Annotated in this window: 87 protein-coding genes and 1 tRNA gene (2 of these 88 running past the window's edge); 31 read left to right on the top strand and 57 right to left on the bottom strand. The window is 71.8% G+C overall.

Annotated elements, in window-relative coordinates; all coding sequences use genetic code 11:
* Nucleotides 1-241: the end of a phosphoribosylformylglycinamidine synthase subunit PurQ gene (gene purQ / locus G8E01_RS03010; RefSeq protein ID WP_166315670.1), read on the top strand. The gene continues 467 nt to the left of window position 1, outside the view; the window shows 241 of its 708 coding nt (coding positions 468-708); its start codon lies off the left edge, out of view; it ends in the stop codon at nucleotides 239-241.
* Nucleotides 242-372: 131 nt separating this feature from the next.
* Here the strand turns inward: purQ and G8E01_RS03005 are convergent, their stop codons facing one another.
* The 3 genes from G8E01_RS03005 to G8E01_RS02995 form a co-directional block, all read right to left on the bottom strand.
* Nucleotides 373-5,451 carry a glycoside hydrolase domain-containing protein gene (locus G8E01_RS03005; RefSeq protein ID WP_166315667.1) on the bottom strand — a complete coding sequence of 1,693 codons (5,079 nt, stop codon included), beginning with the start codon at nucleotides 5,449-5,451 and terminating at the stop codon, nucleotides 373-375.
* 79 nt (nucleotides 5,452-5,530) lie between these two features.
* The gene (locus G8E01_RS03000; protein ID WP_166315664.1) at nucleotides 5,531-8,905 is read right to left on the bottom strand and encodes an immunoglobulin-like domain-containing protein; all 3,375 of its coding nucleotides are present in this window, start codon (nucleotides 8,903-8,905) and stop codon (nucleotides 5,531-5,533) included.
* 132 nt (nucleotides 8,906-9,037) lie between these two features.
* Nucleotides 9,038-9,676 (bottom strand): BMP family ABC transporter substrate-binding protein, encoded by a 639-nt coding sequence (locus tag G8E01_RS02995; RefSeq protein ID WP_166315661.1) that lies wholly within the window; start codon nucleotides 9,674-9,676, stop codon nucleotides 9,038-9,040.
* Between the two features lie 97 nt (nucleotides 9,677-9,773).
* On the opposite strand from G8E01_RS02995, the gene G8E01_RS02990 reads away from it, so the two are divergent.
* Both G8E01_RS02990 and G8E01_RS02985 read left to right on the top strand, forming a co-directional pair.
* Nucleotides 9,774-10,703, top strand: a complete 930-nt coding sequence (locus G8E01_RS02990) for a 2-hydroxyacid dehydrogenase (protein ID WP_166315658.1) — start codon at nucleotides 9,774-9,776, stop codon at nucleotides 10,701-10,703.
* A 221-nt stretch (nucleotides 10,704-10,924) separates the two neighbouring features.
* On the top strand, nucleotides 10,925-15,664 hold the full coding sequence (locus G8E01_RS02985) for a metallophosphoesterase (RefSeq protein WP_166315655.1): 4,740 nt from the start codon (nucleotides 10,925-10,927) through the stop codon (nucleotides 15,662-15,664).
* Nucleotides 15,665-15,739: 75 nt separating this feature from the next.
* On the opposite strand, the gene G8E01_RS02980 is transcribed toward G8E01_RS02985, so the two are convergent.
* On the bottom strand, nucleotides 15,740-16,291 hold the full coding sequence (locus tag G8E01_RS02980) for a nucleotidyltransferase family protein (RefSeq protein WP_166315652.1): 552 nt from the start codon (nucleotides 16,289-16,291) through the stop codon (nucleotides 15,740-15,742).
* Between the two features lie 28 nt (nucleotides 16,292-16,319).
* Nucleotides 16,320-17,270, bottom strand: coding sequence for an aldo/keto reductase (locus G8E01_RS02975; protein WP_166315649.1), 951 nt, complete (start codon nucleotides 17,268-17,270; stop codon nucleotides 16,320-16,322).
* 175 nt (nucleotides 17,271-17,445) lie between these two features.
* Between G8E01_RS02975 and G8E01_RS02970 the strand changes: the two genes are divergently transcribed.
* From G8E01_RS02970 to G8E01_RS02960, 3 genes are read left to right on the top strand one after another with little or no spacing between them, the layout of a single operon-like run.
* Nucleotides 17,446-18,480, top strand: coding sequence for an XdhC family protein (locus G8E01_RS02970; RefSeq protein WP_166315646.1), 1,035 nt, complete (start codon nucleotides 17,446-17,448; stop codon nucleotides 18,478-18,480).
* A complete protein-coding gene (locus G8E01_RS02965) occupies nucleotides 18,477-19,274 on the top strand; it encodes an FAD binding domain-containing protein (protein WP_338100724.1) in 798 nt (265 codons plus the stop codon). Before G8E01_RS02970 ends, G8E01_RS02965 begins: the two co-directional genes overlap by 4 nt.
* Nucleotides 19,271-21,907 carry a molybdopterin-dependent oxidoreductase gene (locus G8E01_RS02960; RefSeq protein WP_166315640.1) on the top strand — a complete coding sequence of 879 codons (2,637 nt, stop codon included), beginning with the start codon at nucleotides 19,271-19,273 and terminating at the stop codon, nucleotides 21,905-21,907. Before G8E01_RS02965 ends, G8E01_RS02960 begins: the two co-directional genes overlap by 4 nt.
* A gap of 96 nt (nucleotides 21,908-22,003) precedes the next feature.
* Here the strand turns inward: G8E01_RS02960 and G8E01_RS02955 are convergent, their stop codons facing one another.
* Nucleotides 22,004-23,449, bottom strand: coding sequence for an NCS2 family permease (locus tag G8E01_RS02955; RefSeq protein WP_166315637.1), 1,446 nt, complete (start codon nucleotides 23,447-23,449; stop codon nucleotides 22,004-22,006).
* Between the two features lie 146 nt (nucleotides 23,450-23,595).
* Here G8E01_RS02955 and G8E01_RS02950 point away from each other — a divergent pair, with 146 nt between their 5' ends.
* Both G8E01_RS02950 and G8E01_RS02945 read left to right on the top strand, forming a co-directional pair.
* Nucleotides 23,596-24,348 carry an SDR family NAD(P)-dependent oxidoreductase gene (locus tag G8E01_RS02950; RefSeq protein WP_166315634.1) on the top strand — a complete coding sequence of 251 codons (753 nt, stop codon included), beginning with the start codon at nucleotides 23,596-23,598 and terminating at the stop codon, nucleotides 24,346-24,348.
* A gap of 159 nt (nucleotides 24,349-24,507) precedes the next feature.
* Nucleotides 24,508-25,281, top strand: a complete 774-nt coding sequence (locus G8E01_RS02945) for a nucleoside phosphorylase (RefSeq protein WP_166315631.1) — start codon at nucleotides 24,508-24,510, stop codon at nucleotides 25,279-25,281.
* Nucleotides 25,282-25,288: 7 nt separating this feature from the next.
* Here the strand turns inward: G8E01_RS02945 and G8E01_RS13020 are convergent, their stop codons facing one another.
* From G8E01_RS13020 to G8E01_RS02875, 14 genes are all read right to left on the bottom strand, one after another.
* Nucleotides 25,289-25,870, bottom strand: a complete 582-nt coding sequence (locus G8E01_RS13020; protein WP_166315628.1) for a cupin domain-containing protein — start codon at nucleotides 25,868-25,870, stop codon at nucleotides 25,289-25,291.
* Nucleotide 25,871: 1 nt separating this feature from the next.
* Nucleotides 25,872-26,903, bottom strand: a complete 1,032-nt coding sequence (add, locus tag G8E01_RS02935) for an adenosine deaminase (protein WP_166315625.1) — start codon at nucleotides 26,901-26,903, stop codon at nucleotides 25,872-25,874.
* Nucleotides 26,904-26,920: 17 nt separating this feature from the next.
* On the bottom strand, nucleotides 26,921-27,742 hold the full coding sequence (locus G8E01_RS12665; protein WP_166315623.1) for an ABC transporter permease subunit: 822 nt from the start codon (nucleotides 27,740-27,742) through the stop codon (nucleotides 26,921-26,923).
* Complete coding sequence (locus G8E01_RS02925; protein WP_166315621.1) at nucleotides 27,739-28,563, bottom strand: ABC transporter permease subunit; 825 nt, start codon at nucleotides 28,561-28,563, stop codon at nucleotides 27,739-27,741. Before G8E01_RS02925 ends, G8E01_RS12665 begins: the two co-directional genes overlap by 4 nt.
* Nucleotides 28,553-29,356 carry an ABC transporter ATP-binding protein gene (locus tag G8E01_RS02920; RefSeq protein ID WP_166315619.1) on the bottom strand — a complete coding sequence of 268 codons (804 nt, stop codon included), beginning with the start codon at nucleotides 29,354-29,356 and terminating at the stop codon, nucleotides 28,553-28,555. Before G8E01_RS02920 ends, G8E01_RS02925 begins: the two co-directional genes overlap by 11 nt.
* A gap of 20 nt (nucleotides 29,357-29,376) precedes the next feature.
* Nucleotides 29,377-30,435, bottom strand: coding sequence for an ABC transporter substrate-binding protein (locus tag G8E01_RS02915; protein WP_166315616.1), 1,059 nt, complete (start codon nucleotides 30,433-30,435; stop codon nucleotides 29,377-29,379).
* A gap of 134 nt (nucleotides 30,436-30,569) precedes the next feature.
* Nucleotides 30,570-31,019, bottom strand: a complete 450-nt coding sequence (locus tag G8E01_RS02910) for a YbhB/YbcL family Raf kinase inhibitor-like protein (RefSeq protein WP_155048580.1) — start codon at nucleotides 31,017-31,019, stop codon at nucleotides 30,570-30,572.
* A gap of 63 nt (nucleotides 31,020-31,082) precedes the next feature.
* Complete coding sequence (locus G8E01_RS02905; protein WP_166315613.1) at nucleotides 31,083-32,387, bottom strand: allantoate amidohydrolase; 1,305 nt, start codon at nucleotides 32,385-32,387, stop codon at nucleotides 31,083-31,085.
* Entirely contained in the window at nucleotides 32,384-33,610 is a 1,227-nt protein-coding gene (locus tag G8E01_RS02900) for a pyridoxal-phosphate-dependent aminotransferase family protein (RefSeq protein WP_166315610.1), read from the bottom strand. The genes G8E01_RS02905 and G8E01_RS02900 overlap by 4 nt, the downstream gene beginning before the upstream one ends.
* Nucleotides 33,611-33,624: 14 nt before the next feature.
* Nucleotides 33,625-35,211 carry an AtzH-like domain-containing protein gene (locus tag G8E01_RS02895; protein WP_166315607.1) on the bottom strand — a complete coding sequence of 529 codons (1,587 nt, stop codon included), beginning with the start codon at nucleotides 35,209-35,211 and terminating at the stop codon, nucleotides 33,625-33,627.
* Nucleotides 35,208-36,278, bottom strand: coding sequence for an acetamidase/formamidase family protein (locus G8E01_RS02890; protein WP_166319700.1), 1,071 nt, complete (start codon nucleotides 36,276-36,278; stop codon nucleotides 35,208-35,210). Before G8E01_RS02890 ends, G8E01_RS02895 begins: the two co-directional genes overlap by 4 nt.
* Nucleotides 36,279-36,340: 62 nt before the next feature.
* The gene (gene allB / locus G8E01_RS02885; protein WP_166315604.1) at nucleotides 36,341-37,735 is read right to left on the bottom strand and encodes an allantoinase AllB; all 1,395 of its coding nucleotides are present in this window, start codon (nucleotides 37,733-37,735) and stop codon (nucleotides 36,341-36,343) included.
* Nucleotides 37,736-37,799: 64 nt separating this feature from the next.
* Nucleotides 37,800-38,516, bottom strand: a complete 717-nt coding sequence (locus G8E01_RS02880; protein ID WP_338100723.1) for an aspartate/glutamate racemase family protein — start codon at nucleotides 38,514-38,516, stop codon at nucleotides 37,800-37,802.
* Nucleotides 38,517-38,525: 9 nt separating this feature from the next.
* Complete coding sequence (locus tag G8E01_RS02875) at nucleotides 38,526-40,091, bottom strand: NCS1 family nucleobase:cation symporter-1 (protein WP_166315598.1); 1,566 nt, start codon at nucleotides 40,089-40,091, stop codon at nucleotides 38,526-38,528.
* Between the two features lie 158 nt (nucleotides 40,092-40,249).
* Between G8E01_RS02875 and G8E01_RS02870 the strand changes: the two genes are divergently transcribed.
* The 4 genes from G8E01_RS02870 to hpxO are packed head-to-tail and all read left to right on the top strand — an operon-like array spanning nucleotide 40,250 to nucleotide 42,891.
* Entirely contained in the window at nucleotides 40,250-40,834 is a 585-nt protein-coding gene (locus G8E01_RS02870; RefSeq protein ID WP_166315595.1) for a helix-turn-helix domain-containing protein, read from the top strand.
* Nucleotides 40,835-40,880: 46 nt separating this feature from the next.
* A complete protein-coding gene (gene uraD, locus G8E01_RS02865; RefSeq protein WP_166315592.1) occupies nucleotides 40,881-41,399 on the top strand; it encodes a 2-oxo-4-hydroxy-4-carboxy-5-ureidoimidazoline decarboxylase in 519 nt (172 codons plus the stop codon).
* A gap of 1 nt (nucleotide 41,400) precedes the next feature.
* On the top strand, nucleotides 41,401-41,721 hold the full coding sequence (gene uraH, locus G8E01_RS02860) for a hydroxyisourate hydrolase (protein ID WP_166315589.1): 321 nt from the start codon (nucleotides 41,401-41,403) through the stop codon (nucleotides 41,719-41,721).
* Nucleotides 41,722-42,891 carry an FAD-dependent urate hydroxylase HpxO gene (gene hpxO / locus G8E01_RS02855; protein WP_166315586.1) on the top strand — a complete coding sequence of 390 codons (1,170 nt, stop codon included), beginning with the start codon at nucleotides 41,722-41,724 and terminating at the stop codon, nucleotides 42,889-42,891. It begins immediately after the preceding gene.
* Between the two features lie 64 nt (nucleotides 42,892-42,955).
* Here the strand turns inward: hpxO and mmsB are convergent, their stop codons facing one another.
* From mmsB to chvE, 3 genes are all read right to left on the bottom strand, one after another.
* Nucleotides 42,956-44,179, bottom strand: coding sequence for a multiple monosaccharide ABC transporter permease (gene mmsB / locus G8E01_RS02850; protein ID WP_155048573.1), 1,224 nt, complete (start codon nucleotides 44,177-44,179; stop codon nucleotides 42,956-42,958).
* Nucleotides 44,176-45,726, bottom strand: a complete 1,551-nt coding sequence (gene mmsA, locus G8E01_RS02845; protein WP_166315583.1) for a multiple monosaccharide ABC transporter ATP-binding protein — start codon at nucleotides 45,724-45,726, stop codon at nucleotides 44,176-44,178. Before mmsA ends, mmsB begins: the two co-directional genes overlap by 4 nt.
* Nucleotides 45,727-45,797: 71 nt before the next feature.
* A complete protein-coding gene (chvE, locus tag G8E01_RS02840) occupies nucleotides 45,798-46,949 on the bottom strand; it encodes a multiple monosaccharide ABC transporter substrate-binding protein (RefSeq protein WP_155048571.1) in 1,152 nt (383 codons plus the stop codon).
* Between the two features lie 300 nt (nucleotides 46,950-47,249).
* On the opposite strand from chvE, the gene G8E01_RS02835 reads away from it, so the two are divergent.
* Nucleotides 47,250-48,776, top strand: coding sequence for a sugar ABC transporter ATP-binding protein (locus tag G8E01_RS02835; protein WP_166315580.1), 1,527 nt, complete (start codon nucleotides 47,250-47,252; stop codon nucleotides 48,774-48,776).
* An 11-nt stretch (nucleotides 48,777-48,787) separates the two neighbouring features.
* The gene (locus G8E01_RS02830; protein ID WP_166315577.1) at nucleotides 48,788-50,005 is read left to right on the top strand and encodes an ROK family transcriptional regulator; all 1,218 of its coding nucleotides are present in this window, start codon (nucleotides 48,788-48,790) and stop codon (nucleotides 50,003-50,005) included.
* A gap of 4 nt (nucleotides 50,006-50,009) precedes the next feature.
* Here G8E01_RS02830 and G8E01_RS02825 read toward each other — a convergent pair whose 3' ends face one another.
* The 3 genes from G8E01_RS02825 to G8E01_RS02815 form a co-directional block, all read right to left on the bottom strand.
* A complete protein-coding gene (locus G8E01_RS02825; protein ID WP_166315574.1) occupies nucleotides 50,010-50,408 on the bottom strand; it encodes a PPOX class F420-dependent oxidoreductase in 399 nt (132 codons plus the stop codon).
* A 38-nt stretch (nucleotides 50,409-50,446) separates the two neighbouring features.
* The gene (locus G8E01_RS02820; protein ID WP_166315571.1) at nucleotides 50,447-51,958 is read right to left on the bottom strand and encodes a nucleobase:cation symporter-2 family protein; all 1,512 of its coding nucleotides are present in this window, start codon (nucleotides 51,956-51,958) and stop codon (nucleotides 50,447-50,449) included.
* Between the two features lie 65 nt (nucleotides 51,959-52,023).
* A complete protein-coding gene (locus tag G8E01_RS02815) occupies nucleotides 52,024-52,545 on the bottom strand; it encodes an adenine phosphoribosyltransferase (RefSeq protein WP_338100722.1) in 522 nt (173 codons plus the stop codon).
* Nucleotides 52,546-52,640: 95 nt separating this feature from the next.
* On the opposite strand from G8E01_RS02815, the gene G8E01_RS02810 reads away from it, so the two are divergent.
* The 3 genes from G8E01_RS02810 to G8E01_RS12655 are packed head-to-tail and all read left to right on the top strand — an operon-like array spanning nucleotide 52,641 to nucleotide 54,189.
* Nucleotides 52,641-53,222, top strand: a complete 582-nt coding sequence (locus G8E01_RS02810; protein ID WP_166315565.1) for a hypothetical protein — start codon at nucleotides 52,641-52,643, stop codon at nucleotides 53,220-53,222.
* Between the two features lie 60 nt (nucleotides 53,223-53,282).
* Complete coding sequence (locus G8E01_RS12660; RefSeq protein WP_166315562.1) at nucleotides 53,283-53,720, top strand: TlpA family protein disulfide reductase; 438 nt, start codon at nucleotides 53,283-53,285, stop codon at nucleotides 53,718-53,720.
* Nucleotides 53,713-54,189 carry a DUF4395 family protein gene (locus G8E01_RS12655; RefSeq protein ID WP_166315559.1) on the top strand — a complete coding sequence of 159 codons (477 nt, stop codon included), beginning with the start codon at nucleotides 53,713-53,715 and terminating at the stop codon, nucleotides 54,187-54,189. The genes G8E01_RS12660 and G8E01_RS12655 overlap by 8 nt, the downstream gene beginning before the upstream one ends.
* Here G8E01_RS12655 and glgB read toward each other — a convergent pair whose 3' ends face one another.
* Genes glgB through G8E01_RS02780 form a run of 4 tightly spaced genes read right to left on the bottom strand, consistent with a single transcriptional unit; the run spans nucleotide 54,190 to nucleotide 61,458 of the window.
* Nucleotides 54,190-56,373 carry a 1,4-alpha-glucan branching protein GlgB gene (gene glgB / locus G8E01_RS02795; RefSeq protein ID WP_166315556.1) on the bottom strand — a complete coding sequence of 728 codons (2,184 nt, stop codon included), beginning with the start codon at nucleotides 56,371-56,373 and terminating at the stop codon, nucleotides 54,190-54,192.
* Entirely contained in the window at nucleotides 56,370-57,752 is a 1,383-nt protein-coding gene (locus G8E01_RS02790) for a maltokinase N-terminal cap-like domain-containing protein (protein WP_166315553.1), read from the bottom strand. Before G8E01_RS02790 ends, glgB begins: the two co-directional genes overlap by 4 nt.
* Nucleotides 57,749-59,512: a maltose alpha-D-glucosyltransferase gene (gene treS, locus G8E01_RS02785; protein WP_166315550.1), complete on the bottom strand. Its 1,764-nt coding sequence runs from the start codon at nucleotides 59,510-59,512 to the stop codon at nucleotides 57,749-57,751. Before treS ends, G8E01_RS02790 begins: the two co-directional genes overlap by 4 nt.
* A complete protein-coding gene (locus G8E01_RS02780; RefSeq protein WP_166315547.1) occupies nucleotides 59,509-61,458 on the bottom strand; it encodes an alpha-1,4-glucan--maltose-1-phosphate maltosyltransferase in 1,950 nt (649 codons plus the stop codon). The genes treS and G8E01_RS02780 overlap by 4 nt, the downstream gene beginning before the upstream one ends.
* A gap of 272 nt (nucleotides 61,459-61,730) precedes the next feature.
* Here G8E01_RS02780 and G8E01_RS02775 point away from each other — a divergent pair, with 272 nt between their 5' ends.
* The 5 genes from G8E01_RS02775 to glgP all read left to right on the top strand — a co-directional run bounded on the left by G8E01_RS02775 (nucleotide 61,731) and on the right by glgP (nucleotide 68,648).
* A complete protein-coding gene (locus tag G8E01_RS02775) occupies nucleotides 61,731-62,354 on the top strand; it encodes a TetR/AcrR family transcriptional regulator (RefSeq protein ID WP_166315544.1) in 624 nt (207 codons plus the stop codon).
* Nucleotides 62,351-62,932 carry a hypothetical protein gene (locus tag G8E01_RS02770; protein ID WP_166315541.1) on the top strand — a complete coding sequence of 194 codons (582 nt, stop codon included), beginning with the start codon at nucleotides 62,351-62,353 and terminating at the stop codon, nucleotides 62,930-62,932. Before G8E01_RS02775 ends, G8E01_RS02770 begins: the two co-directional genes overlap by 4 nt.
* Nucleotides 62,929-64,824 (top strand): YhgE/Pip family protein, encoded by a 1,896-nt coding sequence (locus G8E01_RS02765; RefSeq protein ID WP_166315538.1) that lies wholly within the window; start codon nucleotides 62,929-62,931, stop codon nucleotides 64,822-64,824. The genes G8E01_RS02770 and G8E01_RS02765 overlap by 4 nt, the downstream gene beginning before the upstream one ends.
* Before the next feature lie 136 nt (nucleotides 64,825-64,960).
* The gene (locus G8E01_RS02760) at nucleotides 64,961-65,977 is read left to right on the top strand and encodes a winged helix DNA-binding domain-containing protein (RefSeq protein ID WP_166315535.1); all 1,017 of its coding nucleotides are present in this window, start codon (nucleotides 64,961-64,963) and stop codon (nucleotides 65,975-65,977) included.
* Between the two features lie 76 nt (nucleotides 65,978-66,053).
* Nucleotides 66,054-68,648 (top strand): alpha-glucan family phosphorylase, encoded by a 2,595-nt coding sequence (gene glgP / locus G8E01_RS02755; protein ID WP_166315532.1) that lies wholly within the window; start codon nucleotides 66,054-66,056, stop codon nucleotides 68,646-68,648.
* Nucleotides 68,649-68,650: 2 nt separating this feature from the next.
* On the opposite strand, the gene glgX is transcribed toward glgP, so the two are convergent.
* From glgX to G8E01_RS02720, 7 genes are all read right to left on the bottom strand, one after another.
* Nucleotides 68,651-70,798 (bottom strand): glycogen debranching protein GlgX, encoded by a 2,148-nt coding sequence (gene glgX, locus G8E01_RS02750; protein ID WP_166315529.1) that lies wholly within the window; start codon nucleotides 70,796-70,798, stop codon nucleotides 68,651-68,653.
* A 77-nt stretch (nucleotides 70,799-70,875) separates the two neighbouring features.
* Nucleotides 70,876-71,856, bottom strand: coding sequence for an ornithine cyclodeaminase family protein (locus G8E01_RS02745; protein WP_205827337.1), 981 nt, complete (start codon nucleotides 71,854-71,856; stop codon nucleotides 70,876-70,878).
* Complete coding sequence (locus G8E01_RS02740; protein ID WP_166315523.1) at nucleotides 71,856-73,061, bottom strand: amidohydrolase family protein; 1,206 nt, start codon at nucleotides 73,059-73,061, stop codon at nucleotides 71,856-71,858. Before G8E01_RS02740 ends, G8E01_RS02745 begins: the two co-directional genes overlap by 1 nt.
* On the bottom strand, nucleotides 73,058-74,599 hold the full coding sequence (locus G8E01_RS02735; RefSeq protein WP_166315520.1) for an ABC transporter substrate-binding protein: 1,542 nt from the start codon (nucleotides 74,597-74,599) through the stop codon (nucleotides 73,058-73,060). Before G8E01_RS02735 ends, G8E01_RS02740 begins: the two co-directional genes overlap by 4 nt.
* Complete coding sequence (locus G8E01_RS02730; protein ID WP_166315517.1) at nucleotides 74,596-76,206, bottom strand: dipeptide ABC transporter ATP-binding protein; 1,611 nt, start codon at nucleotides 76,204-76,206, stop codon at nucleotides 74,596-74,598. Before G8E01_RS02730 ends, G8E01_RS02735 begins: the two co-directional genes overlap by 4 nt.
* Nucleotides 76,203-77,075 (bottom strand): ABC transporter permease, encoded by an 873-nt coding sequence (locus G8E01_RS02725; RefSeq protein WP_166315514.1) that lies wholly within the window; start codon nucleotides 77,073-77,075, stop codon nucleotides 76,203-76,205. The genes G8E01_RS02730 and G8E01_RS02725 overlap by 4 nt, the downstream gene beginning before the upstream one ends.
* Nucleotides 77,072-77,989 (bottom strand): ABC transporter permease, encoded by a 918-nt coding sequence (locus G8E01_RS02720; protein WP_166315510.1) that lies wholly within the window; start codon nucleotides 77,987-77,989, stop codon nucleotides 77,072-77,074. Before G8E01_RS02720 ends, G8E01_RS02725 begins: the two co-directional genes overlap by 4 nt.
* A gap of 188 nt (nucleotides 77,990-78,177) precedes the next feature.
* Between G8E01_RS02720 and G8E01_RS02715 the strand changes: the two genes are divergently transcribed.
* Nucleotides 78,178-78,864, top strand: a complete 687-nt coding sequence (locus tag G8E01_RS02715; RefSeq protein ID WP_166315507.1) for a GntR family transcriptional regulator — start codon at nucleotides 78,178-78,180, stop codon at nucleotides 78,862-78,864.
* On the opposite strand, the gene G8E01_RS02710 is transcribed toward G8E01_RS02715, so the two are convergent.
* From G8E01_RS02710 to dnaK, 4 genes are all read right to left on the bottom strand, one after another.
* Nucleotides 78,855-79,289: a heat shock protein transcriptional repressor HspR gene (locus G8E01_RS02710; RefSeq protein ID WP_166315504.1), complete on the bottom strand. Its 435-nt coding sequence runs from the start codon at nucleotides 79,287-79,289 to the stop codon at nucleotides 78,855-78,857. The genes G8E01_RS02715 and G8E01_RS02710 overlap by 10 nt on opposite strands.
* Before the next feature lie 53 nt (nucleotides 79,290-79,342).
* Nucleotides 79,343-80,299, bottom strand: coding sequence for a DnaJ C-terminal domain-containing protein (locus G8E01_RS02705; protein WP_166315501.1), 957 nt, complete (start codon nucleotides 80,297-80,299; stop codon nucleotides 79,343-79,345).
* 74 nt (nucleotides 80,300-80,373) lie between these two features.
* The gene (locus tag G8E01_RS02700) at nucleotides 80,374-80,982 is read right to left on the bottom strand and encodes a nucleotide exchange factor GrpE (RefSeq protein ID WP_166315498.1); all 609 of its coding nucleotides are present in this window, start codon (nucleotides 80,980-80,982) and stop codon (nucleotides 80,374-80,376) included.
* A complete protein-coding gene (gene dnaK / locus G8E01_RS02695) occupies nucleotides 80,982-82,838 on the bottom strand; it encodes a molecular chaperone DnaK (RefSeq protein WP_166315495.1) in 1,857 nt (618 codons plus the stop codon). Before dnaK ends, G8E01_RS02700 begins: the two co-directional genes overlap by 1 nt.
* Before the next feature lie 175 nt (nucleotides 82,839-83,013).
* On the opposite strand from dnaK, the gene G8E01_RS02690 reads away from it, so the two are divergent.
* The 3 genes from G8E01_RS02690 (at nucleotide 83,014) to G8E01_RS02680 (ending at nucleotide 87,966) form a co-directional block, all read left to right on the top strand.
* Nucleotides 83,014-84,423 (top strand): MFS transporter, encoded by a 1,410-nt coding sequence (locus tag G8E01_RS02690; protein WP_166315492.1) that lies wholly within the window; start codon nucleotides 83,014-83,016, stop codon nucleotides 84,421-84,423.
* 24 nt (nucleotides 84,424-84,447) lie between these two features.
* The gene (locus G8E01_RS02685) at nucleotides 84,448-85,290 is read left to right on the top strand and encodes an HAD family hydrolase (RefSeq protein WP_166315488.1); all 843 of its coding nucleotides are present in this window, start codon (nucleotides 84,448-84,450) and stop codon (nucleotides 85,288-85,290) included.
* 225 nt (nucleotides 85,291-85,515) lie between these two features.
* Nucleotides 85,516-87,966, top strand: coding sequence for a LuxR C-terminal-related transcriptional regulator (locus tag G8E01_RS02680; RefSeq protein ID WP_166315484.1), 2,451 nt, complete (start codon nucleotides 85,516-85,518; stop codon nucleotides 87,964-87,966).
* On the opposite strand, the gene G8E01_RS02675 is transcribed toward G8E01_RS02680, so the two are convergent.
* The 5 genes from G8E01_RS02675 to G8E01_RS02655 form a co-directional block, all read right to left on the bottom strand.
* Nucleotides 87,963-88,793: a PhzF family phenazine biosynthesis protein gene (locus G8E01_RS02675; protein WP_166315481.1), complete on the bottom strand. Its 831-nt coding sequence runs from the start codon at nucleotides 88,791-88,793 to the stop codon at nucleotides 87,963-87,965. The genes G8E01_RS02680 and G8E01_RS02675 overlap by 4 nt on opposite strands.
* 26 nt (nucleotides 88,794-88,819) lie before the next feature.
* Complete coding sequence (locus tag G8E01_RS02670) at nucleotides 88,820-89,125, bottom strand: TfoX/Sxy family protein (protein ID WP_166315478.1); 306 nt, start codon at nucleotides 89,123-89,125, stop codon at nucleotides 88,820-88,822.
* 76 nt (nucleotides 89,126-89,201) lie between these two features.
* The gene (locus G8E01_RS02665; protein WP_166315475.1) at nucleotides 89,202-91,517 is read right to left on the bottom strand and encodes an immune inhibitor A domain-containing protein; all 2,316 of its coding nucleotides are present in this window, start codon (nucleotides 91,515-91,517) and stop codon (nucleotides 89,202-89,204) included.
* A gap of 215 nt (nucleotides 91,518-91,732) precedes the next feature.
* Entirely contained in the window at nucleotides 91,733-92,332 is a 600-nt protein-coding gene (gene dcd / locus G8E01_RS02660; RefSeq protein ID WP_166315472.1) for a dCTP deaminase, read from the bottom strand.
* A 50-nt stretch (nucleotides 92,333-92,382) separates the two neighbouring features.
* Complete coding sequence (locus G8E01_RS02655; RefSeq protein WP_166315469.1) at nucleotides 92,383-93,411, bottom strand: Gfo/Idh/MocA family protein; 1,029 nt, start codon at nucleotides 93,409-93,411, stop codon at nucleotides 92,383-92,385.
* Between the two features lie 168 nt (nucleotides 93,412-93,579).
* On the opposite strand from G8E01_RS02655, the gene G8E01_RS02650 reads away from it, so the two are divergent.
* Nucleotides 93,580-93,653: transfer RNA gene (locus tag G8E01_RS02650), tRNA-Gly, on the top strand.
* A 66-nt stretch (nucleotides 93,654-93,719) separates the two neighbouring features.
* Here the strand turns inward: G8E01_RS02650 and G8E01_RS02645 are convergent.
* The 3 genes from G8E01_RS02645 to G8E01_RS02635 form a co-directional block, all read right to left on the bottom strand.
* Nucleotides 93,720-95,033, bottom strand: coding sequence for a type II toxin-antitoxin system HipA family toxin (locus G8E01_RS02645; RefSeq protein ID WP_166315466.1), 1,314 nt, complete (start codon nucleotides 95,031-95,033; stop codon nucleotides 93,720-93,722).
* Nucleotides 95,033-95,350, bottom strand: coding sequence for a helix-turn-helix domain-containing protein (locus G8E01_RS02640; RefSeq protein ID WP_166315463.1), 318 nt, complete (start codon nucleotides 95,348-95,350; stop codon nucleotides 95,033-95,035). Before G8E01_RS02640 ends, G8E01_RS02645 begins: the two co-directional genes overlap by 1 nt.
* 90 nt (nucleotides 95,351-95,440) lie before the next feature.
* Nucleotides 95,441-95,686, bottom strand: a complete 246-nt coding sequence (locus G8E01_RS02635) for a DUF3500 domain-containing protein (protein WP_166319698.1) — start codon at nucleotides 95,684-95,686, stop codon at nucleotides 95,441-95,443.
* A 111-nt stretch (nucleotides 95,687-95,797) separates the two neighbouring features.
* On the opposite strand from G8E01_RS02635, the gene G8E01_RS02630 reads away from it, so the two are divergent.
* The 3 genes from G8E01_RS02630 (at nucleotide 95,798) to G8E01_RS02620 (ending at nucleotide 98,315) form a co-directional block, all read left to right on the top strand.
* Nucleotides 95,798-96,376, top strand: a complete 579-nt coding sequence (locus tag G8E01_RS02630) for a TetR/AcrR family transcriptional regulator (protein WP_338100803.1) — start codon at nucleotides 95,798-95,800, stop codon at nucleotides 96,374-96,376.
* Between the two features lie 125 nt (nucleotides 96,377-96,501).
* Nucleotides 96,502-97,149 (top strand): NAD(P)-dependent oxidoreductase, encoded by a 648-nt coding sequence (locus G8E01_RS02625; RefSeq protein WP_166315461.1) that lies wholly within the window; start codon nucleotides 96,502-96,504, stop codon nucleotides 97,147-97,149.
* 53 nt (nucleotides 97,150-97,202) lie between these two features.
* Entirely contained in the window at nucleotides 97,203-98,315 is a 1,113-nt protein-coding gene (locus G8E01_RS02620) for a hypothetical protein (protein WP_166315458.1), read from the top strand.
* Between the two features lie 161 nt (nucleotides 98,316-98,476).
* Here G8E01_RS02620 and G8E01_RS02615 read toward each other — a convergent pair whose 3' ends face one another.
* The 8 genes from G8E01_RS02615 to G8E01_RS02580 form a co-directional block, all read right to left on the bottom strand.
* Nucleotides 98,477-104,773, bottom strand: a complete 6,297-nt coding sequence (locus G8E01_RS02615; protein WP_166315455.1) for an SdrD B-like domain-containing protein — start codon at nucleotides 104,771-104,773, stop codon at nucleotides 98,477-98,479.
* Nucleotides 104,774-104,870: 97 nt separating this feature from the next.
* Complete coding sequence (locus G8E01_RS02610) at nucleotides 104,871-107,255, bottom strand: LuxR C-terminal-related transcriptional regulator (RefSeq protein ID WP_166315452.1); 2,385 nt, start codon at nucleotides 107,253-107,255, stop codon at nucleotides 104,871-104,873.
* Nucleotides 107,256-107,479: 224 nt separating this feature from the next.
* Nucleotides 107,480-108,262 carry a polyprenol monophosphomannose synthase gene (locus G8E01_RS02605; RefSeq protein WP_166315448.1) on the bottom strand — a complete coding sequence of 261 codons (783 nt, stop codon included), beginning with the start codon at nucleotides 108,260-108,262 and terminating at the stop codon, nucleotides 107,480-107,482.
* A gap of 29 nt (nucleotides 108,263-108,291) precedes the next feature.
* Nucleotides 108,292-109,920 (bottom strand): class F sortase, encoded by a 1,629-nt coding sequence (locus G8E01_RS02600; RefSeq protein ID WP_166315445.1) that lies wholly within the window; start codon nucleotides 109,918-109,920, stop codon nucleotides 108,292-108,294.
* Nucleotides 109,920-110,819: a DUF4397 domain-containing protein gene (locus G8E01_RS02595; protein ID WP_166315442.1), complete on the bottom strand. Its 900-nt coding sequence runs from the start codon at nucleotides 110,817-110,819 to the stop codon at nucleotides 109,920-109,922. The genes G8E01_RS02600 and G8E01_RS02595 overlap by 1 nt, the downstream gene beginning before the upstream one ends.
* A 47-nt stretch (nucleotides 110,820-110,866) precedes the next feature.
* A complete protein-coding gene (locus G8E01_RS02590) occupies nucleotides 110,867-112,885 on the bottom strand; it encodes an ArnT family glycosyltransferase (RefSeq protein WP_166315439.1) in 2,019 nt (672 codons plus the stop codon).
* A complete protein-coding gene (locus G8E01_RS02585; RefSeq protein WP_240921224.1) occupies nucleotides 112,882-114,378 on the bottom strand; it encodes a glycosyltransferase family 2 protein in 1,497 nt (498 codons plus the stop codon). The genes G8E01_RS02590 and G8E01_RS02585 overlap by 4 nt, the downstream gene beginning before the upstream one ends.
* Entirely contained in the window at nucleotides 114,375-114,971 is a 597-nt protein-coding gene (locus G8E01_RS02580; protein ID WP_205827204.1) for a GtrA family protein, read from the bottom strand. Before G8E01_RS02580 ends, G8E01_RS02585 begins: the two co-directional genes overlap by 4 nt.
* A 232-nt stretch (nucleotides 114,972-115,203) precedes the next feature.
* On the opposite strand from G8E01_RS02580, the gene G8E01_RS02575 reads away from it, so the two are divergent.
* A protein-coding gene (locus tag G8E01_RS02575; protein WP_166315434.1) for a YitT family protein crosses the window boundary here: on the top strand, nucleotides 115,204-115,343 show its start. The gene runs 493 nt beyond the window's last position; only the first 140 of its 633 coding nucleotides appear in the window; it begins with the start codon at nucleotides 115,204-115,206; its stop codon lies off the right edge, out of view.

The raw sequence follows: 115,343 nt of genomic DNA, 5'->3' as shown, positions 1-115,343 counted from the left end.
GCGCATCGAGGGCGAGGGGCAGGTCGCTTTCCGCTACCGGGGCGTGAACCCCAACGGATCCCTGAACGACATCGCGGGCCTGACCAACGAGCGCGGCAACGTCGTGGGCCTCATGCCCCACCCGGAGCACGCCGTCGAGGCCGGTTTCGGACCAGACACCGCCGCCGCCATGCGGTCGGGCGTCGACGGGCTCGGGTTCTTCCAGAGCGCGATCTCGGCCCTCGCGGCGCAGGCGGCGTAAGCCCCTCAGCGGGCGCCCCGCGCGCCTCGCGACCATCACAACGCAGTCAATTTTCGGGTCCCCCGGCCGCTCCATGCGGATCCGGGGCCATCGGCCCAAAAATTGACTGCGTTGTTTTGTGTGGACGGAGGTCAGGCGCGGCGGCGGATCACGAAGATCGCACCCGCCGCGATCAGGAGCAGCCCCGCGAGGCCGCCCGCGACCCACACGCCCGCACGGTCCGCTCCCGTCGCGAGGAGGCCGTCGGTCGCGCCGGGGGACGGTGCCGCGTCCGTGCCCGTCGAGCCGGATCCGCTACCCGCGCCCTCGGATCCCAAGCCCGCGCCGCCCGCTCCCGTGTCCGAGCCGTCCGCGTCGTCCGATCCGGAACCGACGGATCCGCCCGCGGCGGAGCCCCCGCTCGTGCCGCCCGCTCCCGAGGCGTCGCCGCCCCCGGAACCGGAACCCGCGGATCCGTCGGAGCCCGCGCCGGCGTCGACGTCGGAGTCGGACCCGACGCCGTCCGCGCCAGAGCCGGCCCCGGAGCCCGCGTCCCCACCGTCCGAGTCCGACCCCGCCCCGGCGTCGCCGCCGGATCCGCCGTCCGCGCCCCCGGAGCCGTCGCCCGGCTCCTCCGCGAGCGCGAGGCCCGCGATCCCGGCGCGCAGCCCGGATACCGCCGCATCGAAGGCGGCGTACTCCGCACCGTCCGTCGTCGCCCGTGCGGCGGCGAGCGCCGCGGCGAGCGCGTCGACGCTCTCGCGGGTGTAGGGCGCCGTGTCGATCGCCTCGGCGCGCGCGATGAGCAGAGGGAGCTCCCGCACCGGCCGCCACTCGAGCTGCCCCGACGCGAGCCCGAGCACGCGCGCGGCCTCGTCGACGTCGGCCTGACCGCTCTCGGAGAGGCCGGCGACGCGGCGGGCGTCGGCGAGCGCCGCCGCGAAGACCGCGAAGTCGATGGGGATGTAGCGCTCGGGAACCGCCTCGATCCCGCCCGCCTCGTCGATCGTCGCGAGGAGCGCCGTCCGGTCCACCGCCGGAACAGCCCCGGCCGCGGGCGCGAACTCGTACCAGTCGAGGTTCGACACGTACTGGTAGTCGCGGCCCGGGATCGGATCCGCGCGCATCACGACGACGAGCTCGTGGGCCCCGGACACGGGCTCCGCCAGCTCGACGGTCGTCTCCTGCCACGCGCCCCACCCGCCCGTCAGCGGCAGGGCCACCTCCGCGACGGGCGCTCCGTCGAGGAAGAACTCGAGCCTCGGGTTCTCGCCCATGCGCTCGTCGCGGGTCGAGGTGCGGACGGTGAGCGCGGCGAGGGGGTCCTCCCCGAGGTCGACCGACGCGTAGGTGAGCTCGCCGCCGTCCCACGTGCCGCCGACGTTGCCCTGCTCGGCCGTGCCCTCCTTCGCGAGGCCGCCGCCGTTGTCCGACGTGTAGGCCTCGGCCTGGATGCGCACCGGCGCGATCTCCGCTGCCTCGCCCGCCGCGGCGAAGCGGATCCAGTCGAGGTTGATGAGCCAGGGATTCGTTCCCACCGTGCCCTCGAACACGACGTACAGGTCGTGTGATCCGGCGAGCGCGTCGCGCGCGTCGTCGTCGAGGGGCACGTCGATCGTGGCGTACCCACTCCAGGTCGACGCCGTCGCAGGCGTGGCGATGGACTGCACGAGCGGCCCGTCCGGCGCATCCAGCCGGAGTTCGAGCGTCGCATCGGCCGCGCTGCGCCCGCTGTTGTTCACGTAGCGGACGAGGACGCTCTCGGGAGCGGACCCGGCGAAGTCGAGCCCGGAATACGACACCCAACTCCCCGGCAGGACGCCGCCGAGGTTCGTCAGCCCGGCGCCCGTCGCGTCGGTGCCGGACTCGACCTTGAGCGACCCACCCGACCACGCGTCGAAGGCCTCCGCCTCGAGCACGCGGTAGGGCGTCGGGGTGATCTCGAGCGCGTCGGCCGCGCGCCGGAGCGCGGAGAACGCGTCGCGCAACGCGGCGTCGGTCGCGCCGTCGTCGGCGAGGACGCCGGCCGCCGCCTCGCGCGCCGCGTCGAACGCGGCGAACGCGGCGGGGGCGTACGCGCCCGGGGCCACGAGACCCGCCTCGTCGGCGAGCTCGGCGAGGCGAGCGCGCCACTGCGGATCCCGGACGATCGCGAGCGTGCCGAGGCCGGAGACGCCGTCGCCGCGGAGCGCCGCGGCCGTCGTACCCGCCAGTGCCTCGTCGGCGAACCGCAGCGCGAACGACGCGCGTTCGGCGTCGCCCAGCTCGCCCGTCAGGGTCAGCGCGAGCGTCGAGTCATCTCGCACCTCCGCGACCGCGGAGATCGAGGCCGGGAGCCCGGGCAGCCCGAGCACCCCGTCGGCCACGAGGTCGCGGCCCGCCTCGCCGGCGAACCGGGCGCCGCTCAGCGTGAAGAGGACCTCGGCGTCCACGACGCCCGCGGGGGTGGCGAGGACCCGGCCGGGCTCCGCGCGGAGCGTGGCGCCGTCGAAGGTGACCTTGAGCGCGAACTCGCGCGAGCCGGTCGAGGGCGGGGAGGAGAACGCCGCGTCGGAGACCGCGACGACGAGATCATCGATGCTGTCGAGAGTCCCCGAAGCCACGGCCTGCCCCGCGAGAGCGAGCGTCACGGCCCGGTCGCCCTCGCGCACGGCGGTGAGGGTGAGCCCGTCGGGAACCCCGCTCGCCGCGATGGCACCGGAGGCGGCGAGGTCCTCGCCGTCGCGTCCCGCGAAGGATCCATTCCGCAGCGTGAGGCCGATCTCGGTGTCGACGGATCCGTCGCCCGCGGGCGCCTCGGTGAACTCCCGCCCGCTCACGACGACGGCGCTCGCGGCGTCGTACACGGAGCTCGGGAGGTCGTCGCTGAGCGACGAGGGCGCGACGCCGTCCGCGGCCCAGCCCGACGGATCCGTCCCCATCGAGAAGACGAGGGACCCTCCGGAGGTGAGCTGGTCGTAGGTGACCCACGTGCGGTCGAAGGCCTCGCCGTTGAGCTCGGCGTCCTGAATGTAGAAGGCGTCGGGCGTGACGCCGCGGGCCGTGATGTCGAAGGTGCGCCCCGTGTCGTAGGTGATGCGCACGTTGTCGAAGAACGGCGTGCCGATCTGGTACTCGTCGGATCCGGCGTGAACGGGGAACAGGCCGAGCGCGGCGGCCACGAAGGTGGAGGACATGGTGCCCGCGTCGTTGTCCATCGTGGGGAGGAAACCCTGCGGAGAATTGGAGAACACGCGCGTCTTGACGGCGGGCGTGAACTCGCCGCCCGACGAGGGCGCCTCGTGCGTGGAGCCCGTCGCGATGTACCGGTTCCAGGTCTCCTTCGTGTAGATGCTGCGGACCCAGTACTGGGTCTTCGCCGGCTCGCCGACGTAGTTGAACAGGTAGGGAGCCTGCAGGTCGATCTCGTTGGCGTTGGAGTGCAGCATGCGGCTGCCGTCGTCCGGCGCGTGCTCGCCGAACATGAAGCTGAGCGCCTCGCCCGCCTGGGCCTCGCCGCCCATCAGGTCGACCATTCCGCCCATGTCTCCCGCGGCGTACCAGTTGTACTGCCAGAGGGTGCCCTGGTAGACGTTCCCCGCCTCGAAGCGCTCCGGATCCACGTCCGCCCAGCGCCCCGCGGCGTCCTTCGGGAACACGAGACCCGAGCGCGTCCCGTCGGCGAGCGTCACGGCGTCCTCCCGGAACAGGTTCGTCCAGTTCGCGGCGCGGAGCCGGTAGGCGGCCGCGTCCTCGTCACGGCCAAGCTCCTCCGCGATCGTCGCCATCGCCTGGTCGTCGTAGGCCGTCCCCAGGGTGTCGTCGACCTCGTTCGCGATGTAGCCGCGGCGCACGTTGTCGGCGTCGGCGTAGCCGCCCGCCGACTGCGAGACGAGCGCGGGCCACGCGTCCGCGAGCCCGTCGAGCTCCGCGCCCTTCGCCACGGCGTCGGCGATCACGACGGCGGCGCGCTCGAAGCGCACGGTCGGCACCGCGTGCACGGTGCTCGAGAGGGACGCGCGCCCGCTGTCGGCGAAGGAGGCGTAGAGGTCAACGAGCGACTGCGCGATGTCGCGGAACACCTCCGGATAGCCGATCGCGAGGATCTCGTACTTGCGGAAGTCGTCCCAGAGCGCCCACCCGTCGTAGTGCGTGTACCCGTCGGCCTCGTGGATCGCCCCGTCCAGGCCGCGGTACGTGCCGCTCGTGCTCGTCGCATTCATCGGCATGCCGAACAGGCGGTAGAGGTGCGTGTAGAACAGCGTCTGCAGCTCGCCGTCGGGGTCGCTCGCGTCGGACGCGGTCACGGCGAGTCGGCCGAGAATGTCGTTCCACGCGTCCGACGTGTCCGCCCGCACCTCGTCGAACGTGCGCTCGCCCATCTCCGCGGCGAGGTCGATTTCGGCCTGCTCGGCGCTGATCGGCGAGACCGCGACGCGCAGGCCGACCTCCTCGCCCGCGGCGACGCCCACCTCGAGCACCGCGCCGATGTCGGTGCCGTCGCGGTGCGCGGCCTGGGTGAGGGATCCGGATCCGCCCCACGTGCGCACGCCGTCGACCGCGGCGGTCGTCTCGGCGCGATAGAACATCTCGTAGTCGTAGCCGTTGAAGTGCCCGCCGAACGCGCCGGACAGCGCGACGCGGCCGTCCGGCAGCTCCTCGACGTCGAGGGTCGCGGAGTTGCGGCGCGTGAAGTTATTGCGCAGGTCGACGACGATCGACGCCGTGCCCGCGTGGGAGAAGGTGAAGCGGTCCTGGCCCGTCCGCACGTCGGTCGTCGCCTCGGCGAGAATGGTCGCGTCCCCCGCGCCCTCCAGGAGCGCGCCGTAGTACCCGGGCTCGGCCTCCTCCTCGTCGTGAGAGAAGCCCGCCGCGTACGTCGACGTCGCCGGGCGGTCGGAGTAGGTCTCGTAGGTCGGCACGACGAGCAGGTCGCCGCCGCCACCGGATCCGCCCACGCCGTTGAGGTTCGTGTGCGTGAAGCCGGCGATCTGGTCGGCGGCGTAGTCGTAGCCGCTGTGCGCCCGGCCGGGCGCGGTCATGGGGTTGATCTTGACGATCGAGTTCGGCGCCTCGGCGCCGGGGAGATCCTGGCCGAAGTCGTCCTCGGTCGAGACGAAGGCATTCACCCACTCCGTCAGGTCGGACGCGGCGGGCGCCGGTTCGGCCGCCAGCGCCGGTGCGGGGAGGAGCGTCGCGCCCAGGACAGCGGCGGCGGTCACGAGCGCGGACGCGCGGAGAGAGGGGGACATGCGTGTCTTCCTGAGGAGGGGGAGGGAGGGGGGCGTGGCACCGGTGCCGGGCCGGGGCCCGGCACCGGTGTGGATCGCGCTAGGAGATCGCGCGGCGGCGGGCCCAGAAGAGGACCGCGCCCGCGGCGAGCAGCAGAGCTGCGACGCCCGCGGCGAGCGCCGTGCCCGCCTGCTCGGCGCCCGTCGGGAGGAGGGCGTCATCGGAGGCCGCGTCCTCGTCCGTCGCGGCGTCCGCGACGGTGACGGTGGACCACCCGACGAGCTCGCCGTCGGCGTCGAGCACGGCGATGCGGTGCTCGCCCGCCGGCAGCACGCCCGCGAGGTTCAGCGTCGCCTGGCCGTCGGCGTCCGCGAGCGCCCACCCGAGGCCCACGGGCGACGAGTACCCGTAGGCGTAGGCCCAGGCGCCGGGCTCGAGGCCCGTCAGACTCAGGACGTCGCCCGAGACCGACGCGCCGATGAGGCCCTCGAGCGCCGCCGGGAGGTCGGCACCGTTCGCGACGGGGGCCGCCGGGGTGAAGGCCGGCCGCTCGTCCTCGGCACCCTCAGCGTCCGCGCCCGAACCGGATCCATCCGCGGCGCCCTCGGCATCCGCATCCGTACCGGCACCGTCCGCTGCGCCCTCGGCGTCCGCATCCGATCCGGCACCGTCCGCTGCGCCCTCGGCATCCGCGCCCGAACCGGATCCATCCGCAGCACCCTCGGCATCCGCATCCGAACCGGATCCATCCGCAGCACCCTCGGCATCCGCATCCGAACCGGATCCGTCCGCGGCACCCTCGGCATCCGCATCGTCGCCCGCGGCGACGACCGTCACCGTGCGCTCGTGCGTCGTCTCGTTGCCGCGCGCATCCTCCACGCGGTAGGTGAGCACGTAGGTCCCGGCGACCGAAACGTCGACCGTGCCCTCGATCGTGACGGACTCCGTGAGGTCGCCGTCGACGTTGTCGATCGCCGACACGCCCTCGAGCGCGTCGAAGGACGCGCCCAGCTCGATCTCGCCGTCGGCGGGGACGGTGAGCTCGGGGGCGGCGTCGCGCGTCAGCACGACCTCGTCCACCACGCTGTTCACGGGGCTCTCGGCGCCGTTCGCCTCGCTGCGGAGCGTGCGCAGCGTCATGTCGCTCTCGGTCACCTCAATGACCGAGTAGTTGCGCACCTTCTCCTGGTTCATGACCGACGAGTACCAGGCGTCCGGAGCCGTCGTGTTGTAGTACTTGGATCCGCTCGCCGAGTTGGCCGTGAGGTACAGCACCTCGCCGTCCTTCGCCTCGACCGTGGCCTGGCCCGCGATCTCCTGCGCGTCGGCGAGCTCGCCGTTCTCGATGAGGTAGCTGCGCGTGTAGTTGTGATCGTGGCCCATGAGCACGACGTCGAACCCGAGCTCCGAGATCGTCTGCGGCATGTTCGTGCGGCGATCGAGGATGTCGCCGTCGAACGCGTGCGAGGCGACCGAGTAGATCGAGTGGTGGAAGGCGAGCACCTTCCAGGTCGCCTCGTCGCCGTGCTCCGCGATGACCTGCTCCATGAAGGCGTTGTGCGAGGCGTAGTCGCGGCTGTTCGAGTTGATGTTCAGGAACAGGACGTCCTTGTAGATGAACCAGTAGTCGCCGCCCGAGCTCGAGCCGCTCGACGCCGCGCCGGCCGTGAGGTCCTCGTTCGGCAGGTTGAAGTGCTGCTCGTACGCCTTCGACCCCACGTCGTGGTTGCCGTTGGTCGCCACGAGCGGCACGCTCGTGAGCTGCTCGGGGGCCAGGAATGCGCTGTACTCGGCCTCGCTGGAGGCGGTGTTGACCTGGTCGCCGGCCGAGAAGATCATCTCGGCGTCGGGGTAGCTCTCCGTCGCGATGTTCATCGTGTCGACCCAGCCGGCCTCGTCGTTGGCGAGGTTGCCGGACGCGCCGACCTGGGGGTCCCCGAAGAACAGGAACTCGAAGTCGCCCGAGAACGCCTGCGTGCGGAAGGTGTAGACGTCCGACCAGCCGGTGTCGTCGCTTCCGACGCGGTAGGCGTACTCCGTGTTCTCCGCGAGGTCCGTGAACTCGACGTCGCGGAAGAACTCTCCGCTCGAGGTGCCGCCGGCCGCGGACGGCTCGACGGTCGTCGCCGAGGCGGGGAAGACGCCGTCGACGACCTCCGCTGCCGGCGCGATCTGCGCGACCTGCGCGACGTCGACGTTCGAGTACCAGGCGAGGTTGCGCTGGGCCTCCGTCTCGCCGACGCCGAGGACGACGTCCGAGATCTCGGCGGGCGCCGCGGCCTCGACGGGCGCGAGCTCTGAGAGGTCGAAGTAGATGTCGCTGCTCGACTCGCGGTCCTGGTAGAGCGCCACCGAGACGGTGTTCTCGCCCGCGCGGAGGAGCTCCGCCGGCACCTGGAACGAGCTCGTGATGGGGTTGCCGTTGCTGTTGCCCGCGTACGTCAGGTTCGGGTTGGCCGCGTCGTCGACGCGCCCGTCCTCGTACCCGGCCACCTGCTCGCCGTTGACGTAGATCCGGATCGCGTCGTCGTAGGTCACGGTGCCGTCGAGGGCGCCGATCTCGGCGAGCTCCGCCGCGGAGATGTCCACGTCGGTCCGGAAATGGTACGTCTGCACCGTGTCCGAGGATCCGGGCTGGGTGTAGGTGAGCAGCGTGTTCGCGACGAAACCGCCGCCGAGGTCGGCCGCGCCGCGCTTCGAGCCGAAGCTCCCCGTGCCGCTCTTCCATGCCGCGTCGTCGAAGTCGGCGAGCGTCCAGGAGAGGGATCCATCGCCGGAGGGATCCGTGTTGTTGTCCGAGTAGCGCCAGGTCGAGTCGGTGTCGAGGTATGCGTCCGGAAGCTCGATCGGCGCGGGGCCGAACTCGAACCAGTCGAAGTTGCCGACGTAGGGATGCGCGTCGTCGGTCGTCGCGTGCATCGCGACGATCAGCGTGTGCTCGCCGGTGACCTCGACGGGCAGGTCGACGGACACGGTGCCGTAGGCATTCCAGTTCGACCCCGTCACCGGCAGGTCGACGGTCACGAGCTTGTTCGCCTCGGACGTGTCGTCGAGATAGAAGTCGAGCGAGGCGTTCTGCCCCACGCGGCTGGAGTTGTTGACGTAGCGCACCGTGAGCTGCTCCGGTGCGATCTCGCCGAAGTCCACGGCGTCGTAGGAGATCTCCGCGCCGTCCCAGGTGCCGCCGACGTTGCCGAGCGACTCGCCGACCGCGTCGGTGGACGTCTCGGTCTTGGTGCCGCCGCCGTTATTGCCGGTGTAGCTCTCGGCCTCGATCCGGAGGGCCTCGGCGACGGTGCCGTCGCTCGCGGCCTGCGCCACGGGTCCGGTCGCGGCGGACGCCGGGAGGGCGACGGCCGCAAGGGAGCCCGTCGACAGCGTGAGGAGGAGGGCGCCGGCGATGCCGCGCCGCCCCAGGGGGATCCGTGCCGTTCTGGCCGCGCCGTCGGACGGGGCCGGTCTGCTGCTATGCAAGGTGTCACATGCCAATCTCGAGTTGTGGTCAACTGTGCGGAAGGTCGCCGAGGCGCCCCGCGTAACGGTGGACACCGGGTGTGACCCGCACGCGATATTTCGTGGAACGTTGCGTAACGCGCAGGCGAAGGGTTACTCCGCGCTCAGCAGAATCACGCCGCCGGTGTCCCCCGCCCAGACCGCGTCGAGGCCCGCGACGAGCGCCGCGCGGGCGCGGGAGTCCGTGACGGTGGCGGGGTCGAGCGCACCATCCGCGCTCGCGGCGGATCCGCGCGACGTCGCGCCGTCCCACACGACGGCCGTGACGTTCTCGGTCGGCTCCGCCACCTGCGCGCCGACGAGGAGGAAAGAGCGATCGAGGATCTGGGCGGACTCGAGCGAGACCACGTCGACGACGCCGGCGCCGAGGCCGACCACGACATCCGGGTCCGCCGCGAGGGCCTCCGCGAGCGCCTCGGCCACGCCGTCCGCGTCGGGCGTCGGCGCGGCAAACACGTCGGCGTCGACGCCCGTGTCTGCCGCCAGCGCCACCGCCGCGTCGCGCATCGTGACAGCCCCGGCCTCGTCCGCGCGGAGCACGATGGCGAGCGTTGCCCCGGGGAGTGAGGCAAGCGCGTCCGCGTCCGGCGGCGAGGCGAGCGACGTGGCGCCGGGGACGGGGTCCGCGGGGAGGGCGGGTCCGGCTGTGGGCGGGGCGGGATCCGCCCCTCCTCCGCAGCCCGACAGGACGGCAAGGAGGAGGAGCGGGGTCGCGGCGCGCAGGAACCTCATCCGGGCAGTGAACACGGGGCCCGCGCCGCCCGGGTGACGCGAGGGTGTCCACCCCGTGAACGGCCGGCAGGGGTCCCGCCGGCGATACGCTCGCACCATGACCTCCTCTCTCGTCGTTTCCGTGCCCACCCAGCAGCTCGCCGAAGACGTGCGGGCGCTCGTCGACCCCTCGCTCGGCATCGAGATCGTGCTGTGGGAGGACGGCGAGGCGCCGCGCGACGACATCGGCATGGTCGTGCCGCCCTACATGAAGCAGGGATCCATGCTGCGCGCGCTCGAGAAGATCCAGCCGCGCCTCGTGCAGGGCCAGGCGATCGGCTTCGACGGCGTCGCGGACGTCCTGCCCGAGGGCCTCGTCTACGCGAACGGCACGGGCGTGCACGAGACGGCCACGGCGGAGCTCACGCTCGGCCTGCTCCTCGTCGCCCAGCGCGGGCTCGACGACGTTGTGCGGCGCCAGGATCGCGCCGAGTGGCGCGCCGAGTGGACCCCGGGCCTCGCCGACAAGCGCATCGTCCTGCTCGGCTACGGCGGCGTCGGCAAGGCGATCGCGGCCCGCCTCGCGCCCTTCGAGGTGGAGGTGGTTCCGGTGGCGTCCCGCGCCCGCGTCGAGGACGGCGTCGACGTGCACGGCATCGACGAGCTGGCGGGCCTGCTCGCGGGCGCGGACATCCTCATCAACGTCCTCCCGGGCGGCCCCGCGACGCGGCACCTGATCGACGACGCCGCGCTGGCCGCGCTCCCCGACGGCGCCCTCGTCGTCAACGTGGGCCGCGGCCCGACGTTCGACACGGACGCGCTCGTCGACCACGTCACGCGCGGGCGGATCCGCGTCGCGAGCGACGTCTTCGACCCCGAGCCCCTGCCCGCCGATCACCCGCTGTGGGGCCTCGACGGCGTGTTCGTCGCGCCCCACGTGGGCGGGCTCTCGGCCGCCATGCGCCCCCGCATCGCGCGCCTCGTGGCGAGCCAGGCCGAGCGCCTCGCCCGCGGCGAGCGCCCGGCGAACATCGTCCTGGGCGGCTGAGGCCCCGCCCCGCCCTCACACAAGTCCACATTTCTCCGACAAGTCTCCGTGGATTCCACGGAGACTTGTCGGAGAAATGTGGACTTAGGGCGTTGAGGGAGCCCCGGGGACGGTTCCTGAAGCGGTCACGCCGCGTTCACCGCGGTGCCACAGCGCCTTCATAGCCTGCGGGCGGCCCGCCGTTCGGCGGTGGCCGCCCGCAGAGCAGAAGAGAAGTCGCGATGCCCGAGCGATTCCCCGCCCGACGACCCCTCCCCCGCGCGCTCGCCGCCGCGGTCACGGCAGCGATCGCCGCGACCGGCGTGGGCCTGTCCGCCGCGCCGGCCGCCGCGGACGAGACCAGCCCCGTCTTCGTGTCGGAGATCGTCGCGGATAACGTCGGCTACGACCACTTCGAGTACGTCGAGGTCACGAACACCGCGGACCGGGCGGTATCGCTCGCCGACGAGGGCATCACCTTCTCGTACGCCTACGAGGACGGATCCGCCGGTTCCGCCACCCCGCTCGCCCTGGAGCGGGACGTCACGCTCGCCCCCGGTGAGTCGGTTGCACTGTGGCTGAGCTACACCACGAGCACGGTCGACTCGTGGGCGTACTCCGCCGACGACTTCCGCGCGCACACGGGCGCGGGCGCCGACACGCAGGTCGTACGGATCACGGGGCAAAACGGCTTCGCCAACGGCGGCGACCGGGCTATTCGCGTCGAGGGTCCCTCCGGTGTGCTCGGGTGGTCGTTCTCCCCCTCGGGCTCCATGGCCGCGGGCGCGGGCGCCGATTTCCGCGCCCCGTCCGCCTCGGGAGCCTCCGCGCTCCTCACCCCACAGGCCCCCTACACGCCCGGAACGGTCTCCGCCGAGCAGCTCGTGCCGGGCGAGGACCCCGAACCCGCGGGCCCCGCCGACATCGGCGCGCTGGTTCCGGATCCGTCCCTCGCGGGCCCCCCGCTCGTCGTCACCGAGATCCTGCCCGACTCCACGAACGTCGGCGGCAGCGACGGGTACGAGTTCGTCGAGCTGTTCAACGCCTCGAGCGAGCCCGTGGGCTTCGCCGACTACGCCCTGACCTACCTGTATCCCCAGGACACGGAGACGAACACGAACGAGGCCCTGTGGCCCGCCGTTCCCGCCGACGTCGTGATCCCGGCGGGCGAGGCGCTCGTGCTGTGGATCAAGAACGGCGCGAACGACGACCTCACGGGCGCCGACTTCAACGCGCACTTCGGCAGTGAGCTCGTCGCGGGCGAGAGCCTCGTGGAGGTCTCGAGCGCGGGCATGGCGAACGGATCCGCCCGCGGTATCGCGGTGCGCACGAACACGGGCTTCGCCGTCAACCGCGCCTACTACAACATGGCCGGCGCGGACGACACGAGCGCGGATCAGGGGATCCACTACCGGGCGTCCGCGGAGGGCGGCCTGCAGGAGATCGTCGAGGTCCGCGCCGCGTCGCCGGGGCGCGTGCAGGTCGACCAGGTCCCGGACGGTCTCGTCGTGCCGGCCGAGGACGCGGGCCCGCCGACCGCCCAGGACCTCACGGCGGGCGAGATCGACCCGTCGTCCGCCTTCCCCATCGCCTGGCGCATCACCGACGACCGTCAGGTGCGCACCGCCACCCTCACGCTGACGAACGACATCGACGCGGACCCTCAGGTCGTCACGCTCACGCACGACGGATCCGACGGCTACGCCCATGAGATCGCCGCCGCCGACCTGATGGGCAAGGCCTGGTACGAGTACACGCTGACGGTCTCGGACGGCGTCCACACCGTCACGACCGAGCCGCGCCGCGTCGCGGTCGCCGGGGCGACAACGGATCCGGTGCGCCTGAACGTCGACGACGGCGAGCTCGTCGGGGGCACGCACGCCGTCTCGGCCGCCTCCGACGCGTACCCGTCGCCACTCCAGCTAACGATCGACGGATCCGCCGTCGCCACCCGCCCCTCCCTCGAGTCCGAGCCGATGTTCGTCTTCGAGGCGTCGCAGACCGACTTCTACTTCCGCAACGGCGTGCGCATCGGCGATGAGATCCTGCACATCTTCGACGAGGGCACGTACGAGGCGACCGAGACGATCTCGGTGCCCGTCCCGCTCGCCCACGTCGCGCACGGATCCGACCTGGCCGTGAGCGTCTGGGCCGGTACGAAGGCGGGCCCGTGGATCGACGATGCGGAGAACAACGACGACTTCGTCATCTCGGGGATGCGCCTGGTGCTGCCGGACGGCCGCACGCTGCGCCCCGCCGGCTACGACGACCCGACCGCGCTCGTGAGCATGGGCGATAGTGCGGGCAAGCTCGACGCGTTCGAGGCCGTGTTCGCGCTCCCCGACGACGCCTTCCGCGCCGTCGCCCACGACTGGGACACGACGGCCGTCGCCGACGGAGCCCACCGGATCCGCGCGGAGGACGGCGGCGCGAACGCCGAGGCCACCGTCACGGTCGACAACACGGCGCCCGAAGTGACGCTCTCCGTCGCCGACGGCGACGTCTACCAGGGCGACATCGTGCTCGACGCGACCGTGACGGACGCCGCCGCGACGAGCGTCGTGGCGACCTTCGACGGCGAGCGCGTCGAGCTCGGGCACGCGGCCTCCTCCGCCGATCTCGCGCCCGGCGAGCACGTCTTCTCGGTGTCGGCGACCGACGCCGTCGGCAACGTCGCCGACGCGTCCGCGACGTTCCTCGTGCCCGAGGAGCACCCCGGATCCGACGGCTTTGCGCCGGACGACGGCGCCGAGGTGCAGGCGGGCGAGATCGCGCTGCAGGCGCGGGTGACCGACCCGACCGACGACCGCATCGACGCGACCTTCCTCGAGGGCACGCGCGCGGAGCTCGGCGACGAGGGTGTGCGGGCCGCGTCCGGCACGACGACCGACGCCGCCTCGCTTGAGCGCGCGGAGGCCGAGGCCCTCGCACCGGGCGAGGGGCTCGCCCCGGTCGCCTCGGGAACCGAGCTGCCGTACCAGCTGTTCGAGGTGGACGTGCCCGCGGACGCGGGAGACGGCGCCACCGCGCGCCTGACGTGGACCGGGACGGCGAACGCCGATGCGCAGCTGATCCTCTACGCGCGCGCCGCAGACGGATCCCGCTGGGTGGAGGTCACCCGCCACCTCACCGCGGTCGACGGCGAGGAGGTCACGCTCGCGGGCGAGGTGTCGCTCGCCGACCACGCCGCGGACGGCGTCGTCACGGCGCTCGTGCAGCACACCGAGGGATATGCGGGGCCCGACCTGTCGACCCGCGAGACGCCCGTGACCCCCGCGCACCCCGAGGACACCCCGCGGTCCGAGTACGACTTCACGATCGCGTGGGAGTCGGACACGCAGTATTACAACGAGGAGTTCTTCTCCCACCAGAGCGCGATCCACGACTACGTGCTCGACCAGCGCGACGAGCAGAACATCCAGTACCTGATCCACACCGGCGACATCGTCGATGACTTCGACCAGCCCTACCAGTGGCAGAACGCGGATCCGGAGTATCGCAAGCTCGACGAGGCGGGCCTGCCGTACGGGGTGCTCGCGGGCAATCACGACGTCGGCAACCAGCTCGCCGACTACAGCGTGTACGGGAAGTACTTCGGCGAGGATCGCTACGCCGGAAACCCCTGGTACGGCGGCAGCTACGAGAACAACCGCGGCCACTACGACCTGTTTACCGCGGGCGGGATCGACTTCATCACCGTCTACATGGGGTGGGACCCGCAGCAGGACGCGATCGCCTGGATGAACGAGGTGCTCGCCCGATACCCGGAGCGCACCGCGATCCTCAACCTGCACGAGTTCATGCTGACGACAGGCGGGCTCGGCCCGATCCCACAGCAGATCATGGACGAGGTCGTGGCGACGAACCCGAACGTGCACCTCGTGTTCTCGGGGCACTACCACGATGCCTTCACGCGCACCGATCGCTTCGATGACACCGGCGACGGCGTCGCCGACCGCACCGTGCACTCGATGCTGTTCGACTACCAGGGCCTGTCCGAGGGCGGCCTCGGGTACCTGCGCCTGCTGCAGTTCGACAACGACGGTGGCCAGATGCGTGTGCGCACCTACTCGCCGTCCCTCCTGGATTACAACTCGGACGAGGCGAGCCTTCTCGGGCCGGACACGGATCCGTACGTTTTCCAGGACTTCACCGTCTCGTATGCCGATCTCGGAATCTCCGTCCGCGAGAAGCGTCTCGAGACCTCGGCGTTCCGCGCCGAGGTGCTGACGGAGCGCGAGATCGGGCGCGCGGAAGGCCTCGCGAGCGGGTCCATCGCGGCGACGATGTGGCGGGTCGACGAACCGGGCGCGTACGGCTGGTACGTGCGGACGACCGACGACAACGGCGGATCCGCCGACTCGGTTGTGCAGCGGGTGCGGGTCACGCCGGGCACGGATCCGGAGCCCCCGGCCGCGGATCCGTCCCTGTCGCTCGGCGCGAGCCGGGTGACCGCGGGCGACGCGGTGCGCGTCTCCGTGGCGGGCTTCCCGCCCGGGTCGGCGGTGACGCTGTGGTTCGACACCGCGGCCTCACCCGCCGCGCGAGCGGCCGCGACGCCCACCGCGCTCGGCGATCTCACGGTGGGCGCCGACGGCCGGGCCGAGAGCGGCGTCACGATCCCCGCCGAGACGCCGGCCGGAGACTACGTGCTGCGCGCGGTGGCGGGCGACGCGGTCGCGGAGGCCGACCTCGGGGTGCGCGCGGCCCAGGTCAGCCCCGGCGCGGGTGGCGCGGGGTCCGGGACGGGCGCGGGCGGCACCGGCTCCGAACCCGGCTCGGGCTCCGGCGGCTCAGAGACGGTCGGCTTGGGCACAGGCGCTTCGGGGAGCGGCGGGGTGAACGAGGGTCCCGGCGACGCCCAGGACGCGGACGCGCGCCTCCGCCCGACGGGCGGGGACGCGCCGCTCGTCGGCGTGGGCATCGCCGCGCTCGCCCTCCTCGCGCTCGGCGCGCTGACGCTCCGGCGCCGCCGGGCATAGCTCGGGCCCCGCAAGTCCACATTTCTCCGACAAGTCTCCGTGGATTCCACGGAGACTTGTCGGAGAAATGTGGACTTAGGGGTGAGGGGTGTCGATGTCCTCGCCCGAGAAGAGGTCGTCGCACGGGATCTCGCGGGCGCCGTGCGTCGCGAGGTAGCGCCGCGCGCCGCGGTCGCCCGCGAGCTGCGAGGCGAGCGGGGCGACGTGGGCGGATCCGATCAGCGCGGGGTGTCCCGGGCGGCCGCCGTACGTCGCCTGCACGAGCGCGTCGGGGCCCTCTCCGGCCGCCAGGATCCGCGCCGCCGCCGCCGCGGGCAGGTCCGGGGTGTCGACGGGGATAACGAGCACGGATCCGCGCGTCGCGGCCAGGGCCGCCCGGAGCGTCGCGGACACGCCGCGCTCCCAGCCGGCCGCGACGACGACGCGCGCGCCCCGCGGGACGAGGGCGCGCGCCTCGTCCGCCCGTGCGCCGAGGGCGACGACGACGTCGGCCACGCCACCGCCCTCGAGCGCGCGCACCGCGCGCGCGAGCCACGGCGTCCCCTCCGCCGTCCGGGCGAGCGCCTTAGGCCCGCCGAAGCGGCGCCCCGCGCCGCCGGCGAGCACGATCCCCGTCACCGCATGCATGCCCTCACGGTAATGGGACGAGCACGGCTCAGGGGACGTTGTGCCCGGCCGCGCGGATGAGCGAGTACCACTCGCCGCGCGTGAGCGGCAGGTCGCTGCCCTCCGCCGCCGCGGTCACGCGCGCCGGCGTCGTCGTCCCGAGGACCACCTGGATTCCCGCGGGGTGGCGCGTGATCCACGCGACGGCGATGGCCATCGGATCCACGCCATACTTCGCGGCCAGCCGGTCGATCTCGGCGTTCAGCTCCGGGTACTCGGGCGAGCCGAGGAACACCCCGGTCCCGAAGCTGGCCTGGAAGGGCGACCACGCCTGCAGGGTGATGCCCTGGATCCGCGCGTACTCGACGAGCCCGCCGCCGTCGCGGGTGATCGCGTCGTCAAAGTCGGCCATGTTGGCCGAGAGGCCCTGCGCCACGAGCGTCGAGTGCGTGATCGACAGCTGCACCTGGTTCGCGACGATCGGCTGGGTCACCGCCCTCTTCAGCAGGTCGATCTGGCGCGGCGTGTGGTTCGAGACGCCGAACCGGCGCACCTTGCCGGACGACTCGAGGTGGTCGAACGCGCGCGCGACCTCCTCGGGCTCGACGAGCGCGTCCGGCCGGTGCAGCAGGAGCACGTCGAGATAGTCGGTTTTCAGCGCCGCGAGGGAGCGCTCTGCCGAGGCCACGATGTGGTCGTACGAGTGGTCGTACCCCCACGGATCCGAGACGATGCCGGTCTTCGTCTGCAGGACGATCCCCTCGCGCTCCGACGGCGAGAGGCCGAGCGCGTCGGCGAAACGCTGCTCGCACAGGTGATACCCGCCGCCCGGGTGATTGAACCCGTACAGGTCGGCGTGGTCGAAGAAGTCGATCCCCGCCTCCCGCGCCGCGGTGTACAGCTCGCGGATCTCCTCGTCGGACTTCTCGGGGATCCGCATCATCCCCGCGACGACATTCGGCACCGAGGACCCGGTCGACCCCCACGCAACACTTCGCATCGTTCTCCCGATGTGATCTCGGCGGGGCCGGTCGGCGGTGACCGGCTCGCTACGCCTTCTGTCGCCGACGGTACTCCCCCGGCGGCCACCGGTGCGCGGATCGGCGCACATTCCCCGAGCGGCATCGCCGCGCGGCCGCAACGAACCCGCAATCTGCGGCGCCTACATTGGGCAGATGCTCGACCTCGCCCGCCCGATCCTCGACCGCCGCGCCCGCGGACGGCGCGTCGCCGTCGTGACCGTCACGCACGTGGCCCGGAGCGCCCCGCGCGGGCTCGGCGCCGCGATGGCCGTGTGCGACGACGGCGAGATCATCGGATCCATCTCCGGCGGGTGCGTGGAGGGCGACGCGGTCGAGCTCGCGCACCTCGTGCTCGCCGACGGGCGGGCCCGCACCGCGCGCTTCGGCTTCGACGACGACACGGCCCACGCCGCGGGCCTCGCGTGCGGCGGGCAGGTCGACGTGCTGGCGCACGCGGTCGACGACGCGCTCGCGGCGGCGCTCGCGCCGGCCGCGCGGGGCGAGGCCACGACCATCGGGATCGACCTCGCGACGGGCGAGCTCGCGGGACACCCCGAGCTCGCGGCCGCGGCGCTCCTGCGCGAGACGCGGCTGCTCGCGGGCGCACGCCCCGTCCTCGCCCTCAGCCGCGCGCCCCGCCCGCGGCTGATCCTCCTCGGCGCCACCGAGCACGCCGCCGCCCTGTGCCGCGTCGCGACCGCCGCGGGCTATGCCGTGACCGTCTGCGACCCGTGGTCCGTGCTCGCCACCCCCGAGCGCTTCCCGGACGCCGCCGAGGTGCGAGTCGACATGCCGCAGGACCTGCTCGCGGATCCGGGCCCCGTCGATCACCGCACGGCCGTCGTCGTCCTCAGCCACGACACGCGGCTCGACGTGCCCTCGCTCGCGGCGGCGCTCGCGCTCCCCGTCGGGTTCGTCGGCGCGCTGGGCGCGCGCCGCACCGTCGGGCGGCGCGCCGAGCTCCTCGCCGAGGCGGGCGTCGCCGCCGCAGACATCGCCCGGATCCACTCGCCGCTGGGGCTCGATCTCGGCGGGTCCTCGCCGGAGGAGACGGCCGTGTCCGCCCTCGCCGAGATCCTTGCCGCGCGCTTCGGCGGATCCGGCCTACCGCTGCGCGACCTCGACGGCCCCCTCCACCGGGATCGCGTCGCGTCCGAGCCCGCCGCCTGCGCCGAGAGCGGGGTGTGATCGTGGACCTCACGGCCGTGACCTCCTACCGCCGCGCCGCGTCGCGCGCGGACCTCGCGCTCACCCCGGGCGAGGAAATCCTCGGCGGCGGGACCTGGCTCTTCAGCGAGGCGAATCCGCACGTGACGGGGCTCGTCGACCTGCAGGCGATGGGGTGGGCCCCGATCGAGCCGCAGGGCGGCGGGCTTCGCATCGCCGCGACCTGCACGATCGCCGAGCTCGTCGCGTACGGCGAGGCCGCGAACATTCCCCTCTTCGGCGAGGCCGCGAACGCGCTCCTCGCGTCGTTCAAGATCTGGCACACGGCGACCGTGGGCGGCAACATCGCCCGGTCATATGCCGCCGCGGCAATGGTGTCGATGGCCGTCGCGTTCGATGCCGAGGCGCTCATCTATACGCCCGACGGCGGCGAGCGTCGCACGAGCGTCGCGGCGATCCCCGCCGGCAACGGCGAGAACACGCTCGCGCGCGGCGAGGTGATTCGCGCGATGGACATCCCCGCCGCCGCGCTCCGGGGCCGCACAGCGCTCGCGAAGGAGGCGCTGGCCGAGCACGGCCGCTCGGGCGCCGTCGTGACGGGGCGCCGCGACCCGGACGGATCCACGCTCGTCGCCGTCACGGCCGCGACGCTCACCCCGCGCCTCGTGCGCTTTTCCGCCCCGCCTGGCGCCGACGAGCTGCGCGCCGCCGTCGCGGGCCTGGGCGGCTGGTACACGGATCCGCTCGGATCCGCCGACTGGCGCCGCAGCGTGAGCCAGGTGCTCGCCGAACGCGTCCGAAAGGCCCTGGCATGAGAATCGACGTCAACGGCTCCGCCCTGGACACCGACCCGCGGCCCGGGCAGTGCCTGCGCACGCTGCTGCGGGAGCACGGGCACACCGAGGTCAAGAAGGGGTGCGACGCGGGCGACTGCGGGGCGTGCTCCGTCATCCTCGACGGGTCCCCCGTGCACTCCTGTCTCATCCCCGCCGCGCGGGCGGAGGGATCCGTCATCACGACCGCGGCGGGGCTCGCGCCGGGCGACGAGCTGCACCCCGTGCAGGAGGCCCTCGCGACGGGGTTCGGCTTCCAGTGCGGCTTCTGCACACCCGGCATGAGCGTGACGGCCGCCTGCCTGGGCCCCGACGACGCCGACGATCTCGACCGCCGCATGAAGGGCAACCTCTGCCGGTGCACGGGGTATCGCCCGATCCGCGAGGCGATCGAGTCCACGCTCGGCCCCGTGCGCGAGACGGGCGCGCGGGCCGAGTCGGGCGCCGCGGCCGAGACGGGCCCGGGCGGCGTACGCGAGTCGGTCGTCCCCGAGCCCGCGCGGCGCGTGGTTCAGGGGCTCGAGCCGTTCACGTTCGACGAGGTGCCCGCGGGCGCGCTCGTGCTGCGAGTGGTCACCTCCCCGCACCCGCACGCGCGGATCCGCGACATCCGCACGGCCTCGGCGCTCGCGCACCCGGGCGTCGTCGCCGTGTTCACGCACGCCGACGCGCCGGGCGTGCTCTACTCGACGGGCCGCCACGAGCGCCACACGGACGACGCGGCGGACACCCGCATGCTCGACGACGTCGTCCGCTTCGTCGGCCAGCGCGTCGCGGCTGTCGTCGCCGAGTCCGCCGAGGCCGCCGACGCCGCGTGCCGCCTCGTCGAGGTCGACTACGAGGTGCTCCCGGCCGTGTTCGATCCGGACGAGGCGCGCGCGCCCGGCGCCCCAGTGATCCACCCGGGGCGGACGCCGGGAGACCGGGTCGCGGACGCGAATCGCAACGTCGTCGCCGACCTGCACACGGGTCGCGGCGACGTCGAGGAGGCGCTCGCCGGATCCGCCGTCGTAATCGACGAGACGTGGCGCAACGGGCGCACGATCCACGCGCAGCTCGAGACGCACGGATCCGTCGGGTGGCTCGACGACGACGGCTCCCTTGTCATCCGCTCCTCGACGCAGGTGCCGTTCCTCACCCGCAACGAGCTCGCGCGCGTATTCGGCCTGGAGCGGGAGCGCGTGCGCGTGTTCGCGCCACGGGTCGGCGGCGGCTTCGGCGGCAAGCAGGAGATCTTCACGGAGGACCTCGTCGCGCTCGCGGTGCTCGCGACGGGCCGGCCGGTCGCGTACGAGTTCAGCCGCACGGACGAGTTCCTGCGGTCGAGCTTCCGGCACCCCATGCGCACGCGCGTGCGCCTCGGGGCGGATCGGGCGGGCCGATTCACCGGGATCGCCATCGAGCTGCTCAGCGACACGGGCGCCTACGGCAATCACGCCTCCGGGGTGATGCACCACGCGCTGTCCGAGTCCGTGTCGCTCTACAACGTCCCCGCCGTGCGGATCGACGCGGAGGCCGTCTACACGAACAACCCGCCCTCCGGCGCCTTCCGCGGGTACGGGCTGGGCCAGGTCATCCTCGCCGTGGAGTCGGCGGTCGACATGGTCGCGGAGCGCCTCGGAATGGATCCGTTCGCACTCCGGCGCGCCAACGCGATCCGCGACGGGGATCCGATCATGCACGCCTCCGGCGAGATCGACGCGGGCACGCTGTGGGGCTCGTACGGCCTCGATCAGTGCCTCGACCAGGCCGAGGCCGCGCTCGCGGGCCCGGACGACGTGCCGGCCCCCGCCGGATGGCTCGTGGGCGAGGGCGTCGCGGCGGCGATGATCGCGACGATGGCGCCGTTCGGGCACGTCGCGCACGCCTCCGTCACCGCCCACCCCGACGGATCCTTCACGGCCCGCACCGGGACCGCCGAGTTCGGCAACGGGTCGACGACCGTGCATCGCCAGATCGTCGCGAGCGTCTTCGGCGTCCCGGTCGCCCGGGTCCGCATCCTCCACGCCGACACCGACGTCGTCGAGCACGACACCGGGGCGTTCGCGTCGGCGGGGCTCACCGTGGCGGGCAAGGCGCTGTACGCGGCGGCGCTCGCGCTGCGGGACCGGATCGGCGGATCCGTGCCGCGGGAAGACGAGACGGCCACCGGATCCGAGCTCGGCGAGAAGCGGTCGCTCGCGTTCAACGTGCACGCCGTCCGCGTCGCGGTCGACCCGGAGACCGGATCCGTCCGGGTGCTTCGCCAGGTGCACGCCGCCGACGCGGGCACGGTGCTGAACCCCGCGCAGTGCGTGGGGCAGATCGAGGGCGGCGTCGCGCAGGGCCTCGGCGGCGCGCTCTACGAGGAGATCCACCTCGCGGAGGGGCGCGTGGCGAACCCCATGTTCCGCGCGTACCGCGTGCCGCAGTTCGTGGACGTGCCGGTGACGCACGTGTCGTTCGCGACGACGCACGACGACCTCGGGCCGTTCGGCGCCAAGTCCATGAGCGAGAGCCCCTATAACCCGGTGGCGCCCGCGCTCGGAAACGCGATCGCGCGGGCGCTCGGAGCGCGCCCCTTCGAGCAGCCGTTTACCCGCGACCGGGTCTGGCGCCTCGCCGGCGGGGCGTAGCTCCGTCGCGCCCGCCCCCTAAGTCCACATTTCTCCGGTAAGTCTCACCGCCTGGCGGTGAGACTTACCGGAGAAATGTGGACTTGTAGGTGGGTATTACCCGACGAGCGCCAGGATCGGGTCGAGGAGGAAGTAGACCACGAACAGGATCGAGATGAGCCACATCAGCCAGTGGATCTCGCGGATCCGGCCGCGCGCGAGCTTCACGACGACGAACGCGACGAAGCCCGCGCCGATGCCGTCCGAGATCGAATAGGTGAACGGCATGATCACGATCGTGAGGAACGCCGGGATCGCGACGTCGAGGTTGCGCCAGTCGACGCCCGCGATCTGCGTCATCATGAGGAACCCGACGAGCACCAGCGCGGGCGCGGCCGCCTCGTAGGGCACGAGCGCGACGAGCGGCGCGAACAGGGTCGCGAGCAGGAACGCGATGCCCGTCACGATCGACGCGAGCCCCGTGCGGGCGCCCTCGCCGACGCCGGCGCTCGACTCGACGAACGCGGTGTTCGAGGAAACGGATCCCATGCCGCCCGCGATCGCGCCCACCGAGTCGACGAGGAGGATCCGCCTGGCCTTCGGCGGGTTGCCGTCGGCGTCGAGCAGGTGCGCCTCCGCGCCGACGGCGACCATCGTGCCCATCGTGTCGAAGAAGTCGGCGAGCAGCAGCGAGAACACGAGCAGGACGAGCGTGACGGCGCCGATGCTCTGGAAGGATCCGAGCAGGTCGAACTGGCCGATCAACGAGAAGTCCGGCACGGCCATCACCCCGTCGAAGGTCGGGGCGCTGTTAAAGCCGCCCGGGTTCTCCTCCGACCGCTGGCCGATGTGCAGCGTGTTCTCGAGCACGATCGCGAGGACCGTCGCGGCGAGAATCGAGATGAGCAGCGCGCCCTTGACGCGGCGCACGTGCAGCACGATCGTCAGCACGAGGCCGACGACGAACACGAGGATCGGGAGCGTGCCGAGGTTGCCGAGCGCGAGGATCGTGGACCCCTCGTTCGTCACGAAGCCCGCGTTGCCGAGGCCGATCAGCGTGATGAACAGCCCGATGCCGACACCGATCGCGACCTTCAGCTCCTGCGGCACGGCGCGGAACACGGCCTCGCGGAAGCCTGTCAGCACGAGCACGAGGATGATGATGCCCTCGATGACGATGACGCCCATCGCGTCGGCCCACGTGACGCCCTCGATCCCGGCGATCGAGAACGCGACGACCGCGTTGAGGCCGAGGCCCGCGGCGAGCGCGAGCGGATAGTTCGCGACGGCGCCCATGAGGATCGAGAGGATCCCGGCGATCAACGCCGTCGCCGACGCGATGGCGGCGAAGTTGGATCCGTCCCCGGATCCGCCCCCGAGGAACGCGCCCGTGCCGTCGGGCGTCGTCCCGAGGATCAGCGGATTCAGCACGACGATGTACGCCATGGCGAAGAAGGTCACGAGGCCGCCGCGGACCTCCGTGCCGATCGTCGAGCCGCGCTCGGTGATGCGGAAGTAGCGATCGATGCGTCCGCGCGGCGGGGCGGAGGAGGTGGCGCTCATTTCGCCGATTTTCGCACAGCAGCCTGACCGTTTCTGGGCGCCCCGGCGCTCTTCGACAGGCGTAGGCTGGGCCTGCGCGCCAATATCCCGAAAGCGCGCCTGGCGCGCTCCGCGCGCCATCTTCACGGAGTCCAAGGAGGACCGCAATGGGTTTTGACGGAAAGGTCGCGCTCGTCACGGGCGGCGGATCGGGCATCGGCGAGGCGACGGCGAAGGAGCTCGCGGCGCTCGGCGTGAAGGTCGTCGTCACCGACATCAAGCTCGAGGCCGCGCAGCGCGTCGTGAACGAGATCGCGGAGGCCGGCGGAGTGGCCGCCGCGTTCCAGGGCAACACGGCTGTCGCCGAGGACAGCGAGAAGGCCGTCGCGTTCGCGCAGGAGACCTACGGCAAGCTGAACTACGCCTTCAACAACGCCGGCATCGGCGGGGCGAGCGCACCCATCGGCGAGATGGACATCGCCGCGTGGGACACGGTCGTCGGCATCAACCTCAACGGCGTCGCGTACGGCATGCGCTACCAGGTGCCCGCGATCCTCGAGGCGGGCGCCGAGGAGGGCGCCATCGTCAACATGGCCTCGATCCACGGCACCGTCGCGGCCCTCGGCAACGGCGCCTACACCGCGACAAAGCACGCGGTCGTCGGCGTCACCAAGAACGCGGCCGCCGAGTACGGCCCCCAGGGCCTGCGCATCAACGCGGTCGGCCCGGGCTACATCGACACGCCGCTGCTCGCCGAGGCGCCCGACGAGATCAAGCAGGGCCTCGTCGCGAAGCACCCCCTCGGCCGCCTCGGCCGTGCCGACGAGATCGCCAAGGTCGTCCGGTTCCTCCTGAGCGAGGACGCCTCGTTCGTCACGGGCGCGTACTACCTGATCGACGGCGGCTACACGACCGTCTGATCGTCCGAACGGGCCCCGCGACGCGCCTCGCGTCGCGGGGCCCGTCGCATTCCCGAAACACGCGGCGCCTACGGTGGGGCGGGTAGGAGTCCTATCACCATGGCCGGCACACCGGCCGGCTCAGGGCGGGGACCGAGATCCTGACAGGGAGCCGGAACCATGTCCGCATCCGACATCGTCGATAAGTCCGCCGAGGGCCGCACCGCCCGCCAGTACCACATCGGCGTCGCGCCGGGCGAGGTCTCGTCCGTCGCCCTCCTGCCCGGGGATCCGTTCCGGGTCCCGCTCGTGGCCGAGTTCCTCACGGACGTCGTGGACGTCGCGCACAACCGCGAGCACCGCACGATGACCGGCTGGTACAAGGGCCGGCACATTACGGCCACCTCGACGGGGATGGGATGCCCGTCGACGGCCATCGCGGTCGAGGAGCTTGCCCGCGTCGGCGTGACGAGCGTCATCCGCGTCGGGAGCTCCGCCGCGTTGCGACCCGGCATCGAGCCCGGCGACCTCCTCGTGAGCGAGGGGTCGCTGCGCAACGACGGCACGACGGCCGCCTACGTCCATGCCGGCTATCCCGCAGTGCCCGACACGCTCCTGACCGCGCGACTCGCCACCGAATCCGCCCGCATCGCGGAGGCCGCGGGCACCCGATCGCACACCGGGATCAGCGCGTCGGACGACGCCTTCTACGCGGAGACCCCGGAGTGGATCCAGCAGCTCGCGGACATGGGGATCCTGAACGTCGAGATGGAGGCCTCGGCGATGTACGTGGTGGCGCGCCTGCGCGGGATGCGGGCCGGGATGGTGTGCGCCTGCTCGAGCAACCTCGTGGACGGCGCCTCGCTGTACAGCGAGAAGAACCGGGCTGTGAAGGACGGCTGGATGCGGAGCATCGAGGCGGCGCTCGAGACCGCCGTCGCCCTCGAGCTCTGACGCGCGCTCAGCGCCCGCGCGCCTCCTTGACGACGACGAGGCGCGCGGGCGCCTGGTGCGACCACCACCGGTGGGGGATGCCGCCGCCGACGTAGGCCGAGTCCCCCGGCGCGAGGCGATGCTCGACGCCGTCGAGTTCGACCGCAACCTCGCCCGCGACGACGTAGAGAAACTCCCCCTCCTCGTGCCGGAAGGCGTCGCCGGGGTCCGACCGCTCCACGTCGACCTCCATGGGGTGAAAGCGCGCGGGCGCGCGGGCGAGCATGCGCGCCATGCCCGCGGAGAACGACGCGGGCACGGCGCCCGTGCCCGCGCGCTGCACCTCGAACGGGCTGCCAGACGGCGGTGCGGCCTCCGACGCCGCGATCAGCTCGATCGGGCTCGTCTCCAGCGCGAGCGCGATCCGCCGGAGCGACGGCAGGCTCGGCTGCACGATCCCCCGCTCGAGCTGGCTGAGGAAGGCGTGAGACAGCTCGGTGCGGGTGCCGAGCTCGACGAGCGTCAGGGACCGGGCGCGGCGGATCCGGCGGATCTCCGCGCCGAGACGCGCCGCCGCCCCCGCGTCGCCCGGTGCCCCCTCGAGCGTCACATCAGCCCCTGGCGACGCCCTGTTCTTCGGCGAACGCGTCGAGCTCCGCGAGGAAGGCGGCCTTGCGCGCGGGGGTCAGCCACGAGGCCTCGAACGAGTTGCGCGCGAGCGTCACGAGGTCGGCCGGCTCGAGCCCCGCGTGCTCGGCGAGGAGCACGTAGTTCTCGGCGACGTAGGCCCCGAAGTAGGCGGGGTCGTCCGAGTTCAGCGTGACGCGCACCCCCTCGCGCATCAGCTGCACGATCTCGTCGGCCTTCATGCTCTCGGTGACGAACGAGTTCGACGAGGGGCAGCAGGTGAGGCCCAGGCCGCGCTCGCGCACGGCCGACACGAGCGCCGGATCCTCGACGACGTTCGTGCCGTGGTCGATGCGGTCGACGCCGATCTCCTCGATGACCTGCCGGATGTGATCGATGGATCCGTCCTGGTCGATGTCGCAGTGCATCGTCAGGAGGAAGCCCTCCTGCTTCGCGCGGGCGAAGACGGCGGCGAACTTCTCCGGCGGGTTGCCGCGCTCGTCGGAGTCGAGACCGACGCCGACGATCCAGGCGCGATACGGGAGCGCCTCCATGAGGGTCGCCATCGCGAACTCCGCCGAGAAATCGCGCAGGAAGCACAGGATCAGCTCGGCCGAGACGCCCAGCTCCGCCTGCGCGCGCACCGCGGCGCGACGATACCCGCCAATGACGTCCGCGAACGGCACGCCGCGGCTCGTGTGCGCCTGCGGGTCGAAGAACATTTCGACGTGGCGGACGCCGTCGGCGGCCGCGCGCGTCAGATACGCCCACGCGAGGTCCTCGAAGTCGCGGGCCGTCTGCAGCACGCCCATGGCGGGGTAGTACACGGCGAGGAAGCTCGTGAGGTCCGTGAAGTCGTAGGTGGCGCGCACTTCCTCGACCGTCGACTCGGCGAGCGCGATGCCGTTGCGCTCGGCGAGGGCGAACTTCAGCTCGGGCTCGAGCGTGCCCTCCAGGTGCAGGTGGAGCTCGGCCTTGGGGAGGGCGCGCGCGAAGGCGGCGAGATCGATCGTCATGGGGTCATTCTTTCGGGTCAGGCGCGGCCGGCCATGCCCATGCGCGCGAGCAGCACGGACTCGACGACGGCGACGAGGTTGTAGAGAACGAGGGCGGCGGCGGTGACGAGCACGACGGCGGCCCAGAGGGCGGAGAACTGCGCGGAGGCGCTGAACTGCCCGAGGCTCCCGCCGATCCCGCCGCCGACGGCGAGCCACTCCGCGAGGAGCGCGCCCGTGATGGCGCCGGGGATGGAGATCCGCACCGCTGCGAGCAGCGCGGGCACGGAGCTCGGCAGGGCCACCTTCACGAGCGCGGTCCAGGCGGATCCGCCGTACACCGCGATGAGGTCGTTCATCTGGGGCGAGGTCGACCGCAGCCCGAACACGATGTTCACGAGGGCCGGGAAGAGAACGACGATGCCGCCGATAACGGCGACGGACCAGAAGTCGCGGCCGAAGATGAGGATGATCACGGGCGCCATCGCGACGAGCGGGACGGAGCGCAGGAGCATCGCGATCGGCATGAGCGCCGCCTCGATCCCGCGGCTGAGCTGGAAGGTCATGGCCGCGATCAGCGCGACGACGAGGCCGGCCGCGAAGCCGATCGCGGCGTGGCCGAGCGTGACGGCGAGCAGCCCCGTGAGCTCCGCGAGGTGCTCGGAGGCGTCCTCGCCGCTGACGAGGTACTCCCACACATCCGCCGGCCCCTTGCCGACGTAGGGCGTCACGGCGAACGCCCACAGCGCGAGCTGCCAGAGCGCCACCACGGCGACGAGGGTGAGGACGAAGGTCGTGAGGCTGCGCGCGAGCGCGCGGCCGGTCGCGCGGCGCGCCTCGCGCCGGACGTCGGCGCTCACGAGGCCACCCCCTTCGACCACGGCGCGATCGCGCGGGCGAGGAGCGCCACGACGAGGTACCCCACCAGCGCCACGGCGCCCGAGACGAGCGCGAGCGCCCACACGCGCGCCGCGTCGATGTTCTGCTGGGCCGCGATCATCGCGGGGCCCACGCCGAGCTCGACCTTGCCGAAGAACTCGCCCAGCACGGCCCCGAGGAACGCGGCCGGGACGGCGATCTGGAGCGCGTTAAGGATCGCCGGCAATGCCGCGATCAACCGCACCTTCCGCAACTGCGTGAGCCGGGATCCGCCGTACACGCTGACGACGTCCAGGGCCGCCGGATCCGCCGCCTTCAGCCCGAGGAGCGAGCCGACGACGGTCGTGAAGAACACGCTGAGCGCCGCGAGAAAGGCCGCGTTGCCGGACGGCTCGCCCGCGTCCGGGACCGGGATGATGACGACGAGGAGGATCCCGATCGCCACGACCGGAATGCAGTACGTGATGATCGCGAGCTGCATGATCACGCCCTCGAGGCGGGGGAAGACGAGCACGATCGCCGCCGCGAGGAGGGCGAGCCCGTTGCCCCAGGCGTATCCGATCCCCGCCTCCGCGATCGTGACCGAGAAGTTGCGCGCGTAGAAGTCCCAGCCGGAGGCCGCGATGCTCGCGATGACCTCGGGCGGCGTCGGGATGGCCTGCGCCCCGCCCGGGCCGACGCTGCCGAGGACGGTGGCCGCGAGGATCCACCACAGGGCGATGACGCCGACCCCGCCGGCCACGCCGACGGCCCACGCGGGGGCGCGCCGTGCGCCGGGGGCGGCGAGGGCCTCAGAGGCCACCGGATCCGCCCTCGTCCGTGCCGAACAGCAGGTCGGAGGCCTCGTCGACGTACGCGTGGAACTCGGGGGTGCGCATCATCTCGGGCGTGCGCGGGCGCGGCAGGTCGATGTCCATGACCGTCTTGATGCGGCCGGGACGCGGGCTCATGACGGCCACCTTGTCGCTGAGGAAGATCGCCTCCGAGATGCCGTGGGTGACGAGGAGGGTCGTCACGGGCTTCTCGGTCCAGATGCGCAGGAGCTCGAGGTTGAGGCGCTGGCGCGTCATGTCGTCGAGCGCGCCGAACGGCTCGTCGAACAGCAGCACGCTGGGCTTCATCACGAGCGAGCGCGCGATCGACACGCGCTGGCGCATGCCGCCCGAGAGCTGACCCGGCTTGGCCTTTTCGAACCCCGAGAGGCCGACGAGCTCGATGAGCTCCGAGACGTAGTCCCGATCCACCGGGCGGCCCGCGACCTCGAATGGCAGCTGGATGTTCGACTGCACGCTGCGCCAGGGCAGCAGCGCCGAGTCCTGGAACGCGATGCCCATCGCGCCGTCCCGCCGCAGCTCGCGGGGGCTCTTGCCGTCGACGCGCGTCGTCCCGCTCGAGGGATCCTCGAGGCCCGCGAGGATCCGCAGGATCGTCGACTTTCCGCAGCCCGAGGGCCCGAGCAGCGAGAGGAACGTGCCCTGCTCGGTGTGGAGCTCGGCGTCCTGGAGGGCCGTGACGGACTTGCGGCCGACCCGGAAGACCTTGTTCAGCCCCGAGATCTGCAGGCCCGTCCCGGCCATCGTGGTGGTGTCGCTCATGAGGTGGTGCGTGCTCCGAATCAGCCGGCGTAGTCGACGAGGTCGGGGTTCTCGGAGTACATCTCCTCGAGCAGGCTGAGGTCGAACAGCTCGTCCGCCGTGACCTCGACGCCGGCGCCCGCGAGGGAGTCGATCGTCGCGGACTGCAGCTCCTCGCTGATCGTGAACAGGCCGTTCTCCTCGGTCTCGTCGGAGGTCACGAGGAGGTTCTGCGCCTCGGATCCGCGGAGCGTCTTCTCCGGGTCGAGGTCGAGGTCTGCGCCGTAGGTCTCCATCGCGAGGTCCGCGCCGAGCTGCGGGTCGGCGACCGCGTCGGTCCAGCCCTGCACCTCGGCCTTGAGGAACGCCTTCAGCATGTCGCGCTCGTTCGCGAGCGTCTCGTCGGTGACGACGACCGTCTCCGCGACGAACGGGAGGCCGTTCTGCGCGAGCTCGAGGTTGGTGATCTCGTTGCCCGCGAGCTCGACCGTGATGGCCTCGTTGGTCGTGTAGGCGAAGAACCCGTCGACCTCGCCGTTCGTCAGCGGCGCCGGGTCGTACTGCACCGGCACGACCTCGACGTCGCCCTCGTCGATGCCGTTCGCGGCGAGGAAGGCCTGGAACAGGGCGAGGTTCGAGTCCTGCACGCCGATCTGCGCGCCGACGAGGTCCTCGGGGGTGGCGAGGTTCGCGCCGTCGGCCAGCGAGAGGATCGTGAAGGGGTTGGCCTGGAAGGTCGCGCCGATGATCGTCAGGGGCGCGTCCTCGTTCGCGATCGCGGTGCCGACGGCCACGGCGTCGCTCAGGGCGATGTCGGCCGTGCCGCCCAGGAGCTCGGCGACGCCGGTGGAGGGCCCGGCGACGAGCTCGACGCCGTCGAAGCCGGCCTCCTCGTAGTACCCCTCGCTGTCGGCGACGTACTCGCCCGCGAACTCCTCGTTCTTGATCCAGGAGAGCTGCAGCGTGACGTCCCAGCCGCCCTCCTCGGCGGCCTCGCCGCTGTCGGTGTCGGCGGATCCGGAGGAGCAGGACGCGAGCACGAGCGTCGTGGCGGCGGCGAGCGCCAGGGCGGAGGCGCGGCGGGAGAGGCGGATCGACATGGGGGCTCCATCGGGTAGACGCGGTGAGCGGATGACCCGACCGTACGGAATGTAAGTTTCACGAACATCGCCATACGTTGCGATCCTGTTTCGGGGGTCCCGCCGCGGGCGCCCGCGGCGGGCCCCCAGCCGCCTCAGCCCCGCGAGTACGTGCCGACGAGCCGGTTCTGCTCGAGGATCGCGTCGGCGTAGTCGCGGAGGAATTCCTCGCGGGTCGGCTCGCCCGCGACGGGGCGGGAGAGCGCGTAGACCCAGAAGTAGTAGCTGTGCTCGCCGTGCCCGGGAGGGGGAAGCGGCCCGGAGTATCCCGCCTCGCCCTTCGTCGTCACGCCCTCGCGCCCCGAGTCGGCCGCGATGCGCGTCGCGTCGGCCGGGATGCCGTAGACGGTCCAGTGGGTCCACCCGAAGGGGATCGGCGCGTCGGGGTCGTGGCAGATGAGGGCCAGCTCGACCGCGTCGCGGGGGACCCCCGAGACCGCGATGGCGGGCGCGACGTCCTCGTGCTCCGCCGCGAAGCGGTCGGCGAGGCGCGTGCGGTCGGCGAAGTCCGGGCTCGTGACGGTGATCGTTCCGGGAAAGGCCATGTCGTCTCCTTGTCGTAGGTCGCACCCCCGATCCTGGCGCGCGGGAGCGGATCCGTCGAGCGCCTACGCCGCGGGCTCCGCACCCCGGTGCGCGACCGCCTCGGCGAAGGCGCGCAGGCCCAGGGCAACGTCGGATCCGCTCACCGCCTCGTCGGGGTGGTGGCTGACGCCGTCGGGGTTGCGGAGGAAAAGCATGCCGACGGGCGCGACCCGGCCGATGGACATGCCGTCGTGGCCGGCCGGGCTGAAGAGGGTCGTCGGCTCGGCGGCGCCGCGCGGCAGGGTCTCGCCGATCCCCGCGCGGACCACGTCCTGGAGAAGCGGGTCGCAAAACACGGCCGGCGCCTGGTGCACCTCGCGCGCGCGCCACCGCAGGTGGCGGCGGCCCATGATGTCGTCGAGCTCGCGGCTGAGCTGGTTCCACACCCGGTCGCGGCTCTCGTCGAACTCGCCGCGCAGGTCGAGGCTGAAGCGCGCCTCGCCGGGAACGACGTTCACGGCGCCGGGAAACGCCTCGAGCTGGCCGACCGTGCCGATGATGTGATGCTCGGCCGCGCACACGCGCTCGACCGCGAGGGCCGCCTCGCTCGCGCCGAGGAGGGCGTCGCGCCGCATGTCGTAGGGCGTGCCGCCCGCGTGGCGGGCCTCGCCCTCGACGGCAATCTGGAAGCGCCGCGCGGAGGCGATCGAGGAGACGACCGCGAGCGGCTCGCCGCGCCGGTCGAGCTCCGGGCCCTGCTCGATGTGCGCCTCGAGGTAGCCGACGAGCTCGCCTTCCCGACGCGCGGCCTCGCCCACGCGGCCCGGGTCGAGCCCGAACTCGCGGTACGCCTCGCGCAGCGTGATCCCGTCGGCGTCGGTGAGCGACCACCAGCTCTCGTCCCACGTCCCGGCGACGGCGGAGGATCCGAGCAGGGCCTTGCCGAAGCGCGTGCCCTCCTCGTCGCTGAACGCCGCGACCTCGATGCCGAAGTCGAACGGGCTGAGCCACGCCCCGTCCTCTCCCGCCACGCGCAGGAGCCGGACGACCTCGATGCTCATGAGGACCCCGAGGATCCCGTCGAAGCGCCCCGCGTCGATCACGGTGTCGAGGTGGGATCCGAGCATCAGCCGGGGGGCGTCCGGGCCGGAGGCCGGCAGCACGCCCAGCTGGTTGCCCGCCGCGTCGAGGCGCGTCGACATGCCCACCTCGCGCATCCACTCCGCCGCGAGGCGGTTCACGCGCGCGTGCTCCGGCGAGAGGTACACGCGCGTGATCTCGCCGTCCTCGGCGCTCACGCGGGCGAGCTCGTCGCAGCGCGCCATCACGCGGCGCGCCGCCGCCGCGAACGCCTCGGGCGCGATGCTGTCGAGCCGGCCCCCCGTCACTGGGCGGCCCCGCGGAAGACGTCGGCCGCGGCCTCCACCCCGCCGCCTGCGGGCACCGAGGTGTGGCGGCGGAGGACCTGCTCGAGGGCGGCGAGCGTCGTCAGGACGGTGTCGCGGCGCGCGTTGTACCCCATCGTCCCGATCCGCCACACGCGGCCGTGCAGCGGGCCGAACGACGTCCCGATCTCGATGCCGAAGTCGTCGAGCATCTCCTGGCGCGCCTGGTCGCCGGGCACGCCCTCGGGGATCTCGACCGCGACGACGTTGTGCATCTTGTGCGCGACGTCGCCGAAGACGGTGAGCCCCAGGCCCTCGACGCCCGCGAGCATCGCGCGCCCCGCAACCTCGTGGCGGGCGATGACCGCGTCACGGCCCTCGTCGAGCAGGACGCTCGCGCACTCGCGCGCGGCGTAGAGCATGCTCGTCGCCTCGGTGTGGTGGTTGAGGCGCCGGGGGCCCCAGTAGTCCATGATCATGCCCAGGTCGAAGTAGTTCGAGCGCACGAAGTCGTCGGCCGACGCGTCGGTGTCCTCCCGAATCCCCGCCTCGACGCGGGAGCGCTGGCGGATCGCCGCGACGGCGCGCTCCGACAGCGTGATCGGGGCGGATCCGCTCGGGCCGCCGAGGCACTTCTGCAGGCCCGCGGTCGCGGCGTCGAGGCCCCAGGCGTCGGCCTCGAACGCGTTCCCGCCGAGCGAGGCGGTCGCGTCGGTGTAGAACAGCGCGCCGTGGCGGCGGCAGATCTCGCCGATCTCATCGAGCGGCTGGTTCATCGTCGTCGACGTGTCGCCCTGCACGAGGGCGAGAAGGCGCGGCTTGACCCGCGCGACCGCCTCGGCGATGACCGAGACCGGAACGACCTGGCCCCACGGCACCTCGACCGTGTGCACCTCGGCCATCGCGCGCTCCGCGATCTCGGCGAGCAGGTGTCCGAACCGCCCAAACACGGGCACGAGCACGCGCTCGCCAGGCCGCACGAGCGAGGTGATCGCGGCCTCGATCCCCGCGCGCGAGGTCCCGTCGATGAGGAACGTCTGCTCGTTCTCGGTCGCCCACACGCGGCGGTAGAGCGCCTGCACCTCCCCCATCGTGTGCGTCATGAACGGGTCGTACTGCCCGACCAGCGGCGCCGACATGGCGCGGAGGACGCGCGGGTAGGCGGAGATGGGGCCGGGCCCCATCAGGAGGCGGGCGGGCGGGTCGAGCGGCGCGGAAGCGGGCATGGGTTCTCTCGTTCTCAGGCGGGAAGGGTCTCGTCGGCGATCTGGCGGGCGAGGCGCACGAGCGCGATGTCGGTCTCGGCGCGCGAGGCGACGCACACGCCGACGGGCGCGGGGCCGAGCTGGGACGCGACGGTCAGGAGCGGGATCGACACGGCCGGGATCCCGGCGATCGCGACGGGCGTGGTCATGCCGAGCGTCGCGGCGCGCACCGCGTCGACGCGCGCACCGTCCGACGTGCGCATGGGCGCCGGTCCCGGCACGGTCGGGAGGAGCAGCTGCGCGTCGGCGACGAGGGCGTCGATGCGCTCCTTGAGCGGCGCGATCGCCGCGCGCGCGGCGCGCTCGTCCTCCGGCGTGACCTCCGACGCGGCGCGGAAGCGCGCGGCGACCGCGCCACCCAGCGCACCCGGGTGTTCCCGGATCCACTCGCCGTTGTTGCGCCACGCCTCGGCGCCCTGGACGACGCGGAACGGCTCCTGGTACTCGGCGAGGGCGCCGATCGACACCCGCTCGACGGGCGCGTCGAGCGCCTCCAGGAAGCGCTCGAATGCCTCCCGCGTGGCCGGCTCGGCGGCATCGAGCGCCTCGAGGGGGACGACGAAGCGGCGGGGCAGGTCGGCGCCCGAGGCGCCGTACACGCGCTCGGTCGAGTCGGACCCGTCGTACGAGAGGCACCAGTCGGCGACGCGCTGCAGGGTGTCGCCGTCCCGCGTGACCCAGCCGACCGTGTCGAACGACTGCGCGAGCGGGAGGAGCCCCTGGCGCGGCACGAGACCGTGCGTCGTGCGGAGGCCCCAGAGCCCCTGATACGACGCGGGGACCCGCACGGATCCGGCGGTGTCGGTCGCGAGCCCGATGTCGGCCTGTCCGGTGGCGACGGCGCTCGCGGGGCCCGACGAGGATCCGCCCGGGAGCGCGCCCGGGACCGCGCCGTTCGGGGGCGTGCCGTAGTGCGGGTTGTCGCCCGCGATCGAGTACGCGAACTCGTCGGTGCGGGCGATGCCGCGCAGCGACGCCCCCGCGCGCAGCAGGTCGCTAATGGCCGAGGCGGTGCGCGGCTCGGGCGCGACCGAGTCGACGTAAGTGGGGTTGCCCGCGCCGATCCGGTAGCCCTTCAGGGCGAACAGGTCCTTGACGGCGACCGTGCGGCCGGCGAGCGGGCCGTCCCAGGATCCCTGGAACAGCGGGTCGCCGACGGTGCGCCACATCGCGCGGTCGAAGGGCCGCGGCCGGCCCGAGACGTGGGCCGCCGCGATCCGCCAGCCCTCGTCCGTGCGGCGCCACAGCTGCGTCTGGAGGCCCCGGCCGCCGATGAGGAACCGCGACACGGACACGACGAGCGCCTGGTCGTCGCCGAGCGGGCGGTACTCGATCCGCTCGATCTCGCGCGCGGCGACGCCGCCGCGCAGGCCCCGGAACGCGCTGATCGCGTCGTGCCCGACGAGCAGCCCCGCGTCGTCGCCGCGCAGCGTGTCGGGCGCGTCGATGAACCAGCGGTCGAGCTCGTCGAGGTCGTTCGCGAGGATCGCCCGCTCGTAGGCGAGAAGCGCCTCGAGCAGCTCGGCGGGAACGGAGGCCGCCCCCGGGATCGTGTCGGTCATGCGAAGTCGGCCTCTCGGATGCGGGCGTGGACGCCGCAGGTGATGTCGACCACCTGCGAGATGTCGAAGTCGGCGGCCGCCGACAGGTAGGCGTAAGCGAGGTGTTCCTCCATGCCCCAGCGCGCCTGGAGGAGATCGAGCGCGGCGCGGACGGCCTTCTTCATCGCCTCCCGCAGGTCGGGGTCGAGCCCCGTCGGAACGAGGAACTCCGGCGTCCGCACGAGCGGGCCCGCGACCTGGCCGAACTCGCGCAGCGCCTCCTCCCGCGGCACGACATCGAAGGTCAGCGTGGCGCGCAGCGACGCTTCGAGCGCCGTCAGCGCCACCTCGCCGTCGCCCTGCGCGAAGTGCGGATCCCCGACGTACGCGAGCGCCCCGTCGACCTGCACGGGGAGGAAGAGCTCGGTGCCCTCCACGAGCAGACGGATGTCGATGTTCCCGCCGTACTCGGCCGGCGGGACGGAGTGCGGGCGCTCGTCGCGGGCCGGCGCGACGCCCATCGTCCCGAGGAACGGCGCGAGCGGGAAGGCAACGTCGCGCGGCCCGCCCTCCGTGCGCGGCAGGGTGCCGACGAGGGATCCGCCCCGCTCCTCGACCGCGGCGAACACGCTGACGGTCTCGCCCGAGCGCGGCAGCACGCCAGGCAGCGCCCCCTTGCCGTGGCGGTTGCTCACGACGCCGTAGGGCACGCGCGGCACGAGGCGATCCACGCGGATCCGGAGGAGGTCGCCGGGGCGGGCACCCTCGACCCGGATGGGTCCCGTGACGACGTGCGGTCCGTCGGCGGCCGCGTCGCGCGGGCTCGTCGCCGCGATCTGCCGCGCGTCCTCGAGGACGGCGGCGGCCGGGACGCCGTGGCCGGCGAAGAAGGCGGCCGGGTCCTGCCCCTGATCCGGGAGAATCCCCTCGTGGCTGACGGTGTCGATGACGACCTGGTCGCCGGCCGCGATCGTGAGGACGGGCGCGTCGGCGCGGCTCGGCAGGCGACCCCAGAGGACGTGCTCGGGGCGCGCGCTGAGGTAGGTCGCGCCGTCGGGCACGCCCACGCCGGGCTGGAGGATGTCCACATCGGCGAAGTCCGGGGCGCCCGCCGACGTCCCGAAGCGGTTCCGCGCCAGGGCGTCGGAGGTCACCGGGCGTCCGTCCCGGTCATGAGGCCCGTGCCGAGCTCGAGGACGCCCTCGAGCTCGCCGTCGCCGTCGCGCGGGAACACCTCGCGCCCGGCGCGCGCCGCGAGGCCCGCGCCGCGCGCGTAGACCCGCTCGCCCGCGAGATAGGTCTCCTCGACGACGCCCGCGAGCTCGGCCCCGAGCCACGGCGAGGTGCGGTTGCGGTAGGCGAGGTCGTCGGCCGCGAGGGTGCGGGTGGCCTCGGGGTCGAACACGACGAGGTGCGCGGGGGCGCCGCGGGTGATCTCGCCGCGCGCAAGGCGCACGATCCCGGCGGGGCCCGTCGTGAACAGGGGAAGGATCCGCTCGAGCGGGATGCCGCGGCGGCGCGCCTCGGTCCACACGGCCGCGAGGCCGGTCTGCAGCCCCGCGATGCCGCCCCAGGCCGCGCCGAGGTCGGAGACGTTTTTCATGTCGAGCGTCGCGGGCGAGTGGTCGCTCACGATCGCGTCGATCGTGCCGTCGAGCACGCCCTCCCATAGCGCGTCCTGGTTCGCGGCGTCGCGGATGGGCGGGCAGCACTTGAAGCGGCCCTCCCCGTCGGGGACGCGCGCGGCGTCGAGCGCGAGGTAGTGCGGGCACGTCTCGATCGTGATCCGCACGCCCTCGGCCCGCGCGGAGCGGACGAGGGCCAGCGTCTCCGCCGCGGACACGTGCACGATGTGGGCGCGCGCGCCCGTGCGGCGGGCGGCCTCGATCACGAGCCGCACCGCCTCGACCTCGGCCGCCGGCGGGCGCGACGCGACGAAGTCGGCGAACACGGGGCCCGCGGCCTCGCCCAGGTGCTCGGCGAGCTCGGCGTGCGCGATGAGGAGGCCGTCGACCGCGGCGAGCTCGGCGAGCGCGCGCTCGAGCTCGTCCGCGGAGAGGTGCCCGAACTCGTCGATGCCGCTCGGCGCCAGGAAGCACTTCACGCCCACGACGCCCGCGTCGAGCAGCGCCGCGAGGGAGCCCAGGTTCTCGGGCACGGCCCCGCCCCAGTAGGCCACGTCGACGGCCAGCTGGCCCGCGGCCGCCTCGCGCTTCGCGGCGAGCGCCGCGGGCGTCGTCGTCACGGGGACGGAGTTCAGCGGCATCTCGACGAGGGTCGTCACGCCTCCCGCCGCGGCGGCGGCCGTTCCCGTGGAGAAGCCCTCCCAGGACGTGCGGCCGGGCTCGTTGAGGTGGACGTGCGAGTCGACGAGCCCGGGCAAGAGGACGTGCCGGTCGTCGACGACCACCTCGGCGTGCGGATCGAAGCGGCCGATCCCGGTGATCCGCCCGTCCGTGATGCGCACGGTCGCGGGCCGGAAGGAGTCGCCGACAAACGCGCGTCGGGCGGCGATCGAGGTCGAGGTGGGTGTATCTGGGCTCACGACCCCCACGGTACTTGGCGCGTGTGACGAACAAGAGACGGCGGATGCGGCCGCCCCCCGCCCGTCATGCACCGATGGCCTCCCGCGCCACGGGCGCCGCGTACTCATCCCGCTTGCTCGTGCCGACACCCGCCCTCGCCATCGCCAGAGCGACGCCGGTCGCGGCCGCGACGCCGTCCACGACCGGGATGCCGAGCGCGCTCTGCAGCTCTGTCGCGAGACCGGCCATTCCCGCGCAGCCGAGCACGATGACGTCGGCCCCGTCTTCCTCGATCGCGCGCTCGCACCACGCGCGCACGCGACGGGACGCGCCACTCGACGGGTCCTCGAGGTCCAGAACCGGGATTCCCGTGCCGTACGCCGCGACGCACGCGCGGTCGAACTCGTAGCGCGCGAGCAGATCGCTCGCGCGCCCGAGCGTGCGTGTGAGCGTCGTCACGATCGCGAAGTGCCGCCCCGCGATCGCCGCGAGATGCATGGCTGCCTCGGCGATCCCGACGACGGGGACGTCGACAAGCTCGCGTGCGGCGTCGAGGCCGGGGTCACCAAAGCAGGCGATGACGTAGGCATCACTGCCCCCCGCCCGTTGATCTCGGGCGATGAGGTCCACGACCGCCGCGGCGGCTCGGATCTCGTCGACGTGGCTCTCGACCGCCGCGGGCCCGTCCCCCGGCGCGGGACACACGGCGACGATCTCTACTCCCTCGCCTGCGACCCGTCGGGCGGTCTCCCGGACCGCGTCCGTAAACGCGACGGAGGTGTTGGGGTTGAGGAACGTCACGCGCACGGCTCAGGCCCGCCCATCGTCGTCGGCGACCGTGCCGTCGCTGATCCCCGCGCGCTCGCCGACGAACGTGGGGACCTGCGGCCGCACACGCTCGAGCACGACGAAGATCCCGAACCCCAGGCCGCACCCGACGAACCAGCTGAAGTCGCCAATCGCGCCCCAACCGGAGGCCAGCAGCCCGGCAAACACGAGGGACTTCGGAACGATCGCGAGCGCGATGGTCGGCACGCCCGCAAGCACGAGCGTCCACATGGCGTTCGGGTTGTATCCCCGGCGATACCAATACGCCCCCGTCTCGGACAGCGTGTACATGTCATCGACGCGAATGCGCTGACGCGACACGACGAAGTACCCCGCGATGAGAACCCCGAACAGCGGGCCGATGAGCGCCGCGAGGATCCCCAGGGAGTAGTGGATCGCTTCGTCATTGCCGTACCAGGTCCACGGCATGAGGACCACCGACCCGACCGCGGCGATCATGCCGCCCGCGCGCCAGCTGATCCGGTGGGGGGCGACGTTCGAGAAGTCGAACGCGGGCGAGATGAAGTTCGCGACGATGTTGATGCCGACCGTCGCCGTCACGAAGGTGAGACCGCCCAGCAGGATCGCGAAGGGCGTGTCGATCCGCTCGACCGTGTGGATCGGATCCGTGATGAGCTCGCCGAAGACGGGCACCGTCGCGGACGCCGTGATGACCGTCAGCAGGGAGAAGAAGAGGAAGTTGACGGGCAGGCCCCAGAAGTTCCCGCGCTTGACCGCCGCGTAGGTGCGGCCATACCGCGCGAAGTCCCCGAAGTTCAGCATGGGACCGGAGAAGTAGGACACGACGATCGCGATCGCCGTCAGCATGACGGGAATCGACGCCCAGAACCCGAGCGGTTCGCCGGAGGAGAGGGTCAGGCTGATGTTGTCCCAGCCCGCCCGCGAGACGAGGTACACCGCGAGCACGATCATCACGACGTAGACCGCCGGGCCCGCCCAGTCGATGAACCGGCGGATCGCCTCCATGCCCCGCCAGAACACCGCCGCCTGCGCGACCCACAGGATCGCGTAGGAGATCCAGCCGAGTGCGCTGAGACCCAGGAACGACGGAGCGACGAGGTCCTCGGCGAGCGGCACGAACTTCAGAAACACGATGTTCAGCGATTCCGCCGCGAGGAAGGTCTGCACGCCGTACCAGGCGATCGCGATGAGCCCGCGGATGATGGCCGGCACGTTGGCCCCGCGGATCCCGAAGATGAAGCGGTTGACGACGGGGTACGGCACGCCCGTGCGCTGGCTCGGCTTCGCCACCATGTTCGCGAACACCTGCACGATGACGATCCCGACGACGAGTGCGACGAGGACCTGCCAGCTCGCGATCCCGAGAGCGAAAAGGGATCCGGCCGTGACGTATCCGCCGACCGAGTGCACGTCGCTCATCCAGAAGGCGAAGATGTTGTAGCTCGTCCACCGCTGCCGTGCGAGCGGCGCGAGGTCCTCGTTGGCGAGGCGAGGATCGTGCGCGGGGCGCGTCGCGGCCTGCGCCGGGGGCAGCGCGGCCTGCGCAGCCGAGGGAAGTGCGGACATGGTGTGGCCTTTCGCGGGGGCGTAGAGTGCCGGGAGGAACGCGGTGAGCGATTCCTGGTGTGAAGCTATGGCTTCACGATTACGTCCTCACGTCGGCGTGTTTCTGGCGCGTTAAACCTCTGCCCGAGGGCCGTCATGCGGCTCACTACGATGACCGTATGAGCGACGCCGCGCCGACCACCGATCCCCACGTCGGGGTGCGCCTGCGCGCGCTACGGGGATCCGCGGGCGTGAGCGCCGCGGAACTCGGGCGCCGCATCGGCATCTCGACGAGCGCGGTCTCGCAGATCGAGCGCGGCGTCATGCAACCGAGCGTTGCGCGTCTCATCGCCATCACCGACGCCCTCGGTGTGCCGCTGGCCGCGGCGTTCCGCGCGGACGACGATGTCACACCGGCCGAGGGGATCGCGGTCACGCGCTCGGACGACGCGGCGCCGCTGTCCCTCGGGGGCGGCGTCACGTTCCGGCGCCTCGCCCCCGGGCCGACGCCCGGCGTGGACTACTTCGAGTCGGTCTACCCCCCGGGCAGCACGGCGACCGCCAAGAACCGCATGCTGCGACACGAGGGGTACGAGGTCGGCGAGGTCACCCGCGGCATGCTCTCGATCGAGTTCTCCGATGAAACGGTCGACATCTCCCCCGGCGACACCATCAGCTACCCGTGCCACGTCCCGCACCGGATCCACAACCGCGGGTCCGAGGTCGCCGTGGCTCGCTGGCTCATCGTGCATCCGGCGAGCTAGATTCGCCGCAACACCCGCGAAACGCGCCGCGGCATAGCCTGGACCCATGCTCCTCGACGACTTCCACCGGCTTCCCGCGGCCGAGGCGCGGGAGATCGTGCGCGTGTGGGCCGACGTCCCGGGCTGGGCCGACGCCCTCGTCGCGGGGCGGCCGTACGCCGACGTCGCCGCGCTCGCCCGCCGCGCCGACGAGCTCGCCGGCGCCTGGACCGAGGCCGACCTCGACGGCGCGCTGGCGCACCACCCGCGCATCGGGGACCGCGTGACGTCCGCCGGCGCAAACGCCGACCACTCGCGCCGCGAGCAGTCGGCGATGCGGGACGCCGCGAGCGACGTGGCCCGGCGGATCGCCGAGGGCAACGCCGCGTACGAAGAGCGGTTCGGCCGCGTCTTCCTCATCCGCGCGGCGGGCCGCTCGCCCGAGCAGATCCTCGCCGAGCTCGAGCGGCGCCTCGACAGCGACGCGGACGCCGAGTGGCGCGAGGCCGCCGGCCAGCTCTCCCAGATCGCCCAGCTCCGCCTTGAGGACGCGCTGGACGATGACGCGACCCCGGAGGCGCCCTGACATGCCCCACCTCACGACCCACGTGCTCGACGCGGCGAGCGGATCCCCCGCCCCGGGGATCCCGCTCACGCTCACCGCGCCGGACGGATCCGCCCTCGCTCGCGCCGAGACCGACGCCGACGGGCGCGCCGGCCTCGGGCCGGACGTGCTCGCCCCCGGCGACTACACGCTGCGCTTCGACACGCGCGGGTACTTCGACGCCCGCGGCACGGAGGCGTTCTACCCGTTCGTGTCGGTCACCTTCACGGTCGCGGACGAGCGGCACTACCACGTGCCGATCCTCCTCAGCCCGTTCGCCTATTCGACCTACCGGGGAAGCTAGATGAAGATCATCGTCATCGGCGCGGGCATCGGAGGCACGAGCGCCGCGATCGCGCTCCAGCGCCTCGGGCACGACGTCACGATCTACGACCGGATCCGCGAGAACAAGCCGGTCGGCGCGGCCCTGTCGCTCTGGCCGAACGGCGTGAAGGTCCTCAACTGGCTCGGGCTCGCCGATGAGATCGCCGCGCTGGGCGGGCGCATGGACCGGATGGCCTACCTCGACGGCCACACCGGCGAGACCATGACGCAGTTCAGCCTCGGTCCCGTGACGGAGCTCACGGGCCAGCGCCCCTACCCCGTCGCGCGCGCCGAGCTCCAGCAGCTGCTCATGGACCGGTTCGGCATGGATCGCATCCGCCTCGGCATGACGATGGTCGGCATCGATCAGGACGACGACGGCGCCACGGTCACCTTCGCCGACGGGACGACCGCCACGGCCGACGTCGTCATCGCCGCCGACGGCGCGAACTCCCGCGCCCGCGCCTACGTGACGGGCGAGGACCACGCGCGCCGCTACTCCGGGTACACGAATTTCAACGGGCTCGTCCCCATCGACGAGCGCGTCGGGCCCGCCGACCAGTGGACCACCTACGTCGCGGACGGCAAGCGCGTCGCCGTCATGCCCGTCGCGGGCAACCGGTTCTACTTCTTCGTCGACGTCCCTCAGCCCGCGGGCACGCCCTACGACCGCGCGGACGGCACGGCGCCCCTCGAGGCCGCGTTCGCGGGCTGGGCGCCCGGGGTCGCCGCGCTCCTCGAGGCCATCGACCCGGCCACGAGCCTCAACCGCGTGGAGATCTGGGACCTGGATCCGTTCCACACCTGGACGCGCGGGCGCGTGGCCATCCTCGGCGACGCCGCGCACAACACGACCCCCGACATCGGCCAGGGCGCCTGCTCGGCGCTCGAGGACGCGTTCGTGCTGGGCCTGATGTTCGCGACCCACCACCTCAGCCCCGCCGACACCCTGAGCCGCTACGCGAAGGCGCGGTCGGAGCGCGCCGGCGAGCTCGTGCTGCGGGCGCGCAAGCGCGCGACCGAGACCCACGGCTTCGAGCCCGGCGTCACGGAGGCATGGTACGACGGACTGCGCACCGAGACGGGCGAGAACATCCTCCGCGGGCTGGTCGGAAACGTCACCGGCAGCCCCACCTCGTTCGGGCTCTGAGCGAGAGACGGCCCGGGGCCCGCAAGCCATGGCGTGCGGGCCCCGGGCCGTCCGAAGGGGCGGGTCAGCGCGCGATGCCCGCGCGGCGCTTGTTGTAGATGTCGAACGCGACCGCGAGCAGGAGCACGAGGCCCTTGACGATCTGCTGCGCCGACTGCGGCACGCCCATGAGCGACATGCCGTTCGACATGACCGCCATGACGAGGCCACCGACGAGGGCGCCGGTCACGCGGCCGATGCCGCCCGTCGTCGAGGCGCCGCCGATGAAGCAGGCCGCGATGACGTCGAGCTCGAACATGTTTCCCATACCCGGCTGCGCGCCGTTCGAGCGGGCCGAGAAGACCGCGGCCGCGACGCCCGTGAGCATGCCCATGTTGACGAAGATCCAGAAGTTCATCTTGACGACGTTCACGCCGCTGAGCTTGGCCGCGGCCAGGTTGCCGCCCACCGCGTAGACGCGGCGGCCGAACACGGTGCGGTTCGTCACGACCTGGTAGGCGAGAATCAGCACGCCCAGGATGATGAGGACGATCGGGAAGCCGCGGTTATACGCGAGCGCGAAGGCGAAGGCGATGACGACCGCCGCCACGACGACGAGCTTGATGACGAACAGGGGCAACGACTCGACCTGCTGCAGGTAGGCGACGCGCGCGCGGCGGTCCCGGACCTGCATCGTGACGAAGCCCGCGACCGCGAGCACGCCGATGAGCATCGTGAAGATGTCGAGGGTCTGCGGCTGCGCGAGCAGCCCGGATCCCTGTCCGATCACGATCTCGCCGAACACGCCGTTGACGAAGCCCGAGGCCACGTCCTGGTAGGCGTGCGGGAACGGCGACAGCGACACGTTCTCGAGCACGGTCCAGGTCAGGCCGCGGAACAGCAGCATGCCCGCGAGGGTGACGATGAACGCCGGGATCCCCACGACCGCGACCCAGAAGCCCTGCCATACGCCGACGACGATGCCGGTGGCGATCGCCGCGATGACGCCGACCCACCAGGGCATGCCCAGGCGGATGACGAGCACGGCCGACACCGCCGCGGCGAACGCGAGCACGGATCCGACCGACAGGTCGATGTGCCCCGCGACGATCACGAGGATCATGCCGAGCGCCATGATGAGGATGTGCGCGTTCTGCAGCACGAGGTTCGTGACGTTCTCGGGCGCGAGCAGCGTCCCGTTCGTCAGGATCGTGAAGAGGATGATGATCGCGACGAACGCGATGTAGATGCCGGAGGTGCGCAGGTTCCGCGTGAGGAGGTCCTTCGCCTCGACGAAGACGTTGTTCATGCCGCGGCCTCCGTGCCGGTGTTCTCGATGGTCATGAGGGTCATGAGCTTCTCCTGCGTCGCGTCCGCGACGTTCATCTGGCCGGTGATGCGGCCGTACGCGAGGGTGTAAATGCGGTCGGCGATGCCGAGCAGCTCGGGCAGCTCGCTCGACACGACGATGACCGCCTTGCCCTCGGCGGCGAGGGCCTGAATGATCTCGTAGATCTCGTACTTGGCACCGACGTCGATCCCGCGCGTCGGCTCGTCGAGGATCAGCACGTCGGGATCCGTGAACAGCCACTTCGACAGCACGACCTTCTGCTGGTTGCCGCCGGAGAGGTTGCCGACGTTCTGCATGACCGTCGGCGTCTTGATGTTGAGGTCCTTGCGGTACTCCTCGCTGACGCGGATCTCCTCGTTGCCGTTGACGAGAGAGAGCTTGTTGCTCAGCTTCTCGAGCGCGGCCGAGGTGATGTTCGTGCGGATGTCCGTGACGAGGTTGAGGCCGTAGTGCTTCCGGTCTTCCGACACGTAGGCCAGGCCGTTCCGGATCGCGTCGGGCACGGTGCGGGTGGAGATCTCCTCGCCCCGCAGCTTCACGGATCCGCTGATATCGCGGCCGTACGAGCGCCCGAAGATGCTCATCATGAACTCGGTGCGCCCCGCGCCCATGAGGCCCGCGATGCCCACGATCTCCCCCGCCCGGACCGAGATCGAGGCGTTGTCGACGACGACGCGGCCCGCCTGCGCGGGGTGATACACGGTCCAGTTGTCGACGCGGAAGACCTCCTCGCCGATCTGCGGCGTGCGCTCGGGGAAGCGGTTGTCGAGCGACCGCCCCACCATGGCCCGGATGATCCGGTCCTGCGAGGCGTCCGGCGCGTGCATGTCGATCGTCTCGATCGACTCGCCGTCGCGGATCACCGTCGTCTTGTCCGAGACCGCCTCGATCTCGCCGAGCTTGTGGCTGATGATGATCGAGGTGATGCCCTCGTCGCGCAGCGAGCGCAGGAGACCGAGCAGGTGCTCGGAATCGTTGTCGTTGAGCGCCGCCGTGGGCTCGTCGAGGATGAGGAGCTTCACGTCCTTCGTCATCGCCTTGGCGATCTCGATCAGCTGCTGCTTGCCAACGCCCAGCTGGCCGACGAGCGTCGTCGGGTTCTCGTGGAGGCCGACGCGCTCCATGTACTTCGCGGCCTCGTGGTTCGTGCGGTTCCAGTCGACGAGACCACGGGTGCGGCGCTCGTTGCCGAGAAAGATGTTCTCGGCGATCGACAGGTCCGGCACGAGCGCCAGCTCCTGGTGGATGATGACGATACCGATGCGCTCCGAGTCGCGGATCGACCCGAACTGCACGGTCTCGCCGTCGAACCGGATGTCGCCGCCGTACGTGCCGTGCGGGTAGACGCCCGACAGCACCTTCATGAGCGTGGACTTTCCGGCGCCGTTCTCGCCGCAGATCGCGTGGATCGCGCCGCGCTCGACCTCCAGGTCGACGCCCTTGAGCACCTTGACGCCGGGGAAGTCCTTCGTGATGCCGCGCATCTCGAGGATGACTTCGGACATGGTGTCCCCTTCGATGTGTGTGGGGATGGGCGCCCGCGCGGGGCGGGCGCCCATCCTGCCGCCTGGTGTCGTTACTCCGCGACGCCCGCGGCGATCTCGTCCTCGGTCCAGTAGTCCGTGTCGATCAGGAGCTCCTGAATGTCATCCGCCGTGACGATGTCCGACTCGAGCAGGAACGACGGGACGACCTTGGTGCCGTTGTCGTACGTGTCGGTGTCGTTCGCCTCCGGCTCCTCGCCCGAGGCGTAAGAGGACGCGGCGTCGACGGCCTGCGTGGCGAGCTTGCGGGTGTCCTTGAAGATCGTGGCGTACTGCACGCCGCGGTCGATCATGGACACCGACGCGATCTCGGCGTCCTGGCCGGAGACGACCGGCAGGCCGTCCTCGATCGTGTCGCCGTAGCCGGCGTTCTGCAGCGCCGTGATGATGCCGCGCGAGATGCCGTCGTAGGGCGAGAGCACGCCGTCGAGCTGGCCGGATCCGCCGCCGTAGGTCGACGTGAGCAGGTCCTCCATGCGCTTCTGGGCCGTCGCCTGGTCCCAGCGCAGCGTCGCGACCTGGTCGAGCTCGTCCTGCCCGGATCCGATCGTCAAGCGACCGTCCTCCAGGTACGGGGCGAGCGTGTCCATCGCGCCACCGAAGAAGAAGCCCGTGTTGTTGTCGTCGGGCGAGCCGGCGAACACCTCGATGATCTTCTCCTCGTCGAGGCCCGTGTCCTCGTAGTTCTCGTCGAGGTAGCCGAGGCCGCGCAGGAGCGACTGCGCCTGCTGGACGCCGACCTGGTAGTTGTCGAACGTGACGTAGAAGTCGACGGCCTCGGTGCCGTTGATGAGGCGGTCGTAGGCGATGATCGGGATCCCCTTGTCGGCGGCCGACTCGAGCTGGCTGGCGAGGGCCGTGCCGTCGATCGACGCGACGATGAGGATGTCCGCACCGTTCGTGATCATCTGCTCGATCTGCTGCTGCTGGGTGGGGATGTCGTCGTTGGCGAACTGGAGGTCGACCTCGTAGCCGGCCTCCTCGAGCTGCGACTCGACGGCGTCGCCGTCGGCGATCCACCGCTCGCTCGTCTCGGTCGGCATCGCGACGCCGACGCGGATGTCTTCCGCCGCCGCCTCGCCGCCCGAGCCCTCGGATCCGCCGTCGCTCGCGCAGCTCGCGAGGCCGAGGCCGAGTGCCATGGCGCCCGCGACGCCGACTGCTCTCAGGACAGTGCGCTTCATTGCTGTGTCTCTCTTCGTTGAGTGTCGGAGCGCTCCCACGCCAGGCACATCGGGATGTGCCGCGCGCCGGGACCGCATCGTGCCCGGCGGAGGTCCGCCGCACGTGAGTGTGGGGCTGGCGCCCGCCCCGTCGTCGGGGTGTGGGCGACCGGTGAACCTGACCGCTGACAGGAAGAATACATATTGCGGGGCCTGCGGACAAATAGTTTTCGCCTACCATCAGGTCACGGTGTGGCAACGACTTCGCCGCCCGCACGAACCACCGGCGTTGTCCGCGATTCAGAGAGGAACGCCCCGTCCATGCCCGCACCGGTCCTCAGCATGTCGCGGATCACGAAGCGCTTCCGGGGGGTGACGGCCCTCGACGACGTGTCGCTCGACGTGCTCCCGGGCGAGGTGCACGCGATCTGCGGCGAGAACGGCGCGGGCAAGTCAACGCTCATGAACGTGCTGAGCGGCGTGCACCCCGCCGGGACCTATGACGGCGCGATCCGCCTGGCCGGCGAGGACGTCGCGTTCCGGTCCGTCGCCGACAGCGAGGCCGCCGGGGTCGTCATCATCCACCAGGAGCTCGCGCTCAGCCCCTACCTCTCGATCTCCGAGAACATCCACCTCGGCAACGAGCTGCACCGCCGGGGGTTCCTCGACCGCCGAGCCGAGGCCGAGCACACGGCCGCGCTGCTTCGGCGCGTGGGGCTCGACGAGAACCCGGCGACGCCCGCCGGGGAGCTGGGGATCGGCGCGCAGCAGCTCGTCGAGATCGCGAAGGCGCTCGCCAAGGACGTGCGCGTGCTCATCCTCGACGAGCCGACCGCGGCGCTCAACGACGCCGACTCCGACCGCCTCCTCGGCCTCGTCGACGAGCTCCGGGCCGCCGGGGTGACCGCGATCCTCATCTCCCACAAGCTGCGCGAGGTGATGCGCGTCGCCGACCGGATCACGGTGCTGCGCGACGGGGCGACGATCGAGACGATGGACGCCGCCGACCCCGCGACGAACGAGGCGCGCATCATCCGCGCGATGGTCGGCCGCGACCTCGACAGCCTCTTCCCCCCGCGGGATCCGGACATCCGCGAGGAGGTTCTGCGCGTCGAGCGCTGGCGCGTGCACCACCCGTCGGATCCGCGGCGCGTCGTCGTGAACGACGTCGACCTGTCGGTGCGCGCGGGCGAGATCGTCGGGCTCGCGGGCCTCATGGGGGCCGGGCGGACCGAGCTCGCCATGAGCATCTTCGGGCGCTCGTACGGCGCCGACATCTCGGGGCGCGCGTTCGTGCGCGGCGAGGAGGTCGACATCAGCACCCCGGCGCGGGCGATCGCGCACGGCATCGCCTACGCGACGGAGGATCGCCGTGCCTACGGGCTGAACCTCGCGGCCGCCATCCAAACGAACATCTCGTCCGCCGCGCTCGAGCGCCTCGCGCGCTTCGGCCTCGTCGACCGGCTCGGCGAGCGCAAGGTCGCCGACGCGTACCGCGACAAGATGAACATCAAGGCGCCGAGCGTGGCGAGCGGCACGGCGGGGCTCTCGGGCGGCAATCAGCAGAAGGTCGTGCTCGCGAAGTGGATGTTCACGAACCCCGACGTGCTCTTCCTCGACGAGCCCACGCGCGGGATCGACGTGGGCGCGAAGTACGAGATCTACGGCATCATCAACCAGCTCGCGGCGCAGGGCAAGGCGATCGTCGTCATCTCGTCGGAGCTGCCCGAGATCCTCGGCCTCTGCGACCGGATCTATGCGCTCGCGCGCGGGCGCGTGACGGGCGAGGTGCGGCGCGAGGACGCGTCGCAGGAGACCCTCATGCGCTTCATGACGGCGACGGCGTGAGGGGCGGGGCGATGACGAGGGTCCCCGAGACGACAGGGCGCGGCCCGGCCGCGCGCGCCGCCGTGCGGACGACGAACGAGGAGGTCCGGCAGCAGAACCTGGCGGCGGTGCTCGGGCTCGTCCGCGCCGAGGGCCCGCTCTCGCGCTCGCACATCGGATCAGCGACCGGCCTGAATCGCTCGACCGTGACGGCGCTCGTAACCGAGCTCCTCGAGCTCGCCCTCGTGCGCGAGGCCGACACGGCGCCGACGGGCCGCGTGGGCCGCCCCTCCCTCGGCGTCGCGGCCGACGACACGGTCGCCGCGCTCAGCATCCGGGCCGAGCCCGACGCCGTCTCGGTCGCGCTCGTCGGGCTCGGCGGCGCGGTCCACTCGCAGCTCAAGCACGACCTCGCGAGCGCGCCGAGCCCCCGGCGCTTCGCCCAGGTCGCGGCGTCCCTCGTCGACGCCATGCGGGCCGACATCGAGCGCCACTACCGACTCGTGGGCGCCGGCCTCGCCGTTCCCGGCCTCGTCGACGCGACCGGATCCGTCCTCGTCGCCCCACCCCTGGGCTGGCGCCGGGAAGCGGTCGCCTCGCGGCTCTCGTCCGCTCTCGGCATGCCGGTCGCGGCCGGCAACGACGCGTCGGTGGGGGCGATGGCGGAGGCCCGGTTCGGGATCGCGCGCGGCACGGAGAACCTGCTCTACCTCAGCGGATCCGCGCACGGCGTCGGCGGCGGCCTCATCATGGACGGCACCCTCGTGCGGGGCACATCGGGATTCGCCGGCGAGCTGGGCCACACGGTCGTCGATCCCCGCGGCCGCCCGTGCGCCTGCGGGCGGCGCGGCTGCCTGACCGTCGAAGTGAACCCGGAGCCGCTGCTCGGCCTCCTCGGGCGGCGCAAGCTCGACGAGGACGACCTCGACATCGAGCTCGGGGTCTCGCGCGACGCCCGCGTCCGGGCCGAGCTCGAGCGCCAGGTCGAGGTGCTCTCGCTCGCGCTGACGAACTTCGTCAACGCGTTCGCACCCGAGAAGGTCGTCCTCGCCGGATACCTCGGTGTGCTGCTCGCCGCCAGTCGCGAGCGCCTGTCGGAGGCCGTGCGCGTGCACCCCGTCGGGTCCGACGGGCGAGCGATCCGGCTCGAGCGCGCGCAGATGCGCTCGCGCCTCATGCAGATCGGGCCCGCGGAGCTCGCCTTCGCGCCGCTCCTCGCGGATCCGGCCGGTCGCGCCCCGCGGGCCTGATTCGCTACTGCTTCGTCGTGCGATCCACCCGCATGACGAGGATCACGCGGTCGGCGCGGTCGGCGGGCGGGCCGCCCAGCGGCTTGCCGTACCGCTCCCCGAGGTGCATGTAGAAGGTGCCCTCGGGATCCGGAATCACGTCCACCAGGCGCCCGCGCACCTCCAGGTAGTGCGTCGGCTCGTCGGGGTCGGTGATCGACATCGACATCGACGGGTTGGCCTGCAGGTTGCGGTACTTCTGGCGCTTCGTGGTGTGGGTGAAGCGGACGTGCTCGCCGTCGAACTCGAACCACATGGGGTTCACCTGCACGTCGCCGTTCGGGCGCACGGTGCCGAGGTGGCCGTAGAGCGGCAGGTCGAGGAGGCGGCGGAACTCGGGGGCGAGGTCATCGATCACGGTCATGCCTCACAGTCTGCCGCGGATCCGCGGGCCGGGGCCCGTCAGTGCGCGCCGGGTTCCGGTTCGGGATCGGGGACGACGACGTGCGCCGCAACGGGGTTGCCGTCGGCGTCGACGGTCTCGAGCGCGGCCCCGTCCTTGCCGAGGATCTGCACGGGGATGAGGCCCGTTCCCGTGGCGTCGGGGTGCACGAGGGCGGCGGCCGCCGGCCCGCGCAGCCCGTCGTACGTCGGCAGCGCCGGGTCCTTCCCGTACCGGGAGCTCGCGCCGCCGAGGAGGAGGTTGAGGAGGATCGCGCTGATCGCGCCCGCGGAGATGCCCGAGTCAAAGATGAGCTGGAACCACGTGGGCATCTGGTGGTAGATGTTCGGCGACACGGTCGGGAGCAGGGCGATCCCGACCGACAGCGCCACGATGAGGATGTTGCGGTTGTCGAAGCGCACCTTCGTGAGCGTCCGGATCCCGCTGGCGGCCACCATGCCGAACAGGGCGATTCCCGCGCCGCCAAGGACCGCGCGCGGCACGCCCTCCACGAGCGCCGACACCTTCGGCAGCAGACCGAGGATCACGAGGATCACGCCCGCCATCGTCGCGACGAAGCGCGAGCGCACCCCCGTCAGCGAGACGAGGCCGACGTTCTGCGCGAACGCCGTGTAGGGGAACGTGTTGAACACGCCGCCGAGCATCGTGCCGAGCCCGTCGGCCCGCAGACCGTCGGCGAGCTGGCGCCGCGTGACGGGCTTGTCGACGATCTCGCCCACGGCGATCATGTCACCCGTCGTCTCGGTCATGATCACGACGCCGACGATGAGCATCGACAGGATCGGCACGATCTCGAATGTCGGCACGCCGAAGTGGAACGGGGTCACGACCGCGAACCACGCCGCCTCCCCCACCCCGGAGAAGTCGGTCATCCCCGGCACGAACGCGGCGATGATCGTCCCGATCACGAGGCCGAGGAGCACCGAGACGCGGGCGAGCGCGGGCGGCGCGAAGCGCTCGATGAGGACGATGAGCGCGAGCGTTCCGGCCGCGAAGGCCAGCTGCAGGCCCGAGGCGGATCCGTCGGCGGATCCGTCCACGATCCACCCGGCCGCGACGCTCATGAGCGACAGGCCGATGATGAGGATGACGGTGCCCGTCACGATCGGCGGGAAGAAGCGCAGGAGCTGCGCGAAGAAGGGCGCGATGAGGACCATGAACAGCCCGCAGGCGATCGTGGCGCCGAACACGGCCGTGATCGGATAGCTCTGCCCGATCGCGACCATGGGCCCGACGGCGGCGAAGGTGACGCCCTGCATGAGCGGCAGCCGCACGCCGAAGCGCCAGAAGCCGATGGACTGCACGATCGTCGCGATTCCCGCGATGAACAGGTCGGCGCTGATGAGGAACGCCAGGTCCTCCCCGGAGAACCCGAACGCGCCGCCGACGATCAACGGCACCGCGACGGCGCCCGCGTACATCGCGAGCACGTGCTGCAGCCCGAGCGGGAACAGCCGCGCGAACGGGGGAATCGTGTCGACGCCGTTGGCGCCCGTGCGGGTGGAGCTCATGCCGCGACGCTAATCGCGCCGCGTTGCGCGCGTGTTTCCGCGCGCGAACGGATCCGCGCCCCGCGTCAGGCGGTGAACAGGGCGTGCACGTCGTCGCCCGCGTGCGCGCGGCCGCCGAGGCCGTCGAGCTCGAGAACGACGGCGGATCCGGCGGTCTCGGCCCCGAGGTCGGCGATGATCTGGCGGGCCGCCGCGATCGTGCCGCCGGTCGCGAGCACGTCGTCGACGAGGAGGACCCGCGCGCCGGGCTGCAGCACGCCGGGCGCCTCGATCGTCGCCGTGCCGTACTCGAGCGCGTATGAGACGGCCGCCGCGGGCTTCGGGAGCTTGCCGGCCTTGCGGATCGGCAGCATGCCCACGCCCTCGGCCGCCGCGATGAAGCCCGCGATCAGGAAGCCGCGCGCCTCGATGCCGCCGACGATGTCGAACCGGCCGCGGAACGGCTCGGCAAGGGCCTCGCCCACCGCGCGCAGCGCGGCGGCGTCGGCGAACAGCGGCGACAGGTCGCGGAACAGCACGCCGGGCTCGGGGTAATCGGGCGTCGTGGCGATGAGCGATTCGGCGCGGGCGAGATCGGGGGAAGTCACGGGCACGAGCGTACCGGGCGGCGCTGTGAGAACCGGCGCCCGCAGGTTCCGCCCGGCGCGGGCGGGCGCGGGCCCGGCGCCCCTACCCTGGAGGCATGAGCGATCACCTGCAGGCCGACGCCGACCCCGAGCGCTGGGTGCCCCTGCGCGGATCCGGCCTCGGCAGCGGGCGCCGCCGCCGCGCCGCCGTGCGCATGCTCATGACGACGGCGGGGATCGCGCAGGGGCAGCCCGGATCGGGCCTCATGAGCTTCATCGCCGGCCGCGTCGTCAAGGCCGGTCTGAAGAACGCGGACGGCCGCTACCTCGCGTGGTCCTGGAAGGAGGACGCGCACGCGCTCGCCGCGCTCGCGCAGGTCCAGGCGCTCACGCCGCAGGTGCGCACGGCCCGGGCGATGATGCCCATGGAGTACGACGACACCGAGGACTTCTCGAACCCGCACCTCGGATCCGGCGAGAAGCTCGTCATGGACGCGCCCACGCGCCCCGGCACCCCGCCATTCGCGATGTACACGTGGGACACCGGCACGCACCTCGTCACGCTGCAGGCCGTCAGCCCCGACCGCGAGCGCTTCCTCACCTTCGTGCCGCACATCGACGCGCTCGCCCGCACGGTCCGCTTCGTCGAGGACCTCGAGGTCGGCGAGTCGAACGTGCTGCGCCTGCCCCCGGCCTGACGCGTCACAGTCCGTCACAGACGGCGCCACCGTGGGCGAGACGGGCTTACCGTCGATCCCATGTCTCCGCTTCTCGCCGCCGCCCTCGTGATCGGGGTGCTCGCCGTGGCCGCGCTCGCTGGCGCGTGGATCCGGCGCCGCGATGGCCGCGCCCGCGCCACCGACGCCCGGGCCGTCACGCCCGACATGCTCGCGGCGGATCCCGGATCCTTCGGGGATCGCGCCACCCTCGTGCAGTTCAGCACGGAGATGTGCGCGCGGTGCCCCGGCACCCGGCGCCTGCTCGGCCAGCTCGCGAGCGAGACCGACGGCGTGGGCTACGTCGACGTGGACCTCACCCACCGCACCGACATCGCCCGCGCCTTCGACGTGCTGCAGACCCCGACCGTGCTCGTGCTCGACGCCGCGGGCGTCCAGCGCACCCGCATCGGCGGCGCGCCCCGCCGCGAGGACGTCCTCGCCGCCCTCGCCGCCGCCGGAGAGCCCGCCCGTGTCTGAGCGCGGCCTCGACCCGCGCGGCCCGCGCTTCGCCGCGGGCATCACGACCGTGCTCCTCGTCGTGGCGCTCTTCCTCGCGCTGAGCGGCACCGCCGCGGCCCCCGCGGGGACGACGACGCTTGCGGAGCGCGCGGCGGATCCGGGGTTCCTCCTCCTCGTGGTGATCGCGGCGCTGTTCCTCTGGGGCGTCGCGTCGCCGGCGACCGCGCCGTGGGGCGTGCTGTTCCGCCGCGTGATCGCGCCGCGGCTGGCGCCGCCCACCGAGCGCGAGGATCCGCGCCCGCCGCGGTTCGCGCAGGGCGTCGGCCTCGCCGTCACACTCGTCGGCATCGTGCTCCACCTCGCGGGCGTCCCGTGGGCGCTGCCGATCGCCGCCGCCGCGGCGCTGGTCGCGGCCTTCCTCAACGTGGCCTTCGGCGTCTGCCTCGGCTGCATGATGTACCTCGGCCTCGCGCGCCTGCGCGGCTGATCAGCGCGCCGGGCGCAGCCACACCGTCGCGAGCGGCGGCACCGTGATGTCCGCGTGCGCGGGGAAGCCGTACCATTCCCCGCCCACGGCGTCCACCCCGCCGAGGTTGCCCATGCCGCTTCCGGCATATGCCTCGGCGTCGGTGTTCACGACCTCGTCCCAGCGGCCCGCCTGCGGCAGCCCGACGCGGTAGCCCGTGCGGGGCACGGCCGAGAAGTTCGACACGCACACCAGGGCGGATCCGTCCGGCGCGGTGCGGAGGAACACGAAGACGTTGCTCGCCGCGTCGTCCGCGTCGATCCACCGGAACGACGCGGGGTGCGCGTCCCCCGCCCAGAGCGCCGGGGTGTCCCGGTAGGCGCGGTTGAGGTCGCGGATCGCGGCATGCACGCCGCGGTGCTCGGCGTGATCCAGGAGCCACCAGTCGAGCTCGCGCGACTCGGCCCACTCGGCGTCCTGCGCGAACTCCCCGCCCATGAAGAGGAGCTGCTTGCCGGGGTGCGCCCACATGAAGGCGAAGAAGGCCCGCAGCGTCGCAAGCTGCCGCCACCGGTCCCCCGGCACCCGGCGGAGGAGGGATCCCTTGCCGTGCACGACCTCGTCGTGCGACAGCGGCAGCACGTAGTGCTCGCTCCACGCGTAGGACGAGGCGAACGTCATCTCGTGGTGGTGATGCGAGCGGTGCACGGGATCCCGCGAGACGTACTCGAGCGAGTCGTGCATCCACCCCATATTCCACTTGAAGCCGAAGCCCAGCCCGCCCGTGTCGGTCGGGCGGGTCACGCCGGGCCACGCGGTGGACTCCTCCGCGATCATGGCGATCCCCGGCACCCGGCGGTAGGCCGTCGCGTTCGTCTCCTGCAACAGCGCCACGGCCTCGAGGTTCTCGCGCCCGCCGTGCACGTTGGGCGTCCACTCGCCCTCCTCGCGCGCGTAGTCGAGGTAGAGCATCGAGGCGACGCCGTCGACGCGCAGGCCGTCGGCGTGGAACTCCTCGAGCCAGTACAGCGCGTTGGCGTAGAGGAAGTTGCGCACCTCGCGGTGGCCGAAGTCGAAGATGTGGGATCCCCACTGCCGGTGCCAGCCGCGCTGCGGGTTCGGGTCCTCGTACAGGGGTTGGCCGTCGAACAGCGACAGGGCCCACGGGTCCGTCGCGAAGTGCCCCGGCACCCAGTCGAGGATGACGCCGATGCCCGCCTGATGCAGGCGGTCGACGAGCAGGCGGAAGCCGTCCGGATCCCCGAACCGGCTGTCCGGCGCGTAGTACCCCGTCACGTGGTACCCCCAGGATCCGCCGAACGGGTGCTGCATGACGGGCATGAACTCGACGTGCGTGAAGCCGAGGTCGGCCACGTAGGCGACGAACTCGTCGGCGAGGTCGGCGTAGCTGCGGCCGCTGCGCCACGAGGCGAGGTGGACCTCGTAGATCGACATCGGCTCGTCGAGGAGCCGGCGGTCCTGGCGATCCGCCATCCACTCCGCGTCGCCCCACGCGTACGCCGAGTCGTGCACGATGCTCGCGGTGGCCGGGGGGCGCTCCGCGAACCGCGCGAGCGGATCCGCCTTCTCGTGCCACTGGCCATCGGCCTGGAGGATCGCGAACTTGTAGTGGGCGCCGGCGCTCACCCCGGGCACGAACAGCTCCCACACCCCCGACGTACCGAGCTGGCGCATCGGGTGCTCGCGGCCGTCCCACGCGTTGAAGTCGGCCTTCACGCGCACGCCCCGGGCGCGCGGCGCCCAGACGGCGAAGGACACCCCGGTGACGTCGGGGTTGCGGCCCAGGCCGTCGAAGGTGCGCACCCGGGCGCCGAGCACGCGCCACAGGTGCTCGTGCCGCCCCTCGCCGATGAGGTGCAGGTCGACCTCGCCGACCGACGGGAGGAAGCGGTACGGGTCGTCGGCCGCGTGCGCGACGCCGTCGGCGTAGGTCGTCACGAGGCGGTAATCGGGCACCTCGTCGGTCTCGACGACGCCCGCCCACACGCCGGATCCCTCGTGCGCCAGGGGCACCTCGCCGCCCGCGTACCGCACCGCGACGGAGTCGGCCAGCGGGCGCAGCGCGCGCACCGTCACGCCGCCGGACGACGGGTGGGCGCCGAGCACGGCGTGCGGATCTCCGTGGCGGCCGTCCGCGATCATCTCGAGGACCTCGGCGGAAAGGGGGCGGGGGCGAGGGGTCATGCGGTCTCTTCCTCGTGGCCGAGGCGCGCGATCGCCTCGAGCGGGATGGCGATCCAGGTCGGCCGGTTGCGTGCCTCGTAGACCGCCTCGTACACGGCCTTGTCGGCGACGTAGGCGTCGACGAGGAGGGCGTCGGCGGCGCCGGGCGCGCCCGCCTCCTCGGCGTACGCGGCGAGGAACGCGGCGCGCGCGGTGGCGGCCCAGGCCGCGCACTGCGCGGCCGCCTCCTCGCCGTCGGTGCCCTCGCCGGGGCTGAGGCGCACGACGCCCGGCGCGTAGTCGAAGGAGCGCAGCATGCCGGCGACGTCGCGCCAGGGGCTGTCGGGGCGAAGGCGGTCAGCGAGGGGGCGGGCCGGCTCGCCCTCGAAATCCACGATCCGCCACCCGCGGGACGTGCGCAGGCTCTGGCCGAGGTGCAGGTCGCCGTGCACGCGCTGCACGCGGAGTCCGGAAAGCTCCGCGACGCGCGCGAAGAGCCCGCGGATCCGCGGGGCGTGTGCGTCGAGCTCGGGGACGGCGAGGATCGCCTCGTCGAGGCGCTGCCGCATCGCGTCCGCGAGCGCCGCGGCCGCCTCGGGGCCGCGCTCCTCGGAGCCGAACGCCTCCGCCAGGCGCGCGTGGATCCGGGCGACCGCGCGGCCGAGCTCGGCGGCCTCGCCCGCATAGGCGGCCGGGTCGCCGCCGGGCTCCGCGATCATCGCGCGCACGCTCGACATCGCCAGCTCGAACCCGTCAGTGGCCGTGCGCAGGTACTCCTGGATCATCCCGAGCCGCAGCGGTTCCCCCGCGCCGCGCGAAGTGATCCAGCCGTACAGGGGCGCGACGTCGTCGCTGCCGGCCACCGTGAGGGCGCGGTGGATCTCGATGTCCGGGTTCTCCCCCGGGGTAACGGTGCGGAAGAGTTTCATGATCGCCCGGTCGCCGAAGCGGACCGACGAGTTCGACTGCTCCCCCGTCAGCGGCGCGGCCGCTCCTGCGTCCGCCAGCTCCTCCGGATCCGCGCGAAAGAAGCGCATCCCCGGCACGTCGCTCGGGTGCTCGGGCGTCGCCGAGGCGAAGGCGTCGAGCCACAGAGCCATGGCCTCGCGGTCGTGCACGGCGTCGTAGGACCACCCCTCGTGCCCCGACACGAGCGCGTGCTCGACGCGCGCGACCGCCTCCGGGTACCAGGACAGCGGCACCTGATACACCTCGGATCCGCCGGCCGCGTCGTCGTACGCGACCGTCACGAGATGCACGGCCACGACCGGGGAGCCCCCGGCGCCGGCGAGGCGGGCGATCTCGCGCACGGAAGCGACGCGGAAGTCGCGCCCCTTGCCCGCGAACCACCTCGTCCGCGGCAGGTAGGCCGCGAACTCCTCCGGCGCCGGCGCCCTCACAGGAGGCCGCCCTCGGGTCCCGTCGCCGGGGCCTGCATGCGGAACCACAGGAAGGCGTGCCCCCCGAGCGTGAGGAAGTAGGGCAGCTCGCCGACGGCGGGGAACGGGACCCCGCCGAGGATCTCGACCGGCACGAGGCCCTGGAAGCGACGCAGGTCCAGCTCGACCGGCTGCGGGAACTGCGAGAGGTTGTTGACGCAGAGGATGATCTCGGTCGTGCCGTCGCCCTTCTCGTGCTCCCGCGAGAACGACAGCACCGAGGGGTTCGAGCCGCCGAGGTCGTTGAACCCGCCGAGGCCGAACGCGGGGTGCCGGCGACGCGCGCTCATCATGTGGCGCGTCCAGTTCAGCAGGCTCGAGTGGTTGTCCTGCTGCGCCTCGACGTTGACCGACTGGTAGCCGTAGACGGGGTCCTGCACGAGCGGCAGGGCGAGCTTGCCGGGCGTCGCGCGCGAGAACCCCGCGTTGCGGTCGCTCGACCACTGCATCGGGGTGCGCACGCCGTCGCGGTCGCCGAGCCAGATGTTGTCGCCCATGCCGATCTCGTCGCCGTAGTAGAGCACGGGCGATCCGGGCAGGCTGAGCAGCAGGGCCGTGAACAGCTCGATCTGGTCGATGTCGCCGTCGAGGAGCGGGGCGAGCCGGCGACGGATCCCGATGTTCGCCTTCATGCGCGGATCCTTCGCGTACTCCGACCACATGTAGTCGCGATCCTCCTCCGTGACCATCTCGAGCGTCAGCTCGTCGTGGTTGCGGAGGAACACGCCCCACTGGCACCCGGAGGGGATCGACGGCGTCTCGGCGAGGATCTCGCTGATCGGGAAGCGCGACTCGCGCCGCACCGCCATGAAGATGCGCGGCATGACGGGAAAGTGGAAGCACATGTGGCACTCGTCGCCACCCGTGTCCGGATCCCCGAAGTAGTCCACGACGTCGGCGGGCCACTGGTTCGCCTCCGCGAGCAGGACCCGGCCCGGGTACTCCGCGTCGACGATCCGCCGGATCTTCTTGAGGAAATCGTGGGTCTCGGGGAGGTTCTCGCCGTTCGTGCCCGGGCGCTCGAACAGGTACGGCACGGCGTCGAGGCGGAAGCCGTCGAGCCCCATGTCGAGCCAGAACCGCATCGCGTCGATGACGGCCTCGCCCACCGCGGGGTTGTCGTAGTTGAGGTCGGGCTGGTGGTGGAAGAAGCGATGCCAGAAGTACTGCCCGCGCACCGGATCCCAGGTCCAGTTGCTCGGCTCAGTGTCGACGAAGATGATGCGCGCGTCCTCGTAGAGCTCGTCCGTGTCGCTCCACACGTAGAAGTCGCCGTAGGGGCCGTCGGGATCCGCGCGGGACGCCTGGAACCACGGGTGCTCGTCGCTCGTGTGGTTGACGACGAAGTCGATGATGACGCGGATCCCGCGCTCGTGGGCCGCCGCGATGAACGCCCGGACGTCGTCGGTCGAGCCGACGGCGGGGTGCACCCCGGTGAAGTCGGACACGTCGTATCCCCCGTCACGCAGCGGCGAGGGGAAGAACGGCGGCAGCCAGACGCAGTCGATGCCGAGCCACTGGAGGTAGTCGAGCTTCTCGGTCAGGCCGCGGAAGTCGCCCTGCCCATCCCCGTCGCTGTCGTGGAACGAGCGCACCAGCACCTCGTAGAACACGGCCGTCTTGAACCACTCCGGCTCGGATGCCGCGCCCGGGGTATCCGGGAACGGCTCGTCCGCGATGACCGGGATCGACGTCGTCAGGGGGAAGGACTCCGAGCTCATGCGGCGCTCCTCACGGTGAGAACATGGGCGACCTCGCGGCCGGGATCGAGCACGACGTCGTTGTGCTCGCCCCACCACCAGTCCGCTCCGGTGAGGTGCTCGTGCACGGCGAAGCGCTCGGGGAGGCCGAGCGCCTGCCAGTCGAGGTGCACGGTCGTGGCGCGCGCGCCGTGCGGGTCGAGGTTCAGCACGACGATGACGGTGCCGTCGCCGTGGCCCTTCGTGAACACGAGGACGTGGTCGTCGTCGGACCAGTGCACGCGCAGGTCGCGGAGGCCCCGCAGCGCGGGGATCTCGCGGCGCAGGGCGTTCAGGCGCGCGATGAACGGCGCGATCGTGCGGCCCGCCGCGGCCGCGCCCTCCCAGTCGCGGATCCGGATCTGGAACTTCTCGCTGTCGAGGTACTCCTCGGATCCGGGCCGCACCGCGACGTGCTCGCACAGCTCGAAGCCCGCGTACATGCCCCAGGTCGGGGACGAGAGCGCGGCGAGCGCGGCGCGGATCCGGAAGGCGGCGGGGCCGCCGTACTGCAGGAAGGCGTGCAGGATGTCGGGGGTGTTCGGCCAGAACGCGGGGCGCAGCAGGTGGTCGGACGCGGTCGCGACCTCGCGGAGGTAGTCCTCGATCTCGCCCTTCTCGGTCCGCCAGGTGAAGTAGGTGTACGACTGGTGGAACCCGGCCGCGCCCAGCGCGTGCATCATCGCGGGGCGCGTGAACGCCTCGCTGAGGAAGATCACGTCGGGATCCGTCTGGCGGATCCGCCCGAGCAGCCACTCCCAGAACGCGACCGGCTTGGTGTGCGGGTTGTCGACGCGGAAGATGCGGATCCCGCGCGCGATCCAGAACCGCAGGATCCGCTCGGCCTCGGCGAAGATGCCGGCGGGGTCGTTGTCGAAGTTGATTGGGTAGATGTCCTGGTACTTCTTCGGCGGGTTCTCGGCGTAGGCGATCGTGCCGTCGGCGCGCGTCGTGAAGAACTCGGGGTGCTCCGACACCCACGGGTGGTCCGGAGCCGCCTGCAGCGCGAAGTCCATCGCGACCTCGAGCCCCAGCGACGTCGCCTTCTTCACGAACGCGTCGAAGTCCTTCAGCGTGCCGAGGTCGGGGTGGATCGCGTCGTGGCCACCGTGGCGCGATCCGATCGCCCACGGGGACCCCACGTCGTCGGGTGCCGGGTCGAGCGTATTGTTTGCGCCCTTGCGGTGCACCTCGCCGATCGGGTGCACGGGCGGCAGGTACAGCACGTCGAAGCCCATCTCCACGACGCGCGCGAGGCTCTTCTGGGCCGTGCGGAAGGTGCCGCTTTCCACCCGGCCGTCGGCGCCGCGGCGGGCGCCCTCGCTACGGGGGAAGAACTCGTACCAGGCGCCCACGAGGGCCCGCTCGCGGTCGACCTGCAGCGGAAACGGCCCCGCGACAGTGAGGAGGTCGCGCAGCGGCTGGTCGCGGAATGCCCGGCGCACCTCGGGCGCGGTGAGGGCGGCGAGCCGGGCCTCGGCGGGGCGCGCCTCGTCGATCGCGGCGGCGCGAGCCGCGGCGAGCGCGTCGGACGGGCCGTACTCCGCGGCCACCCGGTCGAGGAGGATCCGCGCCTCGAGGAACATCAGCTCGACGTCGATGCCCGCGCGGATCTTGATCTCGGCGTCGTGCAGCCAGGTCGCGAGCGGATCCGCGTACGCCCGCACCTCGAACGCCGCGTCCCCCGGGGCGCCGGGCGTCACCCACGCCTCGTAGCGGTCCGTGCCCCGCGCGATCTCGCGCATCCGCACGGGCGCGGCGCGGGACCCGTCCGGCTCGATGAGGACGACCTCGGCGCCGAGCTGGTCGTGGCCCTCGCGGAAGACCGTCGCGCGGATCGGCTGCGCCTCGCCCTCGGCCGCCTTCGCCGGTCTCGCCCCCTCGTGGACCAGGGGATGAACATCGACGATGGGGATGCGGCCGACCATGACGTCAACCTAGACCGGCGGCACGCGGGGCGAAAGGGGCGGGCGCGAAGGGTTCACGCGCGCTTAACGTGGCGTGCGTTTTCGCCCCTCCCCGACCTCCCCCACGGCGCCCGACAACACAACGCAGTCAATTTTCGGCCGCGCGCCCGGCGATCGGCGGAATCCGGATTCGGAGGCCGCCTTGTGACGGCGTTGTGTTGGGGGTCGTGACGACGGATGGCGGCCGCACGAGATAAGTTGCACAGCATTGTGCAACTTATTACGCTGGCGAGATGACTTCCCCCCGCCGGCGCGACGCCGTCGCCAACCGCGAGGCGCTCCTCGAGGCCGCCGCCCGCGTCCTCCGGACCGCGCCCGATGCCTCGATCGACGCGATCGCGGCCGAGGCCGGGCTCAGCCGGCGCGCGATCTACGGCCACTTTCCGTCCCGCGACGCGCTCGTGTCCGAGCTGCTTGCCCGGGGCACCGAGCGCGTCTCCGCGGCGGTCGCGGACCTCGCGGATCCGGATCCGGCGCGCCTGGTCGCCCGGCTCGGCTTCGCGCTCTGGCGCGAGATCGCGCACGTCCGGCTCGTCGCGCGCTCGCTCGTGACGGGGCCGTGGGAGGCCGACGTCGCGGCGGGCATGGCGCCCGTGCGTCGCACGCTGCGCGAGGCCCTGGCGCGCGGGCGGGACGCCGGCGTGTTCCGCCGCGACGTCGGCGTCGACGTCACGGCGCGCCTCATCGAGGAGACCGCGATCGCGGTTCTGGACGTCGCCGTCGACGGCGCGCTCGGCGACGACGAGGCGGCCCGCCTCGTCGCCGTCAGCGCCCTCGGCCTCGCCGGGCTCGGGGCCGAGCAGGCGGCCGCCGTGGCGGAGGGTGCGCGCGCGGCCGATCGCGGGGTGGTCGCGTGATCCTCGCGGCCGAGGCCGTCGCGAAGGGTCCGCTCGAGCACGCCTCGCTCGTCGTCCGCGCGGGCGAGGTCGCGCTCATCGCGGTCCCGGGCGGGCAGCGCCCCACGCTGCTCGGCCTCGTGCTGTCCGGGCGCATGTCACCCGCCCAGGGCACCGTCACGCTCGACGGGGCCGCGGATCCGCGCGCCCTCCGCCGCCGCGTCGCGCTCGTCGACAGCCCCGAGACCTCCGCGCCGCACGACGGGATCCGGCTCGGCGCGGTGGTGCGCGAGGAGCTCGTCTTCGCCGGGATCCGCCGCCCGCGCCGGGCCGCCCGTCGCCTTCTCGCCGACGAGGGCCTGTCCCCGCGCGCGCGGCTCGGCGACCTCGCGCCCGCCGAGCGCACCCGCGTCCTCGCCCGCACTGCCGCCGCGCGCGCGGGCGTCGACGCGCTCGTGTTCGTCTCCCCCGAGCGCCACGGCGGCGACGCGGCCGCCTGGCTCGACGCGGCGCACGCATGGGCCGCGCGCCGATACGCGGTCGTCGTGATCGCGTCGGCCGCCGCGGTCCGCCAGGCGGAGGAAGGCGCGAGGGCATGAGGCGGATCCAGACCCTCGTCGCAACCGAGCTGCGGCGCCTGACGGCCTCACCCATGGCGACCCTGGCGCTCGTCGCGCTCATGATCGTGCCCGTCATCTACGCGGGGCTCTACCTGTGGGGAAACGACGACCCGTACGGGCGCCTCGAGGAGATGCCGGCCGCGCTCGTGGTGACCGACGAGGGCGTGACACGGGACGGGGACACGACTAACTACGGCGCGGAGGTCCGCGACCAGCTCGTCGAGGACGGCGCCCTGGAATGGCACGTCACGGGCGCGGAAGAGGCGGCCGACGGGTTGCGCGCGGGCGCCTACGACTTCGTCGTCACCCTCGGGCCCGACTTCTCGCGCCACCTCGCCTCGATCGACGACGACGACCCCGTGCAGGCCGAGGTGGAGCTCACGACCAACGACGCCAACAGCTACCTCGCCGGGACGATCGCCGACACCGTCACCGAGACCGTCCGCGCGGGCCTCGCCCGCGAGGTCGGCGAGGAGGCGGCCCGGACGCTCCTCGACAGCGTCGCGACGATCCGCTCGGGGCTCGGGGACGCCGCGGACGGCGCGAACGATCTCGCGGACGGCGCGACAGCCGCGGCGAGCGGAGCGGCCGAGCTGGCCGACGGATCCGCGACGGCGCGGACCGGCGCCGACGACCTCGCCGCGGGGCTCGCGGAGCTGCGGGACGGATCCGCCGACCTGCCCGAGCAGACCGCGTCGCTCGCGGACGGCGCGCGCCAGGTCGCCGACGGCAACGCCCGCCTCGAGGACGCGGTGGCGCCCGCGGCCGAGGCGATAGGCGACGCGGTCTCGGCCCTCCCGAGCGAGGCCAAGCTGCGGACGGACCTCGAGGAGGCGGGCCTCGCGGGCGACGAGATCGATCGCGTGCTCGAGCTCGTCGCGCCTCTCCACGACGACATCGAGGCCGCCAACACCGACGTGCAGGCCGCCGCGGCCGCGGTCGCGCAGCTCGCCGTCGGGTCGGGCGCGGTCGCCGACGGCGCGTCTCGGCTCGCGGACGGCGTCCCCGACCTCGCGAGCGGCATCGCCGAAGCCGCGACCGGATCCGAGACCCTCGCCAGCGGCGTGACCTCGCTCGCGAGCGGATCCGCCGACCTCGCCGACGGGCTGGACGACCTGGACGCGGGCTCGGCCGAGCTCGCGGACGGGCTCGCCGACGCCACCCGGGACATCCCCGACCAGACGGCCGAGGAGCGCCAGACCGCCGCGCGCATGGTCGCGGATCCGGTCTCCGTCTCGGAGGACGCCACGAGCGCCGCGTCGTCCTACGGCGCCGGCATGGCGCCGTTCTTCATCAGCCTCGCGGCCTGGATCGGGATCTACGCGCTCTTCCTCATCGTGAAGCCGTACTCGGCGCGCGCCGTGACGGCCCTGCGCCGGCCGCTCGCGATCACCCTCGGGGCATGGGCCACGCCGGCGCTCCTCGGGATCGCGCAGATGCTCGCCGTCTTCGCGATCGTGCGGTTCGCGCTGGGCTACGACGTCGCCCGGCCCGCCGCGATGCTCGCCTTCCTGGCGCTGACGTCGGCGACGTTCGCGGCGATCGTCCTCGCCCTCAACGTCCTCCTCGGCAGCGTCGGACAGTTCCTCGGCCTCATCCTCATGGTGCTCCAGCTCGTGACGGCGGGCGGCACGTTCCCGTATCAGACCCTGCCGGCGCCGCTCCGGATCCTCCACGAGGCGCTCCCCATGAGCCACGCGGTCGACGGGATCCGCCAGCTCATGTACGGCGGGGACGCGGGCCGCGCGTGGGCCGCGGCGGCCTTCCTGGGGGTCTGGCTCGCCGCGGCGCTTGGCGTCACGCTCGCCGCGCTGTGGCGCATGACGCGCACCCGCACGCTGCGCGACCTGCGCCCGTCGCTCATCGGGTAACCCCTGACCCCCGACACGGCGCAGTCAATTTCTCGGGCGGCGGGCCGCAATCCGCGTCGCCGCGTCGCGGGGGCCGAAAATCGACTGCGTTGTGTTGCCCCGGCGCCGATGTCGGGCGCGCCGCTAGCCTGGCGCCATGGACACCCAGGGCGCGCTGCGGGCGCGGTGGTCGGCGCAGCTGCTCGGTGGATCGGGCCTCACCCCCACCCAGGTCGTCGACCGCGCCGTCGCGCTGCAGGGCCAGGACCTCCCCGCCGTCCTGCGCGCGATTGCGCTGCGCTCGGCGCCCGGCACGACCATCGCCGACGTCCGCGGCGCCTTCGACCGCGGCGAGCTCGTGCGCTCGTGGCCAATGCGCGGCACCCTGTTCGCCACGACCCCCGCGCACCTCGCGGCCCTCCTCGGCCTCACCGCCGAGCGGATCCGCGCCCAGACCGCGCGGCGGCGCCAACAGCTGGGGCTCGACGAGGGCGTCCTCGCCCGCGCCCGCGGGATCCTTGAGCCCGCGCTCGCCGAGCGGCCGCGGACCCGCGCGGAGCTCCTCGCGCTCTGGCAGGCCGACGGGATCGACACCTCGGCGGGTCGCGGGTACCACCTCCTCTTCCACCACGCGGTCGGCGGCCTCGCGCACTGGGGCGCGTTCGCGGGCGACGAGCAGCTGTTCACGGCGACCGCCGCCCCCGCCCCGGCCGGCGACGACGCGCTCGTGGACATCGCCCGCCGGTACGTCGCCGCGCGCGGACCGGTCACGGAGGCCGACCTGGCCTGGTGGCTGAAGCTTCCCAAGACGCAGGTGCGGCGAGCCGCGGCGAGCGCGGATCTCGAGGTCGTCGACGTCGGCGGCGCGCCCCACGTCGCGTCCGCCCCCGCCGACCCGGGCGACACCGGCGTCACGCTCGTGCCGGGGTTCGACGAGTGGATCCTCGGCTACGCCGACCGCGCGCTCACGGCCTCCCCGGCCGCGCAGGCCGCGCTCGTTCCGGGCGGCAATGGTGTGTTCCGCCCCGCGGTGCTCCTCGACGGCCGCGTCGTCGGCACGTGGCGCGGGCGCGCGGCGGGGCGACCGGATCCGTCCCTCGAGCTCGTCGAGCGGGTCGGCGCCGAAGACCGCCGCCGGATCGAGGCCGCGCTCGCCGCCTGGCCTCACGGCTGACGCCGCCGATGACCCGCGTGTGAACCCCGCGTGAAAACCTCGCGCCGCGTGGGATCCGCGGTCTACTCTCGGCGCTATGCGCGCGATTCGACGCTTCACCGTCCGCCCCGTCCTCCCCGAGCCCCTCGCCGCCCTCGGCGACCTGGCGGCGAACCTGCGCTGGTCGTGGGATCCGGAGACGCAGGACATCTTCGCCGAGGTCTCGCCCGAGGTCTGGGAGCGCCGGAAGGATCCCGTCCGGGTCCTCAGCGACGTCCCCGCCGGGCGGTGGGACGAGCTGCAGCGCGACGAGGGTTTCCTCGGCCGGCTCGCCTCGGCCGCGGAGGGCCTTCAGACCTACCTCACCGAGGACCGCTGGTACCAGCACGCGTGCCCGGACGGGCCCGCCCAGATCGCGTACTTCTCCCCGGAGTTCGGCATCGCCGCCGCGCTCCCCCAGTACTCGGGCGGCCTGGGGATCCTCGCGGGGGATCACCTGAAGGCCGCGAGCGACCTCGGCGTCCCGATCGTCGGCGTGGGCCTGTTCTACGCCCATGGCTACTTCAAGCAGTCGCTCACGCGCGACGGCTGGCAGGTCGAGTCCTACCCCGTGCTCGACCCGAATGAGCTGCCCGTCCGGCCGCTCCGCGAGGCCGACGGCACCCCGGCGACGATCTCGATCGACATGCCCGGCGGCCCCGCGCTGATCGCCAAGATCTGGGTCGCGCACGTCGGGCGCGTGCCGCTGCTCATGCTCGACACGGACCTCGAGGGCAACCCCGAGCACTACGTCGCGATCACCGATCGCCTCTACGGCGGGGGCGGCGAGCACCGCCTGCGCCAGGAGATCCTGCTGGGCGTCGGCGGGGTCCGCGCGCTGCGCGCCTTCAGTCGCATCACGGGCGCGCCCGTCCCCGAGGTGCACCACACGAACGAGGGCCACGCGGGGTTCCAGGGCCTCGAGCGGATCCGCGAGCTCACGGATCCCTCCGGCGCCGGCCTGAGCGTCGACGAGGCGCTCGCGATGAACCGGGCCTCGACGATCTTCACGACGCACACCCCCGTCCCCGCCGGCATCGACCGCTTCGACCGCACCCTCATCGAGCAGTACTTCGCGACCGAGGGCGGCGCGACGCCCGGCGTCCCCGCCGAGCGCGTCCTCGCCCTCGGCGCCGAGAGCTACGACGGCGGCGATCCGAGCGTGTTCAACATGGCCGTGCTCGGCTTCCGGCTCGGCCAGCGCGCGAACGGGGTGAGCGAGCTGCACGGGCACGTCAGCCGCGACATGTTCCACGGCCTGTGGCCCGCGTTCGACGAGGCGGAGGTGCCGATCGGATCCATCACGAACGGCGTGCACGCGCCGACCTGGGTCGCGCGCGAGCTGCGCGAGCTCGTCACGGCGCTCGGCGCCGACGCCGACGGCGACCCGGAGGAGTTCGCGCGCTCGCTCAAGGGGGCGGACTTCGCGCGCGTGTGGGAGATCAAGCGTGTCCTCCGCGAGCGCCTCGTCCTCGACGCGCGCCGCCGCGTCCGGCGTTCGTGGCAGAAGCGCGGCGCGGCGGAGGCGGAGCTCGGCTGGATCGACGAGGCCCTCGACCCCGACGTGCTCACGATCGGCTTCGCGCGGCGCGTGCCCTCGTACAAGCGCCTGACGCTGATGCTCCGGGATCCGGCGCGCCTCAAGGCGCTGCTGACGGATCCGGAGCGCCCCATCCAGCTCGTCATCGCCGGCAAGGCCCACCCGAACGACGACGGCGGCAAGAAGCTCATCCAGGACATGGTGCGCTTTGCGGACGACCCCGAGGTGCGCCACCGCATCGTGTTCCTCCCCAACTACGACATCGCCATGGCGCAGCCGCTCTACCCGGGCTGCGACGTGTGGCTCAACAACCCGCTGCGGCCCTACGAGGCGTGCGGCACGAGCGGGATGAAGGCCGCGCTCAACGGGGGCCTGAACCTGTCGATCCTCGACGGCTGGTGGGACGAGTGGTTCGACGGCGAGAACGGCTGGGCGATCCCGTCGGCCGACGGGCTGCCCGACCCGTCCCAGCGCGACGACCTCGAGGCGCAGGCGCTCTACGAGATCCTCGAGCGCGAGGTCGTGCCGCGGTTCTACGACCGCGACGAGCGGGGCCTCCCGACGCGCTGGCTCGAGATGGTGCGGCACACGATCGAATCGCTCGGCCCGAAGGTGCTCGCGACCCGCATGGTGCGCGACTACGTCACGGCGCTGTATCTGCCGGCTGCCGCCAGCACGCGCGCCCTCGGATCCGACTACGCGGGCGCCCGCGACCTCGCCGCGTGGGAGGAGCGCGTGCGCGCGGCATGGGGATCCGTGCGCGTCGAGCACGTCGAATCGGCCGGGGCGGGCGACGTGGCCGAGGTCGGGACCGCGCTCTCCGTGCGCGCGTTCGTCGGCCTGGGCGCGCTGGCGCCGGGCGACGTCGCGGTGCAGCTCGTCCACGGCCGCGCCCGCGGCGACGACGAGATCGCCGACGCCCAGGTGACGACGCTCACGGTGTCCGAGTCCTACGAGGGCGGGCGGTTCTGCTTCACCGGGGCCTACACGCTGGAGCGGCCGGGCCCGTTCGGATACACCGTGCGCATCGTCCCCGCCCACGCCCACCTCACGAGCCCGGCCGAGACGGGACTCGTGGCGGTCGCGGACCCGCCCGAGGTGCCGGAGGGCTAGCCTCAGGCCGCCCGCACGACCACGACGCACCGGGCCGTGATCGTGTCGGTCTGGCCGACGACGGCGGGCGAGCCGAGCGGGATCCGCGGATCCGTCGACAGGACGACCTCCCCCTCCGGCATGAACTCGGCGACGGCCGAGGCGACCTCGACGTCCTCGTCGGCGGCGTTGATCCAGACGATGAACGAACGGTCGATGACCTGTTCGCCGCGCAGGCCCGGCTCGCGCAGCGGCCCGCCGGAGAGGAAGAAGCCGAGGGTGCGGAGGCCCGGATCCGCCCAGTCGTCCTCCGTCATCTGTCGCCCCGCGGGGTGCAGCCACGCGAGGTCGTCCGGGCCGCCCTCGAGCGTCGGCTCGCCCTGGAACCAGTGCCGCTGCCGCAGCACGGGGTGGTCGCGCCGCAGCTGCAGGGCGCGTCGGGTCTGCTCGTAGACGTCGAGCCACGCGTCGTCGGCGGACCAGTCGACCCAGCTGATCTCGTTGTCCTGGCAGTACGCGTTGTTGTTGCCGCCCTGGGTGCGCCCGCGCTCGTCGCCGGCCGTGATCATCGGGACCCCGTTCGACAGGGCGAGGGTCACCATGATGTTCGCCGCCTGTCGGCGCCGGACCGCGACGATCTGCTCGTCGTCCGTCTCCCCCTCGACGCCGTGGTTGTTCGAGCGGTTGTCGTCGGATCCGTCGCGGTTGTCCTCGCCGTTTTCCTCGTTGTGCTTGTGCGCGTAGCTCACGAGATCGCGCACCGTGAAGCCGTCGTGCGCCGTGACGAAGTTCACCCCCGCGTACGCCCAGCGCCCGTCGTCGCGGTATAGGTCGGAGGAGCCGGCCACGCGCGTGGCCACCTCGGACATGTCCCCCGCGCCGCGCCAGAGGTCGCGGATCGCGCCGCGGTACTGGTCGTTCCACTCGACCCACGGCGCCGGCATCTGCCCGACGAGGTACCCGTCCATCGACACGTCCCACGGCTCCGCGATGAGCTTGACGTGACGCAGGACCGGATCCTGGTCCACGGCCGTGAGGAAGGAGCACGCCATGTCGACGTCGTATCCCGTGCGGGTGAGCGCGCTCGTGAGGTCGAACCGGAACCCGTCGACGTGCATCTCGTTGACCCAGTACCGGAGCGAATCCATGATGAGGCGCAGCATCATCGGCTCCGACGTGTCGACGGTGTTGCCGCAGCCCGTGACGTCCCAGTAGCTGTCGTCGAACGCGTCGTCGGAGTGCGGCACGATGCGCTTGTACGCGCCGCGATCGTCGAGCCCGCGAAAGGACAGGACGGGGCCCGCGGATCCGGCCTCCGCCGTGTGGTTGTAGACGACGTCGAGGATCACCTCGAGGCCGGCGGCGTGGAAGGCCCGCACCATGTCCTTGAACTCGGCGACCTGGCCGCCCCGGTCGCCGCGCGAGGAGTAGGCGCCGTGCGGCGAGAAGAACGCCGCCGTGTTGTACCCCCAGTAGTTCGTCGCCCCGCGCTCGAGCAGCGACGGCTCCGAGAAGAACTGCTGCGTCGGGAGCAGCTCGACGGCCGTGACGCCGAGGTCCTTGAGGTAGTCGATGATGTGCGGGTGCGCGAGCCCCGAGTACGTGCCGCGGATCTCCTCCGGCACGCGGTCGTGAAGCTGAGTGAATCCCTTCACGTGCAGCTCGTAGACGAGGGTGTCGCGCCACGCCGTCTTGGGCTGCTCGTCGTCGCCCCAGTCATAGGAGCGATCCACGACGACGCTGCGCGCGGTCACGGGCGCCGAGTCGTCGTTGTTGCGGGCGAGGTGGTCGTCCCACTCGTGCGCGAACAGGGGCTGTTCGGGCACGATGTCGCCGCTCGTGGCGTGCGCGTACGGATCCAGGAGCAGCTTGTGGATGTTGAACCGGTACCCATTCTCCGGATCCCACGGCCCGTCGGCCCGGAATCCGTAGAGCTGCCCCGGCTCAATCCCCGGCAGCGCCCCGTGCCAGACGCCGAGGTCCTTCTCCGAGAGCGGGACGCGCCTCTCAGCGCCGGACTCGTCGAACAGGCACACCCACACGCCCGTCGCGTCCGGCGCGTACACCGCGAAGTTCGTCGCCTCGGGGTGCCAGGACGCGCCGAGCGGCCAGTTGCGTCCGGGCCAGACGGCGGCGGTCTCGCCGACGTGATTCCAGGTCTTCGGGCTCATGGCCACATCATGCACGGTCCGGGCCGCGCGAGGCGGCCCGGACGCGAGGAATTCTCGAAGCCGTCACACGGGGTGCGTCAGGCGGAGAGATCGACGAGCGAGCCTACGCCTGCCATCGCGGCGCGCTCGACGAGGAGGTGCGCGATGGCGAGATCCTGCGCACCGATTCCCACGGAGTCGAACAGCGTGATCTCGTCGGCGCTCCGGCGGCCGGGCGCCGAGCCGGCGATGACCTCTCCCAGCGTGCCGACGACGTCCTCGAGGGAGAGCGCCCCCTCGCCCACGGCGAGCAGCAGGTCGCCCGACTTGGTTCCCGCCGTCGCGCGGTCGTCGACCCAGACGCGCGAGCGCGCCATCGCCTCGGCGTCCACCTCGCGCTCGTCCGGCCGCGGGCGCGCCCCCACGACGTTGAGGTGCTGGCCCGGCCGAAGCCAGGCCCCCCGCAGGATGGGCGCGACCGACGGCGTGAGCGTGCACAGCACATCGGCGCGGTCGACGGCTTCGCGCGGGCCGTCGGCCACCACGATCTCCCCCCTCCACTCAACCGCGTCGGCGAGCGCGCGGGCGCGTTCGCCGGTCCGCGACCACACCACGAGCGTCTCGAAGTCGCGGACGTCCCGCAGCATCTCCACGTGCTCGCGGGCGAGCGCGCCCGCGCCGAGCAGGCCCAGCACGCGCGCGTCGGGACGCGCGAGTGCGTCCGTCGCGACGGCGCTCGCGGCCGCCGTGCGCACGCGCGTCGGAACGCCTCCGTGGAGGAGCGCGACGGGTTCACCCGTCTCCCGTGCCACGACGGAGATGAGCGACCGCTGCGTCGGCAGCCCCCTCTGCGCGTTGCCCGGGACGTCCGCGAGGAGCTTGACCGCGGCCGTCCCGGTCGCGTCCGACGCGGCCGACATCACGATGTACCGCCCGTCCTCAGCGGATGTCCACATCGACTGCGGGGCCGGCTGCGACGCCGCCCCCCGCGCGATCTCCGCGAAGGTCTCCGCGACAATCGCGCGGGTGGCCTCCCGATCCACGAGCGGCTCGAGCTGCCCCGCGGTCAGCAGCCGCATCACGCGGCGGAACCGATCAGCTCGAGGCCGTCCGCGACCACGATCCCGCCGTGGATCACCGTGCGGTCGGAACCCCGGTCCATGACCGCCGCCGTGGGCGTCTCCCCCTCCAGCAGGACGAGGTCCGCGCGGTCGCCGGCCGCAAGTCCCGGCCGGTCATCGAGCGAGGCGAGCGGCGCACCCGTGCCCATCACGGCACGGCCGCCGCTCGTCGCGATCGCGAGGCAGTGCTCGATGTGGGCGTCCTGCCGGAAGCCGTTGGTGAACGCCAGCTGCCAGGTCCGCGAGAGCATGTCGCAGTCGCCATACGGCGACCAGTAGTCGCGCTGCCCGTCCTCGCCGAGGCCCAGGCGGATGCCGTACTCCGCGAGGAGGAGCGTCGGAAGGGGCTCGGGCGGGGCGATGGTTGCCATCGCCACGTCCCACTCCCGGAAGCCCTCCAGCAGCGGTCGCAGCTGGTTCTCCGGCAGCTTCGCCAGCCCGTAGCCGTGCGAGATCGTGACGCGGCCGCGCATGTCGAGCGCGCGGATCCGCTCCAGGATCAGCTCGGCGGAGAACCGCGCGAGCTGGTCGGGCTCGTGCAGGTGGATGTCGATCGGCGCGTCGAACCGCTCCGCGATCCCGAACACCGTGTCGAGGTGGCGCACGGGGTCGCGGTCGAGCGCGCAGGGGTCGATGCCGCCGACCACGTTCGCGCCGGAGGCCATCGCCCGGGCGAGGAGGTCCGCGGACCCGGCCTCGCGCAGGAGGCCGGCCTGCGGGAAGGCGATGATCTCCACCTCGCTGCGCGAGGCGTGCGCCTCGCGGGCCGCGGCGACGGCCTCAAGGCGCTCGAGCCCGCAATCGGCATCGACCTGCGCATAGGTGCGAACGTGCGTCGTCCCGCGCGCGATCATGCGCCCAAGGGTCTCGGTCGCGCGCCATGGCATGCTCTCCTCCGCGCCTCGCCAGTTCTCGCGGTCGTTCAGCATCATGTTCCAGACGCCGGGCCGCCCCGTGTGCGGTCGGAAGGGGAGCCCGACGCGCGTGGAATCGAGGTGCACGTGCACGTCGCTGAACGACGGCAGGAGGATCCGCCCGCGGCCCGCGACGACCACGTCACCGGGCCGGGCGATGGCGTCGGACACGAGGACGCCGTCCTCCGCCGCCATCGTCGTCGCCGCCCCGCCCCAGGGGCGGACGTCCTCGAGAACGAGGCGGCTCATCGTGCGCTCGTTTCACGGAAGTCGAACAGGCCATCGGCGCGCGGGGTGAAGCCGGAGTCGGCGGCGACCGCGAAGGCGTTCATCGGGACGTAGAGCGGCACGAAATACACCTGGTCGTTGCTGTACTGGAGCAGCTCGGCGAAGACCTCCTCGCGCTCGGGGCCCGTCACGCCGCGCTGCTCGACCGCGAGCTCCTCGGTCCGCGGATCCTGCGCGTAGTTGTTATTCCCGTCCGGCTCGTAGAGGTCCGTGAGGGGAAGGTCGCCGTCGAGCGTGGACGGCGCCCAGGTGTTCAGGTAGATGCCCTCGAACTCGCGCTCGCGCACCTTCAGCGTGTGGCTCTCCTGGTCGGCACCGCGCATGTCGACGGTGATCCCCGCCTCCTCGAGGAAGCCCTGGATCCCCTGCGCTACCTCGGACGAGAGCGGGATGCGTCCGTCCGTCGCGTAGTCGAACGGAATCGTCTCGCCGTCATAGCCCGCCTCGGCGAGCAGCTCCCGCGCGCGCTCCGGGTCGTAGGCGATCGACGTGACGTCCTCCGAATATCCCTCGACGGCCGGCGCGAGCGTCGCCGACGCGGGCTCCGCGAGGCCCGACAGGAGGTCCGACGCGAGGCTATCCGTGTCGATGGCGGCCGCGATAGCCTCGCGGACGAGCGGATCGGCGAGCACGCCGGCCGTCGAGTTGACGCCGAGGAAGACCACGCCGTTCGACAGTTCGGAGACGACTTCCGCCTGGTCCGCGCCCTCGAACTGGGGGACGAGCGTCGGCCCGATCTGGGCGACGTCGAGGCTTCCCGACAGCACGCCGTTCGCCCGGGACTCGTCCGACGCGACCGGCCGCAACGAGATCTCCGCGATTTCGGGCGCCTCACCCCAGTAGTCGTCCCGCCGCACGAGGTCGTAGGCGACGCCCTTCTGCACGTTCTCCAACGCGTAGGGACCGGATCCGATCGGGTCCTGCGCGAAGGCGTCGGCGCCCATCTCCTCATACGTATCCGCCGGCACGACGGAGATCAGCGAGGTGTTGCGCGGGAAGGCGGAAAACGGGGCCGTCAGGTGAAAGCGCACCGTGTGGTCGTCGACGGCCTCGACCGACTCGACGGAGCTGAGGTAGGCGTGGTTCTCGCTACCGGGGTCGTTGAGGATCGTGGTGTACGAGAACACAACGTCGTCGGCCGTGATCTCCTCGCCGTTGCTCGCGGTGACGCCCTCCGCGAGCGTGAAGTCCCACTCCGTCACGTCCTCGTTCGCCGCCCACTCCGTCGCGAGTTGCGGCAGCATCTCGCCGTCCGGGCCAATCGCGACGAGCTGATCGAAGGTGTGGAAGAAGACGGACAGAACGACGAGGGCACCCGACTGGAGCGGATCCATCGACGTGGGGTCGGTCGGCAGTGCCGCGACGACGCTGGTCGGGGCGGTGTCGCCCCCGTCGCTCGACGTGTCGGCAAAGCCGCCGGCGCAGCCGGCGAGGACGAGTCCGCCCAGCGCGAGCCCGGCGGGGGCGGCGATGAGGCGCGAACGGCGTGCAGGGGTCATGACGAGATCTCCTCGGTGGTGTTCAGGGGTTCGTTGATGCGGGGGATGGCGGCCAGAAGGTCGCGCGTGTAGGGGTCGTGCGGGGCGCGGAAGATCTCCTCGGTGGGCCCTTCCTCGACGACGCGACCGGCGCGCATCACGACGACGCGGTCGGCCACGCTGCGCACCACGCCCAGGTCGTGCGAGATGAAGAGGAACCCGAGCCCGTGCTCCGCCTGCAGGTCGGAGAGCAGGTCGAGGACCTGTGCCTGGATTGAGACGTCGAGGGCCGACACGGGCTCGTCGAGGATGAGGAGCTCGGGCCGGAGGGCCAGAGCGCGCGCGATGCCCACGCGTTGGCGCTGGCCGCCCGACAGCTCGCCGGGGAGGCGCGCCCAGGTGGCCTCGTCGAGACCGACATCGCGCAGCAGGCTCGGGACGCGCTCGCGGCTGTCGGCGCGCCGGATCCGCAGGGGCTCGGCGACGATCTCGGTGACCGTGAGGCGAGGGTTGAGCGCGGAGTACGGATCCTGGAACACGATCTGGGCGCGCTCGCGCTGACGCGCGGTGCGGGCGGCGAGCGCCGCGGGCATGAGGTCTCCCCCCACCCGGACCGCGCCCGAGGCCGCGGCCTCGATGCCGAGCACGGCACGCGCGAGAGAGGACTTTCCGCATCCGGACTCGCCCACTACCGCAACCGTCTCGCCGGCGCGGACCCGCAGACTCACGCCGTCGACGGCGCGCACGGTGCCGCGCCGCCGCGCGCCGTACTCCACCACGACGTCGTCGACGGCCAGCGCCTCGCGGGCGTGGTCGAACGAGCGCGCCGCGCGCAGGGGCTTCGCCTCGGGGCGCGCGGCGAGCAGGGCGCGCGTGTACTCGTGGGCGGGGGCGTTCAGGACGGCGCCCGTCTGCCCCTCCTCGACGATCTCTCCCCGCCGCATGACCGCGAGGTCGCGGGCGCGCTCGGACACGAGCCCGAGGTCGTGCGTGATGAGCACGAGCGCGGATCCCGTGCGCTCGCGCACGTTGTCGAGCAAGTTCATGACCTGCCGCTGCACCGTCACGTCGAGTGCGGTCGTCGGCTCGTCCGCGATGATGAGGAGCGGGTCGTGGGCGATCGCCATCGCGATCATCGCGCGCTGCCGCATGCCCCCCGACCACTGGTGCGGGCGCGTCGCGGCCCGCTCCGCGGCGTCGCGAATCCCGACCGACGTCAGCAGGTCGAGCGCCCTGCGCCGCAGCTCGGCGCGCGAGGCGCGGGGCTCGTGCGCCCGGATGGCCGCGACGACCTGGGCGCCCACGGATCGCAGCGGGTCGAGCGCGGACATGGGGTCCTGAAACACCATCGCCGCGGTGCGGCCGCGCAGCGCGCGCATGCGGCGCGCGTCGGCCCGCGTGACGTCCTCGCCGTCGATCAGGATCCGCCCTGCCGCGCGGCGCACGCCGCGGGGGAGGAGGCCGAGGGTGGACAGCATCGTCAGGCTCTTTCCGGAGCCCGACTCGCCAACGACACCGAGCGTTCCGCCGCGCGCCACCTCGAGCGTGACGCCGCTGACGAGCGTCCTCGGGGTGGCCTCGTCGGTCTCGAGCACGAGGTCTTCGATGGCCAGAACGGGCGCGCTCATCGCATGTCTCCCTTCCGGAGGAGAGCGCCTCGGCTCTCCGCCGTGAATTGCTGGCTGAGGAACTGCGCCCCGGCGACCGCGAGGAACATCACGATTCCGGGCAGCATCGTGAGCCACGGATCCGCGGCGAGATACTTCTGCCCGTCGAAGATCATGGATCCCCAGCTCGGGACGGGCGGCTGAACGCCCAGACCGAGGTATTCGAGCGACGACTCCAGCAGGATGATCGTCGCGACGTCGGTAGCCGCGATGATGAGCGTGTGCGGCCAGACGTTGGGGAGCAGGTGCCGCGTGAGGACCCACACCCGACCCGCTCCCTGCGTCAGCGGCGCAACGACGAAGTCGCGGGTGCGCAGGGCCGAGGCGACGTTGCGGGTGACGCGGGCATAGCCCACCCACCAGGTCGCGCCGAGGACGACGGTGGTGAGCGCCGCGCTCGGCGGCAGGACCGCGCAGATGGCGATCAGCAGGAGCACCACGGGCATCGCGAGCGTGGCGTTGCTCACGATCTGCACGAAGGCCTCCACGCGCCCGCCGAAGTAGCCGGCGAGGAGGCCGACGGCGGTCCCGATCACGGCGTTCATCGCCACGATCGCGGCGGTCATCCCGAGCGTGACGGTCGTCGCGAGCGAGACGCGGCTCAGGAGGTCGCGGCCGAGCGCGTCCGTCCCGAGCGGGTGCGCGGCCACCTCGAAGGGCGCGGCGTGCGCCCCGGCGAGGTCCTGCGCGAAGGGGTCGAACCCGGGGAGGAGGGGAGGAAGCGCCGCGAGGAGGAGGACCGCGCCGAGCATGACGATGCCGGCGACGACTGTCGGCGTCGGACGGGGGCGAGCCGGCGCGGCGGGAGGGGCAATCTGCACAGTGGTCATGCGAGCGAGGTCCTCGGGTCGATGCGGTGGACGAGGATGTCGACGGCGGTGTTCACGACGACGAAGATGAGCGCGACGAACAGCAATCCCGTCTGCACGATCGGGAAGTCGCGCTGGCTGACGGCCTGCGTCAGAAGCTGCCCGAGGCCGGGCCACGCGAAGACGACCTCGACGACGACCGTGCCGCCCAGGAGCCCCCCGAGGTTGAGCCCCGCCATGCCGAGCACGGGCAGGAGCGCATTCGGGAGCATGTGCGAGAACAGGATCGTGCCGCGGCGCTTTCCCTGCGCGAGCGCCGTGCGGACATAGTCCTGTCCCGCCTGCTCGCTCAGCGCGGCGTCGAGTAGCCGCAGGTACATGACGAACTGCCCGGTGGTCAGCGTGACGACCGGCAGCACAAGACTCTCGGGGCTCGTCCGTCCGAGCGAGGGCAACATCCCGAGCGTCACGGAGAAGACGAGCACGAGGAGCAGGCCGAAGAAGAAGTCCGGCATGGACTGCCGGAGCGCGCCCGCCCAGCCCGCAATGGCCCGCAGCGCGCGGCTACCGGTGAGCTGGATCGCGAGCGCGACGGCCAGGGCGAGCGCGAAGCCGATCACGAAGGACCACACCGCGAGCTCGAATGTCGCGGGGAGGCGTTCGAGAACGAGCCCGAGCGAGGACTCGCGCATCCGGTAGGAGTCGCCGAAGTCGCCCGTGAACAGCCCCGTCAGATAATCGACGTACTGCACGAGGAGCGGGCGGTCGAAGCCGAGTTCGGCGTTCAGCGCCGCGATGTCGGCGGCCGTGGCGTTGTCCGGAAGCAGCAGCGCGGCAGGTTCCCCCGTCGCGCGGCCGAGGACGAACGCGACCGTGACGACGACGAAGATCGTCACGAGTGCGACGCGGAGTCGGCGGGCGAGGAATCGAAGCATGCGAGAGACGTTATGGCCTCGCGCTCGCCGGATCAGGCGATGTCATCCACTCGTCACAAAGGCCTTACGTGACCGTCATTTTTGCATACCAAATCCCCGCTTATTCGGGCTTACTCCCGCATTTAACCCGGATTCTGTATGCCAAATGGCCATTTCGCCCCGTCTCCAGAACCTGGCAAGATGGCGTCATGGACCCCCACGACAGCTCGCTCTCCGTGCGCATCGCGCACCACCTTCGCGAGCAGATCATCACCGGGGAGATCCCCATGGGGGGCAAGCTCAACGAGCGCCAGATCGCCGAGGCGCTCGAGGTGTCGCGCGTCCCCGTGCGCGAGGCCCTCCCCATCCTCGAGGCCGAGGGGTTCATCTCCTCGCAGCCGAGGCGCGGCGCGGTCGTGCACCTGTTCACGATCGACGACGCGCGCGAGGTGTTCGACCTACGCCGCGAGCTCGAGCCGCTCGCGGCGCGCCTCGCCGCCGATCGCGCCGCCGCCGGCGCGGACACGGGCGCGCTCCGCGCCGCCCTCGCGTACGCCCGCGAGCCGGTCACGCTCGCGCCTTCGACGCGCAACTCGGACCTGCACGAGGAGATCCTGCTGCTCTCGCGGCACGCGCTCCTCCAGCGCATGAGCGGGCTGCTGAACGGGCGGGTCCGCTGGCTGTTCCACCTCACGCCCGAGCGCGACACCGATTCGATGTGGCAGGAGCACGCCGAGCTCGTCGATGCGATCGTCGCCGGCCGGGCCGATCTGGCATTCCTCCTCGCGGAGGCGCATGTCGAGCGCGGGCGCGTCGAGTCGTTGCCCCTGCTCGCCGACCGCCTGCCGGCTCCCCCCGCGCCCGCCCGCAGGCGCCGCGCCGCGCCTCAGTCCTGACGCGGGGGCCGCCAGAGCACGAGGTCGGTCTGGCGGCGGATGCGGGTCGTGCCCGTCAGGGTGACGACGCCGCCCGCCGCGTTCGTCGCGAACACGCGGGCGCCGGGGCGCGTGGCGCGCTCCTCGCGGAGCTCGCTCGCGAGGGTCCGCACCTCGTCGCGCAGCGCCTGCACCTCGTTCTCGAGGTCGAGCATGCGCTGGATGACGGCGAGCGGCACGCCCTCCGCCGACAGCCGCTGCACCTCGCGCAGCTGGGCGATGTCGATCGCCGAGTACCGGCGGGATCCGCCGCGCGTGCGGCCCGGAACGACGAGACCGATCCGGTCGTACTGCCGGAGGGTCTGCGGATGCATACCCGACAGTTCGCTCGCGGCCGCGATCGGGAAGATCGGGTCGCTCGGGCTCACGCCGTCTGGCAGCTGCATGTCACGTCCCTTCGCGGTCTCGTCGTCCCACTATCGCAAATGCGGGGGCCGGATCAGTGGAACAGGCCCGCGCGCGGGTTCTCGCCCGGCTCGAGGTCGCGGAAACGCTCGAGCGCCTCGCGCTGCGCGTCGGAGAGGTGCGCCGGGACGGCGATCTCCAGCTCGGCGAGGAGGTCGCCCGTGCCCTTCGCGGTCGCGATGCCGCGACCCTTCACGCGCAGCACGCGGCCGGAGGGCGTGCCGGGCGCAACGCGCAGGCGTACGGGCTCGCCCTCGAGGGTCGGCACCTCGATGGTCGTGCCGAGCACGGCCTCCGTGAAGGTCACGGGGACCGTGAGGCGCAGGTTGCGGCCGTCGCGTGTGAAGACGCGGTGCGGGCGCACCGAGACCTCGACGACGATGTCGCCGTTTTCGCCGCCGTTCGCCGACGGGCGGCCGCGGCCGCGCAGCCGGATCTTCTGGCCGTCGCCCACGCCCGCGGGGATCTTCACCTTGAACGGCTTGCCGTCCTCGCCGCGCAGCGAGATTGTCTCGCCCTTCGCGGCTGTCGTGAAGTCGATGGTCGTGCGGGCGCGCACGTCGGCGCCCTTCTGCGGCCCGCCGAACCCGCCGCCGTACCCGCCGAAGCCGCCCCGCGGCGCCCCACCGGTCGAGGCGTTGAACATCGAGAAGATGTCGTCGAAGTCGGGGTTGCCGCCCCCGCCGCGCGAGAAGCGGCTGAAGACGTCCTCGAAGCCGCCGGCGCCGGATCCGCCCGCCGTGAAGCGCGCGCCGGATCCCATCGCTCGCAGCTCGTCGTATTCCTTGCGCTGCTCCGGGTCGGAGAGCACCGAGTACGCCTCGCTGATCTCCTTGAACTTCGCCTCGGCCGCCTGGTCTCCGGGGTTGGAGTCCGGGTGGTACGTGCGGGCGAGCTTGCGGTAGACCTTCTTCAGCTCGGCCTCGCCGACGTCCTTCGAGACGCCCAGGACGGTGTAAAAGTCCTTGTCGAACCAGTCCTGACTGGCCATGTGCACCCTCTTGCTCGTGTGGCGGCGGCGCGGACCCTCGTGGATCCGCGCCGCCGCCGGGGAGAAATTCGCTCCTACTCGGCGGGAACCGCGACGACGACCTTGGCCGGCCGCAGCTCGACGTCGCCCAGGCGGTACCCCACCTCGACGACCTCGAGGACGGTCGAACCGGTCGCGCCGGGGGTGGGCTGCTGGAAGACGGCCTCGTGGCGCTGCGGGTCGAACTCCTCGCCCGCCTCGCCGTAGGCGACGACGCCCGTGCGCTCGGCAACGCCGCGCATCTTCTCGGCGACGAGCGCGAACGCCGTGCCCTCCTCCAGGTCGCCGTGCTTGGCCGCGCGGTCGAGATCGTCGAGCACGCTCAGCATGCCCTTGGCGACCTCGCCCTTCGCGCGGTCGATGTCGACCTGGCGCTGCTCCTCGGTGCGGCGACGGTAGTTGGCGTACTCCGCCTGAATCCGCTTGAGGTCGTGCAGGAGCTGCGTCTCGTAGTCGCTCTTCTCCTGCTCCGCGGCCTCGTCGGTCTGCTCGGCGTCGAGGATCTCGTCGACCGTCAGGCCGTCGTCCTCCGTCGACTGGTCGCCAGCGGGTGCGCCCGTGGCGGGGGCAGCGTCTGCCCCCGCCTCGGCGTCCGGCTGGACCTGGTCGTCGCCGTTCGGCTCGATCGGGTCCTTGTCCGTCATTACTTGTTCTTCTCGTCCTCGTCGTCGACGACCTCGGCGTCAATGACGTCCTCGTCGTCCGAGGATCCGTCGGCCGGGGCCTCCTGAGCGCCCTCGGGAGCCTCCTGCTGCGCCTGCGCGTAGAGCGCCTCACCCAGCTTCGTCTGGCTCTCGTTGAGCTTGTCGAACGCCGTCTTCACGGCGTCGTCGTCCTCGCCCGCGAGCGCGGCCTTGAGGGCCTCGACGTCGGCTTTCACCTCGGTCTTGACATCCTCGGGCAGCTTGTCGTCGTTCTCCTCGATGAGCTTCTCGATCGAGTAGGACAGCGTCTCCGCCTGGTTGCGGACGTCGGCGGCCTCGCGGCGCTTCTTGTCCTCCTCCGCGTGCTCCTCGGCCTCGCGGACCATGCGGTCGATGTCCTCCTTGCCAAGCGAGGATCCGCCCGTGATGGTCATCGACTGCTCCTTGCCCGTGCCCTTGTCCTTCGCCGAGACGTGGACGATGCCGTTCGCGTCGATGTCGAAGGTGACCTCGACCTGCGGCAGGCCGCGGGGCGCGGGGGCGATGCCCGTGAGCTCGAACGTGCCGAGCGGCTTGTTGTCGCGGGTGAACTCGCGCTCGCCCTGGAAGACCTGGATCGCGACCGAGGGCTGGTTGTCCTCCGCCGTCGTGAAGGTCTCGCTGCGCTTGGTCGGGATGGCCGTGTTGCGCTCGATGAGCTTGGTCATGATGCCGCCCTTGGTCTCGATACCGAGGGACAGGGGCGTGACGTCGATGAGGAGGACGTCCTTGCGCTCGCCCTTCAGCACGCCGGCCTGGAGGGCCGCGCCGACGGCGACGACCTCGTCCGGGTTGACGCCCTTGTTGGCCTCCTTGCCCGTCTCGCGCTTGACGAGCTCGCTCACGGCGGGCATGCGGGTGGATCCGCCGACGAGGACGACGTGGGCGATGTCGCTCAGCTTGACGCCGGCCTCACGGATGACGTCGTCGAAGGGCTTCTTCGTGCGCTCGAGGAGGTCCTTGGTGAGGTCCTCGAACTTCGCCCGCGTGAGAGACTCCGACAGCGACGCCGGGCCCTGCTCGGTGAGCGAGAGGTACGGCAGGCTGATCGTCGTCGAGGCCGAGCTCGAGAGCTCCTTCTTGGCCTGCTCGGCGGCTTCCTTGAGGCGCTGCAGCGCGATCTTGTCGCCCGAGACGTCGACGCCCGAGGTGTTCTTGAACTGCGTGATCAGCCAGTCGACGATCCGCTGGTCCCAGTCGTCGCCGCCGAGGCGGTTGTCGCCGGCGGTCGCGCGGACCTGGATCGTCGAGAAGTCGTCGTCCTTGCCCACCTCGAGCAGCGAGACGTCGAACGTGCCGCCACCGAGGTCGAAGACGAGGATGAGCTCGTCCTCCTGGCCCTTGTCCAGGCCGTAGGCGAGCGCCGCCGCGGTGGGCTCGTTGACGATGCGCAGGACGTTGAGGCCCGCGATCTCGCCGGCCTCCTTCGTGGCCTGGCGCTCGGCGTCGTTGAAGTAGGCGGGAACCGTGATGACGGCGTCGGTCACGGTGTCGCCGAGGTACTGCTCGGCGTCGCGCTTGAGCTTCATGAGGATGCGCGCCGAGATCTCCTGCGGCGTGTACTTCTTGTCCTCGACCGCGAAGGTCCAGTCGGTGCCCATGTGGCGCTTGACCGAGGCGATCGTGTGGTCGACGTTGGTGACGGCCTGGCGCTTGGCGGTCTCGCCGACGAGCACCTCGCCGTCCTTCGCGAAGGCGACGACCGACGGGGTCGTGCGCATGCCCTCGGCGTTGGCGATGACCTTCGGCTCGCCACCCTCGAGGACGGACACGACCGAGTTGGTGGTTCCGAGGTCGATTCCCACAGCACGTGCCATGTTGTTGCTCCGTTTCGTTGAGGAAGCCTGCTCGCGAGAGTTGAGTCGCGATGGCTCAAGCGTAGAACACCCCTCGCGGGATGTCAAGAAACTTGATACGTGGTGACTCAAGTTTCGTCTCGCGCGGCGCGCACGGGGTCCCACACCCGTCACCCGCACGCGATATCGTTCGCGCATGCCGCACGACGACCGCCCCGGCCCCGCGCACCCGCCGGCCGCCGCCGACAGCGCCGCCCTCCCCGTCCTCGGCCTGCAGGCGCAGCTCGGCGACCGCCCCGCGAAGCGGTCGGCCGTCTTCGCGTGGGCCCTGTGGGACTGGGGCCTGCAGCCGTTCAACACGGTCATCGTGACCTTCATCTTCACGGCGCTCTACCTCACGACCGACGCCTTCCTGCCGCCCGAGGTCCAGGCGCTCGCGGACGGGGATCCGGCGAAGGATCAGGCGCTCGCGGGCCTCTCGAGCGGCCTCGGCCTGGGCACGACGATCGCGGGGCTTTTGATCCTCGCGGTCGCCCCCGTCCTGGGGCAGCAGGCCGACGCGCAGGGCAAGCAGAAGCTCTGGCTCGGCATCGGCACGGGCGGCACGATCGCCTGCATGCTCGGGCTCTGGTTCGCCGAGCCGGCGCCGACCTACTTCGGCCTGGGCGTCGCGCTCATCGCGGCGGGCACCGTGTTCAACGAGATCGGCAGCGTCAACAGCAACGCGCTGCTCGTGAGCATCGCGTCGCCGCACAACGTCGGGCGGATCTCGGGCCTCGGGTGGGGCTTCGGCTATCTCGGCGGGATCCTCGCGCTCGTGCTCGTCGTGGTGTTCTACGTCAGCGACTGGTTCGGCCTCCCGGAGGACGGCGGCCTGCCGTTCCGGCTCATCGCCGTCGGGTGCGCGGTGTGGGGCCTCGTCTTCACGCTCCCCGTGTTCTTGGCGGTGCCCGAGCCCGCCCCGCTCGGAAAGCCCGAGCGGCGCGTCAACTTCTTCCGCAGCTACGCCCTGCTCGTCCGCGACGTCGCGGGCCTGTACCGCTCGCCGGCCACGCGCAACACGTTCTGGTTTCTCCTCGCGAGCAGCGTCTTCCGCGACGGCCTGAGCGGCGTGTTCACGTTCGGCGCCATCATCGCGGCGCAGGTGTTCGGCTTCGGGTTCATCGACCTCGTCGTCTTCGGCATCGCGGCCAACCTCATCGCGGGCGTCTCGACGCTCATCGCCGGGCGCTGGGACGACCGGTTCGGCCCCAAGGCCGTCATCGTCACCGCCCTCGCCGCGATGGTCGTCTCCGGCCTCGTCGTGTTCGCCTTCGCCGACGGCGGCGCCGTCGTGTTCTGGGTGTTCGGGCTCGCGCTGTGCGCCTGCGTGGGGCCGGCGCAGTCGGCCGGCCGCTCCTTCCTCGCCCGGGTGACACCGGCGGGGCGCGAAGGCGAGATTTTCGGGCTCTACGCGACCACGGGCCGCGCCGCGAGCTGGATGTCCTCACTCCTGTGGACCGTCCTCATCGCGCTCACGGGCGCGACGATCTTCGGCGTGCTGGGCATCGTGATCGTGCTCGCGATCGGCCTCGCCCTGCTCCTGCCCGTCCGCGCCGCGCGCTGATCGGCGCGCTGACAGACTGGTCCCATGTCCCGACGCATCGCCTTCCTCGACATTGACGGCACGATCATCGATCACGCCGGCGGGATCCCCGAAAGCACGGTGCGCGCGGTGCGGAACGCCCGCGCGGCGGGCCACCTCGTCTACCTCGCGAGCGGGCGCACACCCAGCGAGGTCGAACATCGCCTCGTCGACATCGGCTTCGACGGCGCCATCCTCGGCGCCGGCGCGTACGCGTGGATCGGGACGCTGTGGGAAACGGGCGGCTGGCGCGTCGAGCGGCTCATGGATCCCGCGCACGTCGCGCGCATGACCGCCGCGTTCCGCGAGGTCGGCGCCGACTACGTCCTGCAGGGGCGCGAGGGCGTGTGGGCGACGCGGCGCGCGTTTGCGCGGCTCGAGTCCTCCCTCGATGCCGAGGGGAGGCTCAGCGACGCGACGCGCGAGGCGCTGCTTGACCACGTGACGATCACGGAGGATCCGCCCCACGACGGCATCGCGAAGTCCGTGTTCTCGAGCGACGACCTCGGCTGCTACGCGGCCGTCACCGCGCGCCTCGGCGCTGATTTCAGCGTCATCACGGGAACCATGCCCGGGCTTGGCACCGCCGGCGGCGAGGTCTCCCCCGCCGGTGTGACGAAGGGATCCACGATGCGGCGCGTGCTCGCGGAGCTCGGCATGACGGCGCGCGACGCGATCGCGATCGGCGACAACAACAACGACCTCGACATGCTCGAGGCGGCCGGCGTCGGCGTGGCGATGGGGAACGCGACGCCCGAGGCGCGTGCCGCGGCCGACGAGGTCACCACCGCCGTGGACGACGACGGCATCGCGACGGCCTTCGCGCGCCACGGTCTCATCGAGCCGTAACCGCGGAAACCCGGGCTGCGCTCCCCCGATCGCGGCCCGGGCCCCACTTCCGCCGGTACATCGGAGAAGGCGCGTGCGCCGCTCCGGGATCCGGCTCCTCCAGGCTATCGACCGGCTCGGCGACATGCCGATGCGCCCCGGACACATTCACCCGAGGCTCACCCGTCGTTCACTCTGCTTCACCCCGTGCCAGACTGGGGGCATCGGCCGGGCAGGGGGAGCGACATGACGGGTACGGACCGACTCGCGCGGCCACGCCTGGTCGCGCTCTGGGACCGAGTCGCGGTCGGCGCGACCGTTCTCGTGACCGCGCAGCACCGCAGCGGGATCGCCTCGAGCCTGCGCGAGTGGGCCGACGGCCGCGGGCTCTCGCTCGTGCGCTGGTCCTCCAACCGGCAGGGTGTGCCGGCCGGGACGCCCGACGCCGACGTCGTCCTGCTTGAGCTCGAGGGGATGCGCGATGAGCACGCCCACGCGACCCTCGCCGTCCGGGAGCGCTGGCCCGACGCGACCCTCATCGCCGTCTCGTCGACGCAGTGGCCGCCCCTGCTCCTCCAGGAGGGGGTGCGACCCGAGCGCGTGTTCTCCGGATCCCTCTTCGGGTTCACGGCCGACGAGGCCATCGACCGCGCGGCCCAGCTCGGCGTGACGCTCACGTGGGATGGCGCGACGGAGCTACTCGCGCGGGTCGGCACCCACGCGGGATTCGTCGACGGCGTCCTGCGCGCGGCCGCGCGGCGCGGCGCTCTCGACGAGGCCGCGATCGCCGAGGGGTGCGGGGAAGCGACCGCCTACTTCGCGAGCGCCGCCGCGGCGGGCGTGTACCGCCCCAACGGGTGGCAGGCGGTGCTGCTGTCGGCCCGCATCGGGCCCATGCCCCGGCGCACCCTCCTCGCGGTGTGGGGCCGGGACGAGGTCGTGCGCGCCGCGCTCGACAACATCCTGCAGTCCGGATTCTTCACGGAGGATCTCGACAGCGACACGATCGCGCTCCGCCCCGACATCCGCGCCGCCGTCGAGCGCCGCATCGAGAGCGAGGCGCGATCCGACGAGGTCGACGGCCTCGTCGCGGCGCTCGCGTCGGGGCTTCTCGACGCGGGGCGCACGGACGACGGGTGGGGGATCGTCGCCGACCTCCCGCGCGCCCGCACGACGCTGCTACGCCGTCACTGGTGGCGACTCGGGGAACTCGACGTCGGCCTCGCGCGGCCCTGGCTCGAGGAGGCCGTCCGGATCCAGGCGGATCCCGAGCTCCGCGTCGCGCTCGCGCGCGCGCTCGTTGACGTCACGAGCGCCGGACACTCCGGGCGGGTGCCGGCCGCAGCGCGGCGCGACGCGCAGCGTCTCCTCGACGAGGCGTCGTGGGGGTCGCCCGACGAGGCCGTCACCGTCGTCATCGACACGCTGCGCGCCACGCTCCTGCGGCAGGAGGGGCGCTTCGCCGAGGCCCTCGCGGCGCACGAGGAGCTCGCGGACGGGCGCGCGGCGTCCGGATCCGGCCCGTCCGCCGTCCTCTCCCACGCGAGCGCGCTCGTCCAGGCGGCACTCAGCGCGCTCGATGCCGGGCGACCCGACATCGCCGCCGAGCGACTGTCGGCCGGCGCGGCGATCGCGCACGCGGCGCGCGTGGAGCGCCTCGCGAGCTACGCCCACGAGATCCGCCTCGTCGTGACGGCGATGAACGAGCCCATCGCGCCGTCGTACCAGACCCTCATCGACAACCTCGTAGGCGCGCGCGTCGAAGCCCTCCCGCTGCGCGAGCTCGTGGCGGTATGGAGCGCGCTCTACGCCGCCGACGCCGGCGCGCTGCACCGCGCGCTCGGGGACGCGGACGCCGCGGCCTTCGACGACCCCCTCGCCCTGCGCCTGCTCGCGGCCGTGATGCGCGCACTCGCGCACGGACTCCTCGGCACGTCGGCCGTCGCGCTCCGCGAGCTGGAACTCCTCACGGCGGACATCGGATCCGCGGGGATCTCCCCCGCGCACCGCGCGCAGATCCTCTGGGCGCACACCGAGGCGCTGCTTCACGTCGGCGCGGCCGACCGGATGATCGAGGAGCTCCAGGCGGCGCCGGAGGAGGTCGCGACCGCGCTGCCGATGGATATCCTCTTCGCGCGCGCGCACCTGAGCCGCGGCGAGCCCGAGCGCGTGCTCGCGGGGCTGAGCGGATCCGCCGAGGCGTACGGCCCGGGGATCCTCGCGATCTGGGTGCGGGTGCTGCTCTTCCTCGCGTACCACCAGATCGGAACCGAGGCCTCGCAGGAGATCGCGCGCCAGCACCTCGGGACCGCGATCGTCGCCGCCTCGCGCGCGCGGCCCGTGCTCCCGTTCGCCCTCCAAGGGCACGCGAGCCTCATGGCCGTCATCACCCAGGCCGAGCAGCTCTCGCTGGACGCCGGCGGACAGCGCCTGGTCGCGGACCTCGTCCGCATGCGGGACGGGCTCCAGATCGCCTCGGGGGCGAACCTCGCCCTCAGCGAGCGCGAGCGCGCCGTGCTCGCGCGCATGGGATCCGCCGAGTCGACCAAGCACCTCGCGCAGCTCCTGCACGTCTCGCCCAACACCGTCAAGACGCAGCTGCGCTCGATCTACCGCAAGCTCGGCGTCTCCTCCTGGGCCGACGCGCGCGACACAGCCCGCCGCCTGGGCCTCGACGAGGCCGCGCGCACCGACTAGAGGTCGACGGATCCGCGAATCGTCGTGCGCGTCGCGCCGCCGACCCACACGGCGCCCGCCTCGCGCGACACGTGGACGCGGCCCCGGCGGCCCAGCGCCGTGCCCTGGCTCGCGACGTAGCGCTCCGGCAGGAACCCGCCCGCGAGCCACTGGCCGAGCGCGGCGTTGAGCGACCCCGTGACCGGATCCTCCCCCACGCCCTTGGCGGGATCGCAGAACGCGCGCACCTCGATCGCGCAGTCGGCGCCGTCCGCATACGCCCCGACCGCGCCCACGGACGCCGGGAGGTCGGCGAACGTCGGGCGCAGCGCGAGCACGGCCGCGGCGTCAGCGAAGCGCACGCCGACCCACCCGGGCCCGTTGTCGCACCACTCGGCGTCGACGATCGCGCCGCGCGGGACCCCGAGGGCGCCGGCGACGCGCGCGAGCAGCCCCTCCTCGACCGCGCCCGAGCGGATCCGCGGCGGCGCCTGGAACGCGAGCCCGTCGTCGCCCGTCCGGATCTCGACGAGACCCGCCGCGCACTCCTGCACGACGCGCCCCGCCGCGCGCGGCGCCCCGCCCGCCTCGAGCCACGCATGCGCGGATCCGAGGGTCGGGTGCCCCGCGAAGGGCAGCTCCCCGCCCGGCGTGAAGATGCGCAGGCGGTAGTCGGCCGCCGTGTCGGCCGGCGCCAGGAGGAAGGTGGTCTCCGAGAGGTTGGTCCAGCGCGCGAAGGCCGCCATCTGCTCGTCAGTCAGCGCGTCGGCATCGTGGACGACGGCGACGGGATTGCCGCCGAGCGGCTGGGTGCTGAAGACGTCGACCTGGCGAAACTCGAAGGGCATGACGCCACGCTAGCGCCCGGGACTCCTCACCGGCGGCGCGCGCGCTCGATCGCCTCGGCGATCCAGTCGGCGAGCACGTCGTCGGGCGGATCCGTCAGCGCCGCGAACGGCGCGGACCGGCCGCCGGGCATCGTGAGCCGGTGTGCGCCGCGGGTGAGCGCGACGTCGAGCGCGGCACCGCCGCCGACGGGGAAGAACGCCTCGTCCCCCGAGACGCCGACCGCGATGCGGCCGTTCACGCAGAACGCGAGGCTGCCCATCATGCGCCGTTCCTCGACCGGCTCGCCGATGATCGCGCGCACGCGGTCGGCGAGATCGGGGTTGTAGGCCATGGCCACGAGCCTAGGGGTGTCGCCCGAGGCGCCGCGGCCGCGCCCGGGAATCCGGACGTGGCCGCGGCGGGGCGGGTTACTCGGTGCCCGCCGACACCTCGACCGTCATCGTGCCGGCCTTCCAGTCGGCGTCCGTGACCTCGATCGTCGTGCCCGTGCCGCCGACGATGACGGACCCCTGCGGGTTCTGCTCGTCGTAGTAGGCGTAGGGGTCGGAGTCGTCGAACATCGAGACCGGCTTCTGCTTCTTCAGCGACAGGCGCGTCATGCCGTCCGCCGTCTCGCGGTGGAGCGACAGCTTGTCCGTCTTGTCGATGCCGAAGGTCGCGTCGTAGGCCTGGATCCGGTTGCGCGCGATCGTGCCGTCGGACCAGGTCAGCGCGCCCGCGCGCGCGTCGACCGGCAGCGCCTGCCCGCCGCCCGGGTGCGCGGAGGTGTTGTTGTCGTCGTACCGGTCGCTCACATACCAGACGAGCAGGCCGTCCTGGTAGGCGAAGTGCTCGACCGTGTTGGGCGCGGTCTCGGCCCAGCCGAAGTTGTACGGCCCGGTGCGCAGGCCCTCGTCGTAGCCGCCGTACACGCGGTTCTCCGCGATGTAGTAGTGGCTAAAGGTCTCCGCGTACGAGCCGCCGTCCACCTGGACGAAGCCGTCGAGGATCCACGATTCGTCGCCCTCGAAGCCGGTCGCGGGGCCGCCCGTAATGGCAATGTCATCGACCTTGAAGCCGGGCTCGGCCACGGCCGTGTCGGTGACGTAGCGGAAGCGCACCTCGGCGGTCGCGCCGGCGTAGGCCGAGAGGTCGGCCGTCAGGGGCGCCCAGCCGCCGGAGGATCCGGTGATGCCGAACCCGAGGTTCGACCCGTTCGGGTCGGTCGAGGTCGAGTCGCTCGTGGCGAGCTGCTCCCACGTGGCGCCGCCGTCGGTCGAGATCTCGGCGTAGGCGTAGTCCCAGTCGGCCTCGATCTCGTAGTTGACCTGCGCCTCGAGGATCGCGCCGGCGGCCACGTCGAACGCCGGGCTCGTCACCGTGACGTCGAGGTTGTTCCCGCTGCCGGAGTAGGCGTAGCCCTCGCCGGTCGCGGCCTCACCGACCTCGACGCGCTCCTCGCCGTCGGGCAGGTTGACGATGACGGCCTGCGCGTCGTTCGTCGCGTGGAAGGACGGGCCGAGGTCGATCGTGGCGTCGCCGCCGACCTCGACGGTCTCGTAGTCGAGCCAGCCGAGGAACAGCTTCTCGGTCGCGCCCATGTGGTTCGGCGTCGTGCCGATCGCGCCGTCACCGTGGCCGAGCCACGAGCCCGAGCTCATGAGGGTCCAGAAGCCCGTCCCGTTGTCCCCGCCGTTCGTGTCGTAGTAGTCCGGCAGGCCGAGGTCGTGGCCGAACTCGTGCGCGAACACGCCCAGGCCGCCGTTCTCGGGCTCGGTCGTGTAGTCGCGGATCCAGATGTCGCTGTCCCCGATCCGGACGCCGCCGACCTTGGCGTAGTCGGCCGGGCCGTCGGTGCCGAGGCCCGCCTGGTTCGCCGCCCAGCGGTGCGACCAGATCGCCCACTCGGGCGCGCCCGCCTCCTCGCCCTCGCCAGCGTGGATCGCCTGGAAGTGGTCGATGTAGCCGTCGGGCTCGTTCGTGATGCCGTCACCGTCGAGGTCGTAGCGGTCCCACACGTCGAACGTCTGCAGGTACTCCGTGATCTCATCGGGCGTCTTGCCCTGCGCGAGCTGGTCGTCATACCAGGCGTCGGCCGAGTCCTGGATGAAGCGCGTCATGTCGGCCTGCGATTCGGTCTGGCCGTAGGAGGCCTCTGAGTACGGCACCGTCACCCAGTCGGACACGTCGCCCTGCAGGTCGAAGCGCCCCGAGGACATCTCGTCGTAGACGCCCGCGAACGACTCGCCGCCCTGGTCGGCGAGGCCCGTGAAGAACATCTCCTCGTAGTGCTCGGAGGAAAAGTCCTCCTCCCAGTACGTCGAGTTGTCGCCGGCCTCGGGCGCGGGGATCTCGTTGTGCAGGGGGCCGGCCGCCGGGGCGTCGGGGAAGCGCTCGTCCGGGGTGTCACCGAACTCGACGAGGATCGAGAACAGCTCGGCCGTCTCCTGCGTGCCGTACTCGACCCAGTTGTCCGGCGCGATCTCGACCGCGCGCGTGGCGCGGTTGCCCGATCCGCGGGTCTGGACGGACGCCTCGCCGGTCGCCACCAGCTCGGCGGCGAGCTGCTTCTCAGCGGTGCGCTTCTCCGCGAGCGGGTCGGGCCGATTGCCCTCGGCGGGGGCGGTGTCGGGCTCGGCCGCCGGGTCGACGCTCGGTGCGGCCGATGCGGCCGTGGGCACGAGGACGGCGCTCGACAGCAGGATCGCCGCTGTCCCGAGCGCGAGGGTGATGCGTGACTTCACAGTTCCTCCGGATGCTCGGCGCCGACCACGGTGATCGGCGCGGAACCGCGCCCGGCGACGGCGGTGAACAGCCCCCCTCGAAGCGCGGTAGGCAGAACTCTGTCAGGATCCTCGGACATTCCGAGCTGTGACACGCCTGAGCAAAAGCATTGCGTGAGGTGTCTGGTAAGTGTGAATATGCCCAGGAACTACCCGGGTAGCTCAGCGAAAAGCGCTCAGCCGCCGAGGGAACCCGCGTCCGTCGTCGACACGTCGCTGCGGTGGAATCGCAGGTGCGACCGGCTCGCGGTGGGCCCGCGCTGGCCCTGATAGCGATTGCCGTACGACCCGTAGGCCTTCTCGGCCGGCGAGGACAGCCGGAAGAAGCACAGCTGCCCGATCTTCATGCCCGGCCACAGCTTGATCGGCAGCGTCGCTACGTTCGACAGCTCGAGCGTGACATGCCCCGAGAAGCCGGGGTCGATGAAGCCAGCGGTGGAGTGGGTGAGGAGGCCGAGGCGGCCGAGCGAGCTCTTCCCCTCGAGCCGCGCGGCCACGTCGTCCGGCAGCGTGACGGCCTCGAAGGTGCTCGCGAGCACGAACTCGCCGGGATGCAGGATGAACGCCTCGTCGGGCTCGACCTCGACCAGGTGGGTGAGGTCGGGCTGGTCCTCCGCCGGGTCGATGAAGGGGTACTTGTGGTTGCTGAACAGGCGAAAGTACCGGTCGATCCGCACGTCGACGCTCGACGGCTGGACCATCGTGCGGTCCAGGGGGTCGAGGGCGATGCGCCCGGCGTCGAGTTCGGCGGCAATGTCGCGATCGGAGAGCAGCACGTGACCACTCTAGGACCTGCCGGGCGCCGGAAACCCGCGGGCGGATCCGCTTACGCCGCGGCGATCTGCCGGCGCACCTCGTCGATCGTGGCCATGACGGAGACGACCTCGTCGTGCGGGTGCACGGGCGACTCGAGGAGGCCGCGCCCGACGTACGAGGCGAACGCCGTCGCCTGGTAGCCGAGGCCGTCGTGCGGGGTGGCGAAGGTCTCGTCGCGCCAGGTCGTCTCCTCCTCCTGCCCGAGCGCGCCGGACACGAGGCGCAGCCCCGACTGCCCGAAGAAGGGGCTGAGGACCTCGAGGCGCCCGCCTGTGCCGTGGATCGACGCCTCGACGGGGAGGGAGGCGAGCAGGGAGGTCGACAGGACGGCCTGCGCGCCCGACGGCGTCGAGAGGAGGACGTTCGCGCTCGCGTCGACGCCTGTCTCGGCCGTGCGCCCCATCGCGCTCACGGCGTCGGGCGCGCCGAGCACCGACGACGCGAACGACACCGGGTACACGCCCGCGTCGAGCATCGCCCCGCCCCCGAGCTCCGGGTTCCAGAGGCGGTGAGCCGGATCCATCGGCATCGCGAACCCGAAGTCGGCGCGCACCAGGGAGACGTCGCCCAGCACGCCGCTCTCGAGGATCTGGCGGATGACGTCGGCCTGCGGCAGGTAGCGCGTCCACATGGCCTCCGCGACCAGGACGCCCGCCTCGCGCCCGGCCTCGAGGATCTCGTCGGCCTCGGCGGCCGACATCGCGATGGGCTTTTCGATGAGGACGTGCTTGCCGGCGGCGATCGCCTGGAGAGCCTGGGCGCGGTGCAGCGGGTGCGGGGTCGCGACGTAGACGACGTCGACGCCCTCGTCCGCCACGAGGTCCGCGACGCTCGCGTGCACGCGGTCGATGCCGTGCTCCGCCGCGAAGGCGCGCGTCTTCTCCGCGTCGCGCGCGGTCACAGCGACAGCCCGCTGGGCGGTGTGCGCGTGCATGGCGCCGACGAAGCGGCCGGCGATGCCCGTGCCGATCACACCCCACCGCAGCGCGGGCACGGAGACAGGATCGATGATGCGGGCGGCGGGGATGTGGGGGGCCATGGGGCTCTCTCGACGACGGCGTGCGGGGAGGATCCGAACGGTGCGTTCGCCCCTCGCGCGACGGTATCGGTGCCGCACGCCGCCGCGCAACCGCGGCGAGCGCGCGCCACTTTGGCGGAGACACGGGCGCCGGGGTAAGCTCAAGGAACCTGGTCTGAGGCCGGGTGCGGGGCTGTAGTTCAATGGTAGAACTTCTGCTTCCCAAGCAGACAGCGCGGGTTCGATTCCCGTCAGCCCCTCCACTGTGAGTTCTCACGCGAGATGAGAATTGACATTCGTGCTCGCTTCTCTGACGGCCGCGTACGACCTCAACCGAAGTCGCGGTGCACCTGGTCGAGACGCTCCTGCACCTCGCGAATCCGCTCGCTGCCCACGCCGCTCTGGCGAGCGAGGGTCGGCCACTGCGCGACGGCCTCCTGCACCTCGTCGACGATGCCGCGATAGCCGGGGACGTCGAATCGCTCGCCGAGGGCGTACAGGTGCGCGCGTGTGATCGTCTGGAACTCGCCATCGACGCTCATCAGGTGCTGCTTCGTCCACTGCCCCGTCGGGTTGTAGGCGAACGTGAGGTCGTACGCAGGCGCGAGTGACCAGGCACCGTGTTCGTCCATGAGGAAGGCGTGGTTCTTTGTGTGATCGTCGTTGTTGCTGGCGAGCACATTGAAAGCTGTGCGGCGCAGCAGCTGCTGGCCAGCAGGACCAGCAACCTCGATCCCGAGCGCCCGTGTCGTCGTGAAAAGCGATGCATAGTCGTGGACGCCGATGTCGTTGAAGTCGAGGGCGGCGAGCGCGCACAGCGACTGCATGTGCAGCCGCCGAGTGTCGGCCCCAGAGCCGAGGCGGTCGAAGCGCTGGGTGAAGAAGTGCGCGCGGCCCCCCTCTTCGACGAGGCGAGTGGGCGCCATGTCGACGCCGGCCGCGCGGGCCATGACGGAGTAGGTGTACTCGGTACGGCCGTAGTCACCGGTCTCGCCGAGCTGACTGTCCGCGCCGACGCCGTCGAACTTGAGCAGCCACTGCTCGAAGCCGGCGGGGGCGTCGATGCCGCCCGCGCGCAGCTCGTCTGTGCTCGGGTTGTAAGCGACGACCGCCTTGGCGCGGGCGCCGCCGGCGCTGGTGCCGACCAAAAGGAGCTCGTTCAGACTCTCGGTGGCGCCTTCGTCTCCGAGGCCGCCTGACAGCGCAGCGCGCGCGGCTTCGACGAGCCCCTGCAGCTCGAGGGACGTGGGCACCGAGCGGGGTGCATGCTCGGGCACGAAGGTGAGCGCGCCCATGCCGCGCTTGCCGACGTAGGCGAGTCGGTCGAGAGGGGTGATCTCGCCCTGGGAGACGCCCTCTCGAGCGAGGGCCGCGTCGATGATGCCGTTGCCGAAGCGATCGGGTGCGCTGTCGGCGAGCATGGGCGGCAGCAGCATGAACGTCTCTTTGGACAGACGAGGGAACGACCAGAGCGGAGGGCGACCACCCACGGGCATGAGGATCGGTGCGAGCTCGATACCGGAGGCGCGCCACGAGGGCTCGTATTCGAACTCATAGCCGCGTCCGCGCGCAGCGAGCGCCACCGCGCCGACGCGTCGCCCGAAGGCTTCGACACGCAGTACGTCGACGTGCTCGTAGGTCATCAGCGCGCACCACGGTTGCTCGCGCGCCGCGGCTCCTTGAGACCCTCACGGGCACGGGCGAGCGCCAGCGGGCCGGGTCCGCGTTCGGGCTCGAGCGCGTCGAGCCAGTCTTCGCGGCCGAGCACGCGACAGACGCGGATGAGCGTCTGCAGTCGTGCGCCGCGGCCATGCTCGAGGTTGGCCAGCGCGCCGACGCTGATGTTAGCGCGCTCGGCGAGGCTGATCTGGTCGAGGTCCTCAAGCAGGCGCGCGCGGCGGACCTGCGCGCCGAGTCGGACCTCCCAATCGGCCACGCTGAGCTTTTGCTCTGTCTCCATAAAAGTGATGATAACAGGTCTATTACCGACTTATCAGTAGAAATCTGCGGATAGAAACCGCCAAGAATGTCGGTGCCAGGCAACTCACCGTCATCGGCAATGTCCGTGCAACGGAAGTCGCTCTGCAGCTGGCGGACAACAACGACGAGCTACCCGGCGCGTCTCGCGGCAGATCGTGTGCACGTGGCCCCATCCGGCGGCGGTCACGCCCTCGACGTCGGCTCCCGCCGAACCTTGCTGCGCCCGGAACGCGACGTACGCGTTCGGGCCGGAGATCGAAAAGTTGATGCCGTCTCCCGTACTCAGGTCGCAGGTCGTCTCGCCCGACCACGCGATGACGGCGTCGTCGAGGGTGGCTTCGAGCTCGGCGAGCGCGTCGGCCGTCTCCCCATCGCCTTCGTCGTATCCTCATGGGACAACCGTCCATTTCGTCGAGGAAGGCGCATCGTGCCCCACACCGAAGCCCCCCGCCAGCGCGCCGACGCGATCCGCAACCGCGACCGCATTCTCGAGGCCGCCGTCGTGGAGCTCGCGCGCGATCCCGACGCATCGCTGAGCGCCATCGGCAAACGCGCACAGGTCGGTCAGGGCACGCTGTATCGGAACTTCCCCGACCGAGAAGCGCTGCTGTGGGAGGTCTATCGACGAGAGGTGCAGGAGCTCGTTGATAGTGCTCCCCGCCTCCTCGCCGAGACAGATCCGGCCTCCGCGCTACGCGCATGGATGAGCGCGCTCTCCCGCTTCGCGCTTGCCAAGGCGGATCTCGCCCCCACGATGCAACCGGGCGTTCGGGCGAGGGCGAAGACGGCGCGTCCCGGGTACGCGCACGTGGTGGAGGCCGTGGACACGCTGCTCTCCGCAGGTCAGGACGCGGGCGCGATCCGTCGCGACGTCACCAGCGAGGACTTCGTCGCTCTGATCGCCGGGATCTGGCAGATCCCGGCGGGCGCTGACTGGGAAGCGCGGACGGCCCGCCTTCTCGATCTCGTCATGGATGCGCTCCGGACCTCCTCCCCTCGGAACTAACCTCGCAAACGCTCCGGCTTCACAAGTGGACAATTGTCCGCTACGCTCCTTAAGCGGACGCACGTCCGCTTAATAGTCCGGCGCCCCCGCGGTGGCCGGTGAGAAGTCCTCGTGAAGGAGCAGTCATGCGTATTGCCGTTCTTGGCGCCACCGGCCGTACCGGGGGCGAAGTGGTTCGCCAGGCCCTCGCCGCAGGGCACGACCTCGTCGCCTACGTGCGTCGCCCCGAGGCCATGCAGCCGGCGACAGGCCTGACCGTCGTCGGCGGCCAGCTCGACGACAGTGCCGCCCTTGAGCGGGCACTTTCCGGGTGCGACGCGGCCGTCGTCGCGCTGGGTCCGAAGGTGACGCAGGCGAATGCCCCGATCATGCAGGTCGCGGTGCCAGCCGTCATCCAGGCGGCGCGAGCGACTGGCCTGCGCCGAGTCGTGGTGCTTTCCGCCCTCGGCGTGGGAAACACGTTCGACAACACGCGCTACCCGTACCGGTTCGGTTGCCGCACCTTCCTGGCGGGGAACTTTCGCGATCATGTCGCCGGAGAGAGCCAGCTGACCGACTCCGGGCTTATATGGACCACGTTCCATCCGGGCCCCCTCGGCGACGGGCCGCAGACACCGCACCCGACGATCGTCGATGCGGCCACCGGATACCGGATGCCCGGCGCACCCCGCACGCAGCGCGCCGACGTCGCCGCGGCCATCCTCGCCTCGATCGACGACGCCAGCACGTACGGCAAGGAGATGCTCATCACCTCCGCACGCCAGACCGCCTGACGTCTTCAGGCGGCCTCACCCTCACTGACGAGATCCCCCACGAAGGAAACCTCATGTCCCAAACGATCGATTCGGCGACCCCGTCGATGCCGCGAAAGACGTCCATCGGGCGCACCATCACCCTGTCGACCCTCTTGACCGCGCTGATTGCCGTGGTGTTGCTCGCGTTTACCTGGCCCGCGCTGACCGCAGAGCCCAAGGGTGTCACTCTCGCCCTGACCGGCCCGGAATCTGCGGTGGCGGCCGTTGAGCCGCTCCTCGAAGAGCAGGCCGGCGAGACGTTCGACATCACGACGGTCGACGACCGTGGTGCCGCCGTCGACGGGATCGAACAGCGTGAGTACGTCGGAGCAATCGTCCTTGGCGACGAGCCCGAGCTGCTCACCGCCTCGGCCAACGGCACGGTCAACCAGGTCATCACCTCCCTCGCCGACCCGCTACAGGACGCCCTCGATGCCCAGGCCGCCGCGCAGGTCGCCGACGTCGCCGCCGAGCAGGGGATGGACGCCTCCTCGCTCCCGGTGCCCGAGATCACGCTCACCGTCACCGATGTCGTCGCGCTCTCGGAAGACGACCCGAACGGGACCTTGCTGACGTCCGCGTTCTTCCCCATCCTGTTCGGCGGAATGATCGGCGGGATCGTCATCTCCACCGCCATCGTTGGGGCGCTTCGTCGCGTCATCGGCGTCGCGGTCTACTCCGCCGTCGGAGGCCTCGTCCTCACCAGCATCCTGCAGGGCTGGATCGGCGCCATCCAGGGGGATTTCCTCATCAACTGGGCGGCCTTCACCCTCGCCATCGGCGCGATTGCCGCCCCCATCATCGGATCCGTCGCCCTGCTCGGTCGCGCCGGCATCGCGGTCGGACCCGTCGTGATGATGCTGTTCGCCAACCCGATCTCCGGCGCCGCGCTGCCCGCGCAGTTCCTCCCCGGTGCCTGGGGCGCAGTCGGGCAGTGGTTCCCGCCCGGAGCCGCCGCCACCCTGCTCCGTGAACTGTCCTACTTCCCGAGCGCGGACATGACGTTCTCGTGGTTGGTGCTCGCCGGCTGGACCCTCGGAGGCATCCTCCTCGCCCTCGTCGGCCATCTGCGTGAGCAGCGACGCGCCGCGGCTCACAGGGCAAACGCGGACGGCGACGGCGCAAGCGACGCCGCAATCGTCTGAGCCCACAAGGACGCGGGGCACGCGTCCGGTTGATTCGTTCTGATCCGTGCCCCAAGATGCCCCGTCGATGTGTCGACGGGGCATCTCTTCGGTGGCACATCCGCCCGCCGCACCGTGCCCCGCGCAAGGGGCACGGTGCGGCGCACGGCGTCGCGCGGGCGCTACGCCCGGCGCCGCCGCACGGCGAGAACGATCCCCGCCCCGATCAGGAACGCGATGCCGAGGCCGCCGATCAGCGGGAGAGCGGATCCGCCCGTCGGCTCGAGCTCACCCGTCCCGTCGCCGGCCGCGTCGTCCGCACCGCCCTCCGGCTCGGGGGGCACGACAGGCTCGTCGGGGACGAGATATCCCGCGTCGATCGTCGGGTCGTCGGCCAGGCCCGGCTCCGCCCGGTTCTCTCCCGTCGCGGGCGAAGTGAAGGCGTATGCGCCGTCCGCTCCGGGATTCGAGTCGCGGGAGCCGTCCCCCGCGGCCGGAACGGTCAGCGGAAGCGCCAGGCCGTCCACGACAACCTCGCTCGGGAAGATGATCACGAAATCGGTCAGAATCGGCAGGCCGGTGAAGGCGTAGAAGCCGTTTTCGTCGGTCTCGGTGGCCGCGACGGGCGCGCCCTCCGCGTCCCGCAACTCGACCGCCACGCCGCCGAGCGGGGCTTCACCTTCGCCCTGCATGCCATCGCCGTCGGCATCGATCCAGACGTAGTCGCCGACCGACACCGCGGCGTAGACGTTCTCCACGACCACCGTCTGCGCGGCCGGGATCTCGGACGCGCTCGGCTCCGAGATCGTGACCGTCGCGTCGTCCCCGACGCGCTCGGCCTCGCCATACGCGCCGACCTCTCCCTCCTCGGACACGACGCACTCGGCGCCGAGGGGCAACCCGAGAATCTCCGCGCGGAACCCGTTCTCCGCGTTCAGGACGTTCGTCCCGTCGTCGGGGAGCGCGAGCTGCGCGCCGCCGACCGTACACCGCGCGGTGAAGGCGAACTCGTCGGGCGCGAACGAGTCGTGCCCGCTGACGACCTTCTCCATGGCGAGATCGCCGGAGAGAAGCGTGACACCCGCGCGGACCGGTGCGTTCGCGCGCTGGTTCCCGTCTTCGAGGAAGGCGGTCACACCGATCTGGTTCCAGGCGATTCCGCCCTCGGTCGGCACGGCGATCGGCGCGAGGCCGGGCCGCTCCGCCGAGGCGGGCTCGTTCGTCGTGCGGTAGCGCACGTCGACCTCGTCGCCCGACAGCAGGAGCCCGTCGGCGGTCCCGGCGAAATCGAACGTCACGCGCAACGCGGTGACGTCCGCCCACGCCCCGCCAAAGTCCGCGATCGGGGTCCACGCCCACGCGTCGCACGCGCGGTCGTCCGCCCACGCCGAGGTGTCGCCTGTGCCGACGCACACCGCGTCGTCCGTGCTCACCTCGATCGTGGAGGTCGTCCCCTCGGGAGCGGACGGGGCGACAGATCCGCCGACGAGCACCGGCTGGAACGTCGACTCGCGCGTTACGCCCGTCCCCAGCATGCGGTCGCCAGCGCGCGGGAGCGGATCCACGATCGTCAGGCTCTCGTAGCCCAGGCCTCCCGAGTTGAGGGCGTTGACCTTCCACTCGTCGGTGGCGCCCACCGCGGTGTAGGCCGCGCAGGGGTAGCGCGTGAAGCCCTCCGCATCGACCGTGCAGGTCCCCTCCGGGTCCGCCGTGTTCGTCTCGCCGTCGACGAGGTCCCCCGTCACGTCGCCCGAGACGAACTTCGAGGAGGCGACCGCACCACCCGTCGGCGGATAGGCCCAGTTCGTCGTGCCGCACTGATCGTCGGCGAGGCCGTCAATCGTTCCCTCACTGTTCGTCGTGTTGGTACAGGCGTCCAGGACCTCGGCCGTATCGACGACGAAGGCGTTGGTCGTGCGGGTGTTGGCCTCGAGACCACGCTGGAGCACGAGGCCGATCGTGATCGTGAAGGACTCCCCCGGCTGCATGCGCGCGCCGCCGTCTGGCCACGTGAAGGTCAGCTCGCGCCCAGTGTCGTCCACGCTCAGGTCGACGTCGGTGGACAGGGTTCCGCCGTCCGTCGTCGCGTACGTCGGGGGCACGTCGTCCCACGCGAGATACTCGGGGAGCGTGTCGACGAGCTCGTCGAGCGTGAGCAGTCCCGTGCCGGCGTTCGTGAACTCGAGCGTCCACGGGAGCGACTCACCCACGTCGACGTTGTGTGTCGTCCCGGGCTGCGTCTTGGCGACGTCGAGGCGGAACGTGCCGGTGTCGAGGTCGAGGGTGTCCGTGGCGTCGCCGTCGACCGAGGCGTACAGCCCGTCCGTGCGCTCGCTCGTGACGCGCGCGGTGTTCTCCAGCGTCGACGGCACCTCGACGTCCAGGCCCGAGCGCGAGGTCGCGAGCACGACCACGTCGAAGGCGAGCGACGCCTCCCACGCCTCCGGCGGCGACGTCCGGGAGAAGACCTCTCCATTGGCGTCTCGGAACACGGCCCGAAGCCCGACGATGCTCGCCCGGTCAACGTCCGGGAGCGTCGCCTCGTCGCCCCACGTTCCGGTGGCCCAGGATCCGTCGACGAGGGCGTCGAGACGCACTTCCTCCGCGCCCTGCGGACGGGTGGCGATGATCGCCGGGTCGTCCGCGAGGCGGACGGCGTCCCAGAAGTCCGCGTCGTCGTCCGTCACGGTGACGCGCTGCGTGGCGACGGTCGCGTCGGCGCTGTCGGCCGTCAGCGACACGCGCACGGGCTGGCCGAGATCGACCTCGAGCTGCGAGGCCGGCTCGATCACCTTCGCCAGCGCCACGTCGAGCGCCCCTCCCACGAGCGTGACGTCCGCGTCCGCGGTGTCGAACACGACGTCATCGGGTGCCGACACGGGGTCGTAGGACTGCGCGATCGTGTCGTTCGCGACCGTCGTCGGAGCCACGAGGACGTCCGCGGCGCTGCGCTCGTACTGTCGGACCTGGGTCGCCATCCGCATCACCTGCGGACTGCCGTTCGCGATCGACCCACCATCCGCCTCCGGCGACGCGCCGCGATAAAGCACGCTGACGCCGACGACGTTCTCCAGCGCGCCCGCCTCGAGCGACTCCGCGGCGGTGAGGCTCGCGGTCCACGTGGAGAGCGCTCCGCCCTCCTCGCGCTCCCACAGCGTCACGATCGACGCGTCGGCGTCGATCTCGGCATCGACGATGTCGAAGCTCAGACCCGTGATGGTCAACCGCTCGTACGGGTTCGTGGCCGGGTCATACGATGCGCCCGCGAACGGATCCGCGTCCTCCTCCGAAGGGCCCGACGCGCACAGATCCGACTCGCCCTCGGCGCAGGGGATGGGATCCGTCACCCGCAGGAAGGACGCGCGCGCGAGCGAGGCGTTCTCCGAGCGGACCTGGTAGGTCACCGTCGGATAGTTCTCCGGCGCGACGTCTGCCGATTCGGGAATGACGACCGTCGCCGGCGTCGCCGTTTTCTCGACGCGGACGCCCGGGGGTGTGTCGACGATGGCGACGCTGTCACGGGAGACCCAGCCCGCGGTCCCGACTCCGGTGTCACCACGCAGCGAGTTCCACACGGTCGCGGGGTCCGCGTCGTTATAGCCGTGGTCGGCGGTTACCCAGGGGTCGTTGACCGCCCCCTCCAGGCCAGGGACACGCACCGTGTTGCGCAGCACCCAGGTCAGGAACGTGTCGCGCAGTTCGTCAACCGACGACGAGGCGACTCCCGTGCCGGGGTCGGGGCGGGTCGGGTCCGTGCTCGCGGCACGCGCCCCGTCGTCCGGCACGACGGTGAGGCGCACACCCGTTGTCGCGGCACGCTCGGCATCCGTCAACGTGTACCCGATGAAGCCGTCGGCGCTGTTCCACCCGCCGGACGGCGCCGCGATGAGCTGCCACGCGCCGTCGATGTAGAGCTCGACGGTTGCGACGTCGTCCCACTGCATGAGCGGATCCACCGCGTGCGTGATGGGCTCGATACTCACGAGGTCGAATGCCTGGAAAACCGTCTCCTCGGGCGCATCGGGCATCGTCGCGGCAGCGGGATCCGTCAGGCGCACCTCCTCGGCACCGGGCCGCGCGACGAGCCAGCTATTGCGGGTCACGGCCCGGTCACCCGACTGCGCCACGAGCGCGTCGACGTCGGAGACCCGATCGTCCGCGTCTACCCATGCCTTCGCGGTGCGCACCCCGAAGCCATCCTCGCCGTCATAACTGATGATCTGCGCGGTCGCGTTGTCCGTGACCACCTCGCTATCGACGCCGTCAGCGATGCCCTCGACCTCGCCGTGCGCGTGCGTGAACGCGACATTCTCGTAAACCGTGGCGGGGTCCCCCGCGACCGACGTCGCGCCGGATCCGTCTCGCAGACCCCCGCGAGCCTCGAACACGATGTTGGGCTCAAGAACGCTTCCCGCCGCGAAACCCGCGTCGTCGACGAACTCGAAGCGCAGCCCGGTGACGTCCGACGGCGCGGTGGCGCCCAGCGCCTCCGCGAACTCCTGGCGGCTCATCGTGAACCACTGCGGGTCGGCGCTGGCGGGGACCGTCGTCAGCGCGTTCCACGCGCCGCCCGCATCGCGGTACGACACGCGTAGCTCGACGCCCGCGAGCACCTGCGTCGGGGCAATTGCGACGACATCGAAGCCGTTCCACAGATCGTTCGGGACATCCTCGCGCCACGCGTCCTCGACCGTGACCTCGCTCGGCTGCACCTGCGCGACGCCCGTCTGGGTGGTCGCGTGCAGGCTCGAGACGACGGAGCCGCCCGGGAGTACCGCCCCGCCCGGGGAGATCGTCTTGTCGAGCGCGACGTCGATCTCGGGGAAGTACACGGTCACGTCGTCGTCGGCCGTCGCGGAATCCGTCCCGAGCGAGTTCGTCCCCGATGTCGTGATGGTGTTTACCCGGGTGACGGGCTCCGTTCCCCCGCCGAGGAGCTCGACCTGGGGCAGCACGCTGACGTCGACCGCCGCACTCGCGTCGGCCTCGATCGCGCCGGAGAAGGCGACGACGAAGCCCGTGACGGTCCCGGTCGCGGGCTCGGGGCTGTCCCCGTCGTCGAACGCGACCGGAGCACGGAGGGCACCGTCCATTTCCCACGCGATCGTCGCGCCCGCGGCGCCCGCGGGCCACGCGATGCCGTCCGGAAAGCCGCCAAAGAGCATGTCTCCGTCGAAGAACCCGGCCTCTTCGATCGTCAGCTCGGAGAGCGGGCCGTTCGACGAGTTCGTCGCGGTCAGCGTAGCCGTCGCCTCGGCGCCCGCCGGGAGCTCGGCGGGGCTGATGGTCTTGTCCGCTCCGACCTCCAGGGTCAGGCCGCCCACCTGATACGGCGCCTCGGCGCCGCTCGTCGCCGTCTCGTCGCCGACCGCGACGGTCGCATCGATCACGTTGGTGAGCGCGGCCCCGGTCTGCAGGGAGGCACCGGACACGCGATCGTTCTCGCGCTGAGCGACCTCGAAGGTCTGTGCGACCTCTGCGGTCGGTTCGATCGCGCCCTCGTAGCGCAAGCGGATGCCGCCGACGGCGCTCGGATCGGAGGGGGCGACGACGGCGTCGGCGAACGCACCCTCGTTCCACGCCCAGACGGATCCGTCGAACAGGTAGTAGTCGACCGCGACGCCCGTCGCTCCCGCGGGCATCGCCGAGTCGCCCAGAGAGTCAAAGTCGACCAGTCGGAAGGGGTTGTCCTCGCCCAGGCTGGTCGCGCCGTCGACCGCGGACGTCGGGTCCTGGATCGTCAGCTGCTGCGCCGGGACGTTCGACGTGTGCGTCGCCCCGATCGTGATCTGCGAGAGCGTGCCAGGGGAAAACTGCTGAACCGCGGGCTGCCAGGACTTCTCCGCTTCGACACCCACGGACGTCGCGACCTGGATGAGGACCGTGGCCGGGTCGTCCACCGTGGCGGCCACCTCCGTCCCCCCGGGCCCGAGCCCGTTGTCCCAGGAGGCGACCGCGGTGTTGACGATGTCCTGACCGTTCTGCTCCCACGTCGCAGGCAGATCGTCGGGCACACGGACGTCCAGCACCATGGTGATCGACTGGCCCGAGGCGAGGCCCACGCCGCCGTCGATGTCTTGCTCCAGGACCGCCGTCAGGGTGCAGCTCTCGGTGACCTCCCACGTGCCGTCGCCGACCGGCGTGCATCCTGCCTGCTGCAGCTGGATCGGGCTCCCGCCGAGATCCCCGTACGCGCCGATGAGAGCGAACCCGGCCAGCTCGCTCGGCAGGGTGTCCGACACCTCCGCGCCGATGCAGTCGGCGTCGGAGCACTGCACCTCGATGACGTAGGAAAACTCGTCACCCGGGACGAGCTCGGCCAGCTCGCCGCCGTTGACGCGCTTGTCGATCTCCAGCTGCCCCACGGCCGCAGACGCGGAGGTGGCCGGCACCACCACGAGCGCCATGACGATGGCGAAAAGCGCGACGAAAGCCCCCCAGGCTCGCGCTCGATCGTCGGACAGCCTCGCAGTCGCCATGTGTCTCGCCCCTCGCCCCTTCGACCGGGCAGACGCCCGCGCCACGCGACACGCTATGGATATTGCGCGCGGGGCGCCACCCTTTTCACCCCCGCGCTCACCCCAGGAGGCCGCACTCCTCCGCACGCACGAGGACGTCCTCCTTCGAGGTTGCGGACAGCTTCGCGTATAACCCGCGCGCATGCGTCTTGATCGTGTTCATCGACACGCCCCACGCGTCGGCCATCTGCGCGCGCGACAGCCCGCTGGCAAGCGCATCGAGGACCTCGCGCTCGCGCGTTGTGAGCACCGGCGGCGTGTCAATGGTGGGTACGACGGATGGCATGGACGACAGGTCTCCGAGGGACGCCGCGAGGTCGGGGAGGTCGGACATGGCGAATGCGGCGAGCGCGACGCGATCGGACTCGGGGAGCAGACGCACGGCGGAGGTCAGGCCCGACGCCTGCGTCACGAGGTAGTAGTCGCGGAGAGCCTTCCGCGCCCCCCGCTCCTCCCCCGTGCGGGCGTGCAGGGCCGCCCGCACGAGGTCGGCCAGGGCTCGCTCGCGGGGAGATTCGGTCGCGCCGGCGCGCGGGTGGCCGATCCGTTCCCCGCCGCGCGTAGCCGCGACGACCGCGGCCGAGACGCCCCAGTGATCCACGACCCGCCCGCGCATCCGCGCGCGACGTGATGCCGAGAGCACGACAGGGCGGGCGGACACGAGGTCGACGAGATCCGCGGTCGCGTCGGCCACCGAGACGGCGAGCGGATCCGTCGTGATCGCGACCACGGGCGGACGACCGACGACGTCGGGAAGCAGCGCGCGCACGTAGGCGTCGATCGATATCGCGAGCGTCCCGATCTCGGAGGCGGCGAGGCGCTCCGGCGGCACGCGCGCGAGAGCGCTCGCCGCCCGCTCGGCATCACCGTCCTCGAGCGCCAGGAGCGCCTCGACCAGGTGCACCACCATGACGGTGTACGACGAACGCGCCGTCCCCTGCACCGCCGACAGACGCGCCATGGCGCTCTGCGCGCGCCGGATCTCGCCCGCGAGAGCGAGGGCGAGGGCGAGGTGCTCGGTGATGGTGGCCGCGAAGTCCACGGCACCCTGTGCCGCCGCGATTTCCTCCGCTTCGGCGAACGCGGCCGCCGCCGCGGCCCAGCGGCCCAGCCGCAAATACGTCAGTCCCGTCGTCTGCAGCGCGAGCGCGCCGTGCCCGCGCTGCCCCGGATCCAGTCGGGCGCGTTGCGCCTCCCAGATCTCGACCGTGCGGGCCGCCCACACGGCCGTCCCGCGCACGTCCCCGGCGCGCCTCCGCCACACCTGGGTGAGTCCCGCATGGCTCAGCCGACCGACCGGCGCATCGGGGAGCCGCTGGTCGAAGTCCCGCACGTCGAGGGCGCGCTCGACGATGGCGCGCGGCACAGGCTCTATGCCGATGTTGTACGCCGACGTCCACAGGGCCAGCGCATCCCCCGCCCACGTACGCGAGAGGAACGCGGCCCGGATATCGCGGGTCATCGACGCGAGGAGCGACGAGTCGAGATCGACGATGGCGTGCATGAGAACGCGCCAGGACAAGGCGTCGCTGCCGCCCTCGCGCGCGACGGCCCATGCCTCGGCCAGGCGCTCCGCGCCCAGAAGCCGCGTCACCAGGCGAGCGCGCGCAGACTCGATGGTCGGGCTTGCACCACGACGGACGCGGCGCGCGAGCGCGCGGCGTACCGGCGGCACGAGCCGCGGCGCACCGGAGGCACCGAGATGCTCGACCCACCCGCCCTCGGCAAGCGCCGCGCGGGCGGAGATCAGCTCGCTCGTCGTGCCCAGCGCCGCGATGCCGTCGTCGTCGAGTCGCACCGGTATCGCCAGCAGAGAGAGCTCCTCCGCGGGCACTGTCTCGCGCAACGCGCTCACGACCGCGTCGTCGACCGCGCGAGCGAGGCGCCCCGCGCGCACGTCTCGCCCCCGAAAGTCCGGGTCGGGTTTTTCGCGCGCGCTCTCCGCGACCTCTTCGCACGCAATATCGACGAACCACGGGATCCCATGCGACGCCCGCGCGACCGCGGCAACTGCCTCCGCGTCGTCGGGAAGACCGCGCCCCCGGAGCACGGCGGCGATGTCGGCGAGCGTCAGGCGAAGGTCGCCCGCAAGGAGGATGGCACTTTCGCGCAGGCGCAGATGCCACTCCATGACCTCCGTCGGGGCGCGCCGCGTCGCGACCACGACTCGGCACGCGGCAGGAACCGCATCGAGAACGGCGCGCAGATCGCGCTCGGACGGCTCGTCGAGCACAACCGCGGTCGCCCCGGCGACGTGCCTCGGGCCCCACGACACCGTGTCACCTTCACGCTCCCGTGCGGACGCCCACTGCGCCAGCACCCTCGACTTCCCGGCACCTCGGGGAGCGGAGATCACGACACGGGGAGACCCGTCCAGGATCGTTCGCAGGCGCACCAGGAGGTGCATCGAGGGCTCGATGCTCTCCCGAGCGTGCGTCGTCATGCCGTGCGGGGCTCCTCGTCATGTGCCGTCAACGCCGAATGCGACACAGCGTATATCGTTGCACGGACGCCGTCCGGCACCTCCCTCATGTCTGCACGCCGAGGATCGAGATTCCCCCCCCCCCCGTGCGCCACGGCCAGGCCACCGCGCACAGGCCGCGTCACATTCTTTCGTCCGCTTACACCCGTCGCCGGCCGTGCGGACAGCGTGCGCTCACCGTCCGCTCACGATGGCGCGAGGCGCCGGGTGTTGGCGCGGACGGACGGCAGTCGGCGATGGTGGAGGACAAGTTCGCGCAGCGCGGTGATCCGCCGGCGGAGGCCCCACGCCGAGACGTTCACGAGCGACTCCCGCACAATGTTCCCGCTCATCTTGCTGACGCCGTGCTCGCGCTCGATGAACGTGATGGGTACCTCGACGACGCGGAGCCCCCGTTCCAGTCCGCGCCAGAGCATGTCGAGCTGGAAGCAGTACCCCTGCGACGCGATGCCGTCGAGACCGATGGCGTCCAGGGCGCTCGTCCTGTACGCGCGGTATCCGCCGGTGGCATCCCGAACATCGATTCCGAGCGCGAGACGCGCGTAGATGTTCCCGCCTCGACTCAAGACCTTGCGGTGGAGCGGCCAGTTCACGACGCTGCCGCCCGGGACCCAGCGCGATCCGAGAACGATGTCGGCGCTCGCCAGTTCGTCGAGCATGGTGGGGAGGGCCTCGGGCTGGTGCGACCCGTCGGCATCCATCTCAACAAGCACGTCGTAACCGCGAGATCGCCCCCACGCGAAGCCGGCGAGATATGCGGGCCCGAGCCCGTCCTTCGTCCGGCGATGCAGGGCGAACACGGACTCGTGGCGCGCCGCGAGTTCGTCGGCGAGCTCGCCGGTCCCGTCGGGGGACGAATCGTCGACAATCAGGACGTCCGATCGCCCCGTGGCGAGGACCCTGTCGACGACGCCGGTGATGTTCTCGATCTCGTTGAACGTCGGAATGATGGTGAGGGTGGTGCGCATGTCGTGACCTCTCGAGCGAGTAATGGATATCAGGCGGCGACGGCCGTGACGACGACGTTGTCCTCGTACCGGCCGGTCTCGGAGCTGAACGGACCACCGCACGTCACAAGGCGGAGTTCCGGAGTGGGCGTCGGCGCGTAGATCTGCTCCGTGGGGAAGGAGTGCTTCTTCACGTTCTGGATACCGGTGACGACGAACTCGGCCGTCGTGCCGTCGCTCCGCTCGACGGAGACGGTGTCGCCGGGCACGAGATTCCCGAGCTCATGGAAGACCGCCGCCGCCCACGGGGAGTCCACATGGGCGGCGATCACTGCCGGGCCGACGTCACCGGGCACGACGCCGTCCTTGTACCAGCCGATGTCGTCGTAGTCCGCGGGAGCCTCGATCCACCCGTCGGCGCCGCGACCGAGGCTAATGAGATCCGACGCGATCCCGATGGCGGGGATCGAGACGCGGAGCGGTACCGCGCCGGACGCCTCCTCGGAGGCCACCGGGTCCTGCAGACCTCCGGCACTCGATGTCGAGGGCGCCGCGCCTGCCGATGCGGCCTCCGACGACCCGCCCGTGGTCGGCGGGCACCCCCCGAGCACATCGCCGGCGAGCATCACCTCGGCCAACGCCTCCCAGGCATCGCCGTAATAGGTGGGCGTCTCGTCCGCGGTCTCGCCCATCCTCGTCAGATCGGCCTTCGCTGCGTCGCCGCGGCCATCCGCGGCGTATGCGGCCGCCCGCCCCGCATACGCAACGGGGTGCTGATCACTCGTGATCGAGCCGCCCCCGGAATCGAGCTCGGCAGGGAGCACCTCGTCCGACGGAAGCCCTGCCGCGATTCTCGCGGCGATGGCCACGTCATCGTCGTCGCACGACTCCGCAAAGCGGATCGGCGTCCGCGCGGCGTCGTACCCGTACTCCGGCTCGCCCTGACCGTCGGCGCCGCCGGCGATCGCCACGGACCCGTCCTGCGCGACGGTAGCCCAGTTGGTCGGCAACGCGTTCGCGTCCAGCAGCGCCGACGTCACGGCACGGCTCCCGTCGGCGAGTTCCTCCCAGCGCTCATCGCCAGAAGCCTCACCCAGCACCGCGTACGCGACGGGCGACGCGTAGGACGGGTTATACCGATGCGGCGACGCGCTCGCCCAGGGCCCCGGAAGCAGGACGCGGCCGAGTGCGGTGCGGGCGGTCATGCGGTCGAGCACCGCGTCGCCGAGGTCAAGTCCGTCCTCGCGGAGGTCATCGCGACCAAACGCGTCGCCCGCGAGCACGAGCGCTCTCGCGGCGTCGAGATCCGCGTCGGACGCCGGCTCGGCGTCGACGACCGCGCCGTCGGCCCATCGCCACGAGAGCAGGAGATCGTCGCGCTGGATGTTCTCGGTCGTCCACGTCCAGATCTCGTCGAAGCGCGTCTCGTCATCCGCGGCGAGGGCGAGGAGCAGGCCGTACGCCTGCCCCTCGCTGACCGTGTCGCCGCCCTGATCCGTGCGGACGACTCGGCCGCCGTCGACGTAGGTGTCGAGGAAGTCGGTCGCCGCCACGGTGGAGGAGCCGGCAGCGTCGACGGGCGCGGACGTCTCGGATCCGGGGCCAGCGCACGCGGTCGCCACCAGGCCCAGCGCCGTCACCGCCGCCGATGCCGCGAGGATCCGTCGCGCTGTCATCATCACCTGGCGCCCTCGGATGCGCGTCGACGCACCGTCACCACCCCGATCACCGCGCCGGCGAGGAGGAGGCCGGTCAGCACGACCGGAAACGCGGGAAAGGCGCCCTGGTTCGCAGTGCCGCCACCGCCTGTCTCAATGCCACCAATGGGCATGTCGGCGAGGGTGGCGGAGTCCGTCACGGCCTTCGCCGTCAAGGCACCGTCGGCGGTGTCGAGGACGAACAGCGTCGAGACCGACCCGGCGGGCAGATCGACCTCGGCGCTCGATGCCTCACCGGCACCGGCGAGTTCGAGGTCCCACGATCCCGCGTCGACCGCGGCATATCCGGTGGCGGCGCCGCTCGGGACCTCCTGCGCGATCGGCTGCCCGTCGACCGTGTCGACGTCCACGACCGGTTCGACCGTCGACGCCTGGATCACGCGGACTCGAGCCTGCCCGTCGGCGGGTGCCGAGAGGTCGTCGTCGAACACCGTGGTCTGCAGATCTGCGTTCGTCCCGTAGGCGGCGACCGTGACCGGCTCGCCCTCCGCGACGTCGACGGACTGCCGCACGACCGGCTCCGCATCGTCCGCGGCGTCCGAGGGGACCATCGACACGACATACGTGCCCTCGTCGAGCGGGATGTAATCGCTGACGGCGCCGTAGGCGACATCGTCCAGCTCGTACACGACGGCTCCTCCGGAGAGCGCCGTCATCTGCACGTCGACAGCCTTCGTATCGGGCGACAGGTGCGCGACGCGCGCCCACCCGCCCGGATCCGTCGTCGACGCGGATGCCGCGGGGGCGAGTGCGCTGCCGAGGACAGCGGGCAGAGCTGCCGCGGCGACCAGGGCGAGGGCCCGGAATCCGCGCCGAGGTCGTCGGGCAGGAGACGGGTGACGTGCGGTGGTGCCGATCATGATGATCCTTTCTGTCGTGGGGCCGGGTCGAATGCCCCCGGCTTGGGTCACTCCGCGGGGCGCGGGAGCAGGTTCGCGGGTTCGACGGGAGAGAAGGTGACGATGACGCCGGCGTCGCTGCGCTCGACGGACAGCGGCTCAAGCTCGCCGGAGAGGGACGCGAAGAAGCTGATGGCCGCATCGGCGCCCGCGGCGTCGCCTCTCGCGTCGACGCCCGCGTAAGAGCTGATCACCAGCTGCCGGTGCACGCCGGAAGGGTCATCATCGAGCTGAGCGAGATCGGCGACGGCAACCTCTCCGGTTGCGGCCAGCTGGGCGACCGTGAGGAGGATCCGACCATCAACGACACCGGCGGTCAGGAGATCCTGGATCCCTTCGGGGAATCCCACTCCCGGATTGGCCAGCAGCTGTTGGCCGGCGATGGAGCGCGCCGCATACAGGCCGTCGTCGTCAGCTTGATCGAGCCCGGACTGCGTCGCGTCCACGAACCGGATGTCGACCTGCTGCGCGCCCTGACCGAACGACGCGACCACGACGCTGTTATCGATCGCTTGCTGGACCGTCGGGAACTCCGTCGGGAACGTGCGCATGGAGTCGGTGGTGACGACGTAGTCGTAGTCGCGCCAGCCGTCCGGTGCGAGATCCTGCACGTCGGAGTCGGTGTCTGCCTTGTAGTACCAGACCACGTTGTCGCGGGCGAAGCCGGCGTCCACGAGGTCGACCCACATGGCGTCGTCGACGAGCATCCGGGCTTCGGGGGCGGCGTTCTCGGTCATCCACGCCTCGGCGTCGCGGAGTGGCTCGTCGAGGTCGGCGAGCACGAAGCCTCGAAGCTGCGTCGCCCACAGAGGAACGGCGGCGACCATCGCGACGGCGAGCCCTGCCGCGAGCGCCGAGCCGGCGACGCGCGAGATCGCACGGTGGGTCTTTTCTGACGCCCGAAGCCGCTCGACGGCGACCTGGCCGATGCCGGCGACGACGATCGCCGCGAACGGCAACATCATGATGACGTAGGGCACGGGAAGATACCCCCCGCGGAACATGAACGCGGTCAGCGCGAGCAGGGTGATCGCCCAGGGTCGCAGCCGACGGACGAACACAGCCGCGACGCCAGCGATGAGGACTGTGCCGATCAACACGGCGTCGAGTTGCAGCCACATACCGACGGTCCTCGTCATGAGGCTGTCGGGGTCGAGGAGTGAGCCGCTGCCCTCGCGCGAGGCGAGCTGAAAGGCAAGCCCCTCGAACAGGCTGACGCGGTCTTGTCCGGGCATCAGCTCGCCCTTCACGAGCGCGAATGCCACGTACCCGAAGCCGAACAGCGCGACGACGGCCGCGGAGACCGAGAGGGTGTAGCGGCGGGTCGTACGATCGGCTCCCCGCCACATGAGCCATGCGAGGAGCGGGAGCGCGAGGAGATACGTCTCCTTGGTGAGGACCGCGATGCTAAAAGCTGCTGCAGCGCCCATATAACCGAGCAGCTGTTTATTGCGGCTCATCGCCAGCAGGAGTGCGCCGAGGAGCCACGCCGTCGCGATGTTGTCGAGGTAGACCTGGCGGTGGAACTGCACGGCAAGCGGCGACATCAGGAAGATGACGGTGGCCACAGAGGCGGTCGCCCGACCAAACCCGATGCGGCGGACGAGAGCCCACAGCAGCACCGCGGCGACCGCGGTCGCGACCAGCATCGCCTCACGTGCCGCGATGACCGCGACGTCGTAGCGATCCCACGCCCCGGTGAGTCCCGCATACCCCGCGATCTGGATCCAGCCGAGCGGCGGATGGTCATACCAGTAGGTGTAGTGGGTGAGCTCCCCGAGGTGACCAATGGCCCAGGCCTGCGCCGTGTATGTGCCTTCGTCATCGATGCGTTGCGGGGATCCACCGAGGTTGACGGCGTTCACGACAATCCCGACGACGAGGGCCGGCAGGAGCCACGCGAGATCGATCGCGCGGCGCCGCCAGCTCGACCTGGCGGGGGGATTCCCGTCCGCCAGCGCTCCCGGCCGGGGTGTGATCTCTGGCTCCGTGGGCGAAACCTGCGTGCGATCGAGGGTGGAGGTCATGCTGCACTCCCCTCAGCGGATGTCGCGGCGAGCACGTTCGGCGAAGCGATCCGCGGTGCGGGCGCATCGCGGTGCGCGCCGGTGTGCTCCGTCTTCTCCCAGCTGCCGTCGCCGCGCAGCTGGCGGACGACCGCCCGGATCGCGGCCGCTGCGAGGAAAACCTGGTACGGCAGCAGCCCGAGGATGAGGCGGGCATAGTCGCGGACGCGGACCTTCTTGCCGTACACGCGTCCGAACTCCGCCAGCCCGGCAGCTTCGACGACCACCGTGATGAGCGTCGGGATGAGCGGGAGGAATGTGATGAGCGCGATGACGGTCGGGACCTTCACGAGGAGGATGAAGGCGATCGAGATCGGGATCAGGAGGCCGGTGGCGGCCTGGATGAACGGCATGTTGAGCAGATAGCGCGCATACATGCGCTGACGGAACGTGGGGAGCCGCTTCCACTCGCCCTTGTCCAGCACCTGCAAAAAGCCCTGGTTCCACCGGGTGCGCTGCTTGTAGAGCGACAGGAAAGTCGGCGGCGTCTCCTCGCGCGTGACGTACTCGGGGTTGTACGCGACGACGACCTTGGCGCCGTCGCTGGACAGTCGCACGCCGAGTTCGCAGTCCTCGGCCAGGCACTGGTCGTCCCACCCCTCGGACCACTCGAGTCGATCCCGGGTGACGAAGACCGTGTTTCCGCCGAGCGGGATGAACTTGGATCGGGCGTGGAAGTGGAGCCGGGAACGGAACCAGAAGTAGTACTCGAGCACGTTTCGCAGCGACCACCAGCTCGTCTCGAAGTTCATGAGCTGCACACCGCCCTGGACCACGTCAGCCCCCGTCTCCTGGAACTTTGAGTCGACGACGGTCAGGAGGCCCGGATGCACCTCGTCCTCCGCATCGAAGACGCCGACGATGTCACCCCTCGCGATCGCGAGCGCGCGGTTCAGGGCCTTCGGCTTGTTCTTTGGCACGCTGTCGTCGACCACGACCGTGATGAGGTCGGGATGGCGCGCGGCGGCCTCTCGGACGACGAGCTCGGTCCCCGGGTCGTCGTGACCGACGATCGCGATGATCTCGAAGTCGGGATGGTCCTGCATCGCGAGCCGATCCAGCGTCTGGCCCATCACGTCCTCCTCGTGCCGACCGGGCACGAGCAAGGTGAATCGGTGTCGCGCAGGACGTGGAGAGTCGCTGAACTGGGTGGCCTTGAGATCCGCCGCGGACCGCCACGCGTGCAACATCCACCAGAGCGTGACGGCCGCGATCGCGGTGAGGACGAGGGCGAGGACAACGACGCCGCTATAGCCCAGCCACTCGGCGAACGACCAGTCGGGGAGGACGCCGTCGGTCGGAGGAACGACCGTCTCCGCCGGACTGTCGATGTCGCTCCCGTCCGCGGGCTCTTGCCCGGGGTCGCGCACGATCGGGGTCAGCAGCGGCTCCGGCACGCCCGCCTGTTCGCGGTCGTCGGCTCCTGCGTCGATGAGGTAACGGGCAAGGTTCATGAGGGAACTCCGGCTTCCGAGCTATTCGTGCGGTGAGTGGAGTGCGACGTGCGCGTGTGAGCGGTGAAGACGATCCATCGATAGGCGACGAAGCGGAAAATGGTGCCGAGCACAAGGCCCACGCCGTTGCCCGAGATGTTGTCCGCGAGCTGCGAGGTGAATCCCAACAGGTAGTGGGAGACGAAGAGGCAGCCGGCGGCGATGAGGAGGCCGACCACGTTCACGATCGCGAAGAGCAGGCCCTCACGGAACGCGCCCCGCGAACGCTCTTTGCGGAACGTGAGGTAGCGGTTGCCGAGCCACGCGGCGATGGTCGCGACAGTGACGCTCACGACCTTCGACCAGATCGGCGAATCACTCAGGACCGTCGCGCGAACGACGTTGTAGACGCCCAGGTCGATCACGAACGCGACGCCGCCGACCATGCCGAAACCCGCCAGTTGTCCGAAAAGCCGAGCCAACGGTCCTCGATCAGCTGACGTCGCGCGCGCCGCCTCACGCCGCTCGACGGCGTCGTTGTCGAGCCGTCCCGCTGCGATGTCCGCGCCGTCGCCCGCGCGCGTCGCTCCATCCGTTTCACTACTGCGCCGCATAACTGGTCATCCGGAACGGATGCCCACGCGGTTTGGAGCTACCAGCTTCCTTGGAGGTTCGAGAAACCTCTCGTTCATCTACGGGCCGCGGAGCAGGATGGCCTGCGCGCGCGACAAAAGGTCGCGCGGGAATGCCCACCGTGCTTCATGCAGGTTTCCTTGATCTCACAATTCGCCTCACACTGACGTAAAAACTTGCGCACTTCGCCGCGTGCGGCGCATGCTGGGAGCGATGACTGCCGCGATCCCCGTCCCCCGCCCCGCGACGAAGCACTCCGTCGGCGACGACATTCTCGGGATCCTCTGCGGCACGGTCGTCGTCTCGCTCGGGCTCTTCCTCCTGCGCGCGGGCGGCGACGTCTCCGGCGGCAC

The organism is Microbacterium excoecariae (assembly GCF_011326725.1).
Classification (GTDB): Bacteria; Actinomycetota; Actinomycetes; order Actinomycetales; family Microbacteriaceae; genus Microbacterium; species Microbacterium excoecariae.
Note: the sequence above shows the minus strand (reverse complement) of the source record. Positions and strands in the feature narration are given on the sequence as shown.

Coding starts and splice junctions, on each gene's coding strand:
- G8E01_RS02590 (WP_166315439.1), bottom strand. CDS start 112,885: ATGACCTCCACCCTCGATCGCACGCAGGTTTCGCCCACGGAGCCAGAG.
- mmsB (WP_155048573.1), bottom strand. CDS start 44,179: ATGAACAACGTCTTCGTCGAGGCGAAGGACCTCCTCACGCGGAACCTG.
- glgB (WP_166315556.1), bottom strand. CDS start 56,373: ATGACCCCTCGCCCCCGCCCCCTTTCCGCCGAGGTCCTCGAGATGATC.
- G8E01_RS02835 (WP_166315580.1), top strand. CDS start 47,250: ATGCCCGCACCGGTCCTCAGCATGTCGCGGATCACGAAGCGCTTCCGG.
- G8E01_RS02775 (WP_166315544.1), top strand. CDS start 61,731: ATGACTTCCCCCCGCCGGCGCGACGCCGTCGCCAACCGCGAGGCGCTC.
- G8E01_RS02720 (WP_166315510.1), bottom strand. CDS start 77,989: ATGCTTCGATTCCTCGCCCGCCGACTCCGCGTCGCACTCGTGACGATC.
- glgX (WP_166315529.1), bottom strand. CDS start 70,798: ATGAGCCCGAAGACCTGGAATCACGTCGGCGAGACCGCCGCCGTCTGG.
- G8E01_RS02950 (WP_166315634.1), top strand. CDS start 23,596: ATGGGTTTTGACGGAAAGGTCGCGCTCGTCACGGGCGGCGGATCGGGC.
- G8E01_RS02915 (WP_166315616.1), bottom strand. CDS start 30,435: ATGTCGATCCGCCTCTCCCGCCGCGCCTCCGCCCTGGCGCTCGCCGCC.
- dnaK (WP_166315495.1), bottom strand. CDS start 82,838: ATGGCACGTGCTGTGGGAATCGACCTCGGAACCACCAACTCGGTCGTG.
- G8E01_RS02875 (WP_166315598.1), bottom strand. CDS start 40,091: ATGTCCGCACTTCCCTCGGCTGCGCAGGCCGCGCTGCCCCCGGCGCAG.
- uraH (WP_166315589.1), top strand. CDS start 41,401: ATGCCCCACCTCACGACCCACGTGCTCGACGCGGCGAGCGGATCCCCC.
- mmsA (WP_166315583.1), bottom strand. CDS start 45,726: ATGTCCGAAGTCATCCTCGAGATGCGCGGCATCACGAAGGACTTCCCC.
- G8E01_RS02595 (WP_166315442.1), bottom strand. CDS start 110,819: ATGATCGGCACCACCGCACGTCACCCGTCTCCTGCCCGACGACCTCGG.
- G8E01_RS02955 (WP_166315637.1), bottom strand. CDS start 23,449: ATGAGCGCCACCTCCTCCGCCCCGCCGCGCGGACGCATCGATCGCTAC.
- G8E01_RS12660 (WP_166315562.1), top strand. CDS start 53,283: ATGTCTCCGCTTCTCGCCGCCGCCCTCGTGATCGGGGTGCTCGCCGTG.
- G8E01_RS02710 (WP_166315504.1), bottom strand. CDS start 79,289: ATGCAGCTGCCAGACGGCGTGAGCCCGAGCGACCCGATCTTCCCGATC.
- add (WP_166315625.1), bottom strand. CDS start 26,903: ATGACGATCGATCTCGCCGCCTTCGCGCGCGCCCTCCCCAAGGCCGAG.
- G8E01_RS02945 (WP_166315631.1), top strand. CDS start 24,508: ATGTCCGCATCCGACATCGTCGATAAGTCCGCCGAGGGCCGCACCGCC.
- G8E01_RS02820 (WP_166315571.1), bottom strand. CDS start 51,958: ATGAGCTCCACCCGCACGGGCGCCAACGGCGTCGACACGATTCCCCCG.
- G8E01_RS02825 (WP_166315574.1), bottom strand. CDS start 50,408: ATGACCGTGATCGATGACCTCGCCCCCGAGTTCCGCCGCCTCCTCGAC.
- G8E01_RS02670 (WP_166315478.1), bottom strand. CDS start 89,125: ATGGCCTACAACCCCGATCTCGCCGACCGCGTGCGCGCGATCATCGGC.
- G8E01_RS02655 (WP_166315469.1), bottom strand. CDS start 93,411: ATGGCCCCCCACATCCCCGCCGCCCGCATCATCGATCCTGTCTCCGTG.
- G8E01_RS02990 (WP_166315658.1), top strand. CDS start 9,774: ATGACCTCCTCTCTCGTCGTTTCCGTGCCCACCCAGCAGCTCGCCGAA.
- G8E01_RS02675 (WP_166315481.1), bottom strand. CDS start 88,793: ATGCCCTTCGAGTTTCGCCAGGTCGACGTCTTCAGCACCCAGCCGCTC.
- G8E01_RS02680 (WP_166315484.1), top strand. CDS start 85,516: ATGACGGGTACGGACCGACTCGCGCGGCCACGCCTGGTCGCGCTCTGG.
- G8E01_RS02715 (WP_166315507.1), top strand. CDS start 78,178: ATGGACCCCCACGACAGCTCGCTCTCCGTGCGCATCGCGCACCACCTT.
- G8E01_RS02980 (WP_166315652.1), bottom strand. CDS start 16,291: ATGCATGCGGTGACGGGGATCGTGCTCGCCGGCGGCGCGGGGCGCCGC.
- G8E01_RS02580 (WP_205827204.1), bottom strand. CDS start 114,971: ATGCGGCGCAGTAGTGAAACGGATGGAGCGACGCGCGCGGGCGACGGC.
- G8E01_RS02620 (WP_166315458.1), top strand. CDS start 97,203: ATGTCCCAAACGATCGATTCGGCGACCCCGTCGATGCCGCGAAAGACG.
- G8E01_RS02700 (WP_166315498.1), bottom strand. CDS start 80,982: ATGACGGACAAGGACCCGATCGAGCCGAACGGCGACGACCAGGTCCAG.
- G8E01_RS02765 (WP_166315538.1), top strand. CDS start 62,929: ATGAGGCGGATCCAGACCCTCGTCGCAACCGAGCTGCGGCGCCTGACG.
- G8E01_RS02900 (WP_166315610.1), bottom strand. CDS start 33,610: ATGCCCGCTTCCGCGCCGCTCGACCCGCCCGCCCGCCTCCTGATGGGG.
- G8E01_RS02970 (WP_166315646.1), top strand. CDS start 17,446: ATGCTCGACCTCGCCCGCCCGATCCTCGACCGCCGCGCCCGCGGACGG.
- chvE (WP_155048571.1), bottom strand. CDS start 46,949: ATGAAGCGCACTGTCCTGAGAGCAGTCGGCGTCGCGGGCGCCATGGCA.
- G8E01_RS02830 (WP_166315577.1), top strand. CDS start 48,788: ATGACGAGGGTCCCCGAGACGACAGGGCGCGGCCCGGCCGCGCGCGCC.
- G8E01_RS02615 (WP_166315455.1), bottom strand. CDS start 104,773: ATGGCGACTGCGAGGCTGTCCGACGATCGAGCGCGAGCCTGGGGGGCT.
- G8E01_RS02810 (WP_166315565.1), top strand. CDS start 52,641: ATGAGCGATCACCTGCAGGCCGACGCCGACCCCGAGCGCTGGGTGCCC.
- G8E01_RS02600 (WP_166315445.1), bottom strand. CDS start 109,920: ATGATGACAGCGCGACGGATCCTCGCGGCATCGGCGGCGGTGACGGCG.
- G8E01_RS02780 (WP_166315547.1), bottom strand. CDS start 61,458: ATGGTCGGCCGCATCCCCATCGTCGATGTTCATCCCCTGGTCCACGAG.
- G8E01_RS02745 (WP_205827337.1), bottom strand. CDS start 71,856: ATGCGGCTGCTGACCGCGGGGCAGCTCGAGCCGCTCGTGGATCGGGAG.
- G8E01_RS02730 (WP_166315517.1), bottom strand. CDS start 76,206: ATGAGCGCGCCCGTTCTGGCCATCGAAGACCTCGTGCTCGAGACCGAC.
- G8E01_RS02685 (WP_166315488.1), top strand. CDS start 84,448: ATGTCCCGACGCATCGCCTTCCTCGACATTGACGGCACGATCATCGAT.
- G8E01_RS02895 (WP_166315607.1), bottom strand. CDS start 35,211: ATGACCGACACGATCCCGGGGGCGGCCTCCGTTCCCGCCGAGCTGCTC.
- G8E01_RS02690 (WP_166315492.1), top strand. CDS start 83,014: ATGCCGCACGACGACCGCCCCGGCCCCGCGCACCCGCCGGCCGCCGCC.
- G8E01_RS03005 (WP_166315667.1), bottom strand. CDS start 5,451: ATGTCCCCCTCTCTCCGCGCGTCCGCGCTCGTGACCGCCGCCGCTGTC.
- G8E01_RS02960 (WP_166315640.1), top strand. CDS start 19,271: ATGAGAATCGACGTCAACGGCTCCGCCCTGGACACCGACCCGCGGCCC.
- glgP (WP_166315532.1), top strand. CDS start 66,054: ATGCGCGCGATTCGACGCTTCACCGTCCGCCCCGTCCTCCCCGAGCCC.
- G8E01_RS02610 (WP_166315452.1), bottom strand. CDS start 107,255: ATGACGACGCACGCTCGGGAGAGCATCGAGCCCTCGATGCACCTCCTG.
- G8E01_RS02705 (WP_166315501.1), bottom strand. CDS start 80,299: ATGGCCAGTCAGGACTGGTTCGACAAGGACTTTTACACCGTCCTGGGC.
- G8E01_RS02625 (WP_166315461.1), top strand. CDS start 96,502: ATGCGTATTGCCGTTCTTGGCGCCACCGGCCGTACCGGGGGCGAAGTG.
- hpxO (WP_166315586.1), top strand. CDS start 41,722: ATGAAGATCATCGTCATCGGCGCGGGCATCGGAGGCACGAGCGCCGCG.
- G8E01_RS02870 (WP_166315595.1), top strand. CDS start 40,250: ATGAGCGACGCCGCGCCGACCACCGATCCCCACGTCGGGGTGCGCCTG.
- G8E01_RS02640 (WP_166315463.1), bottom strand. CDS start 95,350: ATGGAGACAGAGCAAAAGCTCAGCGTGGCCGATTGGGAGGTCCGACTC.
- G8E01_RS02760 (WP_166315535.1), top strand. CDS start 64,961: ATGGACACCCAGGGCGCGCTGCGGGCGCGGTGGTCGGCGCAGCTGCTC.
- G8E01_RS02725 (WP_166315514.1), bottom strand. CDS start 77,075: ATGACCACTGTGCAGATTGCCCCTCCCGCCGCGCCGGCTCGCCCCCGT.
- G8E01_RS02975 (WP_166315649.1), bottom strand. CDS start 17,270: ATGCGAAGTGTTGCGTGGGGGTCGACCGGGTCCTCGGTGCCGAATGTC.
- uraD (WP_166315592.1), top strand. CDS start 40,881: ATGCTCCTCGACGACTTCCACCGGCTTCCCGCGGCCGAGGCGCGGGAG.
- G8E01_RS02585 (WP_240921224.1), bottom strand. CDS start 114,378: ATGAACCTTGCCCGTTACCTCATCGACGCAGGAGCCGACGACCGCGAA.
- G8E01_RS02645 (WP_166315466.1), bottom strand. CDS start 95,033: ATGACCTACGAGCACGTCGACGTACTGCGTGTCGAAGCCTTCGGGCGA.
- treS (WP_166315550.1), bottom strand. CDS start 59,512: ATGAGCTCGGAGTCCTTCCCCCTGACGACGTCGATCCCGGTCATCGCG.
- G8E01_RS02735 (WP_166315520.1), bottom strand. CDS start 74,599: ATGACCCCTGCACGCCGTTCGCGCCTCATCGCCGCCCCCGCCGGGCTC.
- G8E01_RS02605 (WP_166315448.1), bottom strand. CDS start 108,262: ATGCGCACCACCCTCACCATCATTCCGACGTTCAACGAGATCGAGAAC.
- G8E01_RS02985 (WP_166315655.1), top strand. CDS start 10,925: ATGCCCGAGCGATTCCCCGCCCGACGACCCCTCCCCCGCGCGCTCGCC.
- G8E01_RS02995 (WP_166315661.1), bottom strand. CDS start 9,676: ATGAGGTTCCTGCGCGCCGCGACCCCGCTCCTCCTCCTTGCCGTCCTG.
- G8E01_RS02910 (WP_155048580.1), bottom strand. CDS start 31,019: ATGGCCTTTCCCGGAACGATCACCGTCACGAGCCCGGACTTCGCCGAC.
- G8E01_RS02740 (WP_166315523.1), bottom strand. CDS start 73,061: ATGAGCCGCCTCGTTCTCGAGGACGTCCGCCCCTGGGGCGGGGCGGCG.
- G8E01_RS02920 (WP_166315619.1), bottom strand. CDS start 29,356: ATGAGCGACACCACCACGATGGCCGGGACGGGCCTGCAGATCTCGGGG.